The 115,343-nt window shown below is 42.9% G+C and carries 107 protein-coding genes and 5 tRNA genes (2 of these 112 only partly in view); 40 read left to right on the top strand and 72 right to left on the bottom strand.

Features of this window, described 5'->3' with window-relative positions; genetic code table 11:
* Positions 1-2,230 carry the 3' portion of a hybrid sensor histidine kinase/response regulator gene (locus tag KQP93_RS04810; protein WP_217876099.1) on the top strand. The gene continues 542 nt to the left of window position 1, outside the view, so only the last 2,230 of its 2,772 coding nucleotides appear in the window; its start codon lies beyond the left edge, outside the window; its stop codon occupies positions 2,228-2,230.
* 40 nt (positions 2,231-2,270) lie between these two features.
* Here KQP93_RS04810 and KQP93_RS04805 read toward each other — a convergent pair whose 3' ends face one another.
* Together KQP93_RS04805 and mutY are read right to left on the bottom strand one after the other, a co-directional pair.
* On the bottom strand, positions 2,271-2,543 hold the full coding sequence (locus tag KQP93_RS04805; RefSeq protein ID WP_036970432.1) for an oxidative damage protection protein: 273 nt from the start codon (positions 2,541-2,543) through the stop codon (positions 2,271-2,273).
* Positions 2,544-2,558: 15 nt separating this feature from the next.
* Entirely contained in the window at positions 2,559-3,635 is a 1,077-nt protein-coding gene (gene mutY, locus KQP93_RS04800; protein ID WP_440590106.1) for an A/G-specific adenine glycosylase, read from the bottom strand.
* Positions 3,636-3,853: 218 nt separating this feature from the next.
* Between mutY and trmB the strand changes: the two genes are divergently transcribed.
* From trmB to arcA, 5 genes are all read left to right on the top strand, one after another.
* Entirely contained in the window at positions 3,854-4,579 is a 726-nt protein-coding gene (trmB, locus tag KQP93_RS04795; protein ID WP_217876098.1) for a tRNA (guanosine(46)-N7)-methyltransferase TrmB, read from the top strand.
* A 17-nt stretch (positions 4,580-4,596) separates the two neighbouring features.
* The gene (locus KQP93_RS04790; RefSeq protein ID WP_217876097.1) at positions 4,597-5,625 is read left to right on the top strand and encodes a methyltransferase; all 1,029 of its coding nucleotides are present in this window, start codon (positions 4,597-4,599) and stop codon (positions 5,623-5,625) included.
* Positions 5,626-5,743: 118 nt separating this feature from the next.
* Positions 5,744-7,366 carry an ATP-binding protein gene (locus KQP93_RS04785; protein WP_217876096.1) on the top strand — a complete coding sequence of 541 codons (1,623 nt, stop codon included), beginning with the start codon at positions 5,744-5,746 and terminating at the stop codon, positions 7,364-7,366.
* The gene (locus KQP93_RS04780) at positions 7,366-7,887 is read left to right on the top strand and encodes a YfiR family protein (RefSeq protein WP_217876095.1); all 522 of its coding nucleotides are present in this window, start codon (positions 7,366-7,368) and stop codon (positions 7,885-7,887) included. Before KQP93_RS04785 ends, KQP93_RS04780 begins: the two co-directional genes overlap by 1 nt.
* Positions 7,888-7,991: 104 nt before the next feature.
* Entirely contained in the window at positions 7,992-8,708 is a 717-nt protein-coding gene (gene arcA / locus KQP93_RS04775) for a two-component system response regulator ArcA (RefSeq protein ID WP_054551295.1), read from the top strand.
* Positions 8,709-8,714: 6 nt separating this feature from the next.
* Here the strand turns inward: arcA and arcB are convergent, their stop codons facing one another.
* On the bottom strand, positions 8,715-11,042 hold the full coding sequence (gene arcB, locus KQP93_RS04770; RefSeq protein WP_217876093.1) for an aerobic respiration two-component sensor histidine kinase ArcB: 2,328 nt from the start codon (positions 11,040-11,042) through the stop codon (positions 8,715-8,717).
* Between the two features lie 173 nt (positions 11,043-11,215).
* Here arcB and folE2 point away from each other — a divergent pair, with 173 nt between their 5' ends.
* The 4 genes from folE2 (at position 11,216) to KQP93_RS04750 (ending at position 14,574) form a co-directional block, all read left to right on the top strand.
* Entirely contained in the window at positions 11,216-12,136 is a 921-nt protein-coding gene (gene folE2, locus KQP93_RS04765; RefSeq protein WP_217876091.1) for a GTP cyclohydrolase FolE2, read from the top strand.
* Positions 12,137-12,217: 81 nt separating this feature from the next.
* Entirely contained in the window at positions 12,218-12,811 is a 594-nt protein-coding gene (locus KQP93_RS04760; RefSeq protein WP_217876089.1) for a DUF2726 domain-containing protein, read from the top strand.
* 103 nt (positions 12,812-12,914) lie between these two features.
* A complete protein-coding gene (gene mtnN / locus KQP93_RS04755; RefSeq protein ID WP_217876088.1) occupies positions 12,915-13,622 on the top strand; it encodes a 5'-methylthioadenosine/S-adenosylhomocysteine nucleosidase in 708 nt (235 codons plus the stop codon).
* A 1-nt stretch (position 13,623) separates the two neighbouring features.
* Positions 13,624-14,574: a cobalamin biosynthesis protein CobD/CbiB gene (locus tag KQP93_RS04750; RefSeq protein WP_217876081.1), complete on the top strand. Its 951-nt coding sequence runs from the start codon at positions 13,624-13,626 to the stop codon at positions 14,572-14,574.
* 58 nt (positions 14,575-14,632) lie between these two features.
* Here KQP93_RS04750 and tyrS read toward each other — a convergent pair whose 3' ends face one another.
* Positions 14,633-15,832, bottom strand: coding sequence for a tyrosine--tRNA ligase (gene tyrS, locus KQP93_RS04745; protein WP_217876080.1), 1,200 nt, complete (start codon positions 15,830-15,832; stop codon positions 14,633-14,635).
* Between the two features lie 399 nt (positions 15,833-16,231).
* Between tyrS and KQP93_RS04740 the strand changes: the two genes are divergently transcribed.
* Positions 16,232-17,548, top strand: a complete 1,317-nt coding sequence (locus KQP93_RS04740; protein ID WP_175081113.1) for a peptidoglycan DD-metalloendopeptidase family protein — start codon at positions 16,232-16,234, stop codon at positions 17,546-17,548.
* A 123-nt stretch (positions 17,549-17,671) separates the two neighbouring features.
* Here KQP93_RS04740 and KQP93_RS04735 read toward each other — a convergent pair whose 3' ends face one another.
* The 4 genes from KQP93_RS04735 to KQP93_RS04720 all read right to left on the bottom strand — a co-directional run bounded on the left by KQP93_RS04735 (position 17,672) and on the right by KQP93_RS04720 (position 21,153).
* Positions 17,672-17,848 (bottom strand): hypothetical protein, encoded by a 177-nt coding sequence (locus KQP93_RS04735; protein ID WP_200907848.1) that lies wholly within the window; start codon positions 17,846-17,848, stop codon positions 17,672-17,674.
* A 127-nt stretch (positions 17,849-17,975) separates the two neighbouring features.
* Positions 17,976-19,106 (bottom strand): sodium ion-translocating decarboxylase subunit beta, encoded by a 1,131-nt coding sequence (locus KQP93_RS04730; RefSeq protein WP_217876078.1) that lies wholly within the window; start codon positions 19,104-19,106, stop codon positions 17,976-17,978.
* 10 nt (positions 19,107-19,116) lie between these two features.
* A complete protein-coding gene (gene oadA, locus KQP93_RS04725; RefSeq protein ID WP_217876076.1) occupies positions 19,117-20,889 on the bottom strand; it encodes a sodium-extruding oxaloacetate decarboxylase subunit alpha in 1,773 nt (590 codons plus the stop codon).
* 15 nt (positions 20,890-20,904) lie between these two features.
* Positions 20,905-21,153, bottom strand: coding sequence for an OadG family protein (locus KQP93_RS04720; RefSeq protein ID WP_217876074.1), 249 nt, complete (start codon positions 21,151-21,153; stop codon positions 20,905-20,907).
* A 534-nt stretch (positions 21,154-21,687) separates the two neighbouring features.
* Here KQP93_RS04720 and KQP93_RS04715 point away from each other — a divergent pair.
* Positions 21,688-21,861, top strand: a complete 174-nt coding sequence (locus KQP93_RS04715; RefSeq protein ID WP_064971747.1) for a DUF1328 domain-containing protein — start codon at positions 21,688-21,690, stop codon at positions 21,859-21,861.
* A 50-nt stretch (positions 21,862-21,911) separates the two neighbouring features.
* Positions 21,912-22,103 (top strand): hypothetical protein, encoded by a 192-nt coding sequence (locus tag KQP93_RS04710; RefSeq protein WP_054551284.1) that lies wholly within the window; start codon positions 21,912-21,914, stop codon positions 22,101-22,103.
* A 318-nt stretch (positions 22,104-22,421) separates the two neighbouring features.
* On the opposite strand, the gene KQP93_RS04705 is transcribed toward KQP93_RS04710, so the two are convergent.
* Positions 22,422-23,345 (bottom strand): hypothetical protein, encoded by a 924-nt coding sequence (locus tag KQP93_RS04705; RefSeq protein ID WP_217876072.1) that lies wholly within the window; start codon positions 23,343-23,345, stop codon positions 22,422-22,424.
* A 124-nt stretch (positions 23,346-23,469) separates the two neighbouring features.
* Between KQP93_RS04705 and KQP93_RS04700 the strand changes: the two genes are divergently transcribed.
* Positions 23,470-23,937, top strand: a complete 468-nt coding sequence (locus tag KQP93_RS04700; RefSeq protein WP_217876071.1) for a YcxB family protein — start codon at positions 23,470-23,472, stop codon at positions 23,935-23,937.
* Between the two features lie 27 nt (positions 23,938-23,964).
* On the opposite strand, the gene csrA is transcribed toward KQP93_RS04700, so the two are convergent.
* From csrA to KQP93_RS04665, 7 genes are all read right to left on the bottom strand, one after another.
* Positions 23,965-24,156 carry a carbon storage regulator CsrA gene (csrA, locus tag KQP93_RS04695; RefSeq protein ID WP_036970495.1) on the bottom strand — a complete coding sequence of 64 codons (192 nt, stop codon included), beginning with the start codon at positions 24,154-24,156 and terminating at the stop codon, positions 23,965-23,967.
* A gap of 93 nt (positions 24,157-24,249) precedes the next feature.
* Positions 24,250-25,467, bottom strand: a complete 1,218-nt coding sequence (locus tag KQP93_RS04690; protein WP_058585667.1) for an aspartate kinase — start codon at positions 25,465-25,467, stop codon at positions 24,250-24,252.
* Positions 25,468-25,473: 6 nt separating this feature from the next.
* A complete protein-coding gene (gene alaS / locus KQP93_RS04685; RefSeq protein ID WP_217876069.1) occupies positions 25,474-28,074 on the bottom strand; it encodes an alanine--tRNA ligase in 2,601 nt (866 codons plus the stop codon).
* 17 nt (positions 28,075-28,091) lie between these two features.
* Positions 28,092-28,544: a regulatory protein RecX gene (locus KQP93_RS04680; RefSeq protein ID WP_054551279.1), complete on the bottom strand. Its 453-nt coding sequence runs from the start codon at positions 28,542-28,544 to the stop codon at positions 28,092-28,094.
* Positions 28,544-29,338 (bottom strand): BPSS1780 family membrane protein, encoded by a 795-nt coding sequence (locus tag KQP93_RS04675; RefSeq protein ID WP_217876068.1) that lies wholly within the window; start codon positions 29,336-29,338, stop codon positions 28,544-28,546. Before KQP93_RS04675 ends, KQP93_RS04680 begins: the two co-directional genes overlap by 1 nt.
* A gap of 78 nt (positions 29,339-29,416) precedes the next feature.
* Entirely contained in the window at positions 29,417-30,043 is a 627-nt protein-coding gene (locus tag KQP93_RS04670; RefSeq protein ID WP_054551277.1) for a GTP cyclohydrolase II, read from the bottom strand.
* Between the two features lie 395 nt (positions 30,044-30,438).
* Complete coding sequence (locus tag KQP93_RS04665) at positions 30,439-31,368, bottom strand: LysR family transcriptional regulator (protein WP_217876067.1); 930 nt, start codon at positions 31,366-31,368, stop codon at positions 30,439-30,441.
* Positions 31,369-31,468: 100 nt separating this feature from the next.
* Here KQP93_RS04665 and KQP93_RS04660 point away from each other — a divergent pair, with 100 nt between their 5' ends.
* The 4 genes from KQP93_RS04660 (at position 31,469) to KQP93_RS04645 (ending at position 35,078) form a co-directional block, all read left to right on the top strand.
* Entirely contained in the window at positions 31,469-31,921 is a 453-nt protein-coding gene (locus KQP93_RS04660) for a nuclear transport factor 2 family protein (RefSeq protein WP_217876066.1), read from the top strand.
* Positions 31,842-32,885, top strand: a complete 1,044-nt coding sequence (locus tag KQP93_RS04655) for a TIGR03571 family LLM class oxidoreductase (RefSeq protein ID WP_217876065.1) — start codon at positions 31,842-31,844, stop codon at positions 32,883-32,885. The genes KQP93_RS04660 and KQP93_RS04655 overlap by 80 nt, the downstream gene beginning before the upstream one ends.
* Entirely contained in the window at positions 32,882-33,814 is a 933-nt protein-coding gene (locus tag KQP93_RS04650) for a nuclear transport factor 2 family protein (protein ID WP_217876064.1), read from the top strand. Before KQP93_RS04655 ends, KQP93_RS04650 begins: the two co-directional genes overlap by 4 nt.
* A gap of 190 nt (positions 33,815-34,004) precedes the next feature.
* Complete coding sequence (locus KQP93_RS04645) at positions 34,005-35,078, top strand: energy transducer TonB (RefSeq protein WP_217876063.1); 1,074 nt, start codon at positions 34,005-34,007, stop codon at positions 35,076-35,078.
* Positions 35,079-35,114: 36 nt separating this feature from the next.
* On the opposite strand, the gene KQP93_RS04640 is transcribed toward KQP93_RS04645, so the two are convergent.
* Both KQP93_RS04640 and KQP93_RS04635 read right to left on the bottom strand, forming a co-directional pair.
* A complete protein-coding gene (locus tag KQP93_RS04640; RefSeq protein ID WP_217876061.1) occupies positions 35,115-35,564 on the bottom strand; it encodes a low molecular weight protein-tyrosine-phosphatase in 450 nt (149 codons plus the stop codon).
* Positions 35,565-35,573: 9 nt separating this feature from the next.
* Complete coding sequence (locus KQP93_RS04635; RefSeq protein ID WP_054560791.1) at positions 35,574-36,080, bottom strand: DUF3087 domain-containing protein; 507 nt, start codon at positions 36,078-36,080, stop codon at positions 35,574-35,576.
* A gap of 107 nt (positions 36,081-36,187) precedes the next feature.
* Here KQP93_RS04635 and KQP93_RS04630 point away from each other — a divergent pair, with 107 nt between their 5' ends.
* The 3 genes from KQP93_RS04630 to KQP93_RS04620 are packed head-to-tail and all read left to right on the top strand — an operon-like array spanning position 36,188 to position 37,982.
* Positions 36,188-36,835, top strand: a complete 648-nt coding sequence (locus tag KQP93_RS04630) for an energy transducer TonB (protein WP_217876060.1) — start codon at positions 36,188-36,190, stop codon at positions 36,833-36,835.
* Positions 36,836-36,841: 6 nt separating this feature from the next.
* Positions 36,842-37,393 (top strand): RNA polymerase sigma factor, encoded by a 552-nt coding sequence (locus KQP93_RS04625; protein WP_217876058.1) that lies wholly within the window; start codon positions 36,842-36,844, stop codon positions 37,391-37,393.
* On the top strand, positions 37,383-37,982 hold the full coding sequence (locus KQP93_RS04620) for a hypothetical protein (protein WP_217876056.1): 600 nt from the start codon (positions 37,383-37,385) through the stop codon (positions 37,980-37,982). Before KQP93_RS04625 ends, KQP93_RS04620 begins: the two co-directional genes overlap by 11 nt.
* Before the next feature lie 300 nt (positions 37,983-38,282).
* Here the strand turns inward: KQP93_RS04620 and KQP93_RS04615 are convergent, their stop codons facing one another.
* A complete protein-coding gene (locus tag KQP93_RS04615; protein ID WP_217876054.1) occupies positions 38,283-39,029 on the bottom strand; it encodes a hypothetical protein in 747 nt (248 codons plus the stop codon).
* A 320-nt stretch (positions 39,030-39,349) separates the two neighbouring features.
* Here KQP93_RS04615 and KQP93_RS04610 point away from each other — a divergent pair, with 320 nt between their 5' ends.
* On the top strand, positions 39,350-40,486 hold the full coding sequence (locus tag KQP93_RS04610) for a PQQ-dependent sugar dehydrogenase (protein ID WP_217876052.1): 1,137 nt from the start codon (positions 39,350-39,352) through the stop codon (positions 40,484-40,486).
* 337 nt (positions 40,487-40,823) lie between these two features.
* On the opposite strand, the gene KQP93_RS04605 is transcribed toward KQP93_RS04610, so the two are convergent.
* Positions 40,824-42,200, bottom strand: coding sequence for a Na+/H+ antiporter NhaC family protein (locus tag KQP93_RS04605; protein WP_130050807.1), 1,377 nt, complete (start codon positions 42,198-42,200; stop codon positions 40,824-40,826).
* Between the two features lie 94 nt (positions 42,201-42,294).
* Complete coding sequence (pbp4b, locus tag KQP93_RS04600) at positions 42,295-44,742, bottom strand: penicillin binding protein PBP4B (RefSeq protein ID WP_217876050.1); 2,448 nt, start codon at positions 44,740-44,742, stop codon at positions 42,295-42,297.
* 337 nt (positions 44,743-45,079) lie between these two features.
* Here pbp4b and KQP93_RS04595 point away from each other — a divergent pair, with 337 nt between their 5' ends.
* Positions 45,080-45,925 (top strand): MurR/RpiR family transcriptional regulator, encoded by an 846-nt coding sequence (locus KQP93_RS04595; protein ID WP_217876049.1) that lies wholly within the window; start codon positions 45,080-45,082, stop codon positions 45,923-45,925.
* Positions 45,926-46,302: 377 nt separating this feature from the next.
* The gene (locus KQP93_RS04590; protein ID WP_217876048.1) at positions 46,303-49,323 is read left to right on the top strand and encodes a carboxypeptidase regulatory-like domain-containing protein; all 3,021 of its coding nucleotides are present in this window, start codon (positions 46,303-46,305) and stop codon (positions 49,321-49,323) included.
* A gap of 64 nt (positions 49,324-49,387) precedes the next feature.
* Here KQP93_RS04590 and KQP93_RS04585 read toward each other — a convergent pair whose 3' ends face one another.
* From KQP93_RS04585 to xerD, 20 genes are all read right to left on the bottom strand, one after another.
* The gene (locus KQP93_RS04585) at positions 49,388-49,825 is read right to left on the bottom strand and encodes an energy transducer TonB (protein ID WP_217876046.1); all 438 of its coding nucleotides are present in this window, start codon (positions 49,823-49,825) and stop codon (positions 49,388-49,390) included.
* 110 nt (positions 49,826-49,935) lie between these two features.
* On the bottom strand, positions 49,936-51,114 hold the full coding sequence (locus KQP93_RS04580; RefSeq protein ID WP_217876045.1) for an exo-beta-N-acetylmuramidase NamZ family protein: 1,179 nt from the start codon (positions 51,112-51,114) through the stop codon (positions 49,936-49,938).
* Positions 51,114-52,076 carry an N-acetylmuramic acid 6-phosphate etherase gene (gene murQ / locus KQP93_RS04575; RefSeq protein ID WP_405030614.1) on the bottom strand — a complete coding sequence of 321 codons (963 nt, stop codon included), beginning with the start codon at positions 52,074-52,076 and terminating at the stop codon, positions 51,114-51,116. Before murQ ends, KQP93_RS04580 begins: the two co-directional genes overlap by 1 nt.
* Complete coding sequence (locus KQP93_RS04570; RefSeq protein WP_217876043.1) at positions 52,039-52,950, bottom strand: BadF/BadG/BcrA/BcrD ATPase family protein; 912 nt, start codon at positions 52,948-52,950, stop codon at positions 52,039-52,041. The genes murQ and KQP93_RS04570 overlap by 38 nt, the downstream gene beginning before the upstream one ends.
* Positions 52,951-54,519, bottom strand: coding sequence for a sodium:solute symporter (locus KQP93_RS04565; RefSeq protein ID WP_217876041.1), 1,569 nt, complete (start codon positions 54,517-54,519; stop codon positions 52,951-52,953).
* An 80-nt stretch (positions 54,520-54,599) separates the two neighbouring features.
* Positions 54,600-55,349 carry a L,D-transpeptidase family protein gene (locus KQP93_RS04560; RefSeq protein ID WP_217876040.1) on the bottom strand — a complete coding sequence of 250 codons (750 nt, stop codon included), beginning with the start codon at positions 55,347-55,349 and terminating at the stop codon, positions 54,600-54,602.
* Entirely contained in the window at positions 55,346-56,458 is a 1,113-nt protein-coding gene (locus tag KQP93_RS04555) for a dipeptide epimerase (RefSeq protein WP_217876039.1), read from the bottom strand. The genes KQP93_RS04560 and KQP93_RS04555 overlap by 4 nt, the downstream gene beginning before the upstream one ends.
* An 8-nt stretch (positions 56,459-56,466) precedes the next feature.
* The gene (locus KQP93_RS04550; protein ID WP_217876038.1) at positions 56,467-57,843 is read right to left on the bottom strand and encodes an SH3 domain-containing protein; all 1,377 of its coding nucleotides are present in this window, start codon (positions 57,841-57,843) and stop codon (positions 56,467-56,469) included.
* A gap of 16 nt (positions 57,844-57,859) precedes the next feature.
* The gene (locus tag KQP93_RS21465; RefSeq protein WP_254907711.1) at positions 57,860-59,119 is read right to left on the bottom strand and encodes a hypothetical protein; all 1,260 of its coding nucleotides are present in this window, start codon (positions 59,117-59,119) and stop codon (positions 57,860-57,862) included.
* 893 nt (positions 59,120-60,012) lie between these two features.
* Positions 60,013-60,089, bottom strand: a tRNA-Arg gene (locus tag KQP93_RS04535).
* 111 nt (positions 60,090-60,200) lie between these two features.
* A tRNA-Arg gene (locus tag KQP93_RS04530) sits at positions 60,201-60,277 on the bottom strand.
* A 48-nt stretch (positions 60,278-60,325) separates the two neighbouring features.
* A tRNA-Arg gene (locus KQP93_RS04525) sits at positions 60,326-60,402 on the bottom strand.
* Positions 60,403-60,424: 22 nt separating this feature from the next.
* Positions 60,425-60,501 (bottom strand) — tRNA-Arg (locus tag KQP93_RS04520).
* Between the two features lie 32 nt (positions 60,502-60,533).
* Positions 60,534-60,626 (bottom strand) — tRNA-Ser (locus tag KQP93_RS04515).
* A 112-nt stretch (positions 60,627-60,738) separates the two neighbouring features.
* On the bottom strand, positions 60,739-60,936 hold the full coding sequence (locus tag KQP93_RS04510; protein WP_055020963.1) for a hypothetical protein: 198 nt from the start codon (positions 60,934-60,936) through the stop codon (positions 60,739-60,741).
* A gap of 253 nt (positions 60,937-61,189) precedes the next feature.
* Complete coding sequence (gene lysS / locus KQP93_RS04505) at positions 61,190-62,725, bottom strand: lysine--tRNA ligase (protein ID WP_217876037.1); 1,536 nt, start codon at positions 62,723-62,725, stop codon at positions 61,190-61,192.
* A gap of 26 nt (positions 62,726-62,751) precedes the next feature.
* Positions 62,752-63,850, bottom strand: a protein-coding gene (gene prfB / locus KQP93_RS04500; RefSeq protein ID WP_105181232.1) for a peptide chain release factor 2 whose coding sequence is annotated in 2 segments (ribosomal slippage) — positions 62,752-63,774 and positions 63,776-63,850 — 1,098 coding nt in all. Because the reading frame shifts where the segments join, the coding sequence is not laid out codon by codon here.
* A gap of 143 nt (positions 63,851-63,993) precedes the next feature.
* Entirely contained in the window at positions 63,994-65,715 is a 1,722-nt protein-coding gene (recJ, locus tag KQP93_RS04495) for a single-stranded-DNA-specific exonuclease RecJ (protein ID WP_217876035.1), read from the bottom strand.
* A gap of 77 nt (positions 65,716-65,792) precedes the next feature.
* Entirely contained in the window at positions 65,793-66,527 is a 735-nt protein-coding gene (gene dsbC, locus KQP93_RS04490; RefSeq protein WP_063528332.1) for a bifunctional protein-disulfide isomerase/oxidoreductase DsbC, read from the bottom strand.
* A gap of 59 nt (positions 66,528-66,586) precedes the next feature.
* Positions 66,587-67,474: a site-specific tyrosine recombinase XerD gene (gene xerD, locus KQP93_RS04485; protein ID WP_229677541.1), complete on the bottom strand. Its 888-nt coding sequence runs from the start codon at positions 67,472-67,474 to the stop codon at positions 66,587-66,589.
* Between the two features lie 128 nt (positions 67,475-67,602).
* On the opposite strand from xerD, the gene fldB reads away from it, so the two are divergent.
* Positions 67,603-68,124, top strand: coding sequence for a flavodoxin FldB (gene fldB, locus KQP93_RS04480; protein WP_054551247.1), 522 nt, complete (start codon positions 67,603-67,605; stop codon positions 68,122-68,124).
* Positions 68,125-68,167: 43 nt separating this feature from the next.
* Here the strand turns inward: fldB and KQP93_RS04475 are convergent, their stop codons facing one another.
* Positions 68,168-68,596 carry a DUF2147 domain-containing protein gene (locus KQP93_RS04475; RefSeq protein WP_217876034.1) on the bottom strand — a complete coding sequence of 143 codons (429 nt, stop codon included), beginning with the start codon at positions 68,594-68,596 and terminating at the stop codon, positions 68,168-68,170.
* A gap of 104 nt (positions 68,597-68,700) precedes the next feature.
* On the opposite strand from KQP93_RS04475, the gene KQP93_RS04470 reads away from it, so the two are divergent.
* Positions 68,701-69,138 (top strand): hypothetical protein, encoded by a 438-nt coding sequence (locus tag KQP93_RS04470; protein WP_217876032.1) that lies wholly within the window; start codon positions 68,701-68,703, stop codon positions 69,136-69,138.
* Here KQP93_RS04470 and KQP93_RS04465 read toward each other — a convergent pair whose 3' ends face one another.
* Positions 69,139-69,837: a tRNA1(Val) (adenine(37)-N6)-methyltransferase gene (locus KQP93_RS04465; RefSeq protein ID WP_217876029.1), complete on the bottom strand. Its 699-nt coding sequence runs from the start codon at positions 69,835-69,837 to the stop codon at positions 69,139-69,141. It abuts the gene before it with no gap.
* Positions 69,838-69,913: 76 nt separating this feature from the next.
* Between KQP93_RS04465 and srmB the strand changes: the two genes are divergently transcribed.
* Together srmB and KQP93_RS04455 are read left to right on the top strand one after the other, a co-directional pair.
* The gene (gene srmB, locus KQP93_RS04460; RefSeq protein ID WP_217876028.1) at positions 69,914-71,146 is read left to right on the top strand and encodes an ATP-dependent RNA helicase SrmB; all 1,233 of its coding nucleotides are present in this window, start codon (positions 69,914-69,916) and stop codon (positions 71,144-71,146) included.
* A gap of 219 nt (positions 71,147-71,365) precedes the next feature.
* The gene (locus KQP93_RS04455; RefSeq protein WP_217876026.1) at positions 71,366-71,704 is read left to right on the top strand and encodes a BON domain-containing protein; all 339 of its coding nucleotides are present in this window, start codon (positions 71,366-71,368) and stop codon (positions 71,702-71,704) included.
* Between the two features lie 27 nt (positions 71,705-71,731).
* On the opposite strand, the gene KQP93_RS04450 is transcribed toward KQP93_RS04455, so the two are convergent.
* Positions 71,732-72,664 (bottom strand): hypothetical protein, encoded by a 933-nt coding sequence (locus KQP93_RS04450; protein ID WP_217876024.1) that lies wholly within the window; start codon positions 72,662-72,664, stop codon positions 71,732-71,734.
* A gap of 50 nt (positions 72,665-72,714) precedes the next feature.
* A complete protein-coding gene (gene radA / locus KQP93_RS04445; protein ID WP_054560823.1) occupies positions 72,715-74,100 on the bottom strand; it encodes a DNA repair protein RadA in 1,386 nt (461 codons plus the stop codon).
* 353 nt (positions 74,101-74,453) lie between these two features.
* Here radA and KQP93_RS04440 point away from each other — a divergent pair, with 353 nt between their 5' ends.
* The gene (locus tag KQP93_RS04440; protein WP_217876023.1) at positions 74,454-76,934 is read left to right on the top strand and encodes a PilZ domain-containing protein; all 2,481 of its coding nucleotides are present in this window, start codon (positions 74,454-74,456) and stop codon (positions 76,932-76,934) included.
* Here KQP93_RS04440 and serB read toward each other — a convergent pair.
* Positions 76,917-77,936 (bottom strand): phosphoserine phosphatase SerB, encoded by a 1,020-nt coding sequence (gene serB, locus KQP93_RS04435; RefSeq protein WP_217876022.1) that lies wholly within the window; start codon positions 77,934-77,936, stop codon positions 76,917-76,919. The genes KQP93_RS04440 and serB overlap by 18 nt on opposite strands.
* 125 nt (positions 77,937-78,061) lie before the next feature.
* On the opposite strand from serB, the gene KQP93_RS04430 reads away from it, so the two are divergent.
* The gene (locus KQP93_RS04430) at positions 78,062-78,682 is read left to right on the top strand and encodes an AhpA/YtjB family protein (RefSeq protein ID WP_217876021.1); all 621 of its coding nucleotides are present in this window, start codon (positions 78,062-78,064) and stop codon (positions 78,680-78,682) included.
* Here the strand turns inward: KQP93_RS04430 and KQP93_RS04425 are convergent.
* The 5 genes from KQP93_RS04425 to KQP93_RS04405 form a co-directional block, all read right to left on the bottom strand.
* Positions 78,649-79,422, bottom strand: a complete 774-nt coding sequence (locus KQP93_RS04425; protein ID WP_217876020.1) for a TatD family hydrolase — start codon at positions 79,420-79,422, stop codon at positions 78,649-78,651. The genes KQP93_RS04430 and KQP93_RS04425 overlap by 34 nt on opposite strands.
* Positions 79,423-80,061: a pyridoxamine 5'-phosphate oxidase gene (pdxH, locus tag KQP93_RS04420; RefSeq protein WP_055020972.1), complete on the bottom strand. Its 639-nt coding sequence runs from the start codon at positions 80,059-80,061 to the stop codon at positions 79,423-79,425.
* Positions 80,062-80,449: 388 nt separating this feature from the next.
* Positions 80,450-82,192, bottom strand: a complete 1,743-nt coding sequence (gene argS, locus KQP93_RS04415) for an arginine--tRNA ligase (RefSeq protein WP_217876019.1) — start codon at positions 82,190-82,192, stop codon at positions 80,450-80,452.
* A 61-nt stretch (positions 82,193-82,253) separates the two neighbouring features.
* Positions 82,254-83,843, bottom strand: a complete 1,590-nt coding sequence (gene prfC / locus KQP93_RS04410; protein ID WP_063528978.1) for a peptide chain release factor 3 — start codon at positions 83,841-83,843, stop codon at positions 82,254-82,256.
* Positions 83,844-84,099: 256 nt separating this feature from the next.
* Positions 84,100-84,747, bottom strand: a complete 648-nt coding sequence (locus tag KQP93_RS04405) for a LexA family protein (protein ID WP_000854920.1) — start codon at positions 84,745-84,747, stop codon at positions 84,100-84,102.
* Between the two features lie 117 nt (positions 84,748-84,864).
* Here KQP93_RS04405 and KQP93_RS04400 point away from each other — a divergent pair, with 117 nt between their 5' ends.
* Genes KQP93_RS04400 through eexR form a run of 7 tightly spaced genes read left to right on the top strand, consistent with a single transcriptional unit; the run spans position 84,865 to position 88,540 of the window.
* Entirely contained in the window at positions 84,865-85,116 is a 252-nt protein-coding gene (locus KQP93_RS04400; RefSeq protein ID WP_000451746.1) for a helix-turn-helix domain-containing protein, read from the top strand.
* 55 nt (positions 85,117-85,171) lie between these two features.
* A complete protein-coding gene (locus KQP93_RS04395; RefSeq protein ID WP_119788445.1) occupies positions 85,172-86,041 on the top strand; it encodes a hypothetical protein in 870 nt (289 codons plus the stop codon).
* Positions 86,028-86,690 (top strand): DUF6475 domain-containing protein, encoded by a 663-nt coding sequence (locus KQP93_RS04390; RefSeq protein WP_123161608.1) that lies wholly within the window; start codon positions 86,028-86,030, stop codon positions 86,688-86,690. Before KQP93_RS04395 ends, KQP93_RS04390 begins: the two co-directional genes overlap by 14 nt.
* Positions 86,677-87,225 (top strand): lytic transglycosylase domain-containing protein, encoded by a 549-nt coding sequence (locus tag KQP93_RS04385; RefSeq protein WP_169631901.1) that lies wholly within the window; start codon positions 86,677-86,679, stop codon positions 87,223-87,225. The genes KQP93_RS04390 and KQP93_RS04385 overlap by 14 nt, the downstream gene beginning before the upstream one ends.
* Complete coding sequence (locus KQP93_RS04380) at positions 87,222-87,521, top strand: flagellar transcriptional regulator FlhD (RefSeq protein ID WP_000210563.1); 300 nt, start codon at positions 87,222-87,224, stop codon at positions 87,519-87,521. Before KQP93_RS04385 ends, KQP93_RS04380 begins: the two co-directional genes overlap by 4 nt.
* Positions 87,518-88,051, top strand: coding sequence for a FlhC family transcriptional regulator (locus KQP93_RS04375; protein WP_169631900.1), 534 nt, complete (start codon positions 87,518-87,520; stop codon positions 88,049-88,051). Before KQP93_RS04380 ends, KQP93_RS04375 begins: the two co-directional genes overlap by 4 nt.
* Positions 88,052-88,108: 57 nt before the next feature.
* Entirely contained in the window at positions 88,109-88,540 is a 432-nt protein-coding gene (gene eexR, locus KQP93_RS04370; protein WP_000183214.1) for an entry exclusion protein EexR, read from the top strand.
* Between the two features lie 32 nt (positions 88,541-88,572).
* Here the strand turns inward: eexR and KQP93_RS04365 are convergent, their stop codons facing one another.
* From KQP93_RS04365 to KQP93_RS04270, 20 genes are all read right to left on the bottom strand, one after another.
* Complete coding sequence (locus KQP93_RS04365) at positions 88,573-92,142, bottom strand: conjugal transfer protein TraG N-terminal domain-containing protein (protein WP_169631899.1); 3,570 nt, start codon at positions 92,140-92,142, stop codon at positions 88,573-88,575.
* 3 nt (positions 92,143-92,145) lie between these two features.
* Positions 92,146-93,534 carry a conjugal transfer protein TraH gene (locus KQP93_RS04360; protein ID WP_169631898.1) on the bottom strand — a complete coding sequence of 463 codons (1,389 nt, stop codon included), beginning with the start codon at positions 93,532-93,534 and terminating at the stop codon, positions 92,146-92,148.
* A 2-nt stretch (positions 93,535-93,536) separates the two neighbouring features.
* The gene (locus KQP93_RS04355; protein ID WP_114867786.1) at positions 93,537-94,481 is read right to left on the bottom strand and encodes a thioredoxin family protein; all 945 of its coding nucleotides are present in this window, start codon (positions 94,479-94,481) and stop codon (positions 93,537-93,539) included.
* Positions 94,482-94,607: 126 nt separating this feature from the next.
* Positions 94,608-96,521: a DUF7017 domain-containing protein gene (locus tag KQP93_RS04350; protein ID WP_114867787.1), complete on the bottom strand. Its 1,914-nt coding sequence runs from the start codon at positions 96,519-96,521 to the stop codon at positions 94,608-94,610.
* Positions 96,518-99,340: an ATP-dependent DNA helicase gene (locus KQP93_RS04345; RefSeq protein ID WP_114867788.1), complete on the bottom strand. Its 2,823-nt coding sequence runs from the start codon at positions 99,338-99,340 to the stop codon at positions 96,518-96,520. Before KQP93_RS04345 ends, KQP93_RS04350 begins: the two co-directional genes overlap by 4 nt.
* A 61-nt stretch (positions 99,341-99,401) precedes the next feature.
* Positions 99,402-99,809, bottom strand: coding sequence for a helix-turn-helix domain-containing protein (locus tag KQP93_RS04340; protein WP_162814200.1), 408 nt, complete (start codon positions 99,807-99,809; stop codon positions 99,402-99,404).
* A 100-nt stretch (positions 99,810-99,909) separates the two neighbouring features.
* Positions 99,910-100,638 (bottom strand): hypothetical protein, encoded by a 729-nt coding sequence (locus KQP93_RS04335; RefSeq protein ID WP_217876017.1) that lies wholly within the window; start codon positions 100,636-100,638, stop codon positions 99,910-99,912.
* Positions 100,639-100,727: 89 nt separating this feature from the next.
* The gene (locus tag KQP93_RS04330; protein WP_217876016.1) at positions 100,728-101,801 is read right to left on the bottom strand and encodes a DUF7146 domain-containing protein; all 1,074 of its coding nucleotides are present in this window, start codon (positions 101,799-101,801) and stop codon (positions 100,728-100,730) included.
* A gap of 91 nt (positions 101,802-101,892) precedes the next feature.
* Positions 101,893-102,234, bottom strand: coding sequence for a plasmid-related protein (locus KQP93_RS04325; RefSeq protein WP_217876014.1), 342 nt, complete (start codon positions 102,232-102,234; stop codon positions 101,893-101,895).
* Positions 102,234-102,731, bottom strand: coding sequence for a RadC family protein (gene radC / locus KQP93_RS04320; protein ID WP_000797298.1), 498 nt, complete (start codon positions 102,729-102,731; stop codon positions 102,234-102,236). The genes KQP93_RS04325 and radC overlap by 1 nt, the downstream gene beginning before the upstream one ends.
* An 82-nt stretch (positions 102,732-102,813) precedes the next feature.
* Positions 102,814-104,463: a VWA domain-containing protein gene (locus KQP93_RS04315; protein ID WP_045611057.1), complete on the bottom strand. Its 1,650-nt coding sequence runs from the start codon at positions 104,461-104,463 to the stop codon at positions 102,814-102,816.
* Positions 104,464-104,532: 69 nt separating this feature from the next.
* The gene (locus KQP93_RS04310) at positions 104,533-104,973 is read right to left on the bottom strand and encodes a hypothetical protein (protein ID WP_023584062.1); all 441 of its coding nucleotides are present in this window, start codon (positions 104,971-104,973) and stop codon (positions 104,533-104,535) included.
* A gap of 61 nt (positions 104,974-105,034) precedes the next feature.
* On the bottom strand, positions 105,035-105,988 hold the full coding sequence (locus tag KQP93_RS04305; RefSeq protein ID WP_000027441.1) for a DUF3150 domain-containing protein: 954 nt from the start codon (positions 105,986-105,988) through the stop codon (positions 105,035-105,037).
* A gap of 98 nt (positions 105,989-106,086) precedes the next feature.
* The gene (locus KQP93_RS04300; protein ID WP_440590133.1) at positions 106,087-106,851 is read right to left on the bottom strand and encodes a hypothetical protein; all 765 of its coding nucleotides are present in this window, start codon (positions 106,849-106,851) and stop codon (positions 106,087-106,089) included.
* A gap of 2 nt (positions 106,852-106,853) precedes the next feature.
* The gene (locus KQP93_RS04295) at positions 106,854-107,813 is read right to left on the bottom strand and encodes an AAA family ATPase (RefSeq protein ID WP_199867628.1); all 960 of its coding nucleotides are present in this window, start codon (positions 107,811-107,813) and stop codon (positions 106,854-106,856) included.
* A 209-nt stretch (positions 107,814-108,022) separates the two neighbouring features.
* Positions 108,023-109,039: a YqaJ viral recombinase family nuclease gene (locus tag KQP93_RS04290; RefSeq protein WP_217876011.1), complete on the bottom strand. Its 1,017-nt coding sequence runs from the start codon at positions 109,037-109,039 to the stop codon at positions 108,023-108,025.
* A gap of 60 nt (positions 109,040-109,099) precedes the next feature.
* Positions 109,100-109,243 (bottom strand): hypothetical protein, encoded by a 144-nt coding sequence (locus tag KQP93_RS04285; protein WP_015066581.1) that lies wholly within the window; start codon positions 109,241-109,243, stop codon positions 109,100-109,102.
* 81 nt (positions 109,244-109,324) lie between these two features.
* Positions 109,325-110,143 (bottom strand): phage recombination protein Bet, encoded by an 819-nt coding sequence (gene bet / locus KQP93_RS04280; protein ID WP_000414662.1) that lies wholly within the window; start codon positions 110,141-110,143, stop codon positions 109,325-109,327.
* Positions 110,144-110,222: 79 nt separating this feature from the next.
* Positions 110,223-110,642, bottom strand: coding sequence for a single-stranded DNA-binding protein (locus KQP93_RS04275; RefSeq protein ID WP_000795986.1), 420 nt, complete (start codon positions 110,640-110,642; stop codon positions 110,223-110,225).
* 15 nt (positions 110,643-110,657) lie between these two features.
* Complete coding sequence (locus KQP93_RS04270; protein WP_012368369.1) at positions 110,658-110,984, bottom strand: hypothetical protein; 327 nt, start codon at positions 110,982-110,984, stop codon at positions 110,658-110,660.
* Positions 110,985-111,351: 367 nt separating this feature from the next.
* On the opposite strand from KQP93_RS04270, the gene KQP93_RS04265 reads away from it, so the two are divergent.
* The 3 genes from KQP93_RS04265 to KQP93_RS04255 all read left to right on the top strand — a co-directional run bounded on the left by KQP93_RS04265 (position 111,352) and on the right by KQP93_RS04255 (position 113,791).
* A complete protein-coding gene (locus tag KQP93_RS04265) occupies positions 111,352-111,954 on the top strand; it encodes a hypothetical protein (RefSeq protein WP_199356486.1) in 603 nt (200 codons plus the stop codon).
* A 203-nt stretch (positions 111,955-112,157) separates the two neighbouring features.
* Positions 112,158-112,481 carry a helix-turn-helix transcriptional regulator gene (locus KQP93_RS04260; RefSeq protein ID WP_096086396.1) on the top strand — a complete coding sequence of 108 codons (324 nt, stop codon included), beginning with the start codon at positions 112,158-112,160 and terminating at the stop codon, positions 112,479-112,481.
* On the top strand, positions 112,481-113,791 hold the full coding sequence (locus KQP93_RS04255; RefSeq protein ID WP_369598763.1) for a type II toxin-antitoxin system HipA family toxin: 1,311 nt from the start codon (positions 112,481-112,483) through the stop codon (positions 113,789-113,791). The genes KQP93_RS04260 and KQP93_RS04255 overlap by 1 nt, the downstream gene beginning before the upstream one ends.
* Positions 113,792-113,899: 108 nt before the next feature.
* On the opposite strand, the gene traN is transcribed toward KQP93_RS04255, so the two are convergent.
* Positions 113,900-115,343 carry the final stretch of a conjugal transfer protein TraN gene (traN, locus tag KQP93_RS04250; protein WP_217876008.1) on the bottom strand. Its footprint extends 2,249 nt past the window's final position, so the window shows 1,444 of its 3,693 coding nt (coding positions 2,250-3,693); the start codon falls outside the window, past its right edge; the stop codon is at positions 113,900-113,902.

Below are 115,343 nucleotides of genomic sequence, written 5' to 3'. Positions count from 1 at the left end.
TAAACGATTTAGCAAAAGCAGTAACTCTTTGAGCAAAGAACTAAGGGCAATTACAGAAAATGCAGATTACCAATCCCATGTTACCGAAGAATTAGACTTTGGATTAAGCTCTGTAGCCAAACATATCAATTTGCTACTCAACAAAGTGCAATCAGCCATTACAGAAAACAAAGCTGCACAGGCTGATTTACAGAAGCTTCAAAGCGGTCTAGAAAATGAAGTACATAATCGAACAATCGCACTTGAGCAAGCAACTTTGAAAGCCGAGCAGGCAAACGAAACTAAAACGACTTTCTTAGCAACCATGAGCCATGAAATTCGTACCCCTATGAACGGGGTTATCGGCACTATTGACTTACTTCGCCAAACTGAGCTTGATGGTGCACAGCACAGATTAAGTACAATTATTCGTGATTCTGCATTTTCTTTATTAGGCATATTAGATGACATTCTCGACTTTTCGAAAATCGAAGCGGGTAAATTAAACATCGATAATATTCCTTTCTCAGTGTCAGACACCATTGAAGAAGTCGCTCGCGTTTTATCATCTGTTGCCAAAAAGCGTGACCTTGAATTAGAGCTCGCTATTGCGCCAGATATTCCGACCAATTTGATTGGTGATACAGTGCGTGTGCGTCAAGTACTTTACAACCTATGCAGTAATGCAATTAAGTTCACCAGTACAGACGAAAAACATAAAGGCTTTGTAAGGATCTCAGTAGAGGTAGCCCAAAACACCACTGATCACTACACCTTACGTTTTAGCGTATTAGATAACGGTAAAGGTATGACGCAAGCGCAGCTTCGTGAAATCTTTAATCCATTCATTCAGGCAGAAGGCTCTATCACCCGTGAATATGGCGGAACAGGTTTAGGTTTATCGATTTGTAAAAGCTTAACAGAGCTAATGCTAGGCACCATTTCTGTAACAAGTGACTTAGGTATTGGTAGTGAATTTGTTGTCGAATTGCCTTTTAGTACACAAGGTAAAGTGGAATATGCCCATAAACAGGTAATGAAAAGCCAACGGGTTGTTGTTGTAACTAACCACGATGGTCGTAAAAAGATACTAACTCGTTATCTATCATTTATGGGAGCAACGCCTATTATTGCTGACAGCAGCGATTTAATAGAAGCTGAGCAAGATAAAAAAGATATAATTTGGGTGTTAGATGGTATCGAAAGCATGGAAGATATTAACTATATCTTGCGCCGTCTACTGTACACTCTAGAAGACAATAAACAACAAGTTATAGTGCTTAGTAAGCTCGATGAAGCAGCTATTAATCATAAGAATATTTTCTACCTAAATGCATCACCGCTTTGTAAGTCTAACTTTATGATGTCGCTACTTGTGGCAGCCGGTTTACACAAGCCAAAACAGATTACCTCTACTAAGTCATTTAACGACTACCTGAGCGTCGATAAAGCCCGCGAAGAAAACAAATTAGTATTACTTGTTGAAGACAATGTACTAAATCAGCAAGTGTTAACCGATCAGCTCCACCTATTAGGTTACGGTGTTGAATTGGCTGAAAATGGTGAAAAAGGCCTAGAAGCTTGGCGAGAAGGTAAACACTCAATTATCCTTACCGACTTACATATGCCAAAAATGTCTGGCTACGATATGGTCGAAAAAATTCGTAATGAGGCCTCGCAGCTTGAAGATATTAATGCTCAACCTTATGTGATTGCTATCACCGCCAATGCCCTTAAAGGTGAAAAAGAGCGCTGTTTAAGCATAGGAATGAATGATTACATCACCAAGCCAGTTGAACTAAATGTACTAGAAGCAACATTGCATAAGTGTGCTTACAAAACCAATCCTGAAGCAACTAAGCTCGAAGTTAAAAGACCAGCAGCACCAATTGATATGAATCAACTGGCTGATTATGTCGGTAATGACGAAAATAAGAAATTACGCTTCTTTAAAATGTACTTAGAGCAAAGCAATCAGCTAAGTAAAGAAGTCAACAATGGTGTTATCGAGCAAGATGTAGAAGCGATTACATCAGCTTGCCATCAGCTCAAGTCAATCTCAAAAACGATTGGTGCAATGAAAGTTGCGGAACTAGCAGCTGAATTTGAGGAGCGTTGCAAAGATAAAGAACAACCACCTACGAGTGATGATTTAATTGAACTGCGTGATAGTTATGAAATTGAATACTCTAAAGTAGCACAGTTCTTAAAAGAACAAATTAAAAAAGCCGAACAAGAAAACGAAAATTAAAAAAGGGCCTATTGGCCCTTTTTACATTTAATATCTTTGCTTACTTTTCTGGTGGACGGTAGCCTTCGATTTCCACGTCTTTACCTTCAAATAAGAAACCGACCATTTGCTCCTCTAAAAAAGCACGGTGCTCTGGGTCCATCATGTTCAGGTGTTTTTCGTTGATCAGCATTGTTTGCTTGTGTTGCCATTGGCCCCACGCTTCTTTACTGATGTTGTTGAAAATCTTTTCACCAAGCTCACCTGGGTATAGTTGGAAGCCTAAGCCTTCAGCTTCTTTTTGTAACTTTTGACAAAATACTGTACGTGCCATAATTGCTCTCTACTCTTATTGCGTGATGCTATTGTAATCTATTGCGCTTAATTGTTTAACCAGCTTTTTCGTTGGGGCTGCAAGGCCAACCTCAACTGACTCATCAAGCGGATACCAAACTAGTTGTCGTTCATTAATGAGATCTGGAATGCTCGGCAAGGTTAAAACATGCGGGTTGATGGTTAGCTCAAAATGCGAAAACACATGGGTAAAGGCCTCAAGTGCCTGCGTACTGTTTGATAAACCATGCTGGGCTAAAAATGTTTCTAGCTCAGTTAATTCGCTAAACTCGAAAAAGCCAAACAAACCACCCCATATCCCTGAGCTTGGGCGCTTTTCCATAAGTACTTTATTGTCGCAGGCCAGTATAAGCTGATGACATGACTTTTTCGGCACAGCCTTTTTCGGCTTTGAATGCGGGAACTCTTTTACTTTACCTTCTTTAAAAGCAAGGCATTTACTATTTAAAGGGCAAGGCTCACAATCGAATTTACTTCGCGAACAAAGGCTTGCACCTAAATCCATCATGGCCTGATTAAACTCAGTGACCGACTCTTTAGGCGTTAATTGCGATGATAATGACCAAAGTTGATTTTCGACCTTTTTCACCCCATACCAGCCTTCAACCATAAAAAAGCGTGCTAATACGCGTTTAACATTACCGTCTAAAATTGGATGGTGTTGGCCAAGCGATAAAGACAAGATAGCCCCTGCAGTTGAACGACCAATACCCGGCAAGTCCATCACCTCTTCAAGCGTGGTTGGAAATTTACCTTGGTATTTATCACGCACTATTTTTGCCGTTTTATGTAAGTTGCGCGCACGGGCGTAATAGCCAAGCCCAGTCCAATGGTGTAGCACCTGATCTTCATCCGCATTAGCAAGCGCGATGATGTCAGGAAAGCTTTGCATAAACTTTTCAAAGTATGGAATAACAGTCACTACTTGGGTCTGCTGTAGCATAACCTCAGAGATCCATACCTTATAAGGTGTTTTATTTAACTGCCATGGCAGAGTTTTACGGCCATGAAGGTGATACCAGTCAACCACTTGATTTGCAAACCAGGTTGACTCCTTATTGCTTAAATTCAAAATAACATCTTTACTTGCTGAAGCTCATTGCGGCCAAGTCTATTGCAGTTAGTTAGGCCAAGCAAGCCGAAGAGGCTCTGCTCTGTCTAAATTGCTCTCATATAGACGTAATATTAATCTCGAAAGATAAACAGGTTCTGACTATTGTACTCAAGGCGCAGGTCAGGGATAATACGCAACCTTTTTCTATAGTCAGTATTTTAATCAGGCCAAAATATATGAGTGACTCAAGCAACCCAAACCTCGAGCAAGCAAAGCAAGAGGGTAAATATATCCGCACGATTCGTAGTTTCGTTAAGCGCGAAGGTCGCCTAACAAAAGGCCAAGCGGCAGCCATCGAGAAGTGTTGGCCAACTATGGGCCTTGAGCACAAAAATGGCATGCTAAACCTAGCTGAAGTGTTTGGTAACGATAACGATGTGGTACTAGAAATCGGTTTTGGTATGGGTAAATCGCTAGTTGAAATGGCTAAAAACGCACCAGAACTTAACTTCATCGGTATTGAAGTTCACCGCCCAGGTGTAGGTGCTTGTTTAATGGATGCCGATGAAGCGGGTGTAACGAACTTACGCGTATTCGAACATGATGCGGTTGAAGTGCTTTCTGATTGTATTGCCGATGAAAGCTTATCTAAGCTGCAATTATTTTTCCCTGATCCATGGCATAAAAAACGTCACCATAAGCGTCGTATCGTACAACCAGAGTTTGCACAAAAGTTACGCAGCAAGTTAAAAATTGGCGGTGTTTTCCATATGGCGACTGACTGGGAAAATTATGCAGAGCATATGCTTGAAGTAATGCAAGTGGCTGAAGGTTACAAAAACCAATCAGAAACTAACGATTACGTTCCTCGCCCAGATTCACGTCCACTGACAAAATTTGAGCAGCGCGGTCACCGTTTAGGTCACGGCGTATGGGATCTAATGTTCGAGCGTACTAAGTAATAAAAGGTAAAAGCAGCATGAGTAAGTTAGCCAACCCAAGTTTATTATTGCTTCGTAATGAAGACGAACTTGTTGGGCAATCGATTTTAGTGGTTAACTTTGAGCAAGATGGCTTTTTACGCGAACTTAAAGCGCTAAATCCCGACGCAAAAATTACTGCGTTCAGTTATAACCACGCAAATGCCATGTATGCCAGCAAAATAGCAGGTATACATGCAGTGGTTGATCACACTATTCCAAATGGTAACTACGATTTAGTTATCTACTATTACCCAAAAGCGAAGCCAGAAGCACAAATGTGCCTTGATAACATTCGTGCTGTTTGTCATCAAGATGTACAACTATTTGTGGTAGGTGAAAATAAAAGCGGTGTTAAATCAGCAGAGAAACAACTAAAAGACCACTGTGGTTTTAGTAACAAAATCGATAGTGCCAAGCATTGTATTCTGTACTTATTCTCTGAGCTTACCCTAAACGATAACTTTGCTATCAGCCGCTACCACAAACAATTCCAAGTGAAAGCGGGCGATCTTGAATTTACTGCGATCAGTGTACCAGGCGTATTTAACCACGGTGCGCTTGATGTGGGCACTGCGGTACTTCTAAATAATGCGCCAACTATTAGCAAAGGTAAAGTACTCGACTTTGCTTGTGGCGCAGGCATTATTGCTACTTACTTAGGTTTAAAGCAGCCTGAACTTGAATTTGTATGTAGCGATGTCAGTGCTCTTGCAACTTACGCCACTGAGCAAACACTTGCGCTCAATAACCTTAAAGGCCAAGCGGTTTTGAGTGATGGCTTAACTGATATTAATGGTAAATTTGATCTAATTATCAGTAACCCGCCGTTCCATACGGGTATTGCCACAGATTACACTATTGCCGAAGCATTTCTTAGCTCAGCAAAGCAACACTTGAGCAAGCAAGGTAAATTGACCATAGTTGCAAACAGCTTCTTAAAATACCCACCCATTTTAGAAGCACAATTTGGCCAATACAGCACAGATTTCAAAAATACTAAATTTGCCGTTTACTCAGCTAAATAAAAGTTGAGTAAATAGCTTATTCTTAGCAAAAATATTTTTTAAAATATTTAGTTACTTTCAAATGTCTTTGCTAGACTAAACTCTTACTAATAACAAAAATTCTGGCCTTCTATAGCGCATGCCGATATTTTCGACACAAACAAGTATTCGTAAAGCGTTGACCAATGCGGTAATGCTAGTCACTGCGTTATGCTTGTCTTTGTCTATTTCTATTTCGACCTACCTAGATGTAAAAGAGCAAAAAGCGCTGATTGTCGATAAAATCTCTATTTTATCGAAAATAATTGCCTACAACGCCCAAATCACCGTGCTGTTTGATGATAACGAAACCGAATCTGAGCGCTTAAAATCATTTGAATCTGTGCCGCTTATTAAAAACATCCATATTTATTCAATCGATGAGTTATCAAACGAGCCGGTGTTTTTTAGTAGTTTTAATGCCAACCGAACACCACCAGTCCCTATTAAAGTTGGCAGCATAGATAACCTATTAGAGCCACGCTTTAAAGATAAAGATATAGAGCTAATAACGCCTATCGTATACGAAGGTGATACCATAGGTTATGTCTACGTTCGTGGCGGCTTAGATAGGTTAAACCAATATATTAATCGTAAGATTATCATTGATATTTTACTAACCCTGTTCGTTTTAGTATTGGTTTATTTTGTTGCTCGACGTATTCAAAAGCGTATTGCAAACCCCATCGATGAGTTAAGTAATCTGCTACAAGACGTGTCGAAAAACCATAAATACGAAACACGCGCGCAAAAAAACAATATTGACGAAATAAACCAACTTGCAGGCAGCTTAAATATCATGCTCGCGCGCACTCAAAAACAAATTGAGCGCCACGAAAAAGACAAACAAGAAATCAAACAGCTTAACCAAAGCCTTGAAGAGAAAGTAAACCAACGCACAATCGCCTTACGTGAGGCTAACCAAGAGCTGCTCAATACCCTTGAGCGAATGCACCAATACCAAAACCAAATCGTCGAAAACGAGAAAATGGCATCACTAGGGCAAATGGTTGCAGGTGTTGCTCATGAGGTTAACACGCCTATTGGGTTGGGTATTACAGGCTCAACCTTGCTGCGCGACAAGCTGGCAGAAATTCACACGCAGTTTGAACAAAAAACTTTAACTTCAGCACACTTAAAACGCTTTATTAATGACGGCATTGAAAACCTCGATCTTATTTATCGCAATCTTAACCGTGCAGCAGAGCTCGTATCTAGCTTTAAGAAAGTGGCCGTTAATCAAGATGTCGAGGTCACCACCAAAATCAACTTAAATAATCTATTAAGCGATGTGGTGATGTCGATGCGCTCAGAAATTCAATACCGTAACCCTAAAATTACAATTAACTGTAGCAATGAGGTTAGTATTGAAACCAAATCGGGGCCGTTACAACAAGTGTTACAACAGCTATTAAGTAACTCAGTGATCCATGCATTTAGTGATGAGCAAAATAACGAAATCACCTTTAATGTTGAGCGCAACGAAAGTAGCTTGAGTATTCACTACTTCGATAACGGTATTGGTGTTGAGAAATCAATTCGCAAACGTATTTTCGACCCATTTGTAACCACAAAACGTGGCGAAGGTGGCAGTGGTTTGGGCATGCACCTAGTTTATAACTTAGTGACTCAAGCACTTGGCGGTAGCATCGTATACGATGAACTGGCTGACGAAGGGGCTCACTTTATTATTACTCTGCCATTGCAAGAAGGTGCAGCGTAATGAGATTAGTAAGTTGTATCTTATTAGCTTTGCTTGTTGTATTTCCCGCATTTGCCAAATCACCTGATCAAGTAAAATCGGCATTTTTGTATCAAATTGCTAAGTTCACTAAATTTAATGGCCAAGTGAACCCTCCCCCTATTTCATTTTGTTTTTATGACTTAGATAAAGGCCCTGGGGCGTTCCTTAAAGATAGAAATGAACTGCAAATTAACAAAAAACCAATTAACGTTATATTAGTGAAAAAAACCCAGCAAATTTCTGAACTTTCTCAAGTTTGTGATATCACATACATTGATGAAACATTAGAAAATGATATACTTCCACTTTGGACCGATACAATTTCATTGGATACTTTAACCATAGGTGAAAGTATCAGCTTTTTAGAAAATGGCGGTATAGCCTCTCTGGTTCAAGAAGGAAATAAAATCCGACTGTATATCAATAAGCAGCACGTATTGCAGCATAACTTTAAAGTGCAATCTCGATTGTTAGCTATGGCTAAGTTTTATCCAAATTGATTTACTTGTTAACAATTGGATCTAATCCTATAATCTCTAGTATTCGGTTTTGCTTGATAATACCGAATTTTTGTAAATAAAATTTCCGAAAAGGTTAATATACAATGCAAACGCCAGTCATTCTGATCGTAGAGGATGAAGACGTAACTCGACTAAACCTCGTTAGTTTATTTGAAGCTGAAGGTTACAAAGTTATTGAAGCCATTGATGGCGATGATATGCATGACAAGCTTACAAATAATGATGATGTGAACCTTGTAGTTATGGACATCAACCTGCCAGGTAAAAACGGGCTAATTTTAGCGCGTGAATTACGTCAAAAACGTAACGTTGGTTTAATTTTCTTAACAGGTCGTGACAACGACGTTGATCGCATTTTAGGTCTTGAAATTGGTGCTGATGACTACATCACAAAACCATTCAACCCTCGCGAATTAACTATTCGTGCTCGTAACCTTATTTCGCGCACAGCCCTTGGTGGCGAAGAAGCGAATATCGAAACAAATGGTGTTATCACATTTAACGGTTGGGAACTTGATGAAAATAGCCGTTGTTTAACATCTCCAAGCGGCGACGCTAAACGTTTACCTAAAGGTGAATACCGCGCGCTACGCTTAATGCTTGACTCACCGGGCCGTATCTTTAGCCGTGAGCAATTAATCAAGCACATGACCGGCCGTGAGCTTCGCGCTAACGACCGTACTGTAGACGTAACAATTCGTCGTATCAGAAAACACTTTGAAAGCGACAACAGCACATCTGAGCTGATCAGCACCATCCATGGTGAAGGCTATCGTTTCATTGGTAAAATCGACAGCTAATTAGAATTAATCTTCTAACTGTTGTAAGAATAATTGGAGGGCGTCACGCCCTTCATTTATTTTAACTGCTAGTTCATCAAGCCACTGTTGTAATTCTTCACTATTTTCTTCAAGCGCGCCGTGCTCCATCTTCTTAGCATGTAATTGCACATCATTTAAGCCTACAGAGCCAGCTGCACCTTTTAATTTATGCGCCACCGATTTGTATTCTTCTCTATCATCTGCCGCTAACGCATCGGCCAGCTCAGTTTGATACTGAGGGTTTAACTTATTAAATAACTCACAGCTGCGATTAAAGATAACCAGCCCCATAGAGCCTACAAAGTCTTCTATGGTTTCTATATCGAGCAGCTCAATGCGAATCCCCGATAAGTCTTTTTCTGTCACGGCTTTGATTGGCTCAGGCTGACAGTTTTGTTGCTGCTTAATATCAAATAGCTCGCCAAGCATTTTATCGAGTTTAGTGGTGTTGATAGGCTTAGCGAGTGCACCTTGAATATTAATACCAGCAAGCTCTTCTTCGGCGCTACGTACGTTAGCGGTCAAGGCAACAATTGGTAAGCTATCAAAGTGTTCATCGTCACGAATTTGACGAGCAACTTCATCACCATTGATATCTGGTAATTGCATATCAAGTAAAACTAGGTCTAAGTCATCTTCTGTGTAGACAAACGAAAGCGCATCTTCACCAGTTTCAGCCCAAATAACTTCGTGGCCACGCTGCTCAAGTAAGTTGGTAGCAATTTCAGCATTTAGCGGCACATCTTCCACTAAAAGAATGTTTAAGCTGCGTACCGCATAACTTTTCTCGGTAGGCGCAATACAAAGCTTAAGCGGTATTTCAACAACAAAAACACTGCCCTCACCTTCAGTACTGCTGACATTAATTTCACCTTTCATTGCGCTAACAAGTGCTTTTGTTACCGCAAGGCCGATACCAGAACCAATAGCATTGGTGCCGTTGATATCCGGTGCTTTGTAGTACATGTCAAAAATACGATGCAGCTGCTCTTGTGGAATACCTTGCCCCGTGTCGCTCACACGCATCACTAACCACGGACCATCGGCACGATTCTCACGGCGGCATTCAAGCTCTACATGGCCTTGCTGAGTGAACTTAACGGCATTGTTGATAAGGTTCCAAACAACTTGGCGTAAACGGGTCGGATCAAGAGACGCGTAAACATCCAGTGTGCCTTTGCGTTTAATATTGAACTCAAGGCTCTTTTGTTCAGCAATTAAGCCTGCAAAATTCACTACGTCATTAATAAAGTCGGCCACATTGACTGAATCAGCAACAATATCGAGCTGTTCACGGTCAATTTTATCCAAGTCGATAATATCGTTAAAAATATTGCCAAGGGTTTCAGCACTCGAAAATACCGTGTTACACCAGCTACGTTGCTGTTTATCAAGTTCAGTATCAAGTAGCATGCGGGTTAAACCCACAATACCGTTAAGCGGCGTTCTTAATTCATGGCTTAAAGTTGCAATGAACTTACCTTTATCTTTATAAGCTGCTTCAAGGGCTTGCGCGGCTTCTTTACGACTGGTGATATCACGGCCAAAGGCAAGCAAACCAATGTACTCACCTTTTTCATTAATAAAGGGTAACTTACGCATTTCAAACCAGCGCTTTTCACCATCAACGGGGTATTCAACGTCAAGTGTCAGAGCTTGATGGGTTTGAGATACTTTTTTGTCGGTGCGCAGTACTTCTGGTAAATAATCACTTGGGTAGATTTCTTCGACACTCTTACCGATTAGCTCATCGCTGCTTTTACCTATCACTTGTTCAAACATTTTATTACAGCCAGCAAATACACCATTGTTATCGCGGTAATAAAATAAATCGGGAGATGAATCGACAATAGAGCGCAATAACATGCCTTGTTGCGCAAGTTCTTGTTGAGTTTTCTTACGCTCGGCGATTTCGCGTCTGAGTTCTTCTATTGCTCTGTGTTTAGCATGAAACGCCATTTTACGCTCATCAATCTCTTCGTTTAAGCGACTGATATTGTCTTTTAGCGTTTGGTTGAGTAGTTTTTCTTGTTTGGTTGCGCTATCTAGGTAGCTATAAGAAGCTTCTAATTGGCGAATTGAGTTAAGCAGTACAGTTATTAAAATCGGCGATACCACCGCAGTGAAGAACATCACCGCTAAAACATCAACTAAAGTTACCGTACCAACTGCTACATAATAAAACATGCACGATAAGATCAGCGACATGACCAATAATAAGGCATAACAGGCGGCGGCAGTTTTAAACTCACCGTACTTAGAAATAAAGCTTGAGAGAGTGCGAGCCCACGGACTCAAAGAAGAATCAATCATATATAAAGCTTAGGCACATAATCGAAAAAAAACAGCATAGCTAATTTTATCACTATTCCTTTAGAAATATTCATATTGTGCGATAAACATAGAATTTTTTCATCAACGCCGCTTTTTTATATTTTTTCATGTAAAATACCGCGCTTTAATAATTGCAAAGAATGAGTATTACCATGCAAACCACAATGCCAGATATTGCTGATACGGCTCCCGCCTTACAAACAGGTAAATTAGACTGGGTTGGCATGGGCGAAATTGAACTTCCTTTCATTTTTGAAACTCGCAATATTGCCCCTGTAAATGTAATTGCCAATGCGCGAGCTTTTGTAAACTTGCATAAAGAAGACGCAAAAGGCATTCATATGTCGCGTTTATTTTTAGCCCTTGATACCTTATCAACCGAGCAGCAAGTTAATCCACAAACTCTTAAGCAAGCACTTGATGCTTTTATTAGCAGCCATGATGATTTAAGCGACCAAGCACAAATCGAATTTAAATTTGAGCTACCTCTGCGTCGTAAATCTTTATTAAGTGGCAAAGTAGGTTGGAAAAACTACCCTATTCATCTGATCGCTAAGATCAACCAAGGCATTGTCAGTTTTGAGTTAATGGTTGATGTTACTTACTCGTCAACATGCCCATGTTCAGCGGCTCTTGCTCGTCAGTTAATTCAAAATGCCTTTCGCGCAAAGTTTGCAGAGCAAAATATTGATAAGCAAACTGTTTTAGAATGGCTAGGCACAACAGACGGCATTGTTGCTACACCACACTCACAACGTTCAATTGCAAACGTGAAAGTAAAACTCGACAGCCAAATTGACAGTTTTGATGTGGTTGGCTTAATTGATGCTTTAGAAGCTGAGCTAAAAACGCCAGTACAAGCAGCAGTTAAACGTGAAGATGAGCAAGAGTTTGCCCGCTTAAATGGTCAAAACCTCATGTTCTGCGAAGATGCTGCACGTAAAATTAAAGGTTTACTTGAACAGCAAAACTACGAAGATTATTGGCTACAAATAAACCACTATGAATCACTTCATGCTCACGACGCAGTAGCTATCGCTGTTAAAGGAGTTGCTGGCGGATACACAGCTTAAAAATTTCGGTGAGCTCCACTCATTTAGGCACGCTAATTGCTTTTAATTTTCAGTGTCAATTTGTTGTTGTGGAGTTACCGTATGGAGTTCGCTTTATTATCAATTTTAGTATTAGTCGTAGTAGCCTCTGTTGTTGCGTCAAAGTTTACCGATGAAGGCGGAAACCCTTATCCTTTCACTCGTAAGCAAACTGTTTTTACGCAAGTTGAGAGTGCTTTTTTACATCTTCTAGAACGTGCTGTAGGCGACCAATATAAAATCGTCAGCCGCGTTAAACTGATTGATTTAATTGACTGCAAGCAAGGTCTATCAGTAAAAGCCAAACGTGCTGCAATTGCTAAGGCCAAAAACAAACAGCTAGATTACGTGCTTATCGACAAAGACAAACTTACTATTGTCGCTGCTGTTGATTTAGTAAATAACACCAACCGCGACGGCCATAAAGCACAACGTGACTGGTTTGTTAGTGGCGCGTTAGAAGCGGCAGGCATTCCGCATATTCGCATGAAGGTAAAATCAGGTTATCAACCAAGAGAAGTGCGTGACGCAATCATGTTTAAGCTTGGTAAACCTGCAGCAGCCCCTGCAAGACCTGCACGCAACCGCGTTACTAAACCTGCGGTATTGTCACCATCACAAGCAAAAGCACACTCAACAGCACTTGCAGAAATATAGGCCGTCATAATATTGGCAAAAGCAGACTTTAAGGTCTGCTTTTTTGTTTGTTTTAGACATTTTTAGGTATAATCATCCTATTCAATCTAAGGAATCAAATATTATGCACGTTGGTATTATTGGCGCGATGGAGCCAGAAGTAAAAATCTTACGCGAAGCGATGGCAAACCCAAGCATCATAACTAAAGCGGGTTTCACATTTTACACGGGTGAATTAGCGGGTAACACAGTTACTTTAGTTCAATCTGGTATTGGTAAAGTGGCTTCTGCAGTAGCAACAACACTACTAATCGATAACTTCAGCCCAGACTGTGTAATAAACACAGGTTCTGCAGGTGGTTTTGAGCCATCGCTAAATGTAGGCGATGTGGTTATTTCTTCAGAAGTTCGTCACCACGATGTAGACGTGACTGCATTCGGTTACGAAATCGGCCAAGTACCACAAATGCCAGCTGGCTTTGCTGCTCACCCTAAACTGATTGAAGCGGCAGAACAAAGCGTAAGCCAAATCAGCGATGTTAAAACCATGATTGGCCTAATTTGTACTGGTGATTCATTCATGTGTGACCCAGTACGAATTGAAAAAACACGTGCTGAGTTCCCAACTATGCTTGCAGTAGAAATGGAAGGCGCAGCAATTGCACAAGCTTGTCACGTGCTAGAAACACCATTTGTTGTTATTCGTTCAATGTCTGACATTGCTGGCAAAGAATCACCGCAATCATTTGAAGAGTATATCGAAACGGCATCTATCAACTCATCTAAAATGGTTGTTGCTCTTTTAGAGAAGCTAACATCGGTGAGTTTATAAGGTGATTGCAAATATTGTTCAAAACCATTTGGACATTATTGTATTTTTTGTAGCGCTCTTAGCTGAGCGCTTCTTTCCTTTGGTTAGTTGGTATCATCCTAATACCTTTTTAACCGTTATTTTCTCTGCGCTTAGCGATCGTTTATACAACCCAACGAACCCCAAAAGCTATCAGTATTTAGCCTCAACCTTGGCTTTTACACTCACCATTTTAGTGATAGTGACATTGGTTGTGCTGTTTTTAGAGTTTGCTTTTTACCCTGAGCTATTAAATGGCTTAATTTTATATTTATTACTCAGTAGCCGCGCTCAAGAGAAGAAATCATTACGTATTGCCAGATTACTCAAGCTCAACCAAAAAGCGACTGCTAGAGAGCTTCTTGCAAGCCTCGTTGCCCGTGATGTCTCACGTTTATCAGCCCCTGGCATTTGCAAAGCAACCATGGAATCACTGGTGCTACAAAGTGCGCGGCATTATTTTGCCGTTATATTCTTTTATCTACTTGGCGGCGCTATCCTTGCTTTAGTTTATCGCTTACTCACATTAATTCATCAAGCATGGCGAAAAAACCTAAAACCAAACAACCCGTTTTTGGCTCCCATTGCTAAATTACTATTTGTATTGGAGTGGTTACCCACTCGATTAGTCGCTTTAACGATTGCAGCAACCAATGCTAGCAAACAATGTATTCATTATATAAAACACTATGGCAGACACTTTTATCAAACCAACACGGGTTGGCTGTTAAGTGTTACATCGGCTGCTTTGCAAGTACAGTTAGGCGGCCCTGCCCTTTATCAAGGTGAGCGCTTTAATAAAATGCGTGTTGGGACCGATCGCCTACCAGATGCCGATGATATTGCCGCTTTAGTGAATCGCTTAAATCAAGCGAAAGCATTTTGGTTACTACTGATAGTCGGGATTGAAGTAATTAGCCTATTCACAAACTAATCAAAATATAAGCATAAAAAAACCAGCCGCAGCTGGTTTTTTATACCAATTAGCTTTATTAAGCTAAGGTGATTTTAGCAAACTTACGTTTACCTACTTGGTAAATCTGTGTTGTGCCTTTAGCAACTTCAAGCTTAGTATCCGTTACTTTTTCTTCACCATTAATCTTTACAGCGCCTTGTTTAATCATACGCATTGCTTCTGACGTACTAGCTACAAGGTTAGCTTCTTTTAATAAATTAGTAATAAACACGGTGTCTTCAGCAATTGTTACTGTCACTTCTGGGATCTCATCTGGTAATGCATTTTTTTGGAAACGCTTGATGAAATCTTGATGAGCACCTTGGGCTGCTTCTTCACTGTGGAAGCGTGCAATCATTTCTTTGGCAAGCTCAATCTTGATGTCGCGCGGGTTTGCACCATCAGCAACACGCTGCTTAAGCGCAGCAATTTCTTCGATTGATAAAGCACTTAATAAGTCATAGTAACGCCACATTAGCTCATCGCTAATAGACATTACTTTACCAAACATGTCGTTAGGCTCATCAGTAATACCAATGTAATTACCTAATGACTTAGACATTTTCTGAACGCCGTCAGTACCTTCAAGCAGTGGCATCATAAGTACTGTTTGTGGCTTTTGACCTTCGTCTTTTTGTAATTCACGACCCATTAATAGGTTAAAACGTTGGTCTGTACCGCCAAGCTCAACATCAGCTTCTAATGCAACTGAGTCCCAACCTTGTACCAGTGGATATAAAAATTCGTGGATAGCAATTGATTGACCGTTGGCATAACGCTTTTTAAAGTCATCACGTTCTAGCATACGTGCTACTGTTTGACGCGCAGCCAGTTTAATCATACCTGCTGCACCTAAGTTCTCCATCCAAGATGAGTTGAATGCAACAGTTGTTTTAGCAGGATCAAGAATTTTAAATACTTGCTCTTTATAAGTTTCAGCATTAGCTAAAACATCTTCACGCGTTAACGGTTTACGAGTTACGTTTTTACCCGTTGGATCACCAATCATACCGGTGAAGTCACCGATTAAGAAAATCACTTCATGACCTAGGTCTTGGAAGGTTTTCATTTTGTTGATAAGAACTGTATGACCTAAATGCAGATCAGGCGCAGTTGGATCGAAACCCGCTTTGATCTTAAGTTTCTTACCAGACTTTAGCTTTTCGACTAATTCGTCTTCAATTAATATCTCTTCTGCACCGCGTTTTATCTCAGCTAGAGCGGTTTGTAAATCCACTGTGTATTACTCCAAAAATTCAGCTACCGGGGCGTGGTGGCCTATCAGGGTTATAAAATATAGAGCTAAAAACTTTAAAATTTAGCTAGTTAGCACCAAAAAGCGACACTAGAAAAAAGCCTAACTTAAATAGTTTAAGAAACAGCCCTGAAGGCAGCGCGCATGATTGTTCTTTATACCGCGTTATTGCAATTTAATGAAGGTACTTTAGTTAACTAATATAGATTTAGTTTAACCATAGGCATCTGCTGCAATTTTAACCAAAAAAGTTTAACGCGCTGAGCAATTCTAGCGTAAAATAGCGCCAGTTTAAATCTACAAAACACTGGTATTTGCTCTATTTTAGGTATATCCTGCGATATTAGTATTTAAATTTCTTGACAGCAGAAAAGGCACGATATGGTTCACGTAGTGCACAAACTTCCCAAAAAACACAAACTGCTTATTCTCGGTTTGGTTTCTGCTATTGTTGGCTTGGCATTATTGCCTTCTGAAAAAGCCACCGCTTCAAAGGATAACAGTGCAAACGCACTTGAAATTGGCAAACGCTACGAATTACAAGTTAAAGTTGATGATAACGAAAAACTAACTGAGCTTAATTCACAGCAAGCAGCAGCAAAACTTCCAGAATACGAGCTTATCGACCATGAAGTACGTAATGGCGATAATTTAGCACTTATTTTTAAACGTGCGGGTTTTTCGGCGCAAACATTACACAAACTTGTTAATACCAACGCTGAAACTCGTAAGTTAACTAAAATTCACCCAGGCGAAATTTTAAGCTTTGCAACCGCTGAAGATGGCTCTTTAGCGCAGCTACGTTATGTGATCTCAAAAACAGATACCTTATACGTTACATTAAATGACGAAGGTAACTACGACACTTCTATCGATAGCAAAGAAATCGAAACGCTAAGTAAATCTGCTGGCGGTGAGATCTCTAACAGCTTTTGGACATCGGGTATTGCCGCTGGCTTAAGCGAGCGTCAAATTATGAATTTTGCTGACATCTTCGGTTGGGATGTCGACTTTGCTAATGACATTCGTAAAGGTGATCAGTTTGGTCTTATTTACGAGTCTCACTATGTAGATGGTGAGTATATTGGTGATGGTAAAATTATTGCCGCAGAATTTATTAACCAAGGTGAGCGTTATACCGCTATTCGCCATACTGATGGTAACTTCTACACGCCTGAAGGCCGTAGCATGAAAAAAGCCTTCTTACGCGCACCTGTTAACTTTAAGTATATTAGTTCGAGCTTTAACCCGCGTCGTTTACACCCAGTGACCAAAACTGTAAAACCACATAACGGTATTGATTACGCAGCGCGTACAGGTACGCCAGTTGTATCATCGGGTAATGGTAAAGTGATTAAAGCAGGCTACAGTAAATACAATGGTAACTATGTATTTATTAGCCATGGCACACAGTATGTGACTAAGTACTTACATTTAAACAAAAAGATGGTTAGAACTGGTCAGAAAGTGAAACAAGGCCAGAAGATTGGTACTGTTGGTGCGACAGGTCGTGTGACGGGCCCACACTTACACTATGAATTCTTAGTTAACGGTGTACACCGTAACCCTAAAACGGTCAAACTACCTAAATCAGAGCCTTTACCGCGCGATGAGCTAGCTAAGTTTAAACCGATTGCTGATAACTTCTTAGCGCAATTACAGCGTAACCGTGAGTTACAATTAGCGTTAAATAAGTAGTTAAGTAAACATGTAAAAGCCGCTTCAATTGAAGCGGCTTTTTTGTGCCTAAATAAATCTGGCTAAAACTATTATAGACTTTACTAAAACGAGTACTGAAGGCACTGCGGGTTAATACAATTATTACCTTAAAAGAACATAGATAAGTTGAATAATCAGCGAAATCATCACCAGTGGCCAAATATACTTTGCATACTTTGTCGCGCCATCAAGCCCCATTTTAGACTGATACTTTTCAAGTAGCGGTATTAAAATAACCAAGGCAACAAAAAGGCATAATAAGATAATAAAAACATTCATGGCGGCTTCCTTACACAACTATCATTTAACTACAATTTCTTTAGGATGACCCTAGTCTATAGGCAAAAAAAAGCGCAGTAAAATTACTGCGCCAGTCGGTTGGAAGTAAATCGACTTAATCGTATTGTTAGCCAACAATCGCTAACAGAATACCTGCTGCAACGGCACTTCCTAATACCCCTGCTACGTTTGGTCCCATGGCATGCATTAACAAGAAGTTATGCGGGTTGCTCTCAAGACCTACCTTATTAACCACACGTGCTGCCATTGGTACCGCAGATACACCTGCTGCGCCTACTAATGGGTTGATTGGCGATTTAGAGATCTTATTCAGACCTTTTGCCATAAACACGCCTGAAGCTGTACCAATTGCAAAGGCCAAAGCACCTAACACCAAAATACCGATTGTTTCTACGGTTAAGAACTTATCGGCAGCAAGCTTTGAGCCTACCGCTAAGCCTAAGAAAATGGTGGTAATGTTGATGATTTCGTTTTGCGCACTATTGCTTAAACGATCAACTACGCCCGATTCACGCATCAAGTTACCTAAACAGAACATACCTACAAGCGGTGTTGCTGCGGGTAAAAACAAGATAGTTAAACTAAGCACCATTAACGGAAAAACAATTTTCTCTTTTTTCGATACCGCTCGAAGTTGCGGCATTTGAATTTCGCGCTCTTCTTGCGTTGTTAGTGCACGCATAATTGGCGGCTGAATAATTGGCACAAGTGCCATGTATGAATAAGCCGCTACTGCGATTGCACCAAGTAAGTCTGGCGCCAGCTTAGATGCTAAGAAAATAGCCGTTGGTCCATCTGCACCACCAATAATGGCGATCGCCGATGCATCTTGTAACGAAAACTCAAAGCCGGGAATAAAGTTAAGTAGAATTGCACCAAATAAAGTAGCAAAAATACCAAACTGCGCAGCCGCGCCTAACAGCAACATACGTGGATTTGCTATCAGGGCACTAAAGTCTGTGAGTGCACCCACGCCCATAAAGATCAAAAGTGGGAATACCCCAGAGTCAATCCCGATATGGTACACGTAATACAAAAGACCACCCGGCTCAGATAACCCAGCAACTGGGATATTAGTTAAAATAGCCCCAAAGCCGATAGGTAATAACAACAGTGGCTCAAAGTTACGGGCGATTGCTAAATAGAGTAACAAGCAACCAACCGCAATCATGATCAATGCCGGAAAAGTAAAGTTAGCAATACCCGTGGCATGCCAGAGGTTTAAAACACCATCCATCCTCTGTCTCCTATGCCAGTGCGATTAGCGCATCGCCAGTGGCAACAGAGTCGCCTTCTGCTACTAATACTTCAGCTATTGTGCCTGAGTGTGCAGCGCGAATTTCGGTTTCCATTTTCATCGCTTCCATAATGATAACCACATCACCTTCGTTAACAGTTTGACCTGGTTTTACTTTTACTTTGAAAATATTACCAGCCAATGGTGCATTGAGTGTTTCGCCCGCTGACGCTGAAGCTGACTGAGGAATTAACTCACTGTCTTTGAGGGTTACCTCTTTAAGTTCACCACCTTGGGCTACGACCACATCGTAAACTTTACCATCAACTTTCACGCTATATTGCTCTGCTTTTGCAGGGCTTGTAGAGGCAGGTTTGCTTTCTGACTTAGCAACTTCACCCGTTGGAATGGCTTCAAACGCATCAGGGTTGTTACGGTTTTTAATAAACTTAAGGCCAATTTGAGGGAATAATGCATAAGTAAGCACATCATCAATCACCTCATCAGCAAGCTCTAAACCTTGCTCTTTAGCTTCACTTAATAACTCTGCTTCAAGCTTCTCAAGTTCAGGCTCAAGCTTATCAGCAGGACGGCACGTAATTGCTTCAGCGCCATCTAATACACGCTCTTGTAGTTCTTTATTCATTGGCGCTGGTGTTGCACCATACTCGCCTTTAAGCACACCCGCAGTTTCTTTAGTGATGGTTTTATAACGCTCGCCAGTCAGTACATTGAGTACCGCTTGAGTACCAACAATCTGCGACGTTGGTGTAACTAGAGGAATGTAACCTAAGTCTTCACGAACACGCGGGATCTCAAGTAATACCTGATCAAGCTTATCAGCTGCGCCTTGTTCTTTGAGCTGGTTTTCCATGTTCGTTAACATGCCGCCCGGTACTTGGGCTAATAAGATACGCCCATCAACACCTTTAAGGCTGCCTTCAAAAGCAGCGTATTTCTTGCGTACATCACGGAAGTAAGCTGCAATTTCTTCTAATTGGTTTAAATCAAGACCGGTGTCACGCTCAGTGCCTTCTACAATTGAAACAATGGTTTCTGTGGCGCTATGACCATAGGTCATACTCATTGAAGAAATAGCCGTATCAAGCATATCGATACCCGCATCGATTGCTTTTTGGTAAGTTGCAGTACTTAAACCTGTCGTCGCGTGGCATTGCATCGCAATAGGAATAGATACAGTTTCTTTTAAGCCTTTGATCAACTGTTCGCAATCATATGGCTTTAATAAACCCGCCATATCTTTAATACAAATTGAATGACAGCCAAGATCTTCTAGTTGCTTTGCAAGCTCAAGCCACATATCAAGCGTATGTACAGGGCTTACTGTATAAGAAATAGTACCTTGAGCATGAGCACCGACTTTAACTGCTGCTTTAATCGCAGTTTCAAGGTTACGCACATCGTTCATCGCATCAAAAATACGGAATACATCAACACCGTTTTTGTGGGCACGTTCAACAAACTTTTCGACTACATCATCAGCATAATGACGGTAACCTAGAAGATTTTGTCCGCGCAGTAGCATTTGTTGCTTAGTGTTTGGCATTGCCGCTTTTAACTCGCGAATACGTTGCCAAGGATCTTCACCTAAATAACGGATACACGAGTCAAACGTCGCACCACCCCATGATTCAATTGACCAATAACCCGCATTATCGAGTTTTTCTGCCATGGGTAGCATGTCGTCTAAGCGCATACGCGTTGCCAAAAGAGACTGGTGTGCGTCACGCAATACTAATTCGGTTAGTTTTAATTTAGCCATGTTTAAGCTGCCCCGTTATTTTTGTTTATTTCGAAATTGAGCAATTGCAGCGCTGATTGCTGCAATATGTGCCTGTGGCACACCCTGTTGAGGTTGAATTTTTGCTGTACGCGTAGGTTCTGCAGTTGCAGGATCATCAAACCGACCCACTATCTTTGACATTAAAGTGACTGCTGAAATCAAAATAGTCAGAAAAACAAACACGCCTACCATGCCTGTCACCATCAAACTGGCCGCAGTGGTGAGTAATCCACCTATATCCATACGACTCCCCTCGCTTACTTAAAATAAAAAGTTATTTTTGTTAAATAATTATGCACCAATAATAACAAACAAAATTCATTTGTATAGCACCATTGTAAATTGGTAAAACCAATTAAATTTAAAATAACATGCCGCACATATAATTAACACCCTACTATTAGCGCATTTAAAGCCCCGTTATAGATGATATAAATAGTCAATATAGCCAGACGTTATATGTTTAACTATTAACCAACCGTAGTAAAATCCTTAAAAACCACGCACAACAAGGTGTTAGAGCCACCCCCTCAAAACAAAGTTAAATTGGTCTTACCAATAAGCGAGGCATTTCTCTTTTTCCTCATTCAGCTCAATATGAAAAAATATCACTATGAATAAGTTACATGCTTACTCGTAAAAGTTACCAAATGATGAACCCTCTAAAGAACAGCAAAAAACCACAACCCATTGAAATATATAAAATAAAACTTCTGGCACAGAACTCGCTTTAGTTATATCGAACTTAAGAAAATTTAAATAGCCAAGGAGACCACTATGTTACGCTGGACAATTACTTTTTTAGTTATCGCGTTAATCGCAGCAGTGTTAGGTTTTGGCGGTATCGCAGGAGCCGCTGCAGGCATCGCTAAGATTATCTTTTTTATATTTTTAGTATTACTAGTTATTTCGCTGGTATCAGGAGCACTTAGAGGCAGTGTCCCTAAGTAGTTAAAAGCAGATAACCACTTACTTTATTTTTATTTACAAGGAATTTCATTATGAAAAATTCAACTTTAAAAGCCGCTACTATCGCCCTATTTTCAGGTTTATTCATCATGGGTTGTGAAGACAACTCTGCTGAAGACGCAGGTGAGCGTATTGATGAAGCAATTACTGATACACAAAATGCAGTTGAAGATGCATGTGAAGAAGTAAAAGAAGGTGTTAATGCAGAAGAAACTAACTGCTAATAACACACCTTACTTTAGAAAAGCGGCCAAGTGCCGCTTTTTTGTGTATGTGAGTTAGCAACTCTATGCTGCCTGCAACTCGTGCCAAGAAGCTTGCTAACTTTACTCTTTCCCCTAGAAACTCGCTAACTTGTTGGGTTTCGCTCCGCTCTAACCAACCTACCGGCTCTTTTTTTTAATCTGATAGCTGACGGCTGAAAGCTGATGGCTCATTTTCCTATAAACTCGCAACTTTACTCTTTCCCTTAGAAACTCGCTAACTTGTTGGGTTTCACTCCGTTCTACCTAACCTACGAGCTGATGGCTAAGAGTACGTTTTCATTTACAAACCGTAGTGAGAGGCTTGTTTGTCGTTACACTTGCTATATGCCACTGGCCGTCGATAAAACTTACTTTTGCTACATCGCTTACAGCAAAGTCGCCAGGGACATTTAAGCGCGTTAAGTTACTTGCTAACTGCTGCTGACAATATGGGCCGGTATCGCCATGCATCACGAGCACTGGCTTATTGGTGTGCTTTGCAAAGTCGCTGATGGCATCTCGGTAGATTTTAAATGCATCACAATTAGAACGCTGTGACTCACTGCAAGCGGGTTTACTGGTCGGGTGGTAAATATCAGCCTGAAAGCCAAACACATAGGCCTTAGCATCCTGGTGGACAAGCGCTTGTTTTAACCAAATTAAGTTGTACTTATCACGCTGGTCGGCGGCATCTAGTGCCGCGTTTTTATCACTTTTTAAAATTTGTGAGCGACCATTAAAAGTGCCCGGTATATGCAAAGTACGAAACTCAATGCCATCAAACTGCCAGCGGGCATTTTCTAGCATTTCAGCTTGAGTTGCATAACCCTGAAGTTGCTGTGCTTTTTTTGTATAAGCATCGTCGAACATTAATCCTTTAACAAAGCTTAGCCGTTCAAGCTCATCAAAACGCACCGATAGCTTTTCTCGGTCGCAATCGGTCCATTCATTATCACCGGGGGTGTAAATAAAAGGCTGCGAGGACAACGACGTCAATAACACTTTATTACTTTGCAAAAGCTTATTCGTGCAAGCAAGCGCTCCCGATTTCATATCACCAAGATGCATTAAAAAACCATGCGGTGTTGCTGCGATTGCCTTGGTGATTTTTCCTTCTTTGGCGAGATTAATTTCATCAATCGGGGTGTATGGCATATCGCCCATAACTAAAAAAGTATTTGTGGTCATTGCAAGTGCTAAAGACATTGAACTAACAAACATACAGCTTACACCTTTAAAATACACATACCTTAAGCTCTCACAATGACAACTAAATGAAAACCAACTGCGGCAGATTTTTTTTATCAATGTTAAACTGCCGCCAGCAAATTAAGTGAGCCCACGAATGACATTAAGTACAACTTACAAATTAGATAAACCGTATTATTACGAATGCTTTGATGAGTCTTTACCTTATTCATCACAAGCTAAGCCTAAATACCCGCTGTTGGTATTGTTAATAACCTTAGGCTTATTAGCTTTTTATCAATTAGATAATCATTATTTAGGCAGCTTTATGATTATGCTTGCCGTGGTTGAGTGCTTATCGTTTTATTACAAACGCCCATGGTGGGTCACAAGACAAATGATGAGTCGTGCATCGGGTAGCGAAGTGACTGTCGTATTTGATGATGAAGGCGTTAAGGCCGAAAACCCGCATAAAAGCTACCAATTAAGCTGGCAACAAATTAGTGAGATTATTGAAACTGAGCGAGGTTATATTTTAAAGGCACAGCGAGGTATGCAATATATTTCTAAACAAGCGCTAAATGATGAAATGACGGCAGAATTAAATAAAAGAGCCACTCAGTGAGTGGCTCTTAAAAATATCTGTCGCTGATTAAACGTTGCCCGGATTTGGGTTAGATTTCTCTGCCTGGATTCGCATGTAGATTTCTTCACGATGTACTGATACATCTTTAGGTGCATTTACACCAATGCGAACTTGATTTCCTTTAACACCAAGAACAGTAACTGTTACTTCGTCACCGATCATAAGGGTTTCACCTACTCTACGAGTTAGTATTAGCATTCTCTTGCTCCCATGTTCCAAAAAATTAAAAGATTCCGCGTCAAAAACATTCTAATGAAATATAGACTTAAAAGTAAGTAAAAACTCTAGATCTTATTCATTTTCAGTTAAAAAAACTTTGTGCAGCGCACGTACAGCCAGTTCTAAATACTTTTCGTCAATTAAAACTGATATCTTTATTTCTGATGTCGATACAAGCATCACTTTGATGTTTTCATCGGCAAGGGCATTAAAAAATAAACTTGCCACACCAGAGTGAGATTTCATCCCTACACCTACTGCAGACACCTTGGCAACATTGCTTATCCCTTTAATAGATTCTGCGCTGATACCATCTTGGTTACTGGTCAAAATTTCAAGCGCTTGCTCAAAATCATTCGTGTGCACAGTAAAAGCATAGTCTATTTTTTCAAAGTTATGATTAACTTGATTAATCATATCTATTTCGATGCCGAATTCTGCAAAAAGTTTCAAAATTTTTGCAAGGTTTTCCGTTCCTTGGTGCACGCCATTAACGTAAATCAGACTTTCGTCACGATTAAAGGCGATACCCGACACAATGTTTGCTTGCACATCCGGCTCCTCAAAACTGATCAAGGTCCCTTGATCCGGGTTAAAACTCGATAACACTCTGAGCGGTATATTGTATTTTCCTGCCGCTTCGACACTACGAATATGCAGTACCTTAGCCCCAAGACTGGCCATTTCGAGCATTTCTTCGAAAGTGACATGGCTCATACGTCGCGCATTTGGTTCAATGCGCGGGTCGGTGGTATATACCCCATCAACATCGGTGTAAATTTGACATTCGTCGGCATTGATAGCACCTGCAATCTCGACCGCAGAGGTATCAGTACCACCGCGACCAAGCGTGGTGATATTACCTTCAATATCACGGCCCTGAAAGCCTGCTATAATGGCAATACGGTTATGTTCAAGTTCATGCTTAAGACGAGTCGCAGCAATCTCTTCAATACGCGCTTTGCCAAACATATTATCGGTGCGAATGTTGACCTGATCAGCAAGCAAACTTACCGCTGAGTGACCACGTTTGATAATCGCCATCGCGAGTAGAGAAACTGATACTTGCTCACCTGTCGTTAGCAATACATCAAGCTCACGAGCACTGGGTCGAGAATCGATTTGTTTAGCGAGTTTAATTAGACGGTTAGTTTCTCCCGACATCGCCGAGAGCACCACCACAACTTGATGGCCTTGTTGCTTGGTTTTTACAACAAGGTCGGCGACGGCCTCAATTCGCTCTATTGAGCCAACTGAGGTGCCACCGAATTTTTGGACGATAAGTGCCACTAGTAGTTAAGAACGCTCAGATAACCAACCAGTTACACTTTCTAAGGCTGCAGCTAGGTTCTCTGGCTGAGTACCACCTGCTTGTGCCATATCAGGACGACCACCGCCCTTACCGCCTACTTGTGCGGCCATGTGATTTACCAGCTCACCGGCTTTCACTTTACCTGTTAGGTCTTTAGTTACACCGGCTATTAGGCTTACTTTATCGCCATTAGCTACGCCAAGGGCAATAACACCTGAACCAATCTTCGTTTTCAGGTCATCAACCATGCCACGTAGTGCTTTAGACTCAGTACCTGCAACATCAGCAACCAGTAGTTTAATACCGTTCACTTCAACTACAGAGTCAAGTAACGATGCACCTGCCGCACTTGCTAGCTTGTCGTTAAGCTGTGCAATTTGCTTCTCAAGGCCTTTTGATTTCTCAAGTAACGCAGTTACTTTTTCAAGTACTGTGCTGCTATCACCTTTTACTAGTGCTGCAACATCGTTTAACTGTTGTTCTTGCTCACTTACATAAGCAACAGCTTCAGCACCTGTTACTGCTTCAATACGGCGGATACCGGCAGCGATACCGCTTTCTGATACGATTTTAAATAAACCGATATCACCTGCACGCTTAACGTGAGTACCACCACATAGCTCGATTGAGTAATCACCAATGGTTACTACGCGAACTTCGTCGTCGTACTTTTCACCGAATAATGCCATAGCACCTTTTGCTTTTGCATCTTCGATAGCCATTAGCTCTGTTTCAAGAGCAAAGTTACGACGGACTTCATCGTTCACTGCGCGCTCGATTTGGCGTAATTCGTCTTTTGTTACAGCTTCAAAGTGAGAGAAGTCAAAACGTAAACGCTCTGGGTCAACAAGTGAACCTTTTTGATTTACGTGCTCACCTAAAATTTGACGTAACGTTTCATGTAAAATGTGTGTTGCAGTGTGGTTTTTCTTGATGCTATCGCGACGTACTGCATCAATTGTTGCCTCTGCTTTATCGTTTGTACCAATACGACCTTGTACACGGCCATGGTGTGCAAATGCATTACCAAGTTTCGTGGTGTTAGTCACTACAAACTCACCGCCAGCAACTTTTAACACACCCGTATCACCAACCTGACCACCTGATTCAGCGTAGAACGGTGTACGGTCTAAGATTGCAATACCTTCTTGACCATCTTCAAGTACAGAAACCGATTGACCTTCTGAGAAAAGTTCAACCACAGTACCTGTGTAATGTTCTGCATCGTAACCTTTAAAGTCTGTGTGTTTTTCAGACTTAAGTTGTTGGTTGTAATCAGCACCAAACTTACCAGCTTGCTGTGCTTGCTTACGCTGAACAGCCATACACTCTTGGAAGCCATGCTCATCAATCGTCATGAATCGCTCACGCGCAACGTCTGCTGTTAAGTCAGCTGGGAAACCGTAAGTGTCGTAAAGTTTGAATACTAAGTCACCTGGGATCACATCACCTTCGATGTCAGTTAGGCTTTCTTCTAAAATAGCCAGACCACGCTCAAGTGTTTTACCAAATTGCTCTTCTTCAATACGCAGTACTTTTTCGATAATTTCTTGTTGCTTAGCAAGCTCTGGGTACGCTTGACCCATTTGCTCAATTAGTGCAGCAACTAGCTTGTAGAAGAATGCACCTTTCGCGCCTAGCTTGTTACCATGACGAACGGCACGACGAATAATACGACGTAGTACATAACCACGGCCTTCGTTTGATGGCATAACACCGTCAGATACTAAAAACGCACACGAACGAATGTGGTCAGCCACAACGCGTAACGATTTATCATCTAAATCTTGTGCGTTTGTTACTTTAGCCGCTGCTGCAATTAGAGCTTGGAATAAATCGATTTCGTAGTTTGAGTGCACACCTTGTAAAATTGCAGAGATACGCTCAAGACCCATACCTGTATCAACAGACTGCTTAGGAAGCGGCTCCATTGTACCGTCGGCATGGCGGTTATACTGCATAAATACTAGGTTCCAGATCTCGATGAAACGGTCACCGTCTTCTTCAGGTGAGCCTGGAGGACCGCCCCAAATTTCTTCACCGTGATCGTAAAATATTTCAGAACATGGACCACAAGGACCTGTATCACCCATTGACCAGAAGTTATCGCTAGTTGCAATGCGAATAATACGATCTTCACTTAGACCCACTTCTTTATGCCAAATGTTGAAGGCTTCTTCATCATCGTGATAAATGGTAACAAGTAGCTTTTCTTGCGGTAGTTTCACAACATCAGTTAAAAACTCCCAAGCAAACTTGATTGCGTCTTGCTTGAAGTAATCGCCAAAGCTGAAGTTACCTAACATTTCGAAGAATGTATGGTGACGTGCAGTGTAACCTACGTTTTCAAGGTCGTTATGTTTACCACCGGCGCGAACACAACGTTGTGAGCTGGTTGCACGTGAATAAGGGCGGCTTTCCGCACCTAAAAATACATCTTTAAATTGCACCATACCGGCGTTATTGAATAATAACGTGGCATCGTTACCCGGGATCAGCGAGCTTGAAGGAACAATTTGGTGTTGTTTAGAGGCAAAAAAGTCTAAGAACTGTTGCCTGATCTGTGCGGTAGTCATATGCTGCATGTGAAAATCTCACCCGTTTATTGCTGTGCTTGCATTGCAAAATCAATTTGTTCGTAATTAAAGCCTCGATACATCAAGTAGCGTACACGTTTCGCTCTTTCTTTCTGATCGAGTTCTTTACCTGAATTTGAAAACTTCTTTAAATATGCGTCCTTTGCGAGTTCAAACCAATCGACTTCGAACTCCTCGAGCGTCTTATCTAGTAATGCTCGGTCTATCCCTTTTGCCATTGCTTCGCTCTGAATGCGTTTTACACCATGATACTTAGCTAAATGGCGGCGTACAAACCCTTCGCAATAGCGCTGTTCGTTAATAAAGTTGTGTGATTCACACCAATCTAACAAGCGCTCTGTGAACTCGGGCGTCGCCTCTTTTTGCTGTAACTTTCGCGTTAAATCCCGACGCGAATAATCTTGTCGAGACAATAACCAAAGTACGTAATTCTTTAACTTTTGTTCTTTATCATCCATTACGCGTCAAAGCGTCCTGATTGTGACTGTGCTTCAGGTGCTTTTGTTTGGTCATCACCTTTTGGCACAACTGGCATAAAAATGGCCTGAAAAGACACGAAGAAGCTAATGTAACAAATTGGCATTAAAACCAATAGTGGAATAAACGATAAAGGAATACAGATCACCATTAAAACAGCGCAAATTAGGCCATAAACACTCAATGGCGCCATATTATGGTAAAACACCATAAATGAGGTTTTTAAAACCTGAAACATATTGCTTTGCTTTTGAAAATAAACCAAAGGCACTGCATAAGCAAAAGCGGTTAAATACACACAGATCGCCAATAGAAATACCGCAACTTGCCCCATTGAAATGGTTGCCAATAAATCAGCAATGTGTGATTGGTTTTGTGGGTCGAAAGTCTGGCTCGAAATAACTGCGTAGGCATCTGCAAAAATGAAATTAGACAGTAAGGCCAGTAAAATACCTGCCGCCATCTGATACACGGCAACGCGCACTAAACCTATACGGTTTCCCTTATTACTAAACGGCTTAAAAATATCAGCTTGGCTGATAGTCCCGCCTTGCTGCTTAGTTAACACAGCTTGATAAAAACCAGCCATCAAAAATGGCGTCACAAATGCACCAACAACCTGCAGTAAAGGTAGCAGCAATGCCAAAAAGCTAATTATCACGATTAGCAGATGCATTAAAATAAAAGTCAAAGGTTGCAGCTTAAAGATTTCCCATCCAGCTTTAAACCATTTAACGCCTGCATCAGCTTTAAAAATACGTACTTCGATCGACATAGTTTCTCATTCAATAACGACAAAACGCACCGAGTATAACTGGGTGCGCTACTTGTTTATAGTCACCTGTAGTGAAATTTACTCAGGCTTTTTAATTTTTTTAATATCAAGCATGTGCGAGCCATGTTTGATTTTCGTTTCGAGGTAAGCTCGGTTACCTACCACACCCGCTTTAATGTGCGCATGAGTGCCAACCACTGAATCAACTTCAATACCTGCATCACGCAATGCTTTGAGCTTATTTGGGTTGTTAGTCATTAGCTTAACGTGCTTTTGATTGAGCGCTTCAAGCATTAATACCGCGTCTGAAAAGTCACGTAAATCATCAGCAAAACCCAAGTGGTTATTCGCTTCGTACGTATTCATACCTTGCGACTGTAGTACGTACGCATCAATTTTATTGTATAAACCAATGCCACGGCCCTCTTGGCGTAAATACAGTAAAATACCGCCTTGTTGGTGCATCATCTCGATACACTCATTTAATTGCTCACCACAATCACAACGTGATGAGTGAAATACATCGCCAGTTAAACACTCTGAATGCATACGAATTAAAGGGACATCTTGCTCTGTGTCTGCTTGATTAAACACTAAAGCAACATGTTCTTGGCCATCATTTAAGCCACTGAAAGATACGATTTCTGCAGGGATATCACTGTTTTTGCCAACATTCAGCTGGACTCTTGCTCTTACTTGCGCCACGACAAATCCAAATTAAAAAATAAATGCGATACTGCAAATGTGATTACAACAGCTTGAAGGTTGTAAGGATGCAACATACGACGAGTGATAACTAATATTGAGGCAGTTACCAGCAATTCAAGTATTATATACTCAAACCACCCCAAGATACGAGCTTTGCGCCTCGCTTTAGTGGCACTAACAAAACATCTTAAAAGCTCTGCTTTTTAGATCTAGACCTTTGAATTACAACACATTACCAAACAAACCACTGAAGATATTCGAAAAAACAGATTAGTTTAATCTCAATAAACCCCTAAGCCTTTATCAACCACCTATCAAAATAATAAAAATAACAGTGTAATGATGAGTCTCATCGCTGATTAATAACGCACTAAAAGCGCTAGATAAAACAATTATGAAGAATAACCAAAAAGTGATGATTGAAGCTTAAACTGCTCTGCTAACTCATCAATTATAACCCTTTGACTAAGCTTCAAATATCTTGAGCGTGGCCAAACAACATTGATTGGCATGACCGCACCTGAAAAGGTATCTAAAACACTAGTTAGTCTATTACTATCTAGCTGCTCTTGAATAAGCCATGTAGGTAATTGTGCAACACCTAAACCATTAAGTGCGGCATCAAGCATCGCATCTCCATCACTGAGCATATATCTGGCATTGATTAGCTGGTTAAATGACTGCTTTTTACTATCTTTGAATAACCATGTCGGCTGCGAAGAGCGCTTACTGCCAATAATACAATCATGAGTGAGTAAATCCGCTGGAGTGTCTGGCACACCATGTTGGTCAAAATAATCTTGACTCCCACAAACTGTGAGTTTTTGATAACCCAACAATTTTGCTACCAGATCGGCATCATCTTCTAATGTGCCGATACGTACCACCAAATCAACATTTTCATTTATTAAATTGATACGACTTTCACTAAAGTGAACTGCAAGCTCTAGTTTAGGATACTTGTTTGCTAATTTAGAAAGTATTGGCATTACATACTTACGGCCGAATGCCGCAGGTAAGTGAAGTTTTACTTGCCCTGAAACATTATGGCTACCAGCAGTGACTGCTTGCTCTAGGCTATCTATTTCAGCCAGTATTTTTACCCAGCCTTCAAAATAATGCTGCCCTTCTGGGGTTGCCATAATTTTACGAGTTGTTCGATGCAGTAACTTTGTACCTAACTTACTTTCAAGCCTAGTAACAGTTTTACCAACAGCGGAGCCTGTTAAACCTAACCGATTACCAGCTGCTGTGAATGTACCCATGCGTAGTGTTTCAACAAACTCTCGAATACCAAAGAAAGGACTATCTTCTGGTTTCATTATGGAATCTCAGGACAGAATAAATGGAATATTAGCTAGGTTATCATTTAAAAAGAAGATAATAAAATAGTGTTCACTTATTCAGCAACAGAGAAACATGATGAGCGAACGCAAACTTCTCGATTTACTCGAAAAAGAAGAGATCCGAACTCTTCGATTAAACTACAGCCAACTTTTAGACTCTGGCCAAATTCATAAAATGGAAGAAGTATTCACTAGCGACGCACGAGTCGAAGTAACAGTCGGTGAAATGAATGGAATTGAACAGATAAAGCAAGGATTAAAAAATGCTTATGATGAATTCGATACCCACAATAGAAAGCACTTCCCTTTTGTTCATGCCGTGATGAACCATCAAATAGTGCTAACAGATAAAACGACAGCACAGGGTGAGTGCTATCTAATTGACTTTGTTACAAGTAGGGAGCAAAGCGAATCTCCGCTTTTATTAGTGGGCCGATACTTAGATCACTATGAAAAAATCGACGGCCAATGGCGCATTAGCCACTCTAAACTTGATGTTGTCTGGCCAGCGAATTCGGGAGATCAGTAACATGAATAATCTACCAACTAGCTTTACAAATGTATTTGCCGACAACAAATTAACGCTGGGATTGCTCACTCCCCTTGAAGCTTACCCTAGCAGCCCTTTCCCTACCCTTAATGCTGATATAGCAACTGCTAAGCAGGCTGAACAAGCAGGTATTGCCAGTATTTGGTTTAGGGATGTGCCTTTTTACGACCCTAATTTTGGTGATGCTGCGCAGATGCTTGATCCATTTACTTACGCAGGTTTCATTGCTGCACATACAAATAAAATTACTTTAGGCACCGCAGGGGCTGTTTTACCATTACGCGATCCTATAATGGTAGCCAAACAAGCAGCCTCAGTAGACCATCTAAGTAATGGTCGTTTTGTGTTAGGGGTTTCGACCGGAGACAGGCCAGTTGAATACCCCGCTTTTGGTGTCGACTTTAACGCACGTGCTGAGCGCTACAGAGAGTCAGTTGAAATTATCAAAACATTACACCAACAAAGCTTTCCTAAACACATTAGCCAACATTACGGCGAGCTTGATGGTTCACTTGACCTTTATCCAAAGCCAGTTAACCAGCAGATACCCGTTATGGCCGTTGGTCGCTCAAGGCAATCATTTGAGTGGTTGGCTAATAATGTAAATGCTTGGATTTGGGCTGTTGATAATGAACAAGCCATCAGTGAAATCATTAACAACCTATCAGTTGCAAGCAATAGCAACACAAGCCCACATTACGGCTATGCGACATTTTTTGATTTAGATAAAAACCCAGATGCCCCGTATCAGCGTTTTTATAATGTTGTACGAATTGGTCGAAATGCCCTTATTGAGCGACTGTTAAAACACAGAGAGCTTGGCGTAAAACACATTGCACTAAATTTAAAACCTTCGCGAAGGGCTGCCCAAGATGTAATTGATGAATTGGGTAGCTTTGTTATTCCTGCACTTGAAAAAGAGCAAAGAGAGCCTGCTGTATGAGTACTCAAGAACAGCTCGAAAACTTAATAACTCAGTTTAAAGATAGCTGGTTACGCTCTGATAAGCACTCGCAAGCAAAGCTGTTTAGCTCTGATATCGTTTTCAAAAGCCATCACCATGGCTCTATAAATGGGCAAAAGCATGTATCAACAACCTTGAGTGAAGATTTCAAAAACTATGCAACGAGTGCTGAGTTTACGAATACGTTTACTGCACACCAAAAAGATTTTGCCGCAGCAAGCAGCTACGCTTATGTAGATGTAAATCATGGGCAAAAACGCTTTTTATGCGGTTGTACGTTTATTTTTCACTTCGTTTATGAAAACCAGCAATGGCTTATTAGCCACATGAAATTTCAGGTTAACTGGAATAAAGGACAGCAATCCTTGCTTCCTAACTGGAACATGCTTCCCGGTGTTCAAGGCTGGCAGCTAGTTGATGGTGCGCCAACAATCGTGAGTGAATTACACTCTCCTTGGGCATTAATTCGCAACTTTAAAGCCTCTGAGCCAAAGCAAGCTCTCATTGATCTCTATAACAAGTATGCATTTGCTGTTGATAACTGTGATATTAATTTACTTATTGATTGCTACAGCCAAGATATACAAGGCAGCTTTCCTCCTTTAGGTGATTTATCTGGTAGAGAAAGTGTTATAGGGAGTTTAAAAAACTTTAGACTGCTTGCGCCATTTTGGCAGCACTTTGCAAAGTTGGTCAAAATGGAGGTTAGCCAAGATAAAAAAGCAGCCCGCTTTATCATAGCCCGAATCATTCCCGAAAAACCCGTGAATGATAGCAATCAAAAAATCTATGCAGCTCACTATCAGTTAGCAGCAAGATTAGAGTCAGATAATTGTTGGCGGCTATACGAGTCGCATTACATATCAGGTTGGTTTGATGAGCAGAATTTACCCGAGTTTATAATCTAAAAATAAAGCGCTCAATGTGAGTGCTTTTTCATAAGTACCGGCCATTGGTCAGCTTTATCGATATTTTTACTTAATACAAAAACGCTGATACATTAAAAATTACTAGATACCTTGTGTCTAATGATGATAATGATTATCATCAACAAGTATTAATCGCCCTCTATCTCTGGGTAAAATAATAAGGAATATTATGAAAAAGAGCTCACTTGCCTTATGCATTGCACTACTATTTAGTCAGCAAGGCATTGCCAATGAAACAACCACCCAAGAATTTAACGACACCTACCGCGCTTATGTCGCTGCTGTAGAAAATAAGCAAGACAGTAGCGAACTTGCTAAAAAAGCGTTTGAGCTTGGCAAAGAGATTTATGGTGAAAGCGCCGACAACACCGCCAACCTAGCTGTTAACTATGCAAACAGCCTAGACAAAAGCGAACAAGAACAACGCTTTGAGTTATACCGTACAGCCTACGAAATACTCGAAAAAAACCACGGCAAGCTAAGTGTGCAAGTGTATGACTCATTAATCGGCATGGCAGAATCAACTCCCTCAGCAAAGCGTGCTGATACGTATCTTGATGATGTTATTGCTATTGCTGAAAAACAAAACTCAGACAAGCTTGTTGCTGATGCAAAAATGACCGCCGCTCGTATCCTTGCTTACAAAGGCACTGGCGAGCGCTATTACACAGCAAAGGAATATCTTGAAGAAGCTGATAAGTTCTACCAAGAAAACTTACCAAATAACGCTGTCGATCGGATCAGTGCTGACTTTTTAGTTGCCGCATTTGCAGAAAATCAACGTAAATACAGCACCGCCATTGAGCGTTTAAATCACGTAGTTAGCGTATTTGATCAAGAGCTAGACTTTGATCATCAAACCGAATTAAACGCCCATTCAAAGCTAGTTCACTTATACGAAAAAACAGGTAAAAGCGACGAAGCAACCAAACATTGCTTAGCGATTGCAAAAATGGTCCCGTGGAAAGAAAGCCAAGAACAAGAACCGTTATACCGCGTGCATCCTAAATATCCAAAATCAAAAGTTCAACGTATGGAAGATGGCAGTGTTGTAATGGAGTTTGAAGTAACCCCGTCAGGCTTTGTAGACAACATAACTGTGGTTGGCTCTGAAGGTGGCTCTGCATTTGAAAGAGAAGCCGTTAAAGCAGTGAAACAATGGCGTTATGCGCCTAAGTTTGAAAATGGTCAAGCTATTGCCGCAACTTCTCGGGTGCAATTAGACTTTAAAATCAACAACTAAATAACAGGGTCGCAATGCGACCCTTTTTAAAGCTTTTTATAACTTTTTAAGCAAGTTATCGGCTGCGTCCTCAATTAAATCGAGTACTTTTTCAAAGCCTTGATCGCCACCATAATAGGGATCTGGGATCTCGCTCTGCCCTGCGTCACCATGACTTAAAAACAGCGACAACTTATATTGTAAGTGCTCTGGACACTGGGCTTGCAAATCAGCAAGATTTTGCTTGTCTGCTGCGAGAATTAAGTCAAACTCATGAAAATCAGCTTGAGTCACTGGTCGCGAATAGATGCCTTTAAAACTATAACCGCGCTTTTCAGCTGCTGCTTTTGAGCGTGAATCAGGTGGATTACCTTGGTGGTAACCAATGGTGCCAGCAGAATCAACTTTGACATTGACCCCCAGCGCCTTGGCACGGCTACGAAGTACCGCTTCAGCAGTAGGTGAACGACAAATATTGCCTAAGCAAACAATCAAAACCTTTTTCATTATTCGTCCTTAAAATTGCTTTAAGATTGACTCATCATAACGTTCTGCATCAAGCGAGAGATTGTATTTATCTGCAACACTATCAAGCTCTGCCTGCTTAATTGCCAACTCATCCATGGTAATAGTGTTGTCATCAAGCTGCCATAACAAACGTGATCCCGCATAGCTGTAATGAATTGCTAATAAAGCATCTGCATTGCCCTCGCGCCCTGCTGCTTTTAACTTTGGCATTTTACGGGTGATTTTATTAAGCGCTTTTTTAAGCTCCCACACATAGACAATTTCAGTCATGTAATCATGGTTGCGGTATTTATTAAGCATAAAGCCCACCAGCAAACTACACATAACAACACCTAATAGGTTCCAATGAAAATGGCTACCGCTTGGGTCAGGAAATAACGCTATTAACGTTTGTGAAATGGCTAAACTGCCAACGGCTAAAGCAATTACACAAGCAATAATTACTTGGTTTAAATGTTTACGGTAACGGGCTTTATCTATTTGAATAAGTTTCATAACAACCTAAAAAACTTGTGAAAAATAAAAAGTGAAAAAAAATTTCACCCCTTTTTTATTTGCCAGCCGTTTTAGCTATGAAAGCAATTATCCAAAGAGGAACGGCTATGCATACTTTACCACTAAACTCAGCAAGCTTGAATAACAGCAATGCTGCTTTAAAGACAACCGCAGCAATTATTGGCGGCGGTGTCATGACCTTTGCAGCATTTGCATTTATGCAGTACTTAATTTCTGCTGAGCAAAGAGCCGATGTAAAAACAGGCCCCGATATCACAGTTGAAATTTATGAAGTACCAGAAGACTCAAAAGTGCAAGTAAAGCAAACACTGCCGCCACCACCAGTTGCTAAAATGCCACCAAAAACGCCGCCACGCCCAACGAGTGATAATCCAGATACGGTTGTGGTAGCAGATTTAACACCAACAATGACATTCGATAACATTGGCGACACGCTTAGCAAAAGCATTAACCAACCAACGGGAGATGCGACACCAATTGTGCGTATAAACCCTAAATACCCTCCGGTAGCAGCTCGCGATGGCATTGAGGGCTGGGTACAAATTAGCTTTAGTATTTCACCGACTGGCGAAGTGATTGACCCTGTTATTATTGATGCCGAGCCTAAACGGGTATTTAACCGTGAAGCAATTCGCGCAATTAAACGTTGGAAATATCGCCCTAAAGTTGTTGAAGGTGTGGCACAATTACAAACAAACCAAAGCGTTCAACTTGATTTTAAAATAGATGGATAACTGCCTATGCTAATGAGCATCAAGACATGGTTATTTGACAAGCCAAACACAGATTGTTTGGCGCAGTATGTCAAAACGGGCGACAACCGTTACCTTAACCAACTCGTTGCTCAATACGGGAACGATCTTTATCACTACCTAGTCACCCAAAGTGATAAAGATCTTGCCCTTGATATATGCCAGCAAACCTGGTTAAAAGTCATTGATAAACGCGACTTTTACAATGATCAAAATAACCCAAAAGCGTGGCTTTTTCGGTTAGCACGTAATTTATTAATAGATGAATTTCGTAAGCAACAAAAGTTCGTTGAATTAGAAGACAACCAACTATTTACTGAATCTCAGGATGCAAGTTATCACTACGACTACGAAGCTTTTGATAAAGCACTCATGGGGCTTAGCTTTGTACAACGTGAAGCGCTGACCTTACAACAAGAAGGCTTTAGTCTCGAAGATATTGTTGCTATCACACAAAGTAACCCAGAGACCATTAAAACTCGGCTGCGATATGCCCGTCAAAACCTGAAACAACAACTAGGAGGCCATCATGAAGCGTAACGACGAGCAATTCGATGCTGATTTAAAAGCACATTTTCAAAAGCGTAAGGCAGAGCACAGCTTAAGCAGCGACGAGCTTGCACACATGCAAAAGCCACAGTCGGCAACGCCAAGGCCACAGCGCTTTTTAGGCTTACAAATGACCGGTGTTTTTGCAGCTTTAGCGATTCTTGGTTTTGTCATGCTGCAATACAACAACCGTGAGTTAACCGATGTTTATGCCGTGGATTTATCAGATTATCAATGGCTTGAGGTACACGAACTCGACGCCAAAGGCAGCTATGTAAGTAATCTTAAACAACAAAAACAAAAACTAGATGCGAACTACCAACAAGCACTAGCCAATTACCAAGCCCGCACCAGCTTCACTGGCCGTCTAGTCAGTGTTGATAACGACTGGTATATCGCTGACTGCGAGCAAAATGTCATAGTACAAATTAAACAATCACTCCTTGAAGAGCTACAAAAACACGGCACCCTAGATACTCATATTCACCAAGGTGACCTACTCGCCTTAGACCAGAACAAACAAGGCCAAATCATCGCACTCAAACAGCTAACTCATGAGGCGAAAAATTGTACGAGTTAGCGAGCTCGTAGGTTGGATAGAGCGGAGCGAAACCCAACACACTCAGAGCTGTCAGCTTTAAAAAAGTTAGCGAGCTACAAGGGGAAAGAGTAAAGGAGTACCGTGGGCGTGAAATTTATTTCGCGCGATGGTTCAACGAGCCATCAGCTTTCAGCCGTCAGCTGTCAGCTGTCAGATTTAAAACAATTTAGAGGGCTACAAGAGTAAAGTCGCAAGTTTTAAGTAGCAGCTGGTTTACCCCGCGTAGTTAGTCTTCAGATGTCAGATCATTCTTCTGATATCTGATACCTAACATCAATTTCACTCCCCTACCTTCGGTAGCATGCTTTTACTAATCACTTCAAATGTATCTAGGTCTATCAGCATAGAGTAAACTTCATCGTTGTTGATAAATACAACGAATAAATTGCCCTCGGCGTTGAGATTAGACTCTACAATGCGGTTGTAGCCTGAAATAACTTCGCTGTAGTTTGAGCCATCAATCTTGCTTAGCGCGAAAGTGCGCTTATCTTTGCCATCGAGCAGTTTGTCGTTGTTGGTATCGTTTTTGATAACTTCATACGAAACTGCCTTAGGAGCATAGACTTTTTGCTCCTTGTAAGGACGAGTATCAAACTCTTTGTAATGGCTTAAAGCACCAAACTCTATGATCAATTGATCCGTTGTTTTAAATAGCCACTTGGCGTGATTGGTTTTGTCATTAAGAAACAAGATGTTCTTTGAGCGCGTAGGTCTGTATTTATAACCACCGCTAAAATTATTGTAAACTGTTACGTCAGCTTTCACCTCGATATCCAGTTTTTCTGATTCCAGTGGGATGAAGTAAAAATCACTTCCCTCGACCTTGCGAGGGTAACCTAGTTTCCACTTTTCTTGCTGCTTTTCATCTTCAGCTAAGTTTAGTGTTTGTTGCTGAACATGGTTATCGGACTTTAGTAAGTAAGCAACAAAGTTATACCCTATTGCTGCTGCTCCAATGATTAAGCCCATAAGTAAAATTAGGCCGTTAACATTCCACACCCATTTAAAAAACTTTTCTGACTTCATACGACTTGTTAAATCCTTTTAAGAATAAGAACTTGCTAAGCTAGCAGATTTAAAACAAGTTAGCGAGTTACAAGGGGAAAGAGTAAAGGAGTACCGTATGCGTGAAATTTATTTCGCGCGATGGTTCAACGAGCCATCAGCTTTCAGACTGACGGCTGACGGCTGACGGCTGACGGCTGACGGCTGACGGCTGACGGCTAATACTCCGCTCTTTACCTCGCTTTTCCTACCAATAATCGCACATTACTCTAATGTTAATAACAATTTAATGCTGAACCAGCTAGGCTAGTAACATCGTGTTTAAATATTATGGAGTTACCATGAAAAGGTCTTTGTTTAACAGTTTAATCATTGCTTCAATTAGCTTATCGAGCTTGCAAGCTTGTGCTCAGCCTGAGCAAAAGATTCCACTGGATGCCAGTGCTAATAACTACAAACTAGAATTAGTAAGCGAAGGAATTCAAATTCCGTGGGGTATGGCTTGGCTTAACGAGCGTGACTTACTCGTCACCGACAGACGTGGCGAGCTTAGGTTAATTCGTGATGGCAAACTCGTTGAGCAAGCAGTTAAAGGCACACCTAAAGTACATGATGAAGGTCAAGGGGGCTTATTAGATATAGAGCTTGATCCGAACTTTGCCGACAATGGCTGGATTTACTTTTCGTACTCGGGCTATGAAGGCGATGGTGAGGGTTACAATACCTCGATTATGCGTGCCCGCTTTAAAGATATGGCTCTTGTCGATCAGCAATTATTGTTTGATGGCGAGCCAAATATTAAAACAACAAAACACTATGGTTCGCGTATTGAGTTCGACAAACAAGGTTACTTGTACTTCTCTATTGGCGACCGTGGCAAAAGAGACGTTCACCCACAAAGCCTAGACTATGATGCGGGCAAAATTCACCGCATCAATAGCGATGGCTCTATCCCTCAATCAAACCCGTTTTATAACCATAAAACAACTCACAAAAGCATTTATTCGTATGGGCACCGTAACCCGCAAGGTATGGCGATGCACCCTGAAACGGGGGTTATATGGAGCCATGAACATGGCCCTCGTGGCGGCGATGAAATCAACATAGTTAAAGCAGGTGCAAACTATGGTTGGCCTGAGATCACTTATGGGATCAACTACATTGGTACAAAAATTACCGACGAAACCAGTCGCGAGGGAATGGAACAACCTGATTGGTATTGGGTGCCTTCAATCGCTCCTTCTGGAATGGAATTTATCACCAGCGATAAATACCCTCAGTGGCAAGGTCAAATTGCCGTAGGTTCGATGAAGTTTGGTCACCTTGTTTTGGTGAAACTTGATGGTGACAAAGTAACAGGCCACAGCAAAGTATTTGAAGGTGTAGGTCGCGTTCGCAGCCTTGCCACCCACCCTAATGGTGATTTATATCTTGGTGTTGATGGTGTCGGTGTTTATAAGGTTGTACCGAAATCGTAGGTTGGGTAGAGCGGAGCGAAACCCAACACACTCAGAGCTATCAGCTATCAGCTATCAGCTATCAGCTATCAGCTATCAGCTATCAGCTATCAGCTATCAGCTATCAGATTTAAAACAAGTTAACGAGTTAGCAAGGGAAAAGAGTAAAGGAGTACCGTAGGCGTGAAATTTATTTCGCGCGATGCTTCAACGAGCCATCAGCTTTCAAACTGACGGCTGACGGCTGACGGCTGACGGCTATCAGACTTGAATATGCAAGTTATCGAAATTCAAGCAATAAAAAACCACAGACTTCTCTGTGGTTTTTTACTTATAACTTACAGCTTAAAGCTATTACTTATAAAACGATAATACTCGTCACTAGGTAAGCGATGAAGGTTAGTGCGCCGCCGAATAAGGCGTATGGCATTTGGGTTTTTACGTGAGTTAATAGATCACACCCTGATGCAATAGCCGATACCGCGCTGGTATCTGAGATTGGCGAGCAGTGATCGCCAAACACACCACCACCTAAAATAGCGGCAATGACCAATGAAGGTGGTAAACCTAAAGCTTGAATGAGCGGTACACCAATTGGAATAAGTATTGCGAAAGTGCCCCATGAGGTACCTGTGGTAAATGAAATAACCGCACCTGTAAGAAATAGCACTGGCACAACCAAGTAAATAGGTAAGAAATCACCCACAAGGCCTGCAACAAACACACCCGTACCTAGGTCTTTTAAGCTTGCCCCTAAAGTAAGTGACAGCAATACGATTGCAACCAGTGGTAGCAATTCACCCATTCCTTTAAAGCCAATATCAACAAGTTTATGATGAGTAAAGTCGCGAGAGCTAATCATTAAAAAGTAAGCCACAACACAGGCTAAAATTGTTGCATACAGCACTGATTTAGAACCACTACCACTGGCAATATCGCCATCGCCAGTCCAGAACATAAAACCAACCATACTACCTATTAAGGTAATAAGAGGTACAAGCATGTAACGTGCTTTTGAGCCTTTCACTTCTTCTGTTAGTTCAGTTTCTTGCTGCTCTATGTTTTCTTCAGCTTGCTTTAATGGGCCATGTACCTTGTCAAAAGTAATGGTGTAAAACACGATAAGTAAGGTAATAATAGCGTAAAAGTTATAGCCAATACTGCCCCACAATACCGATACCGCCGACTCTTCCATTTCGTAGTTACCAAGAAGGCCGAGCACATAAGCGCCCCAGCCATTTAGCAAGATTAAGATACACACAGGAGCACTGGTACTATCGATAATGTAAGCAAGGCGTGCTCGGCTCATTTTGAACTTATCGAATAAACCACGCGATAGAATCCCCGAGGTTAATACACTTAAGTTCGATTCAATGAATACCGCAATACCTGAGAACATGGTTAGGTAGCCCACTTGGCGCTTACTTTTAGCAACCCCTTTGTTCATCAGTAAATTAACCGTAGCTGCCACGCCGCCAGATTCACGAATGTAGGCAAGTAAAGCACCAATTAAGATACTAAAAATAAGGATACGGCTATTACCAGGGGAGCTAGCAACTTCAATGACTCGCTCAATAGTATTAATAAAGGTGAAAAATAAGGTATTACCTTCACCATTCAGAGCAAGCAAAAACTCAGACGACGCAACCGCGACCAATAACGCCATGATCACTTCTTTGCGCCAAAACACAATTAAGATAGCAATCAAGGGTGGTAAAATTGAATACCAAGACATAAAAACCCTTTTAAATTAAGAACAACATTTTATTTTTATTATGCGAAAACTCGCTAAGCTTAATGGCTTTGCCACCAAACTCAACTTAATTCGACTAGTGATTTAATATACTCTCATAAATCAGTGAGATAATAGAGCCATACTTACCCGTTTCGAAACGCTTGCCGACAAACTGGTAATTTTCTTGTGAACCTTCAATGGGTGTGTGGCGCGCGTTGGTTAGTAGCACAATTGCAAGGTCGTACTCAGGATCAATAACGGTCACGGTGCCTGTCCAGCCAGTATGACCAAAAGCCCGCGGGCTAGCATAAGGGCCAAAATGCCATTTACGAGCTTGATGCCCCGCACGTCGCCACCCTAACCCATAGGTTTCATCACTTGCTTGGGAGTTTGTGAATTGCTCAAGTACTTGTGGCGTAAAAATTTGCTTGTTGTCGTAGCCGCCGCCATTGAGTAACACCTGCATAAGCACGGATAAATCACCGGCAGTGCTAAAAAGCCCAGCATGCCCCGCTACACCGCCTAAAGCATAAAATGCTTTTTCATCATGTACTTCACCTTGCAGTACATCGGTTCGAATATTTTCAAACTCGATGCGACCACCTCGGGTGTTGCCGTTAATCTCAGTGGCGGCAATTTGCGAGGTTAAAAAGCCTTTTTGCAATGGGTTATAAACCGTATGCGTTAAACCAAGCGGCTGATAAATTTGGCTCTCAACATAGGTATCGAGCGCCATGCCACTAATACGCTCTACCAGCACACCAAGCAACATATAATCGATATCAGAATATAGGTGTTTTACGTTGCGTCCAGCCACAAAAGGGACGCCAGTTAACAACAGGTTTTTAGTACGCAGGCTGTTTTGAGAAAAAAAGCGCTCACCAAATTTATTGTCTTTACGATGAAAGTCAACTACTGCTGGGTAACCCGCACTGTGGGTGAGTAAGTCTTTTACTAAGCGCTGTTCACGGCCGCTGCCCCTAAATTCTGGTAGGTAATAAAAGAGTGGCTTTTCTACGTCGAGTTTCCCTTCGCTGGCAAGCTTCATCAGTGCAAAGTTAGTGGCAAACATTTTTGAATTTGAGGCTATATCAAACAAGGTATCGTTTTGCATAGCTTGAGGGGCTTTCAGCTCACTGCCATCAGCATGGTACTTTTTAGCTGCGCCATAATGGCTTAGTTTAATCAACTTACCATCTTTAACAACGGCAAGAACAGCACCTGGAAAGCCCTCTTTAACCTCTTGATTAATTAATTCATCAACGGCACTAAAACGCTTTTGAGTGCTGTTTTTATCAAGTGTTGGATAAGGAAAACGTAAGGTTAAGCTTGCTCCTTCAGGCAATACATTTTCTACTTTATAAGTATTAATGCCATCATGGGTGCGTTTAGCCAAACTGTATTGGTATGTTTTTTCGGCTGTTAATGGCGAAGCGATATTAATTTTTTCACCATTTATAAAAATATCAGCACTGGTTGCATCTTGGTTTTCAATGATGATCTCACCACGACCTTTATAGGCTGTAAATGTGCCTCGGTCGTTAACAAGCGCGCGACTACTCGGATCAAGCGCCGGAATACGCACTATAACCTGTGCATTGGCCAGTGTTTTTGGCGCTAGCTCAACCGCTAGCTGTTGCTGCTGATATTCTTTAAATAATCGCTCTAGCTTTTTAGGGAAGTATTTATCTATTAATGCAAATAGCACAGCGGCACTTCTTGCATCACTATTACCGCTTACATGCCAAGGCAAAAAGTGCATTTGAAAAGCACTTAGGGCATCGAGCGTTTGCGAATCAAGCTGACCCGTTGCAATCACCTCATAGCCGTAACTGCGAAGCGCTTTTTGCATTAACTCAACAGAAGGTTTTGATGCACTAAATAGCTGCCAATATTTATCAACGGTGTCGCTTTCATACCATGCACCGATACCTGCTTTATACAGTTGATACCAAGGAAAACGCGGACCTGGGTCGTTCTTACGGCTTGGGGCAATATCAGAATGGCCAATAACTTGAGTTGGGCCGATATCAGGGTTACGGGCAAGAATATCTTTGCTTAGCTTTATTAGTAGCTCAATTTGCTTGGCATCATAGTCAGGAAAAATACATAACTTACTGGCGTCGTTTTCCATCGCAAGCTTAGTTTGCTCAGGAATATGACAGGTTGGTACATTCACTATTTCAATACCAATTGAATGGTCATTTAAATCTTCGCGGCCTTGCCAAAAACTGCGTCCGGCGTGCCATGCTCTATCTTTTTCATCAACCAGCTGAATAATTTCTAATTCATCTTTTGGATAACTAGGATCGCCTGATTCAGGTAATAAATAATGTGAACTTAAGCCCCCTTCATCCACGAGCGCACGCATTGATTTTTCGTAATCAATGGCGGTGTAATGCATTACTAAGAACTTAACACGATGGCTGTAATTAGCTGATTGTGTGTAGGTATATGGATTACTGGCACAGCTCACTAATAATGCCGCACTACTGAGATAACACAGCTGTTTAAGTAATGTTTTCAAAGGGGTAAAACTCATAACAGATTCATACCTGATGATTTAAGCGTTGACGATTCTCAGCAATACAGTAGCAACACCCACTTAACATGTAAAATATTTTATTTCACATTTAAAGAATAAAAAGCATACATTATCGCTAAGTTACTAAAAATAGAGCTATCTCAATAATTAGAGTTGTATCTATTATGGAATAAAACTATATTATTCCATCTAAATTAAGAAAAATATTCCAAACTTAGGTCTGCTAAAACAAAAATAAGTCGTCGTGTTAAGCAAACAATGCGCCCAAGCCCTGTGTTTATAATAGAACCATCGCTTTGCGCTTTGACTAAGTTAAGCAAACAAAGTGAGTCCTATGTCTACTTTTGTAAAAATTAAAGCCTTACGCCAATCTCTATCGAGCAGCGAAGCTAAGCTTGCTGACTTTACTTTAAATTCAGCGAATGCCATTCGTAATTTATCATCGGTTGAACTAGCAAAAGTGGTTGGTGTAAGCCAATCAAGTGTGGTGAAGTTTTCGCAAAAGTTAGGTTATAAAGGCTTCCCTGCTTTTAAGCTTGCCGTGATCGATGCCCTAAATGATGAAACTAGCGAACCTAAGCTACATGGCAAGATCACTCTGAATGACTCGCTAGAGCAAATTGCCGAAAAACTATTAAGCAGTAAATTGGCGGTATTAACCGAAACCAAAAACCTCAACGAAGCACCGGCAGTCGAAAAGGCGGTAGAGCTATTAAAATCTGCAAAGCGCATTTTAATTTGTGGTTTAGGTGGCTCAGCACTGGTTGCAAAAGATTTTTCTTATAAATTACAAAAGCTCGGTATGCCTGCTATTGCAGAGCCCGATGGGCATGCACAACTAGCGTATGTTGCGACCTTTTCAAAAGGTGATTTGGTTATCGCGATAAGTGAGTCAGGTATGACTCGCGAAATTGCCGAAGTTGTAAAGCACGCCAAAAGAAATGCGAGTTCGGTGATTTCAGTAACAAAATTTGGTAGCAGCCTTGTCGCCGACTCAGCAGATGTAAAACTTTATTCGGTTGCTGAAGGCGAATCTGTACGTTTATCGTCAATTTTAGCGCGTACGGCACAAGATTTTGTCATTGATATTTTGTTTATTGCTCTAACACAGTCAAGCCGCCAAGGTCGTAAGTTACTAGAACATTCTAATGAAGTTGTTGGCGAATTTAAGAATAACTAATTTCTTCAATAAGGTTATATAAATACTTTAAAGCAGCTCAGGCTGCTTTTTTTATGCCTAATTTAGGATGCAGTTTAACAATCCCCTTTCTCCTCTAAACTACTAAACAATTGCGATAAGCGACTGACTTTAAAATCATAATTTCTTACAAAATTGTACTAAGAATAAATTAGCACCCCGTTAAAGCAAGTCATTACTGAGTTTTACCTAAAATCGGTTATATATTTTATTCCTAAAAACCAACCTTTAAATGAAAAAATATTCTTGACCAACTTAAATAACACCTGTTTAATATATGGGCAACATAATTTTAAAGTTCATAAGTCTCAATTGGGTAAGTAGTCCAGCAAAGCATATAAATATAAGGACGGGAAACAATGAAACAACATGCATCCACACTCGCAATGAGCTATATAGCAAAAGCGACTAGCAATGCACTTCGCGCAAAGAAAACAGCCTTCACCGGTGTTGTTATGGCCGCGGCACTCGCCAGCGCACCAGCCTTTGCAAATCTAACTGGTAGTATCAAAGGTAAAGTATCATCACCAGAAGCGCAGCAGTCACTGGCGGGGATCACAGTTACTGCAAAAAGTAATGTGATGCCAAAGCCACGAACTGTCGTTACGCGAGAAGACGGCAGCTACGACTTACCGCAATTAAAACCGGGTACTTATGAACTGACTTTCACCGATAAAAACGGTGTAACTCAAACCATGACTGTGGATGTTTTACTTGAGCAAGCTTCGAGCCTAAACGTCACTATGGGTGGTGCTAACGAAAACGTTGAAGTCATCACGGTCACCGGCAGTAAATTGTTCCGCCAAGGTAAATCTGCACTCACTAACTCATTAGGTGAAGAAGCAATCAACAGCGTGCCAGTTGGTCAAGATTACCGTGACCTACTAAAACTTGTACCAGGTGTTGAGTTATCTGAAAACGCAACCCTTGGTCCGTCTGCGGGTGGCTCAGGGGTTGATAACTCGTACGGCTTTGACGGTGTTGATGTATCTCTACCTATGTTTGGTAACTTAGCATCAGAGCCATCAACCCATGATGTTGCCTACGTAACTATGGACCGCGGTGGTGCAAAAGCCGTTGGCTTTAACCGCTCAGGTGGTTTCTCAATTAACACCGTATCAAAATCAGGTACTGACGAATTCCACGGTAATGTTGAATACAAAGTTCAACCTAAGAGTTTAGTGGCAACACCAACAGGCCAAGAAAGCTATGAGCTCGATAAAAGCTGGTTAACAGCAAGTTTAGGCGGCCCACTTATTGAAGACACCTTATACTTTTATACTTCTTATTATCGTCCTGAAGAAACTCGTACTAATAAAGATACAGCCTATGGTGAAGTAAAAGACTATAAAAATGTACGCGATGAATACTTTGGTAAGTTAACGTGGGCACCTACTGACGATATTTTAATTAATATTTCACAGCGGACCTCAGAAAAAACTATCGAAGGTCGCTCTGTTGGCGCTTACGAAACTGACAGTGTCTCTGCAGGTGATGCAGCCGACCAAGATATCTTTACTTTAGATGGTTCGTGGCTGTTAGGTGATGCAACTACTCTTTCATTCCAATACAGTAAATTAGAGATAGAATCTGGTACCACACCAGATACAAAACTATCTGTAGTACCATCGTTAACGGGTCAACTTGACTTAAGTAATCTAACTGAAATGGGTTACTTCAGCGTCCCGAGCTTATTAGATGCTGATGATAACTACACAGCAGAGCAAATTGCTGCATATAATGCCGGCGCAGCGCCACTAATTGCACAATACGGTTATACCGAAGATGGGCAAATGCGAGGTGGCGGCGGTGTTGGTGCGTATTACCAATACGATAATATCGACTTTTACCGTGATAGCTTTGAGTTAAATCTAGAACATGAATTTAGCTGGGGCGATAGTTACCATACATTACATTTAGGTGGTGAATGGAAAGAAAGTAAAGAAGTACTGTCTCGCCTTTCAAATGGCTGGGGTAGAATCTCTTATGTTGGCGGCCTCGATGAAAGTTTAGAAGAAGGCAGCTCTGCGCCAGTTATTTACCGTGCTCGCGTGCAACAAATGAGCTTAGTAGCAGGTGGAGAGGCGGTTTCTGCTATTAACTCAGAAATGGAAACACTGAACTTTGAAATCAACGATACGATTGAAGTAGGTGATTGGACTTACAATGTGGGTGTGCTCGTTAGCCGCGATACTTGGTATGGTCAAGGTCTTAAATCGGCATCAGGCACGCTCTCTGGTTATGAGTTAGCACCAGGCGAAAAATACGAAATGTATCAAACAGATTGGTCAGATATGATCCAACCTCGTTTAGGTGTGAATTGGAACTACGCAGATCAAGACTCTGTATTTGCTAACTTCTCAATGTATAACCCAGAAGCAAGCTCATTAGCGCGTGCAGCCTCTTGGGACCGGAATACCCGTGCCGAAATCGAAGTTGAATTTGATGAAGCGGGTAACGTAATTTACGCAGAACCACGTCAAGGTTCATCAGGTAAAGTATTTGCTGATGATTTAACACCTCGTCAAATCAAAGAGTTTACACTTGGTACCACTAAATATGTGGGTTCTGATTTAGTATTACGCGCTCACGTTCGTCACCGTAAAGCATCGCATTTCTGGGAAGATATGCCAAACAATGCGCGTTTAACCGACTACTCTGGCGTTGATGCTGATGGCGTGCCACAGCATATTGCAGATAAAGGTTTATATGTAGATAACCTAGATGAAATCCGTGATGAAATTGGTGGTTCTTCTTATGTTATTGCCGAAGTAGATGGCGGCGAAACCAAATACTGGGAAGCTAGCATCGAAGCTGAATACCTAGGTGAAAACAGCTACATCAATGCTTCTTATGTTTGGAGCCATTACTACGGTAACTTCGACCAAGATAACACCACAGCAACAACAGATGCTAATACCTTCATTGGTTCTTCAAACTATGGTGATGGCCGTGGTCGTTATTCTTGGGATTACAAATACGGTACATTATCAGGTGATAAGCCGCATAAAGTAAAAGTCTATGGTTACTATACAGTGCCATGGGATGCAAACATTGGTGCATACTTTGTATTCCAGTCGGGTAAACCTTGGGAAGCATGGGATGGCTCAATCTACGGTTACTCAAGTGGTACCACACGCTACAGCGAACCTGCGGGTAGTCGTCGTAGCCCTAGTCACTGGCAACTTGACTTAAACTACACCCAAGACTTTAAATTCTCAGGTGACATGGAACTACAATTCCGTGCTGATATCTTTAACGTATTTGACCGTCAAACAGGTTATAACAATAACCCATATGTATCGTCAGAAACCTTTGGTGAGTATCGTAACTACTACAGCCCACGTCGCGTGCAGCTGTCGTTTAACTTCAAGTTCTAAGTTAATCAATCCTGTTGGGGGCCGCCATTGCGGCCCTTTTTTATGCCTTAAAAACAGTAAAAGCTTAAATTGTACAAAATGCTTTTGCGGCATCCATATTAACAGCCTCTTTCATAAAGTAGTCGAGCTGCACCGTTCGGGTTATCGCTCGCGACTCGCTATTACTTTTACTGGCTTGCCACTGCCAATTTTTAAGCGACTCTCGCGACACATCTATAAACAGCCCTTCAGGGAAGCTCTCTACAAAACGAATATCGGTGGTATTACCTTGTTTATCAATAGTAATAATAAAGCGCGCACAGCCCGTCTGCTTAGATATTAAAGCTGCTTTAGGGTAACTGGGCTTTGTTGCATGTTTAAGTGTCCACAGCTGCTCTGCTGCGTTTTTATCATCACGAAGGTCAAGTACATCGGTTGAGTTACTTGTTGCACTGTTTGGGAGTTGTGAGCAGCCAGCTAGTAAAGCGAATACAGTTATGCTTAAACTGAAAAAAGTCTTCATGGTATATCCTTATAAATCAAGTTCCTTAATATAACACAGCTTTTTATGGGTATAAAAAAACGAGGCAAGCGCCTCGTTGTTATTTATCTAGTTAGCTAATTATCTAGTTATTATTGATACAGCAAATATGGGGAGCGCTTTCGTTTAAAAGCACTTAAGTCGGCTTGCCAGCTTTGCTTTATTTGCTGCTCAGTTTGGCCTGCTTCAATAGCTAAACGTAATTTATCAGTACCTGCAAGTTTATCCATAAAATCAGCGCGTTCAAAAAACGTTTGATCATTCGCAGTTAGCTTTTGATAAGCCGAAATAAACAAGCTTAAATCTAGGCCGTGAATATCAGCATCTCGTAAGTCTTTACCAAATACTTTAACCCCTTTGAATTTAGGGTGCATTGAAGCGCCTTTAATCGCCCTTGGCGTAAAGCTAAATTCGCCGAGTTTAACTGGCGAGTAACCAACGACTTGAAACGGAAAATCAGTACCCCGGCCAATAGTCACAGGCGTTGCCTCAAAGAAACACAATGACGGATATAGCGCAATTGATTGGGCATTTGGTAAGTTAGGACTTGGTTTTATTGGTAGCTCATAAGCCATAGTGCGGTCATAATTCGTAACAGGCACGACACTTAGTTCAAGCTTATCAGCGTCATTTATCCAACCTTCGCCTTTGATCATCTGAGCAAGCTCAGCCACTGTCATACCGTGTAAAACAGGTATTTCGTGCATGCCAACAAATGAGCGAAATTGTAGGTCAAGGATAGGCCCATCAACATAAGCAATATTAGGGTTTGGTCTATCGAGTACCACTACCTGTTTACCATTTTCAGCGGCGGCTTCCATCACGTAGTGCATTGAGCTGATATAAGTGTAAAAACGCACACCAACATCTTGAATATCAAAAATAATAACGTCTAAATCAGCAAGCATCTCAGGGCTTGGCTTTTTATTACTGCCATAAATCGACACAACATCAATGCCGGTTTTAGCATCTACTGTGCTTTTAATGTGAGCACCAGCGTCATGGTCGCCGCGAAAGCCATGCTCTGGGGCAAATATTTTGCTAACGACAACGCCTTTATCAAGTAATGCATCAACTAAATGTTGACCATTAACCACAGATGTTTGATTAACTACCAAGCCAACACGTTTCCCTTTTAATGCAGGTACATAGGCTTGAAAATTGGCCGCGCCCACCTGCAAAGGTTGTGCATTTTTAGGCGCTTGTGCAGGTGTTTCTTGGCAACCTATAAGCGCAAAACAACTAACCAGTAAAACAGCTAATAAACGCATTATTCTTCAACCGCCTTACGTAAAAAGCCACCCGCTTTTGACAATAACTGTTTTGCTTCAGGGGCTGGCTTTCCAGTTAACACAATTAAAATAGCCAGTTTTGCGCTTTGCTCTGCTTGCTTTAATGCATCCACAGCTTGCTGCTGTGTACAATCTGTTGCTTGCATCACAATACGAATAGCACGAGCGTGCAGCTTTTCATTACTAGCATTTACATCAACCATCAAGTTTTTATACACCTTACCTGTGCGGATCATGCTAGCTGTGCTTAGCATATTCAACACCAGCTTCTGTGCAGTACCCGATTTCATACGTGTAGAACCAGTAACGGCCTCTGCACCCACCACAGGGCAAATGCCAATTTGTGGTAAACGCATCACTGCTGAATCAGGGTTACAAGTAACACCCACAGTGACACAACCTAACGATTTAGCGTATTCAATTGCTGAGCAAACATACGGTGTACGACCACTGGCAGCAATGCCAACCACGACATCTTTACTAGTTAAATTGGCATTTTTTAAGTCTTCAATAGCAAACGTAGTGCTATCTTCAGCGCCTTCTACGGCTTTTTTAACCGCGGTGTCACCACCAGCAATAATACCGAGCACTTGTTGATCGCTTACGCTATAGGTAGGCGCACATTCAACCGCATCCAAAATACCCAAGCGACCACTGGTGCCAGCACCAATGTAAATTAACCTGCCACCTTGTTGAAATGCTTCAACGACATGATCGACAGCTTCACTAATTTGTGGGATCACAAGTTTCACGGCACCCGCTACTTTGTGATCTTCATTATTGATTTTAGTGAGGATCTCAGTGGAGCTGAGCAGATCGATATCCAAAGTGTCAGGGTTTTGTCCTTCAGAGACAATACCGTTTAACTCTTCGAGTAACTCACGTTGTTGCTTAAAGACGTGCTCAGGGCTCATTGGGTTGTCCTTTTTCAATAATGTCATGGTAATGCTTTGCCGCTAAAATGGCGGCACCAGTTAATGAATCTCCCTTACAAGGAGATAATTCGTTTTGTAAGGCCAGTGGCAATAACGGTTGGCTGACTTTCGCCAAACCACCAATTAAAATCACCGGTAATGGCGAATTACCTCGGCTTTTATCTATTAACCGAACCACCGATTGGGTGTGCTCTGTTAATACCGCTTTTGCCGCCTCACAGTCGTTTTGTAAGCTAAACACCAACGGGCTAAATGCTGCATAATCCGCGGGTTTTGCTTGTTTAAGCCAACTACTAATTGTTTGACGAGTGCATCCTAGCTGCTCACTCAAACGAATCGTTAATCGGCTTTTTGGTAAATCATAAATATCTATATCGTTTAATAGTTGCTGCACAGCCATCAGGCCGATGCGGGCACCACCGCCAAAATCATCAATGGTAAAGCCCCAGCCACTCACCAACTTAGTTTGCTTTTGGGCGTTTAATCGTGCCCCGACAGCACCGGTGCCAAGAGCAATAACCACACATGGGTCACCAAGATTAGCACCATATAATGACGTAATTGCATCACTGGTAATTTGCAAACTGGCAAATTCTATTTCGTAAATCAGCTTGAGCATCACTGTTAATTGCTCTGCAAGGCTCTGCGATGAGCCCCCGGCTACACCCATAACGGTGACAATTTCATTAGGCTTTGCACCACTTTGCTGGCATACATCACGGGTCACTTTAACAATGTTTTCTAACGCTAAATCAAGATCATTCGAAATTGATGCCGAACCCGCCTGTGCACGAAAAGTCGCGCCACTTGCCTGCTCTTTTAGCTCTGCTAACACTTTGGTGCCGCCACCATCGATGGCTAAAACATAGCGTACAGCCATTTACGCACTCTTCTCGTCTGCCGCTTTACCAAGGCAACACACCAATGTTGCGAGCAATGTACCTATGCATAGCTGCCAAGTAAATCCTAAGTAAAAGCGCATTGATTCGGGTAGTAACCAGTCAATCATGTACGGCTGCATTAATAAGGTCACCACAAAGCCCGCTATTAGTGATGCTAACACTGAGCCTTCACTGCCTCGTTTGGTGAACAAGGTAGTAAAATACACACCTAACAAACCGCTGTACGAAAATACCATTACACTTAGCGCAAATTTTAATAATGGCATATCACTGTATTGCTGCCAGAAATAACAAAGAATAGCCATCAGCGCTAAGGCAAGGCTCACTAGTGCCATACCCACACGACCCGCTTTTACAAAGTGATGATCGCTTACTTGCTTGTTATGTTTTTCTAAATACGGGCGATAGATATCTTGTACGATGACTGAAGACATCGAACTAAGCCCAGAGTTCAAAGTAGAAATAGCAGCTGCAATAATACCCACGCTGACTAAACCTTTAACCCCGGCTGGTACTTCGTTTAATACGTAGTACATAAAGATAGTGATTTTTTCGCCGTTAAATTCTTGTACGACCGTTTGCCCAGCTTCGTTATTCATTAATGCAGGTTGCTGATAAACAATATAAAGCAGCAAACCAATAAAGATAAAAATAGCCATAACCGGGATCACCATTACCACTGAAAGTAGTAAAGCTTTACTGCCCTCTTTAGGGCTTTTACAGGTTAACAAGCGTTGTGTCATATCTTGGTCAAGGCCAAACGCGGCAATATTTAATAGCACAAATCCAGTCAAAACAGAGGCCATGTTGAACACCCCTGACGGGCCAAAGTCTAAATCAAACTTAAACAGTGCCAGCTTTGAGTCTGCCCCTGGGCTTGGTTCATTTAAAGTTGCAATAATGGTCGAAAAATCGGCTGGAATAACACTCAGCAAGCTCCAAATAACCGCAATAGCGGCACTCACATAAACGATACTTTGCAGTACATCAGAATAAATAACACTGCGAATGCCACCCAAAATGGTATACAACAAACCTGCTAGCGCCAGCACTAGAGTGGCTACAACCACACTGTCTGCATCGATATTGCCGTATAAAATCATTGCAACAGCAATCGCTGCCATATATAAACGAGCACCACTTGCAAACACTCGGCCAAATAAGTACATCAAGCCGCTGCGTCGCTTTGCTTTAGGACCAATGCGTTTTTCTAATAACTCATAGACCGTATAAACTTTTTGCTGGTAAAACTTTGGAATTAAAAACGCCGATACAATAAATGCCGCAATAAACGCGCCGATATTGGTCGCAATATATGAAAAATCACCTTGGTAGCCTTGATCTGGCCCACCAATAAAAGTGGCAGCTGACTGCGAAGTCGCTAAAACAGAAATAGCCACCATCCAAGTTGGCATGCTATTTCCGCCTAGAAAAAAATCTTGGCTTGAGTTAGCGCGTTTGCGATTAAACCACCAGCCACTTAGCAATAAAATTGCACCGTAACTTGCGAATACTAGCCAATCGAGTAAAGCGTAATTTGCACTCATTTATTATCCTAACCCAAACCTTATTGGAATATATTATTCCATCATTATGACAAAATTAAAATACTTTTATTTTATTATTTTTATTCAGCTAAGTTAGGTAATTGCCACTGACTTTGCTTTTGTTGGTATTGCGTTTTGGTCAAGCTGACTAATAGCGGCTTTTTACGCTCATCTAACCACGCAAGTAATCTGTCCATATCGCTTTCAGTCATCGCAGTACAACCCGCTGTTGGTTTACTAGGTGCACGCCATAAGTGCATGAAGATACAACTACCCGCGCCATTAATATTGCTTGGGTTATGCTTAACAACAATGCCTTTTTTATAAAGGTTATCTTGACTGTAAATATCACGACGCATCCACTCCGAAGAATCCTTAACCGCCTCTTCACCTACTTGTGCTTTATCAACCAACTGGTTGTAAAACGGCGAGCCCTTTACATCAATACAGTAATCATTTGCTGTCATTGCTTGATAACTGAGGTTTGTTTGCAATGAATCTAGATAACCAAAGGCAGTACCAAGCTCAAAAATACCTGCCGGCGCTTTACCATCACCTTCTTGTTTTTGCTGACCTGGTTGTGCAGGATGTAGCCCTACACCCCAAGCAAGCCCTGTGCGGCCAAGCACCACCGCGTGTTGTTCGCCTTGTTGTTGCCAGCTTCCAACGGTTTTTTCAAAGCGATACAACGTGGCATCAATAGCATCACTGTCATTAGCGACCACCACCACGAGCTGCTGATGACTGTTATCAATAACAGGTTTAGGTAACTCTTTGCTGGCACAAGCCGATAAACTCATAACTGCAATAAGACTGACTAGTTTTTTCATGCTGGCCATACTCCGTTTGTGATTAGTTCAAGCCCCGTTATTGATTCAATGCCAAGGCCGGGGGCATCCGATAAGCTGATTTTCGGGCCGATAAATTCAACGCCCCCTTGCACAGGGTCATACTGACCAAGAGCCGGGCCATCTAAATCGATTTTACTGATTTGCTGTGCTTTGGCAGAGGCTAAATGTGCAGCACCAGCTACGGCAATACTGCCCTCTAGCATACAACCTATCATACACTCTGCTTGGTATTGGGCTGTAATATTAGCAATCTCAATTGCTCGGCTTAAACCGCCCGTTTTCATTAATTTAATATTGATAATATCAACTGCGCCAAGCTCTAAAAGTTGGATCACTTGCTTCGGTGAAAAGGCGCTTTCATCGGCCATAATCGGGGTGTTCACTCGCTCAGTAATATATTTGAGACCTTGAATATCGCTGCTTTTTACCGGCTGCTCAACCAACTCTAATACCACGCCTGCTTGCTCAAGTTGCTGCAGTGCAAACACAGTTTGTTTGGCATTCCAGCCTTGGTTTACATCTAAACGCAGCTGCGCCTTTGCGGCAAAGCCTGCATGGATTGCTTTCACACGTTCAATATCTTGATTAAGGTTATTGCCGATTTTTATTTTTAAAACATCAAAACCTTGCTCAACCGCTCGCTGACAGTCACTAAGCATTTTATCTATGTTATCTACGCTGATGGTAATATCAGTCTTTAACTCTGACTTACCACCACCAAGTAACTTATATAAAGGCGCTTTGTAGAGCTTGCCCCATAAGTCGTAAACCGCTAATTCTAAAGCCGCTTTTGCACTACTGTTACCAACCACCGTTGATTGAATAATGTGGGCAAGCTGGTTGATATTTTCTATTTCATGCCCTATCAGTTTAGGAGCAATAAACTGCTGAATGACCGCGATCATTCCTTGATGGGTATCGCCTGTAATAACCGGTGTTGCAGCAGCAGAGCCATAACCGACTTGACCACATTCGGTGTCTATTAAGACCACTAGGTCTTCAATAAAACTCACTTCTCTAAGCGCTGTTTTAAATGGCGTGACCAAAGGCACTTTGAGTTTCGCAAAACGAACTGCTTTAATTTTCATAAAGGCCTCTATCGAATACGCTTAATGTTATAAACACGGTCTAGGTAACTTGTTTCTTTAGATAATCGCAGGGGTAACAAGGGGGTAACCGATACTCCATTAAGCGCACTACTATAAAAGCTGCCATCGCCTTTGTTATAGCCTAAGCCTTTCACATCATGAATAACATACGGCTCGCCTTGGTGCTCTCCTAAATACATCATCACATGGCCCGGAATATAAATTAGATCGCCAATCGCCATGTTTTTAACCGTTGGCAACTTATCATCCGCCGCTGTATTTTTATCAAAGCGACTGTTTTGCCCGTATCCACTACTGCCTTGCTGCCCTGAATTACGTGGCATTAGTAGGCCAAAGCTCTTATAAATTTCACCAACAAAGCCGGTGCAGTCACGGCCATTGTAATCATGCCCCCAACCATAACGCTCACCTAAAAATTTAAAGCCTTGTTTAATCAGATTCTGTTCGTTGTAGTCTAGGTAGCCTAAATTTACATCGGCAGTTTTGCTGATCATCGCTGGTTTAATAACAAGGTTTCCTTGCTCATCGCGAGTAGGTAACTGTACAACATGGCTCGCATAGCTATTTTGACCGTTAAGCAAATACGGTACTTGCTCACTATCAACCAATGGTAAACGCACCCCCATATCGAGCTGGACTTCTGAGCTTGCTGTGTCGTTAGGCACATAAGCGGTATTAACTTTTGCGCCGGTTACTACCAAAAAGTTATCTTGTCCGCGGTAAGCTTTTATTTTATCTGCATCAGCAAAGGCAAGATCTTCGGCTGGCGTCCACGCAAGGTAGTTGTAAGCACGTACTAACAGCCATTTTTTATCTGCACTTTGATGTAATACAGCAACTGCTTCTCCTGGGAACATACCGCTTTCTTGAAAGCGATCTAAGTCTTGATCAAGGCCGCTATTTAAAACCCGATCCCAGGTTGGAAAAGTGCGTAATGCCGTGCGATTAACGACCACCGCAAAGCGTACCTCATTGTTATCTGCGACCTTGTTAAGGTTTAAGTTAGCCTGATATTTAGCAAAATCTTTCGCGGTAAGTTGGCGGCCGTCTGTAAAAAAGCGTGGGCTTTTTGGAATTGAGCTTGCCGAATGAATGGCGCTTGTTAGCTCGTCTTTAGTGAGCGATTTTTGAAATGACAGAGGATCAACAATGTATTTATTATCTTTAATTAATTTCTCGTTGAAGGCTGCAATTTGCGCCTCTGTCATGATCACTTTTGCCGATGCACCTTGTGCTAACCAATAGCTTGGCGAAAGCTGTGACTGCGTGACCCCGATAACATCTGATTGCCAACCCTCAGCATGCATAGGTGCACTAAAAGCAACACCTAAAGTAATTGATAAAGCGATAATTGAACGACGCATAGCTGTACCTTAATTCTTATTGAACGCGTGAATCTAATAATTTTGTAAAAGCATGCTGCAATTTTTGCTGCATTTGCTTACCGACTGTTGGCAAATTGGCTTCGTCAGCCCCCAAAGTTGATTGCTGCACACTAAAAGTAAACTCACGGCCACCTTGATAATTGCCTAAACACACATGTGCCAACATTACGGTTTCTGTGGTGGAGCGCGTTTCACTTGGCCCCCAACCAATTTTTTGCCAAACACGCCACTGCCCATTCGTTGCGCTATCGAGCACTTCTTTTGCAGAGCGGCTATCATTTGGCGCAATAACATTTGCCAATGCATTTGTAACGATATGACTGATACCCACCATCATGCCGCCTACAGGAGCATGTTCATCTGTATGACCAGTGCCGTTAAGTAGCACATCTACATCACTTGCTTGTAAATAAGGCATTTGCGTACTTGGTTCACGCTGATGACTGACCAAACGTTTTAACCATTCGGCTTGAGCAAGTGTAGTCATTGCTTTGTTGCCCGTTAAACCACAACTCTCACAACGATACCCTAAATAGCCTGGGTCATCACTGCTTGCTTTGTATCGAGCTATCTTTGCATCTAGTTCATTATTTGTAGGATTATGCCAGTATTCGTCTGATGGCATAAACTGCTCAGAGCCGTAAGCACCGTTAAATAATAAACGCTGATCCTGCAGGTGTAGCCAGCCATCATTAAAAAGCCCACGTAAGTATTCGCGCCCTGCCACATTGACAAAATAACTGGCTATCGCATTTGAATTACCATCGGCTTTGCCAAATGCTTCGTAACTATTAATACTGCTGATCAAATCAGCCAATGCAGTATCACCGGCAAAAGAAGCTGCACCAAGCTCTGGGTGGGATTGCCTTACTTTTGAAAGCGCACCGCTAAACGCTTGAATTTTTGATGAGCTCCAAGGTTCATACAACTCATTATGGCTGCCGTCACTTAAATACCGATAAGCTAATTGCCCAGATTGAACTTGATAATCGATTAGGAGTAGCTTGCCCGGTTGCTCTGGGGCTAAAAAATACTGCCAATCGGCCGCAACTCTGTTTTGCCAACCCGCTTGCTGGTAATTAACCTCAGCCGCTGATTTATAACCTTGCAACTTGCTTTCATTTTCGAGCGATAAACAGCCGCTATTCGTTAAGTCGTTTGGCAAAATAGCGGGTGCTAACATTACTTGCTCAAAGTATTGTTGGTCGGTTAATGGGGCTTTTTCTGTGTTCGCTTCACAACCAGTCAAAAGCATCAAACCGCAACTTATAGCCAGCCGTATTTGATATGTACCTTTCGCATACATAAAATAAAATTCCCACTTGTTATTATTTTTGGAATATTTTATTAAATCTAACACAAATTGACCGTGAAGCAAATTAACTCGGTTTTAATGCCCATAAGAAGATGGCTTAAAAATTAATTTACTAGATAAAATCTATTGCTTAGGTGAGATGTTGATAACCCTATGCATCTTGATACGCACGAAACAAGTTTCACGCCTACGGGTGCGTTTTTTGTCTTTAGAGTCGGGGTTTAATTTGGGGTGTGGAAGCGTGATGTTCGCTCCTACTCTGTAAGTCGTCATTTATGGCGACAGCATCGTGATACGCGCGAAACAAGTTTCACGCCTACGGGGTGTATTTTTTGTATTTAGAGTTTTGGGGGGTGATTTGTGGAGTGGAAGTGTGATGTTCGCGAATTGCAGGCACAAAAAAACCGACTTCCGTCGGTTTATGTCACTTTCAAGAAGAAAGTGGCGGACGCGGGACGTATTTTGAAACAGTGAACCTCCGGCTGCGTGGTTCAAAGTCGCCTAAAGAATAATGAGGTGCAATAAAACGGTATGTTTATTCACGACTGAAGTCGCTCCTACAACCACACCTACGCGAATTTCAGGTATAAAAAAACCGACTTTCGTCGGTTTATCTCACTTTAACTCTACTTAAGAGAAAAGTGGCGGACGCGGGACGTATTTTGAAACAGTGAACCTCCGGCTGCGTGGTTCAAAGTCGCCTAAAGAATAATGAGGTGCAATAAAACGGTATGTTTATTCGCGACTGAAGTCGCTCTTACAACCACACCTACGCGGATTACAGGCACAAAAAAACCGACTTCCGTCGGTTTATGTCACTTTCAAGAAGAAAGTGGCGGACGCGGGAGGATTCGAACCTCCGACCGCCTGGTTCGTAGCCAGGTACTCTATCCAGCTGAGCTACGCGTCCGCAATCGTTCTGCTCGTTTTCGTCTTGCAATGACGGTGTTGTTAAAACACAAAAAAACCGACAAATCGTCGGTTTGTACTTTCTAACATTGTAGTATAAATGTATAGAAAGTGGTGGGCGCAGGAGGATTCGAACCTCCGACCGCCTGGTTCGTAGCCAGGTACTCTATCCAGCTGAGCTATGCGCCCACATTCTATATTATAGTTAGTTTTAGTCTCACTAAGACTTTTCAAAAGTGGTGGGCGCAGGAGGATTCGAACCTCCGACCGCCTGGTTCGTAGCCAGGTACTCTATCCAGCTGAGCTATGCGCCCACATTTTGATTTTAGTAAAGGATGGTGGGCGCAGGAGGATTCGAACCTCCGACCGCCTGGTTCGTAGCCAGGTACTCTATCCAGCTGAGCTATGCGCCCATTCTTTACTTTACAAGAAAACCATTAAAAAATGGTGGAGAAGGAGGGATTCGAACCCTCGATAGAGCTACAAACCCTATACTCCCTTAGCAGGGGAGCGCCTTCGGCCACTCGGCCACCTCTCCGTCTTGTGGGGCGTATAATAAAGATTTCAGGAAATATGTCAAACACTTTTCAAGGAAAATCGTATAGATGGTTATAGATTGTCCATAACGAGCCAAAACAGCTTGTTTTTGTTTATCCTTTCGCCGTTTTTTCTTTATCACTCAACGGCTCAAGACCCGTCAATGGGATCAGTTCATCAGTTAACTCTGCGAGGTATTGATCTTGATAACCCAATTGTTGAAATTCGGCGATGCAAGCACGATAAAAATCTTCACGTTGATGCTCGCTTTTGTTCGTATCTGTAGGCAACGGCGAAGGCTTTTTAGTCATTATTATTAAGTCCATTTATACATTGAACGAGAATTGCGCAATGATGTCATATCTTGGCTAAAAATAATACTATTGGCCTTGGGAATTGTAGAAAAACTTTACAATTTAGTAACTTTGTTGGAAGACTAATTCAGCATTTCTTTTTAGATCAGCTAATTACAATTTAGTATTAAAATTGAGAGCTATAAAAATCAGAAATTTCTGATAACAAAAACGCCGCTAAAAAGCGGCGTTTTTAAATACTTTTAGCTGATTAATCAGCTTGAGGACGCATGTGCGGGAATAGGATCACGTCTTTAATTGTTGGTGAGTCAGTAAATAACATCACTAGACGATCGATACCAATACCCTCACCCGCTGTTGGTGGTAAGCCGTATTCTAATGCACGGATATAGTCATCATCGTAGTGCATTGCTTCATCATCACCTGCGTCTTTCTCTTCAACTTGACGAGTAAAGCGCTCAGCTTGGTCTTGTGCATCGTTAAGCTCAGAGAAGCCATTTGCTAGTTCACGGCCGCCAACGAAGAATTCGAAGCGGTCAGTTACAAACGGGTTTTCATCGTTACGACGTGCAAGTGGTGACACTTCCCACGGGTATGCTGTGATGAAAGTCGGTTGAATTAGCTTATGCTCAGCTGTCTCTTCGAAGATTTCACATAAGAATTTACCTGGGCCCCATACGCAGTTTTCTGGGATCTTAACGTGTACTTGCTTCGCGTACGCTTTAAGTTCTTCAAAATGGTTTTCAGGGTCATTAAATACCGCAGCATCAAAGTCTGGATTGTACTTAAGGATTGCTTCGCTCATTGTTAAACGAGCAAAAGGTTGACCAAAATCGTACTCTACTGAATCAACCACTTCACCATTTTCATCTTTCGTTGTGTTTACAACAATTGGTGAACCAAGTACGTCTGTCGCAACAGTACGTAACATGTCTTCAGTAATGTTCATCAGGTCAATGTAATCAGCGTATGCTTGGTAGAATTCGATCATTGTGAATTCTGGGTTATGGCGCGTGGATAAACCTTCGTTACGGAAGTTACGGTTGATTTCGAATACACGCTCAAAGCCACCCACAACTAAACGTTTTAAGTAAAGCTCAGGTGCAATACGTAAGTACATGTCGATATCAAGTGCATTGTGGTGTGTTACGAATGGACGTGCAGACGCACCACCCGGGATCACTTGTAACATCGGCGTTTCAACTTCCATGAAGTCACGATCAGCTAAGAAACGACGGATACCTTCAACAACCTTTGAGCGAATACGAAAGGTTTCACGCGTCGCATCATTGGTAATTAAATCAACATAACGTTGACGGTATTTAGTTTCTTGGTCAGATAAACCATGGAATTTTTCTGGTAACGGACGTAATGACTTTGTCAGTAACTCGTACTCTGTCATTTCTACGTATAGGTCGCCTCTACCTGACTTATTAAGTGCGCCTTTCACACCGATGATGTCACCGATATCAAGTTGACCGTATTTTGCTTTTAATTCTTTTTGTACGTCTTTTGATGCGTACGCTTGAATTTGGCCTTTCATGTCTTGTAACGCAAGGAAAGGACCACGTTTTGCAAGAATACGACCTGCAACTGATACAACGTGTTGCTCAGCAACTAATTCTTCTTTCGATTTATCACCAAACTCAGCTTGCAAATCAGCCGTGTAATGTTCACGACGGAATTGGTTTGGATGACCGTTGGCTGGGCAATTTTCGCGGATTGCGTCTAATTTGCCACGACGCTCAGCGATTAACTTATTTTCGTCTTGGATTTGATCAGTCATTTTTTAGCTCTTTTTTAGCTTGGTGGTTATAGGCCAGATTTAAGGCTGGCTTCAATAAATTTATCTAAGTCGCCGTCAAGAACCGCTTGTGTATTACGGTTTTCAACGCCAGTACGTAAGTCTTTAATGCGCGAGTCATCAAGTACGTATGAACGAATTTGACTACCCCAGCCAATATCAGATTTAGCATCTTCTTGGCTTTGTTTCTCAGCATTTTGCTTTTGAATTTCAAGCTCAAACAATTTCGCTTTTAACTGCTTCATTGCTTGGTCTTTATTCTTGTGCTGTGAACGCTCATTTTGGCACTGTACAACAGTGTTAGTTGGTATGTGAGTAATACGAACCGCAGATTCTGTTGTATTTACGTGCTGACCACCGGCGCCTGATGCGCGGTAAACGTCAATACGTAAGTCTGCCGGATTAATATCAATTTCGATATTATCGTCGATTTCTGGGTAAACGAATGCCGATGCAAACGAGGTATGACGACGACCACTTGAGTCGAACGGGCTCTTACGCACTAAACGGTGAACACCTGTTTCTGTACGTAACCAACCGTAAGCATATTCGCCAACAAAGCGCACTGTTGCGCCTTTGATACCAGCCACATCACCATCAGTTGCTTCAACCAGTTCAACTTTAAAGCCTTTTGCTTCACCCCAACGTAAATACATACGCAGTAGCATGTTGCACCAGTCTTGGGCTTCGGTACCGCCAGAACCTGATTGTAAATCAAGGTAAGCATCGTTTTGGTCATGATCGCCTGAGAACATACGACGGAACTCTAGCTTTTCAAGCTGTGCGTTTAAATCGCCTAATTCAGCTTCGGCTTCAGCGAAGGTTTCTTCATCTTCAGCTTCAACAGCAAGCTCGACTAAACCTTCAACATCTTCGGTACCTGACACTAGATTATCAATGGTCTCAACGATAGCTTCGAGTGCCGACTTTTCACGGCCAAGTGCTTGAGCTCGTTCTGGCTCATTCCACACGGCTGAATCTTCAAGTTCTGCGTTAACTTCTTCTAACCGCTCTTTCTTAAGAGGGTAGTCAAAGGTACCCCCGAAGCAGTTCAGTACGTTCGCGAATTTCCTTGATTTGATTAATCACAGGATTCACTTCAAACATGTACATTACTCCAAAATGGCTGATTTACCGCGCACCGATATCGACAATAAATACGGTAAATTATCTACAAATATTAAAAACGCCCGATTTTAACAAAAAACCGAGCGTTTTATTAGCCTTTTATGTCGATTATAACGATATTTTTATGTCGCTTTTTGTAGCTCTCGAATAATCAACTGTAGCGAAAATTTACCACGGAATTCATTTATATCGAGTTGATAAGCAGCTTTTACATAACGCACTTCGGTATCTGGCCATGCACGCACATCAACACCAAATGCAATGCCGTCGACTAAACGCCCAGATTGATGTTTTAAAACCAGTTTTAAGTGTTTTTCACCGACAATGCGCTGCTGTATTAGTTCGAATACATGTTCGAACACTGGTTCTGGAAATTGCTGTCCCCAAGGGCCGGCATTTTTTAGTAAGTTGGCAAACTCCATCGAAAAGCACTCATTAGGTAATTCACCATCGGTAAGTAAAATACTTTGCTTATGCTCTTCAGTGAGTGTGTCTTTCACCATTTGTTCAAACACGGTTTTAAATTCATTAAAACATTGCTCATTGATACTCAGCCCGGCCGCCATAGCATGGCCACCAAATTTACTGATCAAATGCGGATAGAGTGTATTTACTCGCTCTAGTAAGTCACGCATATGCAGCCCTTCAATGGAGCGGCAAGAGCCTTTTATTTCGCCGTTATCGCCAGCTGCAAAAATAATCGTCGGACGGTGGTACTTTTCTTTTAGGCGGCCAGCCAAAATACCAATCACACCTTGGTGCCAATCTGCTTGGTATAAACAAATGGCATCAGGCACTGTGTCGGTTTTAAATGCTAAACGGTCAAGCACAGCTTGTGCCTCAGTTTGCATGCCCTGCTCTATTTCACGGCGCTCATGATTGAGGCTGTCGAGCTCACTGGCAATACGGCGTGCTTGGTTTATATCGCTTGATAACAAACAAGCTATACCTAAACTCATATCATCTAAACGCCCTGCTGCATTTAAGCGTGGCGCCAATGAAAAGCCAAAGTCACTGGCACTTAAACGGGCTGCATTGCGATTTGCCACTTCGATAAGGGCACTAATACCTGGGCGTGTTTTACCACTACGAATACGTGCTAAACCTTGATGAACTAAGGTACGGTTATTGGCATCAAGCGCGACCACATCGGCAACGGTACCAAGGGCTACAATATCAAGTAACTCAGCCAAATTTGGCATTGGGTTATGCTGAAAATACCCTTGTTCACGTAAGTGGCTACGTAAAGCAATAAGCAGATAAAAAGCTACCCCAACACCAGCTATTGATTTCGATGGAAACTGACAGTCATGGCGATTTGGGTTCACGATGGCATCAGCATCTGGCAGGGCTTCACCTTGTAAATGGTGATCAGTTACCAGCACTTTAATACCCGCTTGTTTTACAATGGCAATGCCATCGATACATGAAATACCGTTATCAACAGTGATCACAAGCTCGGGTTGCATAGTCACTATTTGCTCAGCAAGCGCAGGACTTAAGCCATAACCTAGGCTGAATCTGTCTGGTACCAAGTAATCAAGGTTCTTTAAGCCAAACATAGCAAGACCTTGCATTAAGGTTGCTGTGCTGGTTGCGCCATCGGCATCAAAGTCACCTACGATTAACACGCGACTTTGAGCCGCGAGGGCTTGTTGCAATAGCACGACAGCTTTGTCGATATCTTTAAACAACTTAAAGTCATGCAATGTCGCAGCGCTATTATCGAGTTCAGTGGCACTTTGCACCTGTCGAGTCGCATATATTTGCTTAATTACAGGGTGTAAATGGTGTGGTAGATGCGAATCATCAACATGAGGACGAGCTTGAATTATTTTTTCCATGTCGGAAATGGTACTTCTTTGCTTAAGACAAATAAAAAAGGCCTACGACAAATAGGCCTTTTCGTTTAAAAAATCAGTTATGAAGATGTTTTTGGTAAGGCATCAAGCGCTTGGCTGATTTGCGCAGCTGATTGATAACCTGGGATCATAGTGCCATCTTCTAAAATAATTGCTGGAGTACCCGACATGCCAAAGCTTTGACCTAGTTGATAATGCTCAGCAATTGGCGCGCTACAACCTGGCACGTCTGCGACTTCTGCACCCGCTTTTGCTTCTGTTAACGCTTCAGCAGGGTCTTTAGCACACCATACATTCATTAGATCTTGGTAACCTTTACCACGTAAACCACCACGTGGGAAAGCAAGGTATTTAACCGTGATACCCGCATCTAAGAAATCATCAAGTTCACGGTGTAACTTACGGCAGTAACCACAGGTAATATCGGTAAATACTGTGATTGAATGCTTTTCGTTTTTCGCTTTGTAAACGATCATTGAGTCTTCGTACTCAGCAATGCCTTCTTTACGTACATCGCTCAGTGCATGCTCTGTTAGATTAACTCGGTTATTAAGGTCAATCAGTGTTCCTTGCATTAGAAATTGACCGTCAGGGCTTGCGTACAGCACGCCTTTATCAGTAATTAGTTCTTTAAGGCCTGCCACTGGGCTTGGGTTGATTTGCTTAACGGTTACGCCTAATTCAGCAAACTTAGCAATAATAGGGGCATCAGCAGCGTCTGTTGTTGATACGCCATTGGCAAACACATTTAAGCTTGTGCCTAGTAGTGCTGTGGCTAAAACTAACTTTTTCATAAATATCCTATATCCTGATCATTTTTTATATAGACCGGTACATCTTTAAAAATCTTGCACTAAGCACGTGGATGATGTTGCTCGTGTACCGACTTCAATCTTTCATTCGCTACATGGGTATAAATTTGTGTTGTTGATAAGTCACTGTGACCTAACATCATTTGCACGACTCTAAGGTCCGCCCCATGATTAAGCAAATGCGTTGCAAACGCGTGTCTGAGCGTATGCGGTGATAACGGCGATTCAACTGATGCCAAAATAGCATAGTGTTTGATGCGATGCCAAAAAGTTTGTCGTGTCATGCCAATCCCACGCTTAGATGGAAACACAAAGTCAGTGGCATGTTTAATCATTTGCGAACGACCCACTTTTAAAAACTGCTCAAGCCAGTACATCGCTTCTTCGCCTAGGGGAACTAAACGCTCTTTATTACCCTTACCTTTTACAAAGACCACCGCTTGGCGCAAATTAATTTGCTCCATTCTGAGTCCCACCAGCTCAGTAACACGAAGCCCTGTGGCATATAACAGCTCAAGCATGGCTTTATCACGAAGCCCCATTGCATCTTCTATGTCTGGGGCTGCAAGCAAAGCTTCGACTTCGGCTTCTGACAGCGTTTTTGGTAATGACTGCCCAGCTTTTGGCTGAGCAATATTGACCATCGGCGAATCGGCAATGGCTTTTTCGCGCACAAAATACTGATAAAAACGCTTAAGCGCACTGATGCTTCGCGCTGTGCTGCGCGACTTCAGCCCTAAATCAACACGGTATGCTAAATACGCTTCAATATCATCAGAGCGAACGGCTAGTAGGTCTTTATCTTTTAAAAATTGGCAAAACTTTTCAAGGTCACTGCGATAAGCTGCGAGTGTATTTTCGCTGACTCCCTGCTCAAGATACAGCGTATCTAAAAATAACTCTAAATGTTCGGCGTTATTTGCTGTTATTACACCTTTTTGGGCTTGTGAATTATTATCAGCCACGCGTACTCTCATCCTTATCAAGGTATCAATTAATTATACCTTACGGTAAACTTACGCCTATCATATCAGGCAAATACACAGTGATAAATACGATGCAGATTGGTTTATTTTATGGTTCTACAACCTGCTACACAGAAATAGCGGCAGAGAAAATTCGCGATATTATTGGTCACGACATAGTGAGCCTTCACAATATCAAAGATGAGCCATTAAAAAATGCAGAGCAATTTGATTTCGTTATCTTCGGCATTTCAACTTGGGATTTTGGTGAGTTGCAAGAAGACTGGGAATCAATCTGGGACGACATTAAAGATGTTAACCTAAACGGCAAAACCGTGGCTCTGTTTGGTATGGGCGATCAACAAGGTTATGGTCAGTGGTTCCAAGACGCGCTTGGCATGTTACACGATGAAATTTGTGATCAAAGCATTACCTTGTTAGGCAAATGGCCTAACGATGCAAGTTATGAATTTGAGGCTTCAAAAGCACTCACTGAAGATGGCAAACAATTTGTTGGCTTAGCCCTTGATGAAGACAGTCAATACGAGCTTAGTGATGAACGTATCGCAAGCTGGGTTGAACAAGTCATGACTGAGTACAGCGAGAGCTTGTAAGTCATGAATAAAAAAGCCAAGCATTGCTTGGCTTTTTTAATGGTTATTCAACGCGTTGCCAATATTGATTACGATAGAAAAACGCAATATAGCCGCGTACTTCAAGTACCTTACCTTGTTCTTGTGGGGTCAGTTTAAGGGTATAGGTTTTACCATTGTTTGGGTCTAGAATTTCACCTTCTTGCCAGCTACCATCACCGGCATCTTTAGCACCTTCTATAATTTGTAACCCTTGAATAGGCTGATTTTTCTTATCACCTTTACACTTTTCGCAGATTGCGTCTTGCTTGGCTGGGTTAAGGATTTTTTCAACACTGCCAACCAACACACCATCTTGTTCACTAATACGTACTAAAGATTTCGCTTCATTCGTTTCTTCGTCAATAGTTTTCCAAAGACCCACAGGCGTCAATGCAGCAAAACTCAACTGAGAAAATAATAAGGCAGATAAAACAATTGATAAACGGAACATAAAAAACTCGTATAAAACTTAAGACTTTGGCACTATATCAGGGCTTAACCAAACACACCATTTTGCTAAGCACCGAAATCGACACAACATTGCGAGGGAACACAATGAGTCAATTCACATTAATTACCGGTGATATTGTCAGTTACGACAGTAATCAGGTAGCTACAATTAACGCCACGGGCGAAATAAAAATAAATCGCTTTGCTGAGCCTTTATTTATTCCTGATAGCGCTAAAGCTGCCATTGAACTGGGTCGGCTTGATGATAACTTGTTTAATTTAAAAAAGTTATTACGCTCAGGCTATGCCGACCCTTGCCCAACAACCCGCGTGTTAATTGAAACCACAGAACCTTTACCTGACATCGAAGGTCTGCTGATCAAACGCCGCTTTAGCATTATTGACTTTTGCAGTGCCGAAATAGAAAAGTCGCACAGTAAAGCGGTATTAGATGCCCTATTAAAGCTTGAATATGTTCAGCAAATTCAGCTTGATGAAGTTATGCAATTACAGCCACCTTCCATACAAAAACCACAGGTATAATTACATCTTTAGGTAAAAAGCTTTACAGAGCTCTTTATAATCTTGGCTATAGCTGCCATCAACTGCATGTATGGTTAACGATGATGTATCACATTCGCCGATGTTTTGGCTGAGTAACAACAGGCTACGACTTGGCTGTTTTTTCTCGGTAGTACGCACCAAACAATGACGATTTAAGTACCAGCCTGCTTGCTCGGCAACAGCTATGAATTGCTCAGCCTCTACGCAAGGCAAAATCACATTCAACACAGATTTACTGTGGCTAAGCCTAGTACATGCCGCTATTAATTCGCTGAAACTAAGGCCGTCAGTATGGCGGGCTGTATTTCGAGCATAGTTTTCACCTTTTAGGCTCGCATTAAAATACGGTGGATTGGTGATGATCGCATCAAAAGGCTCTGCTGCGCTGAACGACTGCACAGCACCTTCGAAAAGGTTTATATCAGGCCATGGGCTAGCCGCAAAGTTCTCTCGAGCATCATTGCAGGCACCAGAATCAATTTCGATGGCACTGACTTTCGCTTCAGGCGCTCTTTGTTTTGCCATTAGCGCCAACAGCCCTGTGCCTGCGCCAATGTCTAAAATGCGCTTAGCACCACTCACATCAGCCCAAGCACCTAACAAAATACCGTCGGTCGACACTTTCATCGCTGTGCGTGTTTGCGTTACCGTAAATTGTTTAAACACAAAGCCTGACATTTTTTCACCTTTTCATTCACCATAGCCGCGTTAACGCGTATAATTAGGCTCAATTGTCCTCTATTTATGTCACTCTATGCAATTTTCTGAATTTGATATCGATAACAAGCTGTTAAATGCCATTAATAAAATGGGTTTTGATACGCCAACCAGTATTCAACAACAAGCGATCCCTGAAGCACTTCAAGGTCGTGATATTTTGGCATCTGCCCCTACTGGTACGGGTAAAACAGCCGCGTTTTTGATCCCTGCAATTCAATACTTGCTTGATTTCCCACGTCGCGATCCTGGCTTTGCGCGCGTATTGATCATGACACCAACCCGTGAGCTTGCTTATCAAATTCATGAGCAATGTGAATTACTTGCAGCACAAACTCATCTTAAAATTGGGGTTGTGACAGGTGGTATAAACTACGGGACACACAGAGAAATTTTCGAAAGCAATAACGACATTCTGATTGCCACACCAGGGCGTTTAATGGAGTATCTCGAAACAGAGAACTTCCACGCTGAAAACGTTGAAATGCTTATTCTTGATGAAGCTGACCGCATGCTAGACATGGGCTTTCGTAAAGAAATGCTACGTATTTGTGATGAAGCACGTAACCGCCGTCAATGTTTCTTATTCTCAGCTACCCTTGAAGGTGACAGCGTTGAGTTATTTGCAGAACGTATCTTAAACGACCCTGCACTGCTTGAAGCCGAATCTTCACGCAAAGAGAAAGGCAAAATCCACCAATGGGTTCACCTTGCTGATGACTACGACCACAAGCTAAAAATGTTAATTGAAACATTAAATGGTGACGACATTCATAAAGCAATTGTGTTTGTTAAAACCCGTGAGCGCCTAGAAACATTAGTTGGTGAGTTAAACAACGAAGGCCTTCGTGTTGCTTGGTTACGCGGTGAAATGCCACAAGACAAGCGCATGAAAGCGATGGAGAACTTTCACTCTGGTCGTAACAATATCTTAGTTGCAACGGATGTTGCTGCTCGTGGTATTGATGTTGCTGATATCAGCCATGTTATCAACTTTGATATGCCACGCACCGCAGACGTGTACGTACACCGTATTGGACGTACTGGTCGTGCAGGTAAAAAAGGCATTGCGATTTCATTTATTGAAGCGCATGACGTGGCAATTGTTGGTAAGGTTGAGCGCTACATTGAGCAAAAACTTAAACGCCGAGTAATTAAAGGACTTGAGCCACAACATAAAGAAGCGAAAATCCCATCTAAAAAGAAAAAAGATCCAGTAAAAATAAAGGCAAAGAAAAAAGCTAAAGCTAAAACGAAGAAGAAAAAGTAGTTTTAACTTTAACTTCACTGTGAAAATGCCGAGCTTGTCTCGGCATTTTTGTGCCTTACCCTTTTTACTCATTGAGTGTGTAATTAGTTCACACTTTATTACTCACCCATCCCACCAATAAAAATAAAAACATTTAAAATCAGACGTTTGAATGTTGGAATAATAATTGTAACTGGTTCAGCAATAGTTCACAGCAGACTACATTAACGAGGGAATTGTATGAGCCGCTTCAAATTAACCGTAGTACTTACATCATTAAGCTGTATTTTTTTACTTGCATGCGCAACGAACGTAAGCGCTAACACCAGTGTGCTAACAACAAGCACATCTGCGCAACCGCGCTTACAGCAAATGGCTTTGCAGAAGTTAACTCGTAACCCTAACTTTCACATTGAAAGCTTACAAGTGATTGTTGAAGGTGAAACTGTTGAACTAAAAGGTATTGCAGAAACTGGCTTTCAACGCGCTTTAGCACAGAAATTTTTAGAGCACAGCCAAGGTGTGATGCAAATAAAAAACAACCTTAAAGTGAGTAAGTTAAATCACTCGTCACTTTAAGGTTAGGTTTACAAAAGAGGCTTGAGATTATTCGCCGCTTGCTTGTAGGTTGATAAATTTCGCAAGCTCTTCAGGTTGACCCATCAGCATTTGAATTTGCTGATTAATCTCCATCATAGTTTTACCTTCAGGTAATTTAGCTGATACAGAGAAAGACGATAAACCATTCACAAAGTTGCTAATCGCTGTAGCAAGCTCTTCGCTCACTGGTACTTGCTGTAATTGCATCGCAACGACTTGCTTAAATTGATCATGAGTCATACCTTGCGCAGTTAAAAAGCTATCAACAACCGCTTTAAGCTCACCTTCATCAGCAATCGACATATTAATGCTACGTGGCTCTAACTGAGTGAGGGCTGCCATCATCTTCGATTGCTGTTGTAACTGCTGCTCTAAAGTAAGCTGGCCATCAGCAGCTTCATTTTGCATCTGACTCACAGACAATGATGCTTCCATTAAAGCTGTGGTTTTAGCTAAACCAAGATTAAAGTTAACGTCAGCCACCTCATTCGCAGTCACTTTAAGAGCAAAGTCGCTGTCGCCTGAATCTTTATTATAATCAAGCGATGAGTCAACGTTATAGCTTGTTGATGCTAGCTTGTTATTAGAATTTTCTGGCAGCTGCGCTAAAAATTCATCGCTAAAACGAAAGTTCTTCATAACAAAACCAGTGTGAGGCGGCACCGCATCTACTTCGTAACCCGACACATCAATACTATCGATTGTTGCAACTGGCTCATTGCTTAAACTATTTGAAACCGTGATCTCAGATAACTGCATGCTGCTATCAAAAATACTGGCTGAGATATCGCTGTATTTAATTTCTACACCGCTTTGGATGGATAACGCACTAATTTGCTTATCAACCACCTTTTTCACTTCCTGTGTAGCTGCGTAATTTGCGTAAGCTACGCCACCGACAGCCGCAGCAACAACCGCTGCAATAATTAACTTCTTCATTTTATTTCCTTTAATTGGTGTAAATTTTTTATCAGTGTATCAAATTGTATTTAGTTTATTAACGACAATAGCTCATGCACGGTTTTTACTGGGGTGATCTTAGCCCCAAGGCCTTCCATTGATTTATGGTAATTACGATATGGAATAAAGATCTCAGTAAAACCGTGTTGCGCCGCTTCTTTTACTCGAGGTACGCCGCTGTCGATTGGTCTTACATCGCCATTTAAACTTAGCTCGCCCATAATACAAGTGGTACGCGGCACCACAAATTCGTTCAAGCTGCTTAATAACGCAGCAACCAATGCTAAATCAATACAAGTCTCTGACTCATCGATTTTTAAACCACCAACAATGTTAAAAAAGGTATCGTGAAAGATTTTTGTTTTTGTGTGCTTACGTAAAATACCCGTGAGCATTTTGATACGGTTCATATTTAGACCAACACATACCCGCTGCGGGAATTCAGCTTCGGTTTCTGTGGTTAAACATTGTATTTCGAGTAGTAAGTTACGGTTACCCTTACGAATACAGGTAATAGCTGATCCTGGAGATTCAGTACTAGAACCAGATAAAAAGATTTCGCTTGGGTTATCAACGCTCAACATTCCGCGTTCACACATTCTGAAAATACCCACGGTGTCGATATCGCCAAAACGGTTTTTATTAGCACGCAATGTTCTGACTTGGCCATCGTTAGTATCGATATGTAACAAGGCATCGACTATGTGCACGAGTGTTTGCGGTCCAGCAATTTCGTTATTTTTGTTTACATGGGCAATGATGAACATAGTTACATCATTTTGCTTACAGTATTGCGTTAGTGCCTGAGCTGCACTTTTTACCTGTGAGGGTGAACCAGGGCTACCATTTGCCGTTTCTGTTACCACGGCCTGAATTGAGTCAATCACCGCGAACTTAATTTTGTTTTTATCAAGCTCTTCAATGATGGCTTCAACACTGGTTTCAGACAGCAAGTAAAGCTCGTCTTCGTTGTAATCTAAACGTAAGCGATTAACACGGTTTTTAAACTGCGATAGAGACTCTTCGGCAGTACAGTATAAAGAAGGCATAAGTTTTGACATACGTGCGACTAAATCTGACAGCAAGGTGGTTTTACCGGCACCTGGGTCGCCAGAAATAATGTTCACAGAGCCTGTCGTTACGCCACCACTTAGCACCCTGTCTAGCTCACCAATTTCAGTGAGGCGTTTTTCGGCCTCAGTGGTCGCCACTTCGTTGATTTTCTTTGAGCCACCGCTAGCGATACCAGCATAACCTGCCACCGCCGCACGGCTTGCCGCTTGCTTTGATTGCCCTGCTGAAGGCTTAAATTCTGCCAGCGTATTCCACGCTCCACACTTACACTGACCTTGCCAGCGCTGATAGTTCATGCCGCACTCAGTGCAGACAAATTCGATTTTTGCTGATTTTGCCATTCGGCCTTACCTATTTTGGTCGCTGTTTTGTGACTATTTCTGTATTTTCAAGCATATAATAGCTAAAGTAAAACATATGACTCAGGTAATTAAGCTAGAGTCACTTTTGTAGTCACAAAAGATAATATGCTGTAACTTGCCCCATGAGAAACGCTTAATCATGCTAAGTGCTTAATTAAGAAATGGTTAAGGGCACAGTTTTTGCTTACAAATAAAACTTTACAGTGCTTGCCATTTAATTGGCGAATACATATAACAATAACTAATAAAATAAAAAACTAGTTACACTGCTTTGGCTTTCAATAGCCCGCTAGTATACCTACTTTTTTAGATAGACGGTGATGGTTTTATAAATGGCTGAAGACATACTGCTTAAATATGAAAGCCTAGTTGAAGAACTAAAGGCGCATTTAGGCACACCCCAGTTCGACAAACTGTTTAAATCAAAGACAGCTAGCTTAACAAAGCCAGAGCAGTTTCTGATCAAAATGGAAATGTCGCGCTTATCTCAGCCTGTAGCACGCTTTATTGATTTACGTGGTCAAGTAACCGGCCAAGTCAAACCCTACGAATATGATGGTAAGCAACACTTTATGGACGATACCGCCATTGAAGTGTTTGAAGATGCTATAAAACGCCACGGTGGTTACACCCTTGCCGTTTACGAAGCGGTAATGAATACCGAAAATAATCACCGAGTGATGCAAAAAAAAGCCGCAGAACAAGCTTTAACTGACGATAGTGCCACGACAGAGCAGTCAGCTAAGGTCATTAAGTTTGCATCCTATGAAAGTCGCCGCGAAGAGCGGATGAACTACTCAATTAAAATCACCGTCGAGCTTGATAAAAACAACAAGGTTGCCGCAACTACCTCGGACATCTCTTTAAGTGGCGCAAAAATCAAGTTAGCACCACGGTATAAAGTTAAAAAAGGCCAATTAATTGGTCTGCGCTTAGTTGGCCTAGAGCAAGATTTTGAACTGGGCTTAAAAAACGGTATTCAATATGAAGTGGTTGCGGTAGAAAAAGTATCCCGTGAATACAACCATGTACGCTTGAAGCGCACGTTTATTGAAAATAATGATAAGTTTGATGAGTTTTTAGAGAGCTTTATTCACGGTAATAAACGTCGCTATAAAGTGAACTTAGACAATACCTTAGATGCGGTTGTATCGAAAGGCTACGAGCAATACTACATTCCACGTGTTACCTCGTTTTATACATTTTTAAGCTTACAAGGCGACAAGCTTTATCCTAGCCTTGCGTTAACCACAGAAAATAACATTTTTATTCAGCGCTATTTTTGTGATGAGCGTAAGTTGTCATGCTTATATAGCATTATCAATCAACAACGTTTAGGTCACTTGCTCAGCTCACCTGATGCGGTAAAAGAAGAATATCTGTATACCTTCACTCATACCGTTGCTGGCAAAATTTATTACTACTCAGCTACGCGAACTGAGCTTGATAGCCAACCACAACTGAGAGATTTATTCCTCGGCTTTGGTAGCCAAAAAGACAGCTGGCAATGCTTTAAGCTTCAGTTGATGCCAAGCCACCCGGAAGATTCGTATATTCCACTGTCGCTACCAAGCAGTGCTGGTAAAAACATCGAAAAACTAAATAAGCCACCGACACCACGGGTGCAGGGGTTGATTAAAGATGTTAAATATCTACTGATTTTGACCTCGGTGGGTACTAAGTTTGAACAACAAACATACCAACAGCTTGATTATAATAAAGATGCGGTAAACCAACTTAAACAGTTTGGTCACAGTAAGCATAAAACGCCTCCTCATTTAGAGCCTGTGGCGCTTGAGTATGTGAACCTTCGTGCTCATAAACGCTATTTATACAAAACAGCTATCAGCATTGAACATCATGAGCAATCAATTACAGGCCATACTCGTGATTTATCTGTGATGGGCTTGCAAATTGAATGCGACCAACCGGTTGAGTTCAAAAAAGGCGATATCATCAAACTAAACTTGCCTGATTTGCAAAAAATTACCAAAAAGCACGATTTAACAAATCTGGCTTATGAAGTAATGGCTATAAGTAAATCACTGACAACGGTAAATTTAAAAGTGCATAAAGTTGGTGACTTACCGCATATGGCGATTAAGTTTTTCACCGTATTAATCGATAACAACAAAGACAAATTACGTGTTTGTGAAGAAACCCCTAAAATTCCGGGGCTATCAACTGCACTCAGAAATATGGTGACCAAAAGCGTATGCCAATTCCCGTTTTATTTACATAAAGAAGCTGCCCACTTTAAAGCTGGCGCTATTGGCCAAGGCTTATATCCAAGCCCTCTTCATGTACTACTGCAAAATTTTGCGTTATTGAACGAAACAACCAGCATCGACGGATTTTTATCAACGGATCAAATTACAGAAGTGATCACCCCGTTGATCAAAGACCGTAGTCGCCAAGATCCACCTCTGCCATTTACCCTATTTGTTCGCTTTGATCCGCGCCAAGCAGAAATAAGTGATGCAATTACCAGCCGCTGTATTAGTGAAGATGACTACAAACCACAAACTTTGTTTGTGAAAAAAGCCCTGAAAAACGATTTAGTCTTTGTATTTCGTTTATATGTGTCACGAACTGGCCGCCCAGATATTGATTACTTAGCGAATGAACTCAAATACATTAGCCAGTACGCATTACATAAAGCGAAAGACTTAGAGGAAGCGCTATGGGCAGTAGCTGGTGTGGGTGATTTAATTGATATAACCGAAGAAGCGCTTACCCATTTTGATATTGACCGAAGGCTGATCAATGAAATGAGTAAACGCAAAGCGACTTGGTTAAAGCGAGTAATCTAACGGTAGAGAGAGTAAGTAAGCAACTTGCAGTAATGAGCCTTCATTAATTGCCGTTTGTGCTTGCTCAACTACTTTAGGTTTTCCATGCACAGCAACACCAAGCCCTGCCGCTGCCATCATTTTTAAATCGTTAGCACCATCACCCATAGCAACAGTTTGGCGGTTATTTAAGGTAAGCTTTTCTTCAATTCGTTTAAGTACACGGGCTTTTTCTTCAGCATCAACAATCGTGCCTATGACCTTACCAGTTAAACGATTATCTTTGAATTCAAGGGTATTGGCATGCACTTCATCTAAATCAAGCAGTGACTGTACTTGCTCAGCAAAAGGCACAAAGCCACCCGATGCAATTGCTAAATGCCAGTTATGTGCTTTTAAGTATTGGCATAATTCACTCACGCCAGGCATTAGCGGTAAACGCGCTTTTAAGCCATCAATTAAGTCAACATCAATACCTTCAAGTTTAGCGACACGTTGCTTTAAGCTTTGTGCAAAGTCCAGCTGACCGGCCATTGCTTGCGCGGTCACAGCGGCAACTTCATCATACACATCGGCAAGGCGCGCTATTTCGTCGATGCACTCAATAGTAATGGCTGTTGAGTCCATATCCATCAGCAATAAGCCAGGCTCATTCACTGTGGGTGGATTAGTTAATTGCACCAATTGAATACCCAATTGCTTAGCAAATTCAGCTAATACCAGAGGGCTTAGTGCAGTTGTTGTATCTCCATGAAAGCTCCACGCCACTGGCATGTCTGCGATTGGTTGATAACAACAAAGCGATAAATTGCCAAACCCTTGGGCCGCTAAAAAATCGCTAATCGCAAGTAATTGCTCAGCATTAAGCTCATTACCAAAAGCAACACTGAACACGCCTTGATTTGCTTTTGGCGTAAAGTCTGTTGTAATAAGGTGTTTGTTTTCAATTTTATACCAGCAATTTAGGCTGATTTGTTCTGCTAAATTTGCTGAAGTTGTAGCAGCTAAGCTAAGCTGTGACATAGTGGCTCCACATTAGACTTATGTCTGTCCTTGGTCGTGCATTTGGCACTCGCACTCAAGGGGCTGTTAAAGTTATCATGTTGTACCATCAAATTTAAAAGCTGTCAGTAACGTATACGGTGACTATGAAAAATAACCAACTTAAAATTCCCTTTTCAGCCACTTATCGCCAACGTGTTGTGCGCTTGAGCTTGGCTACAGCCTGTTTTGTGCTGCTAAGTTGGGTTGCCATGAATAGTAGCTTTCAAAGCCACCAGTTACTTTATGATAGTGCTGACAGCACAGCGATAAGCTTAACCAAGTTTATGGCATTAAATGCAAAAACCCCACTGCAAGAAAAAAACAAACCCGAGTTAAATGCGTTGTGTAATCATATTGCTGAAGATGAGTATGTGTTAGCGGCAACGATTTACGATCAACAAGGTATTCAAATTGCAGCCAGCGATAATTGGCAAAGTCACCACACTTTTGGTTTATTACCCGATTCAACGCCGGGTATTAGCAAACTTAAAACCCCATTTGTAGAGCCGGTGATAAGTGATAATGAAAGGCCAATTGGTTTTGTGTCGATTACCTATTTAACGCAGGCTTCTATTGCGACCAGTCACAGTAGTTTTCATGATTTAGGTCGCCAAGTGTTATTAATGTTAGTTATCACCTGTATATTCACTTGGCAATTGGGTCGGGGCTTGAAGCTTTGGCAAATAAATCGTTATATCAAAAAAAGTGCAGAGCAAGAATCATAAAGTTCAGCAGCCAATTTCTGCTTTGTATCGCCTGTAACGCCTTTAAGCTCACATAGATGAGCAAACACATCGCGCACCTTAAGTGGTGTATTAACCTGCCCTTGAAAGCCAGCTAACGGCATTGATGGCGAGTCGGTTTCAAGAACTAAATGCTGCGATTCAATTGCGCTTATAACTTTGCGAGTTTTAGCAGCCCGCGGGTAACTTATCACACCTCCTACACCAAGCTTAAACCCTTGTTTAATATAACTCAGAGCTTGTTGTTCGGAGCCTGAGAAGGCATGAATAACACCACCAAACTTTGGCTTGCAGCGTTTAAATGAGCGAGCAATTAAGTCATGGCTTTGTCTGTGATGCACAATCAGTGGTAAAGCAAGTTGGTTGGCAAGCTCTATTTGTCCTTCAAAAAGCTGCGTTTGTTTATCGAGGTTGTCGATACTGCGATCGAGTCCGCACTCGCCGATGGCAATAAACTGCCCGGAGTGGGTTTTCGCTAATTGCTCTAGTTCAGCGAGGTGATGAGTTTGGTGATCAGATAAAAAATAAGGATGTAGGCCTAAAGCAACTGAAATACTTGGCTCTGATTTAACAAAAGAGAATAGTTTTGTAGATTGTGCCAAGCTCACACCCGGCACAATAAAATGCTCGATCCCTACTTGCTTGCATGCTTTGATGAGCTCTGTGCGAGTCTCATCAAATTCGCTAAAATCAAGGTGACAGTGGGAATCGATAAAACGCATTTACGGATTTAAACGACCAAACTGCCAACTACCGTCGGCTTGGCGTTGATACATAAAGCGGTCGTGTAAGCGGTGTGCACCACCTTGCCAAAATTCGATTTTAGTAGGCTCAACACAATAGCCTCCCCAAAAATCAGGCAATGGAATTTCACCCTCTGAAAACTTTTGCTTCATTTTCGCAAATGTTTCCATTAGCACCTTACGCGATGACACCGGACGACTTTGCTGAGATGCCCATGCAGCTAACTGACTTTCTTTAGGACGCGATAAGAAGTACTTAGCCACAGCAGTTGTAGGTAAAGGTTTAGCTTCACCATAGACAATGACTTGTCGCTCCATATGGTGCCATGGAAAGTGCAGAGAGATTTTGTTATTACCTTTGAGCTCCTGCGCCTTGCGCGAGCCAGTATTGGTAAAAAACACAAAACCATTTTCATCAAGATGCTTTAACAGCACAATACGCTGCGACGGCTGACCATGTTCATCAACCGTTGCAACGACCATCGCCGTAGGATCAGGCAAATTAGTGGCAACAGCTTGTTCAAGCCATTTTTCAAACTGCTTGATTGGAGACGCATCAAGCATATCTTCAGATAAACCATCCTGTAAATATTCACGGCGAATATCTTCAAGTTTCATAAAATTCCCTCTATCGCTACTATCAGCTATCAGCTATCAGCTATCAGCTATCAGCTATCAGCTATCAGCTATCAGCTATCAGCTATCAGCTATCAGCTATCAGCTATCAGCTATCAGCTATCAGCTATCAGCTATCAGCTAAAGATTAATCAAGGTTATTGAGCTGTCAATTTTGTTGGGTTTCGCTACGCTCTACCCAACCTACGAAGCACATCATCTGCAAGTGTAGGAGTGCTTTCAAAGCGAACTACACGAAGCAGAATTCACCTAAGTAGTTTAGCCTAAGACAAGGCGGAAAACCGACTTATCCCTATGAGCATACGTGTTTTGTATGTGATTAGGGTCAGTCGGTTTGACAACGCAGTATTAGGTTAAAATACGACGGTGATTACATTTGCTCCATTACTTCGATACCTAAAAGATCCAATCCTGACTTCAGCGTCTTCGCAACCAAATTACACAGAACTAAACGGCTGTCACGAACACTTGGCTCTACGCCTTCTTTTAGAACTGGGCATGCTTCGTAGAACGTCATGTATAGGCTTGCTAGTTCGTATAGGTATCCACATAATACGTGCGGTGTTGCTTCGCTGATCATTAGATCAAGTACTTCTTCTAACTGAAGAAGTTTAAGCGCTAGCGCTTTTTCTTGTGGCTCGTTGATTGCAACGTCTGCTGTTAATGACCCAGCATCGATACCTGACTTACGAAAGATACTGCGAACACGCGTGTATGCATATTGTAAGTAAGGCGCTGTAGCACCTTCAAAGCTCAGCATAGTATCCCAGTTGAAGATATAGTCGCTAGTACGGTGCTTAGAAAGATCCGCATATTTTACTGCGCCAATACCTACTTTACGGGCAATTTCGCTACGCTCTTCGTCGCTTAAATCTGACTCACGCTCAGCAAGTTTGGCTGACGCACGAGTGATTGACTCTTCAAGTAAGTCAGCAAGTTTAACGGTACCGCCAGTACGTGTTTTGAATGGCTTACCGTCTTCACCCATCATGGTGCCGAATGGGCAGAATTCATAACTTGTTTCATCACGTAATAAACCGGCTTTACGTGCTGTTAGCTCAACTTGATTGAAGTGTAAGCTTTGACGTGCATCTACAAAGATTAAGATACGATCAGCACCCAGTTTATTAGAACGGTAATCACAAGCAGCTAAGTCGGTTGTCGCATATAAGAAACCACCACCTGATTTCTGTACGATAAACACTGAAGGCTCGCCGTCTTTGTTAGCAAGCTCATCTAAGAACACCACTTGTGCGCCATTAGATTCAACAGCAATATCTTTGTCTTTTAATAGTGCGATGATGTTTGCAAGTTCACTGTTGTAAGCACTTTCTGCCATGATGTCATCTTGCGTAAGTGTTACGTTTAGACGCTTATAAACTTCTTCAGAATGCTTTACAGAAGTGGCAATGAATAACTTCCAAAGTTTTTCACAGTGTGCGTCGCCGCCTTGTAATTTAACTACGTAATTACGGGCTTTGTCGGCAAACCCTTCTTCATCATCAAAGCGTTTTTTCGCATCGCGATAGAAGGTTTCAAGATCGGCCAGCGCTACAGACTCTAAGTCTACACCTTGGTTGATTTGATCTTCTAAGTGCGCGATTAACATACCAAACTGAGTACCCCAGTCACCCATGTGGTTTTGACGAACAACTTCATCACCACGGAACTCAAGAGCACGAACAACTGCATCACCAATGATGGTTGAACGTAAATGGCCTACGTGCATTTCTTTAGCAAGGTTAGGTGATGAGTAATCAACAACCACTTTTTGCGCTGTTGTATGTGGCGAAACTGCTAGCTTTTCGTCTTCGTTTGCCGCTTTTAAGCTAGCTGATAAAAACGCTGGCTTTAAGTGAATATTGATAAAACCAGGGCCCGCGATTTCAGTTTTTTCTGCAATATCAGCAAGGTCTAGGTTATCGATAATTTTTTGTGCAAGCTCACGCGGGTTTGATTTTAATTTTTTTGCAGCCCCCATTGCGCCATTGATTTGGTAATCACCAAACTGTGGACGTGTGCTTTGTGTTACCGCTGGATTAGTGTCTTCAGGTAACCCTGCTGCAACCATAGCAGCAATTGCTTTGTCGATTAAAAGAGTACGAATATTCATTGTAATTTTTACCTTTATGGCCCGCTGTACGGGCACTTAAATTTGAAGCAGACTTAGCGTATTAGTTTTCGCGCGTATGGTTAAACTTGATGTCTGGATAGCGTTCCATCGACAAGTTTAGGTTTACACGGCTTGGCGCGATATAAGTAAGGTTATCGCCACCATCAAGCGCTAAGTTGCTTTCGCACTTACGCTTAAACTCTTCAAGCTTTTTGGTATCGTCTGAGCTTACCCAACGTGCAGTGTTAACACTCACACCTTCGTAAATCGCATCAACGTTGTATTCTGCTTTTAAGCGCGCAACAACCACGTCAAACTGTAGTACACCGACCGCACCAACGATAAGGTCGTTATTAATAAGCGGTCTAAATACTTGCACAGCACCTTCTTCAGATAGCTGAACTAAGCCTTTTAGTAATTGCTTTTGTTTTAATGGATCTTTTAAGCGAATACGACGGAATAATTCTGGCGCGAAGTTAGGAATACCACCAAACTTCATTTTTTCACCTTGCGTGAAGGTATCACCGATTTGAATTGTACCGTGGTTGTGTAAACCAATGATGTCACCTGCGTAAGCATCTTGCGCTCGCTCACGGTCACCGGCCATGAAGGTTACCGCATCAGAAATACTCACTTGCTTACCAATACGCACATGGTTCATTTTCATACCTTGGCTATATTTGCCTGATACAATACGCATAAAGGCGATACGGTCACGGTGTTTAGGGTCCATGTTCGCTTGGATTTTAAATACGAAACCAGAGAAGTTATCTTCCGTTGCCGCAACTTGGCGGTCTTCTGTTTCACGAGGTAATGGCGCAGGAGCCCACTCAGTTAAGCCATCAAGAACATGGTCAACACCAAAGTTACCTAGTGCTGTACCAAAGTAGACTGGTGATAGCTCACCCGCTAAGAACAGATCTAAATCAAACTCATGTGATGCACCAATTACCAGCTCTAGCTCTTCACGAAGCTGCTCAGCAAGTTCGCTACCAATCGCAGTATCAAGCTCAGGGTTATCTAAACCTTTAATAACGCGAACTTCTTGAATTGTGTGGCCTTGACCTGTGCTATACAAAATCGTTTCTTCACGGTGAATGTGGTAAACACCTTTAAACTCTTTACCACAACCAATTGGCCAAGTTACCGGCGCACAGGCAATGTTTAGCTCAGTTTCAACTTCGTCTAATAACTCCATTGGGTCACGAATATCACGGTCACACTTATTCATGAAAGTTACGATAGGTGTGGTACGTAAGCGTGTTACTTCCATTAATTTACGAGTACGATCCTCAACACCTTTCGCTGCGTCGATTACCATTAGGCATGAGTCAACCGCAGTCAGTGTACGATAAGTATCTTCAGAGAAGTCTTCGTGTCCCGGAGTATCAAGTAAGTTAACTAGACGCTCATTGTAAGGAAATTGCATAACAGACGTAGTTACCGAGATACCACGTTCTTTTTCCATTTCCATCCAGTCTGATTTTGCGTGCTGGTTTGAGCCACGACCCTTTACGGTACCCGCTTTTTGAATCGCTTGTCCGAATAACAGAACTTTTTCTGTAATGGTGGTTTTACCCGCATCCGGGTGAGAGATGATAGCAAAGGTCCTTCGCTTATTGATTTCATTAAGAAAATCTTGGTTTGCCATGTATAAATTCTTTTAGTTTGTACACGGATTTGTACACACTTTTGGAAGTACTCTATTTTCAGTTCTTCGCTTGTCAAATCCGTCGTGTTAATCGTAATTGGCCGCTATTTTCGCTGATCTTGACTTTATAAACAATCAATGGTTATCTAATCGGTTACCATTTACTCTCAGCGTGCGCCAATGCTCAGTTGTAGCTGTTTGCAATCGTTGCTTCTTCAGCTCATGAACAACTGTGGCTAAACCACAAATTCCTTCGCTACCAGAAATCGATGATAGCTTGTCGTACTACACCGATGATGGTGCAGTTGCCGTTGATCGGTATTGCAGGGTATTGGGGGTTCAAAGGTTTTAGGTACTTCTGTTCACCATCAATAACTAACTGCTTAAAGGTTGCTTCTTTCGAATCATCCAAACGCGCAACAACCAATGAACCTGAAGAGTAAGGTAATTCAGGATCAACAACGATCACTGCTCCCTCAGGTATGGATTTTTTTCCGCTTGGATTTTCCATACTGTCGCCTTTTACGCGAAGTGCGAAACAACCCTCATGTGCTTTCCCTGTGACTTCACGCCACTCCTCAGCATCTTCATGGGCAAATCCCTCCGCTATTTCAGTCCAATCACCGGCCTGAACCCAGTTAATGAGAGGAATTCTTCCCTTAATGTCAGGCCCAACTTCTACATTACCGACCCCCAAGCCAATCTCGCCATCACCTGTGGCGAGCCAATGAGCATTCACGCGAAGCGCCTCCGCGATCTGCATGGTGTAACGAGATCTAGCCGATTTACCAGAGCAAATCTGGCTGATCGACTGCTGTTTGATACCAATGCGACGAGCCAACTCAGACTGAGTCACCCCAGTAAGCTGCAAGGCATGGTTTAGTCGTTCGGATAAAGTTTTCATAAGCCCGTATTCTACAAATAAAACTGTAGCCTTTCAACAATTTTAACTGTTGACTTATCTACAGTTTAAACTGTAACATTCAATCTTGTAACAGTTATTATTGTAACAGGAGACGGTATGGAAGTGTTCAACACGACACAAAAACATCTCCGCCGTGCCATTGACTTGGTCGGCGGGCAATCAGCATTAGCACGAGCCATCAACTCAAAACAGCAAAACGTCTGGTTTTGGTTGAATAAATCAGGGCGTGTTCCCGCTGAATTCGTTTTACCCATCGAACAAGCTACGCAAGGACAAGTAACCCGATCTCAGTTAAGACCGGACATCTACCCCGAATGCCCAAGCGAGCTGAAAGCCAGTAACCAGTAGGATTAAGGGCAAGTAATGGTCAGCATTTTACGTAAACACAAAAGCGAGTAACTCCATGCGTGATTATGGCAAGGTCTATACCCGCTTTTGGCTAAAGCAAAATGTTTTGTCCTGGAGTGACTCAGCGAAGTTGCTAGGACTGTATTTGCTTACATGCCCGCATTGTAATTTGCTTGGCTGCTTTCGATTGCCGATTGGTTACGTTGCTTCTGACTTGAACTGGGATGAGCAACAGGTTGCCAAGGCTCTAAATGAGTTAGAACAAGATCAGTTCCTCATTCGTTGCGAGGAATCCGGTTGGACTTTGATTCGGAGCTTTCTGAAGCACAACCCAATCGAAAACCCAAACCAAGGTAAGGCAGCCTTTCGGTTGCTTAAAGATGTACCTGCCGACTTCATTGGTATGGCATCGCTTTTGAAATCTCTTGCCGCTTTTCAAGCTCGGCTACCAGAAGAATTTTCATCATTGTTTATGCCTGATGGCAACCCGGCAAGGGACTCTCAACGGTCGGATGACTCTGAGAGAAGCAATAAACCAACAGTTAAAACTGTTGACCACATACAGTTTGAAGACTTCTGGGATGTACAAATACGCAAAGAAAAAAAAGCGAAAGCCAAAGAAGAATGGCTACGCATGGGCCTCAATGAAGACCATGAACTCGCCTTGGAAGTGCTAACACGCTGGAAAGAGCAACGAGACAACCGATTGCAGTATCAAGATCGGACTAAGACCCCTATGCCACATAACTGGCTTTTAAACCGGCAATGGGAAGACGAGTACGTTCGCATTGATGAAGTACAGCAATCATCGACGAGCCTAAAGGGCAGCAATCACCAATTGAATATTGAAGAAAGCAATCGCCGCATTGCTGAAAGCTGGGCCGGACCAGGTATTCGGGAGGTTCGTTCAAGTGCAGGAGGTTGATAAACGCGAGTTTGCTGAAGTTTGGGGAGCAGCTTGGGCCATGTATGGCAAAAGCGTATCACCACAATTGCTATCCATCGCATTTGAAGCCCTTCGTGCTTACAGCATTGAAGAAGTGCGAATCGGTCTGACTCGGCATATTCAATCCCCGGATACTGGGCAATTTTTTCCAAAGCCCGCTGACGTCATCAAGCATATCGATGGCAACTCTGGCTCAAGAGCCATGGTTGCTTGGAACAAAGTTGACAAGGCTGTTCGTCAGGTTGGCGCTTGGACATCCGTGATGTTTGACGATGCGTTTATTCACCGCGTTATTTCAGACATGGGGGGATGGGTTGAACTCTGCAAGGTTGACGACAGGGAATACCCCTTTAAGCAAAAAGAGTTTTTAGCACGCTACCAGGCTTACTTGCTCCGGGACGAAGTGGGTGAATACCCAAGGCTATTACAGGGTATTGCAGACCATCAGAACCAGCAAAAAGGATTTGATATGCAAGCGCCGGTTGCCGTGGGCGACTGGTCAAAAGCGGCACAAGTTTATACGAGAGGCATCGCCGACTTTAGCGCAGTGCCATTAAAAAGAATAAGCCCGAAAGCCATTCAGGCGCTTCTCGGAAATCAATTAGAGGACAAAAATGAAAACGATTAAAGCAAAAACCATTGCCCTAGTGATAGCCATGTCCGCAAGCACTTCAGTCTATGCGTTTCCGGGCTATCAGTGGGAAAAAGCAGCAAAAAGTGTTGGTATTGATCCAGTCATGCTCTACGCCGTTGCCTTGGCTGAGTCCGCCTCACATCGTGGTCTCAACATGACCAGTCCATGGCCATACGCAATTCGCAATGGTTCAAACGCAACCTACGCCAAATCTAAGACAGAAGCTGAGCAACTGTTAAACCAGGCACTGCAAGAGAGTGAAAAATACCAGCTCGATATTGGCCTAATGCAAATCAATTTGCATTGGCACGGACATCGGGTGAGCTCAGCGGCAGAACTGCTAGACCCCATCACCAACCTTACCGTCGGCTCCAGTATTTTGGCCGAAGCAATCAAATCTTCACCAAACGATTTAGAGCTTGGCATAGGCCGCTATCACAGTTGGAACGAAGAGCGTGCACGCTGGTATGGGCAAAGAGTGCTTTCTATCTATCGTAATATTTTACATGAACTGGAGGTCCGTCAATGACAACCAATCAACAAGACTTCTATCAATTAAATTTGGCGTACCTGCACGCAGCACGAGAATTAGCGCGAATTGATCCGCAAGAGGCCGTCTTGCGCTTTGGACTTACACGCGACGTGGTTGATGCTTTGATTAATGCTGGTGTTGATGACCTGCAACGAGTGGCGACCTCATCATTCATGCTGTTTCAACCAAGGGGTAACCAAAGCCAACTGATTGAGATGGTGAAGAGCAAAGGCACAGGTATCCCAAGAATCGCTTATTTATTATCAACCCTAAACAACAAGGGGGATGCATGATTGATAACCTGTCCAAAAGTGAGCTGTTTACCCGAGCCTCACTGCTTATTAAATACGGATTTCGAACAACGATCATCGCGCTCGATACTGGTTTGCCAATCCACATTATCAGAAGGCTGCACAAAGAAGTGACTGGCAAGTCACCTTGTCCTGGTCAATTACCAGAATCTGATGCCATTGTTAAAAGCAGAAGAGCCCTAGTTGAAGGCTCCCTGCTGATGGCGCTTTATGTCAATATTGGTGGTGATAATGTCTACAAGCAATTAAATATTGATGCTTTGATGAAGGCTTACGATGCGTACTTGGTTGCAAGGGAAGAAGCAGATCTTCCATCTGAGATCCCCTGGAAAAAACTAACCATTAATGAAGGTTGGGTTCTAGCTCGTGATTTAAGATCACAGCTAGCATCCTTACACCGGTGTCGATGCGGCAGTCTGTATTTGACGGTATCTCAACAGCGCATTCAGCTTAAATGTCCTGTGTGCGAGATTATGGCCGAGCAAACCACTAGAGCACTTTTTGAGGACTAACATGCTGATGCATGATTTGATTGGGCACCGCCCGTGCACTTTGAGAGTACTAAGAAGATGACAAACTTACTTAAATCTTTACCAGCACGCTGCTGGTTTATATCACTGGGGCTTTTTCTGGCGACTTTGGCAGCGGCTCATTTTTTTCCATCAGAAATATTTACGGCATCTGCCAAGTTAGCGGCTTTGCCATTTCTGATTTGCACCATCGTTTTTTTCAGCTACTTGGGATTCAAAGCAACTGCTAGTCCTATCGGACTTATAACCATCACCACTATGTGTTTAGCAATCGCATATTGGCAAGCGAGTTGGGCAATTTTATGTGTCGGTTTAGCTTTCTTAGGCTTAAGCGGACTAATCCATTTATTTCAAAGACAACTGAAAGATACCGGTCGAGAACTAAGCCTGAGCGAAAAAAAATATTGGTACTGGGTAAACGAATTTGCAGACGGTCGCTCATCTATCCTCCCCAAAAGGCCAAAAAAATAGCCAGCCCATCACAAGCTGGCTACCTTCTGTTTTTAGTTCCTTCCTGAAGCCTGGTTATAGGCCCTAATATCGATCAAGTTGTTCTGAGCATAATCTCCAGCAAGGGATGCATTTGAGATCACTGCAATCTGCTTATCCACAAATGCTTTATCTTCTTCGGACACACTGTCGGGGATGTAAGCACCGCTCTCATCTTTTTGACGATACTCATTTAGCATTTGCTCCCTTAGACCAAGCATTTCAGGCGACCAACTCGATGAGTCTTCAGAGTTGAAAACGCGCCCCGCCAAACCTTCATTGAAAGCTTGAGCGAACACTTGACTTTGAATCGGGGTCAATCCCATTCTCTGCCCTTCGCTGTATGCTTCCTGTTTAAAATCATCGGCATACTGTTCTAAGAACTCACCATATCGATTGTTAACTGCCGCACCGAATGCCCCAGCCAACATGGCTTCAGACTTAGTACCCCAGTTTACTTCGGAGGCATACTGCGCACTCGATCCACTGTATGCATCATTAAACGCCGTCAATGGGTTTTCCAAAGAGGTTCCGGCGTCAACGGCTGCTTTTAAGCCATCCCAGGTTGATTTACTGGCCACCGTTGCATTGTGCAAGAAACCTCGTGAGCTAGGGTCTTCAAGTGCTTGCTCCTTGTAACTCTCATAGTCTTCGCCAAAGTGATTCAAGGTATGCAGTGCTGCATCAGTATGCTTGCCACTGAAGTCACCAATAGCACTGGCGCTGTTGAAGAACATTTCAGCACCAGAAACTCCGCTATCATCAGCCATAATGCGAGATCGCCACTGAGAGCCAGCTTCACTGTTTAGTCCAGATTGATAGGTACTTGTGTCAGAAACTACGGCCTGTTGGGCTTGTTGTTGATGCGCATTTAGTTGTCCATCAACACCAGACAAATTAGTTTGGTAAGCTGATTGAGCTGCGTTGAACTGAGTTTGAACAGTTGCAGCATCCTCGTAGCCTCTCAATACACCCGATTCCACTTGGCTTTGAGTGCCACCAAAAGTAGGTGCAGTTGATGACAAGCCTTCATTAGAGCGTGGCTGAATAGATCGTAAATCGGCTCCGGTAGCCATGGCCATAACAGTCATTGCTGCTTGATAGTCATTGTCTCGTTCAGCGGGCGTTGAGGAGTTGCTATAGGTTAAAGACTCCATAGCTGCGGCCACATACGCCTGATTATCATCAGGTAGCAAGCGCTGATACATTGGAAGGTTTTCACGTAATCGGTTACCTGCTTCAACATGCTGGTTCATATAGCGACCTAAATAATCCATGACTTCAGGATTATCCGCTGCTAATCGAGTTAACGTCGCACCATCCGTGTTCCTTTGTCCTGATAGACTGTAGCTGGCCTGATCAAGCTCACTAAAGCGGTTTGATGCCGTGATAACGTCTTGTGCTGAACTCTGAAGTGACTGATAGTCTTGATTAGACAACGACATCTCAACGCCAGAGCGTCTTGAATCTGAAAGGTCTTTAACCATTGCATCGCGATACTCAGCACGTCGTGAATCACTTGATGCCAAGCTTTGCATCTCCCCAGTGAGCGTATTTGCGGTCGTTGACCGAGAACTGCCCTCTGATGACTCAACTTGGCCACTAAAGTTACCACCTAAATCCAAGCCTGCTCGTAACCGTGATATTTTTGGCACTCTTGATGATTCAGGCTTATCCACTCCTGGTAGGTTGCCTTGTGGGGAGTCATTCCCCCCTGTACCAAGTAATCTTCCCAAGAACCCTTTATCTGCTACTTCTTTATCACCGGTATTTGTAATGGTTCCATCTCCACCGACCCTAAGGCCTCCCGATAACACGCCCGATACCAAGCCACGTACAGCGTCTTTTTTATCGTCTCCGAAACCATACCGTGTTTGCAGGTCATCAGTAACCTGATTAACAACGGCGCTAGATGCGGAATTAGAAGAACCGATCTGACGTCCAACCGAAGAAAGGTTGTCGTAACTTAGCTTTTCACCAAAGGTTCGACTCATGGTATTGCCAACCTGACGGCTAAAGGCTTGAGTTGCCTGAGTCATGGATTCTTTTGCAGAGCCGACCATTGAACCCACTGCGTTTCCGACAGAGAAACTGCTTAGTAGGTTTGACGCGCCGGTCATAGCAGAACCAGTGAGGGCTGAATTTTGGAACATTGACTGTGATTGCATTACCGGGGCATTTTTCGCGACATCTGGACTTGCCAGCTTTTCATCAATGGCATCACCGTTTTGTAGACGCCCAGCCAAGTGGGTAGCGGTTATTGCTGAGCCATAAACGAGCATGAGCGAAATCGCCGGAACACTCGACGCCAACATGCCGCCAGTAGCTATCCAGGTTTGCAGCACTGAATCCATCTGCATCATCCCAGCAAAAGATGGCACTTCTGTACCTGCAAAGGCATCAAGAGCAGACATTTTCCCTGCAACGGTTAAATGAATATATAGGTTAATGATGGCCATGACAGGCATCCAAAGTTGAATCCAAAGCAGGATTAACAAGTACTTCCCAGCCATTCGCATCCCGATTTGGCCAAGGGCTATCACAAAGGCCATCAATGGGGTGATGGCGTAAATGAACCCCTCAAAAAACGTCATCATCGGACGAACGATACTCTGGAACAGGGTCTGCTCCGCCGCCCATTGCGTATTACGCTGCTCAATCGCTTGGTTAACCATAACGGCTGCGGTGAAAGCTTGATCATCCATATACTTGCCCGTCACGCTTTGCTCATAAATAGGCAAAAGCACTGACGCGGTCATATACTCTTGGGTGTTAACCGAAGCCAAACCAAGGTTATTCAGTGCATTTCGGATCACGTCATCAGTGTCCGTTGCTGACGAAGTCCCCAATGAGGCTGACAGAACCTGTTTAAGCCTTGGAATGAAGGTTGATTCTGTCATGAGTTTCAGTTGGCTATAGGCATCGGTGCAGTCCAGATCGCTACTGCTACCACTGAGCATGATTCGAGTGCCATAAATGCGCGAATCAAACCTAATCGCTGTCATCGGGTTAGGATCACTCAGCACCTGATCGAGGTTCTTTTGGCCGATGTCGATACCAATCAAGGTGCACTCTTTGATGTAGTTAAACCACGATTGCTCGATGTCCGAGCCGCCGACACGATTTGCATCACCCAACCCAGAGCGATCCATCACCTGTTTTCTCACTTTAATCAGTGACTGTAAACTGGATGCAAAGCCGTATTCCGTCATCGCGGGAGTTGAGAAGGCGGTTTCAAACAATCGCGTGATTTGAAAGCCAACAGTCGAAATCGTACTACCTGCGGCAGCAACACCGATGGGCACATTATCAACCACTCGAACTTGTCCGGTGTACGCATCCTCAATGCTCACTCGGGTACTGGGTCCAAACATGGTTGCAAAGACTAGCCATGAGACTAAAACGTGTTGAAAGTTAATCCCACGACCGCCTTGCATTAAGGCCTGGACAGAGACCATCAATACCCCAATGAGCAAGCCAATGCGAACCATTGAAGTAAAATCGCCTGTACCAGTGATCATCGCGACAGCGTTCAGGACCTGCTCTAAAAAAGCCGAATCCCCGATGGAATAGATTTCCCACATGACCTATTCCCCCAGCGCCGTAGATTTAACGGTGTAATAACGCTGTTTGCGAATGGTCTGAATCACCTGGTTAAAATGTGCCAGCAACTCTTGCTCTGAGCCGTATCTTCGCTGCAACGCGGCGTACTCCTCATTGATTTGGCGACGTGCACGTTCAAGGTCTTCAGTTAATAACTTCGCATAGGCATGATCTTCCACACCGGAGGTACTTCTAGCTGCATTGAGCATGTCTTCAACCAATGCTCGGGCCATCTCAACAGCAATAAATGGTGCCGCTCGTGAAGCAAACGACCTAGCGGCCCCTTCATTTAATGCAGAAAGAGTTCGAATCATGCCCCCAATGCTGGCAGGAGCCGAGGTCATAAAAGCCTTTTCGGTGGCGCTAGCAGCCCCTGTATTTCGAGCAAACTTAAAAATAATGCCGTTACTAGAACCTGTACCAAGAAGTAAATTTTCTACCTGAGTTGATAACCCGGTAAGAGTCACGTTAGTGATTATTGGGTTCAGACAACCGTCTTGCGTCACTGTGTCACATCGGTACATAGCGACGTTACCGCCATGAATTAGATGCTCAATAGTCACTTTATTGCCATTCAGCCTGGTCAGTTTTGGGGCTTTACCTTGGCCATCAGCGGCATTAGCTAGATCACCAACAATGATCGAACCAGTCACCGACATAACTGCTTCAAGAAAACGGTCATCCCCCGATGCAAACCAGCTTGATGCCGAATGACGTTTCAGTGCTCGCCAGACCAAGTTACCTTTAATCGTTCTGTTTACATCAGATGCCGCGACACTCGAAGCGTTCTCATATGGGTTCTTACCATTGGACTCACTCCAACTGGTAAAAACGTCTCCAGCCCCTTTTAGTGAGCTCAACATGCTGGCTTCTGTTTGCCCCTTTTTACCAAAAGCAGCCAGGGTATCGTTCACGACTCCCTGAGCCATTTGACAGGAATTGCCAAAATACTCGTTCAACTGCTGGATTTTCTTTTGCAGTGTCTCCATGTGCTGGGAGCATTTCTCACACATAGCACTGAGCGCCAATTGGAATGCGTACCCCTTGGCGTTTGCAGCAACAGAGCGAAGTAATTGAACAAACTGATCCGCGTTAACAAATGACAAACTTCCCGCGAACATATCAATGCCACCACAACCGGCTTGGAATGACGGAGGCACCATAGAGACGAGGTTCTCGTTCATGATCCTGTTACGGACAACAACGCTTCCACCAGATATAACGCCACGCCGCTGACTCTCGAATACACCTGGCGCAGTGGCGTTGGTCATTGAACCAAACAACTGGTTCATCTCCTGTTGCAAGCTTGCTTGGCTCATAGATGAAAAACCAATCGCACAGGCGATTAGCGATACTCGGAATACTTTTTTCATCGTTATAACCCTCCTTGTGCACGCAGATAGCGAACAAGGAACTCAGGGTCCTGTAATATCTTTTCGTTAAGCTCTTGGGCTGACATCGCGAGTGACACGCCGGGTTGAACAGGTCTGGTGGCATAGTAAGTTTGATCGTCAATCCAACCGGCTTGATGGGCTGCGAGAATGATTCGATTATTGAGCTCATCAAGGCTCATTGCGCCTTGGCCAATCGGAGTGATGACATTAGGCGGATCAACTAAGAACACGGCAGGGACAGTCGTAACGGACAAGGATTGTGCTTGTCCTGAATCAACTTTGTAATTGGGAAACTCTCCACCGGGTAAAGGCAAGCCATCAACAGCAATAGCAAACACCTCAAAACCGTAGTTCAAAGCCATGGATTCGATGATAGGCGCTTGAGCATGGCAGTAAGGGCAATCCGAACGATAGAAGAAGAACAAGCCAGCTCGTTTTGCTACCTCACCTAAAGCAACATCCCGTTGAGTGCCAGCTTCTCTATCCATCCGATTGGCGGCATAAGTCGCCAAGGGTCTTCGACTGATTTCATCCAAAACAGGATCGCCCATGACCACCTGCTGACTAACATCAGCAAATAGTGAGCCCTTATCCATCATGACGCGCTGAAGATACAGATAGGCTCTGACATTCTCACTCGTTGGCTCATCAATTGCCTTGTCCATAAACGATTGCATATGCTCTCGGAACCATGCGGCACTGAAGGGCTTTAGTTCGCTCTGACTGGACTCCACGACACCAGCTTCCGGCTCTATCAGCTCATCAGGCTGCTCAGGTTCAGGAATGACCTGATACCAAAACCAGCCTTCCTGACCACGCTGATAGAATGGCCCATCACTGGCATGGGCGGGCAGGATAAAAAGAAAGAAAATAATGATTGGGATAGTCACCCATAGGATGAACCAAGGTAACAAGGGGGTTCTCATTGTCAGCTCCAGAAAATTTCATAGAGCTAACATGCTAAAGATCCCCGTTAGAGCGATTGGCCAGATAGATGAAGGAATTGTGAGTGTTTCTGACTAACTCAATTATTTATTAGGTACTGACTTCACCTAATCATCAGCGTTACTTTTCGCTTCGAGTATGCTAATTGCCTTCCAACCCCATTCTGACCTTTTCTTATTGTAATTTAGAACTGCATAGCCGGTGACAAAGTCGCCATCATTAATGCTATTTTCTCTTATCAGAGGCGGTGGAATGAAAATTCCGTCATCGGTAAACCCCATACCATTTTCTTCTCGAACATCATCGCTAAAAGGCTTCAAGATACTGCTTGGAATAGGTTTTGTTGTTCTAGAAGATGTGAGCACCCTGTAACGGGTTCCTTGCCTGCTTGTGAACTTGGCCAAACGCAATGCAATGGCATCACCTTCTTTGAACTCTTCTGGCAGATCTGAAAAATTAATAACGCCATCAATTGTTCGGCTAATCATAAAATGAATTAGTCGCTTGTTTGTATTTACATGGTCTACAATCCCTATTTGCTCTTCGAAAATATCCCAGTCTTCATTTGAGGTTCGATTCTCAATGGAATAGACTTGGAATCGGTTTTCTTTATCAAGCTCGCCCTTAATCTTTAAAGCGTCCCCTGGTTTGCCAACATTAAAAGTTAGTTTTGATTCAGGTATTGTGACTTCCACCGGTATTGAACTTGATTGAACGTAAAGTTTGCGTTTAACTTGGTCTTTTTTTCCTTCGATAATAAAAGTGTCGCCTAACACTGCATTTATCCATGGCAAATCACTGTACAAAAGCTCCTCTGCATGGGTGGCTTTATCTAAGTAAAGCTGATGATTCGATTTACTGCTGATAGCGCCTTGATACCAAGTGCTGCGCATGAGTATCTCTGCCGATTCAGGGATTTTTTGATTGTTCTCTGATCGATAATTGACAAGTTGATCAACTTCCAATTTAGCTTCTGAAGCTAGGCCGTTTTTTGAAAGGAGTTCCGCAAGCTTGATTTTAACTTTGCCAACAAAATTAATATCTTTTGAGCAAAGTAATGCCTTGCAGTAACAAGACATTGCCAGATCGAGAGAGTTTGATTGATGAATATCGCCGAGAAGCTCCCATGCCCAGTAGTCGTTGATCTTATTTTTGACAACTTCTAGACCATAGGAAAAAGCTTCATTACTTTGCTTTGTTGCCATCAATGCTCTGGCCTTGCTCAGTTTTAGCCAGATATTATCTGGATATCTATTAATACAAACATTGATATAGGGGAGCAGATAGATTAGTTCTTCGTAAGCATCGTTCGTGAAGGAATCTTTACTGGCGTGTTGAATAACACGTTCTGCTAGAGACGGATATGAATTTCCATCATCGGAAATATATGGGTCATAGTCCTCAGGACGAAGATTTTCTAAACCCCATATGCGAGCAAAAGCTCCCATATTTAACTTGCCTTCTTTAGCTATTTTGTCTGCTAGTTGAAGAATGCAAGTGTGCAACAAAGATGGTTTTTCCGTGTTTAGTTTGAAGTAGTCATTAATGAACCTTTTCGCGCCATTGAAATTAACCGGCGTTTGTTCTGTCATGCCTTTTGCGACACGGTATAGCTCCCATGCTAAGCCGGTTTGAACATCAATAGACTGATCTCCGTTATTGTATATACGTTTATAAAGATTTAACGCTCCATGATGATCTCCTTTCTTACTTAAAGATTTTGCTTCGAGAATTTCTTGGCCATTGGGGTTGCTGAGCCTGAGTGCATACTCTCTTTGATCCGTTAGTATTTTGTCTGATGCATCAATATTCAAGTTTCGAAGTTGATCAGAGTAGTGGTGAATATTTTCACTTTTTCCAGATTGTGCGTCTCTTTTAATCAAATCGATTACGCACCAAGCAAAAGCCTTTATGTCCCATTCATCATTATCCGGCTTATTAATCAGCTCAATCGCCATTTTGTAGGCTTCATCAAGCTTGCCTTCCTTGCGAGTAGAAAAAACGTCCCTGCTAGTAATCACGAGCTAAGTCCTTCTGTTATAACAGTCTGAATTTCAGAAACTAACGTATCTGATGTGCAGGAATTATTAACGGGGGCGTACTTGGTGAATTGATTTTTCCCATTATAAAAAATGTCAATCACAGCACACTCTCCAGATTGAATAAATGTGTAGCGCTGTTTCCAATCCATTGACTCAACATTGTTGATCTTGATTCCTCGCTCACTCACAAGAGGTGTAATCCTTGAGTGAAATTCGTTCAGAAACTCTTCGTTGAACGTGAAGTCAGAGTTCGAATCTGAGGTCTCTGGAACAATGAGTATTCCATTAATGGGAGAAAGTATGTCTAGTAATCTAAGGCCAAGATCTGATTGTGTGGGGGCGGTAATTCTCGTAATTTTTCCCTTACCGTTATAGCCGATATCTATCCGCGTTATCTCATTATTTACTTCAAAAAAATAAACTTCTAGGTACTGACCTTGGCTAACATCTTGGATCTTAACGTCGGATCCCTTTAACAGCCTTCGAACTCGTCCTAATACCTCAAGTGAAAAGTTTGCATGAGATGGAATGCCGAAGTTATCGTCTTCTTCTGTGCCAATGGGGTTGTCGCTAGCGTTTATATGTTGATGGTTTGACTTTGGAGTATCCTGGCTGCTTAGCTTAGGGCTTAATATATTTGGAGAGTTAACAGCTTTGATGCCAGCACCAATCTTAATATTTGGCGGGTCTAAAAGGTATAGGTTTTTTGATGTTCTGGTGATTGCCGTATAGAGCCAGCGAAAGTAATCAGCGGATAGCTGACTCTGATGTGTTTTACATTTTACAAACACGTGATTCCATTCACTGCCCTGTGCTTTATGGCAAGTAATGGCATAGCCAAACTTAAGTCTCAAAGCATTAAAATATGAATCTGATCGAAGGGTTTCTTTGAATTCTAAACTTCCGCGCTTTAAATGTGGATGACGGATACAAAAATCCAAATACAAGGCCTTGCTCTCGTCTGAAGTAAGGCCTGGATGTTCGCTGTAAAGTAAGTCTTCTAGAATTTTTGCGTTGAAGAAATGTGGAGTTCCTTCTAAGTCTTTAAAGCCAATAATTACGTTTTTAAAAGCTAGCGAAACTGAAATCTCTTCAACTTCGTTCGTTTCTGAGTTCTTTCTGCGCAAGGTTATTTGTCTGCGTTCGGTCGGACTTAAAATCTCCCTGACCAGGCCGAAGTCACCATTTGATATAAAGAACCCATAAGCATTACTGTTGTTTACAGCCATCACTTTATCGCCCGCAGAAACCTCTGGGGTTTCTGGGAAAAAATGCTGTCTTATTTTTCGATTGTAAGCAGCGACATCAGAATTAGAGTGTGCAAGGACTATAGACTCTGCATTAATTTTTCTATTGCAGGATTCAAGATATATATCTAGCAAGTCTACATGGCTTACGTTTATGATGTCTGGGTAACTTGAGTCTATTGATAGCTGGTTAAATACCCCGTTCTTTAAAGATTTACGAAGGTTTATAGAGTTTAGCATGACTCCGCTACCTGACTTTTGACGAACAACTTCAGTCAATTCAAACAGAGTGCTTTTGATATTGTGCTCTATAGATAGATACTTCTGGTCAAGAGCAGGAGAGAAATTCATCCCGACAGGTGGGAGCTGGGCATCATCGCCAATAAAGATTACTTTTTTTCTGTGGTCATTATGGTCTAGATTTACAAACTTGAAAAAGTCTCTGAGCAAGTAGCCAGTACCGAATCTAAAGAATTCTTCCTCATGATATACATCTGCAATCATTGAGGATTCATCAACAATGTAGACAGTATCAGCAGACATTTCATTAACAGCCAGTTGAGCATAGAACTTAAATGTCTCAGACCCATCAAGGTTGTCTTCTTTATACTCAGAAATATCTTTGAATGAATAGATTGTCTTGTGAATCGTGTAAGCGGGGGATTGTGTTTTTTTAGCAATTACTTTTGATGCCTTTCCAGTAGGCGCGGCTAGGACATAGTTTCTTCCGATAGCCCTAAAATACTCTGTTAGGCCTTTAGTTATAAATGTCTTACCTGTTCCGGCGTAACCTTTTAATAAGAATACGCTTTCTTCTTTATTGTTGAGAAACGAATCAAGCTTATCAACCAATAAACTTTGTCCATCAGTTAAATTGTATTCAGAAAAAGCGTCGTGAAGTTTAATTAGCTCTCGAGTGTTTTCGGGTGCCAGGTCGAATGTTGATGCAGCCCTTGATGATGCTTCCTTGAAATCGGCTAGTTTAACTTGATCTAGTTCTTTTTTAAGTTCGAGTGCCTGGTTTTGAGCAATTTGTTCTGATTCTTCGAGTTTCAAGAGCTCTTCTTTTACTTTTTCTAATTGCTCTTCAAGTTCTTTGTTACTCTGGCTTAGCACGTTTAGCCCTATATCAGGGTGGCAGGGCTCTATATATGCTGGGTAACTTTCATATGTTGAGCCGCTATATGTTTTGAACATCCACTGACCGATCAAATATGCATCTCTCAGTAGTGCTAACGCATCATCTGAATGAACGCTTCGGCCATGTGCCGCTTTATTTCCTAACATCCGGATTGCGTGCAGCTTTTCCAAAATATTTTCATCAATTACTTCGATGAAAATATTGGATTTTAGTTTTTCGAAGAACCCATCACTTCGCTCGCAAGGTAAATTTAGTTCTCTATAGAGAATCCCTACTAACTGTTCAGCAAAGCAACGTAATTTGATAATTGCAGTGTGAGGATCAGTATGTGCATATTTCTCAGCGAAATTGGCATGTTCATATAGTTGAGGCCAGCGGTTTTTTAACAATTCAAAGTTCTTATTGGGCATGATTAATTCCTTTTATTTCAACCGCTTTTTATCTTCGTAATTCTTCATATCAATTGGTTTTTTATTTTTTATTATCGCCGTTAAGCGTAAATTCAATAATGTCTTTATGTTTGATGCGACGATGGGTCCCAACTCGATGAAAGGGAATTTGACCGCTTTCAAGGAGCTTAATTAGAAATGGGCGAGAGACGTTAAGAGCATCTGCAGCTTCTTGGGTTGTCAGTTCAGGTTGCTGTGGCATGACCTTGACTGAACTTCCATTGCTAATTTCATGTAACGCCTCTGCAAGAAGGCTAAAAGCAATTGCGGGTAATTGAATAACATTTGATTCGCCATCGCTACTTAACACTTCAACAGAGTAGCAAGGTGCATTGTTTTTCAGCAATTCGCGCAATACCCGTTTACCCTCATGCGCTAACTCAATGTCGTTAGCAGAAGGAAATGGACTGAGGCGTTTTCGTACTGACATCCTTGCTCGCTCCAATTTAAACATAAAACTTGAGTAATCACCTTAATCGAAATAAACGAAATAAGCAAAATATTCGAATTGTACATTGATACTTTATAAACTAACTTGGTTCATACGTTACGCACTGATTAACAACAGAAACTAAAATCTTAAATGATCCACTTGTGGGTATCAGAACAAAGTGCATTTTGCTACCAACATGTTGCCAGAACTCAGCCTCTTGAGCATATTTTTTTGCTTTTTGGATAGCAACGTTTTCTGGCAACTGAGTTTTAGTTAGCCCCGAACATAGCAGCTTTGAGCACAAAGCCTTCCAAGGATGCTTAGGAGCACCGTCTGAAAGCCGTTCCACAAACCGTTGCAGTGCATGACGAGTCACCACGACAGGTCCAATGTTCGGAACGTTGATGACCTCATCGATTTCTCTCACTGTAGCATTATCGACGCTGTATTCTTCGAAGGAATTTGAGAGCCAATCGTCCCGCTTCTCTACCGATATCTGTGCTTCTTGGTAACGGGTGAGCAAGAACCTGGTCAGGCTGTAAAGTGAATGCTGAGTTGAGCGTTGTTTCTGTAACTTTTTGATAGCTCCTTTACTGACCCGGATTTGAAGGCCATTGCCGCTTCGGTTACTCCCCATCACCTCTTTCACTGACAATAGGTGGTGAATCGCATAAAGCTCAGCTGCAATTGGCTTTTGCTGCTCAGGAAGCTTGTCGTACTGCTCACCTAAATCGACCTTTAGCTCACCACCTCTTCGAAGGCCGGTCTTCCAGTAAACCGTAAACTCATCATCAATCTGCTTTGTTAACAGGGTTAATACCATCATATTTGTTTCTCCTATTGGTTATCTATTTTTCATTCTCCATGTTTTTTCAAATATGCAAGGCGCAAAAAAAGGGGCCGAAGCCCCTTGGATCAGACATGAACTTTCGGAAAGCCCATGGCACCGTAAACATTCAGCACATCATTCCAATCCCAACTTTTCACGCCGAGTGACGTTGGTATCGGAGGGATCAGGACTTGTGTCAGAATGCCTTTTTGCCAGGCTTTTTTCTTGAGTTCATTCGCTGCATTCAGGCCAGTCTCAGAGAGATCGTGGTCTGCCCAGATGTACAGCATTTTCACATTACTTGGTGGTTCAAACCTAGCCAGTAGCGTTGCATTCACAACCGACCAACATGTTTGCCCCGTTGCTCTGGTAACAGCTAAAGCCGTCTCTATACCTTCAGAAACACCTAGTACTTCACCAGGCTCACCTATCGGAATGGCACCACCGGTGATTGTTCGGTCACTGGGTATGGGCATCATCTTTTTTGGCTTTTCAACCGGTGCTTTAAATCCATCTTCACTTAGGTAGATCCGATGAAACGTGGCCGAACGCCCTTGCTGAGTAACGATTTTACCTAGCAGCGCTGGGTAGCTATCGATAAACAGACCATCTTCATCATGGTAAGGCAAGTTTGGATGAAACCTCAGCACCGAATCCCATTCAGGACGAAGCCGGGTAACAATGCCACGACGATGCAAGTAGTTCCAAACTGGTTGCGCACGAGTATCTGCAAGGGATAACGTTTCTCCCCAGGTTTGATTCAAGCGATAGATAATCGCTTTGTCCTCTTCCTGCTTTTTAGCCTTCCAATCAACAGCGTTACTCGGTATTGGCCGAGTAGGCGCTTGTATTTGTCCGGGTTGAATACCAAGAACCTGGCCGATTGCCTCAATAGACTGAGCAAAGTTCCATCCATTGATCCAAGACAACAGTTCAAAACCATCATGAAAGATACCGCAGGTGTTACAAACGCCACCTCCGGTATATTCAGCATCTTTGAACAGCCTAAAGCCATCACGACCGCCATGAACAGGGCAAGCCACATGACGGCCTTTTCGAGCAATAGCGGCATCAAGTTCTGGCACCAATGCCGCTAATACTTGAAGCCATTGGCCATTAAGATATGGCCTTACTGTTTCAATTTGTAAAGGTAACGCCATATAACCTCCTTAAGTAAAAAGCCGACTCCTACCACTGGTGGTAAAAGTCAGCTTGGTTCCTGCATTAAGCCGTTTGGTTAATGCAGGAACGTTAGTCAAGCTGGATACCATGTCGTCTTAATAGCCACATGATGGAATCACGAAGCACATCAGGATCGACAACCGCAGCCATCGCGCAAACACGAAAGCAAAATGGCGCTAATTCGTCATTTTTAATCCACGACAACACATCCTTGCGCAACCGAGTACTAACACGACCGTCCAGCAATACACGGATCGCATCCAATAGAATGCCTTCGCGTAACTGCCAGATTTCCGTGTCAGACCAAGTGACTGGGGCATCATCAAACTCAAATAGAAATTCGAGCTGTGATGACGTGTGTTGATGGGACTGCTTTTGTGATGAAGGAGAATGGGCAATGCGCCCATTCATTAAAGATAACCGCGTTCGGCAAGCGAAACGCAGCCCTCGGATGCGACCACGACATGGTCAAGCGTTCGAATATCAACAAGTGACAAGGCGTCACGGAGTCGATGAGTGATGCGTTTATCAGCTTCACTGGGTTCAGGATCACCCGATGGATGGTTATGAACCAGTATCACTGCTGCTGCATTAAGTTCTAGCGCTCGTTTTGTTACTTCCCTTGGATACACGCTCGCCGCATCTAAAGTACCTTTGAATAGCTCTTCAAATCGAATGACGCGATGCTTTGTATCAAGAAACAGTACGCCAAAGACTTCGTGCTCATACTCGTGCATCAGAGTTTGCAGGTATGAGAACGCCGATGATGGCTGTTCAATTTTGCGACCTTTACTCAATCGACCACGGGCAAGTTTAAGCGCCATATCTAAGATATCCGCTTCAGTCACTTGCTCAGGAACGATGTAAGTACCGGCTTCTTCGCCAGCTAAGAACTTTCTGTTTTTCATAGGAGTCTCCAAAAAAAGCGGAGACGAACCCATGCCCTGACGGAGACGGAATCGTCCCCGCAGGGTGGTAAAATTGATGTGGTTACTGAATTAACAGTTGTTGTGTTACTTCGAATAACTCACGCTTCAGATCTTTGACGTCATTAATCACAATGCTTTGAGGAAAGAATTTCTCAACACTGCGTGTTTGAATCCCGATCCCCAGCAGCTCAAAGCCACTGCGTCTGCACCGGTCAACAATGTCATGCGTGGCAGCCCAATCATCTGGGTCACCATCCGTTAGCACTATCATTAGCTTTCGCTTCTGTTTTTGCGCTAACAAACTGTTTGCCGCAAACCACATCGCTTGTGCCATAGGCGTACAACCTCGTGGTTTTTGGTCAAAACAGGCGGCCCGATGTCGAACCGATTGCTTGGGCAATAACGCGATAGAAACTTCCTGATGAATACCAGGAAAATAACTGACCGCAGGTACAACACCCGGTATGCCTTCCAGTGCCATGGCCAAAGCCAAAGCGGCTTCATTGGCAACATGAAAGTACTTTCGATTACCTTCGCCAATGGGTTTACCCATTGAACCCGATATATCGACCAGCAAGTGCACAGCAGCATTAGGCGCAATGCGAGGTTGCCTTTGAATAAACAATCTCGACTCACCTGCTTGTGAAGCGGCAAGACGATGGGTTGCCACTCGAAGACCGTGCCGTTTTGCATGATTCCGATTGTCCTGACTGGACTGAACCATGCCCCTAAGTCGGGCTCGAATTTGAGCGGACTCGGAAGCCGATAAAGTCAAAATTTCCTCATCACCCAACATAGCTTGCTCTGCTTGGGGCAAACTGAGTGGAGTGACGCCCTGATGTCCTTCAGCTTGTTCCGACAACACTTCTGCCACTTGTGCAAAGGTATCGGGTTCAAACTGAGCGGCACTGGCCTCTAAGGCTTGTCGCAAATTGTCAGCTTGAGCAGAGTTATCAGAATCACCCGTTTCAGCAGCATCCCCTGTTGCAGACGAGTCTGTTTTTGGGGTTTGACTGTCACTACTGCTGTCATTACTCGCAGCTTGTCCAATGTCATTACCGCTATCAGCATCCGACTCATCCTGTGGTGGACGAGATTCGTCTTCCAACATGGCAACGATGGCATCGACAAGTTTCAGCACTTCACCTGTAGAGCCTAAGCTAGGCACTGCTGTCAGCATGGCGCTTAACCGGCTCATCGCTGCGGCAGGAAAGAGTTGTCTCACTCTTTCATCAACAACTTGATACAAAGGCGTCAGTGCTTTCTGACCGAGAAAATGGCATCTCAAGCGGAACAACAACCATGCTTGCAAGTTAGATGCAGGCTCAAGCTGTTCAGGTACACACATTTGCTGAGTGTCCACCATGTACTCAATCACTTGCGAAATACTGCGCCGGGTTCCGGGGTAATCCTTTGCCAATTCGTTTTCAATGCGAACGTCCTCAATGATATTGAGAAGTGCCTTACGGATCGGTTTGGACGACGCCTTCTGCACCATGTCAAAATTAGTATGCCGAATATGCGCCGCTTCATGAGCCAGATAACCCCAAGCTATCTGTTGATAGTGTGGGTCGTCTGGGTTTGCTGTTGGGATCACAATCCGCTCACCATCGGTAAACGCATCTTGTCCTTGAATAAGCACCTTCACACCAAACTTTTCGCCATAAGCGGCGGCAACGATTGGCAGTGCGTTTTTTAATGGATGATTCATGGGAGTCTCCTAATCATTAAGGGGAATACTCCCTCAGCGGGAGCGTTTCCCCGCTGGGAATGTGGATGTTTAAACCTGTGCTTTTAGCTTATCCAGGTCGTATTTTTGACCTAACCAAGCCACCAATTGAGCTGGACTCTCGTGCTGTTCAAATGACGTTTTAAGCTGGTCTAAACTCAGGATGTCATCCAATGTCAGACCGTACTGGTCTTGTAACTGAGTAGACACCTCGTGTTGATATTGCAGCCAGGCCCGCTCAAAAGCGGTTTGCTGCAATGCCATGTTTGGAACAAATACCATGGCCGTTACCCAAACACCTTGCCCGTCCGCATCTGCGATCAGCACAGGGTTCTTGGGGATCAAAACACTATGTGTTGAGTACGACCGTTGTACTAACGCTCGACAACACGCCACTTCTGGTATCGATTCGCTTTCAACCGCATCAGTCACACCACGAAAATGTGGTTCAAACTGGTTCAGTTGGCTGGGGTTATGGATGGTTGATTGCATAATTTCCTCTTACATAGTTCAGAGGACATGCGCCCTTCAGGGCAACATGCCCTCAAGGACGTTAGAAATAAAATGAGTTTGGTACAGTCGAACCAAGGTTTGGTCTGACGGTTGGTTGTGGTATTGCACGTAAGTTATCTGCCTGAGCAGATACTGGCTGTGCGGGTTTAGGTTCAGGTTTGGGCATCAGTTGTCTGATATCCAATTGACCTTCACCGTGCATTCTCATCTTGTCTGGATCAGACAAAATTAAAATGGTCGCCATCAGTTCGTGATAGAGATTGTCTGTCACAGGGCCGGTCTTCGGCAGACGAACAAATAAATTGTCCATCGCTTCAACCATCGGCTGAACTCGATGATCCAGGAATGACAAACCATCCAACTTGTCTCTTAATCGCTTGAGAGGATTAAGGGCTCGCTGGCTGATTTGATTCTTACCTGCAACGGAACGCTCAAACAGTTCATTGGCATCACGAGCCACCTCCCTAAAGAGGGTGTGTCCCATGCCATTGACCTTGTCATCTAAGCCACCAGCTTGTTCAGCCGGTTGCATTCGATAGATGGCATAATCGAACTGAAGCCGTTGTTCCACGTCTTCGATGGGTGACAGCGCACGCCGGATTGCATCTGCAAATTCCGGGTGTTTTGCAACCCAGTCAAACGTCACCTGATCATAGTTGTCCAAGAACAACTGCTTGCACTGCGCAAACTCCTGACCGATCCGGTCAAGCTCTGGAACAATCTGATCAATTCGGTCTTCAGGGACGGCATAGCCACCTAAAAACCGCACACCGACTTGCTCACACAAGCGTTGCGCTTCTTTCTTAAGCCTTTCAAAGTTCGCCAATGCCTCAGGGTCGCAAATTTTTTTACTCCCTAAGCTGGCAACATCCTTCGGTGGAAGTTGGCTGCCATTGGCTAGTCTGAAATCTTCAGGCCTTAGTTTTTTTCTACCGCTCCAGATGGAACAGTCGATGTGACAAATCAAGAGTTTGTCGAGGGTTTGAATACTCATAGTGCATCCTCATGCGAGATGGGGACGCACCACTCCCAACAGGAGCAATGGCCCCCGTTTGGGTGGTAGTAGTTGACGCGCTAATGGCAACATCACTATCAAAAATAGTAATTTTGCGAATCAGGCGACGATTGGTTGAGATCGATTTTCGCAGGCATTAAGTCCAGTGCTTCAGCAATCGGGCGAACCCGCTCTAAATCACTGCCTAGCAACCGCAATACATCTTTTTCCAACTTCAGTTGGTCGGATACTTTTATCCCTTCAGGACTCGCTACTGTGAGCGAACACAGTGGTGGTAATTGACGCTTAAAGGCCAGTAACAGCAACAATGGCCACGGGCCATCATCAGTGTTAACAATGCCAGCGCCTTCACCTGACACCATGCTGATTTGATTGGTACTAGGTAATTCGCTTTTGCAAAACCCTAATGACCATTCTCCAATCCTGACCTGGTTATCATCAATAACAGCCAAGCCATAGGCTTCAAGCAGCTTTGCCATATCGAACAACGCTTTTTGAGCCAGCGAGACTTGGCCATTGACGTCCTTGCGAGTACGAAACTCCCAACTGACGTTATTGGCGCACGCGACGCTATCTAGCGCATTTGAGAGTTCAAATGGCCGCCCTTGATGATCAATGCCGACTTGTCCAACCAATCGATAACCCTTGTTGATTTTCTCATTGATTCGTCGGTCTGCTTCAGCGTTAGGATCAGTCGAATCAATCAATCGCTGCTGCGACAATTGACCAGCTTTTCCAAACCGAACTTCAATCTCCTGGGTGTCTGATCCAACATAAATGGCCCATTCTTTGGCTGTCCCATCAGAATGACTGTAACGGTAAAGAGCAAAGCACTTTTCCATCATCAATCCTCCCAGTGATCACCGAAGACATCAGCGGCAATACGGTGAATGGCTTCACGTTGCTCCAACTCAGCACGAGCCGTCAAAGACCGAACCAGTGCATACTCCACTGCGTTAGGAGCACCTTTAAAAGCAAGTGTTAACTTTGCCCAGCGCACCAAGGTCCGAGTGGACATGGTGATACTAAGCTCAGCACCGCCATCCGCGCCCCCAATAAAAAGACGACGAATGTCACCAGCCACCTTCACCATTTTTTGGCGAAAGACTTCTGGCAAGCCCGGCGCAATGTTCTCCAGAATGGCTTCCTCTACAGAAGGCTCTGCATAGGTCGCTTCGATGATTCTAAAGCGATCAAGAAAAGCCAAATTCTGTTGAAGCACACCTTGATACAAGCCCGTTTGGTCACCGCTGCCCGCACTGTTGCCGGTTGCGATAAAACGAAACTTGTTATGTGGCATGATGATCTCACCGCCATTTTGTGCGATGACCAACGGGGCACCTTCCAAAATGTCATTGAGCCCAGCCAGTTCAGCAGGCTCAGCAAGATCCATTTCATTAATGATCAGCAAATGGCCATGCTTTACAGCCAGTGCCAGCGGTCCATACACAAAGGTCATGTTGCCATTAACCAGCGTGTGGTGACCGATAAGATCGGACAACTCCAATCGACCGTGCGCAGTAATTTGCTGAACAGGCCAATTCAATCGAGAAGCAACTTGGCAAATTAGCGAGGTCTTACCGCATCCAGTGGGGCCTGTAATATACAAACCGTCACCGTCTGGGTTAGACAAAAACGCCAATACGTCACGTAAGTCTTCTTTTCTAAAAACATACTCGTCCTTGCGAACGGGAATGTTTGGATGGGTAGTGTCGGCACCAAATCCTTCCAGAACGAAAGCATCAGGAGCCGGGACATTAAACGCTTGATTCACTTGAACCAAAAATGGGGATTGTTCAGTCATGGTAAACCTCATCTGTTTTGACGAGGCCCCATGCCCCAACAGGGAATGAAGTCCCCGTCGGGTGGTGTGTTGATTGTGGTATGGCTGTGTATATAAGAGTTCAGCTCGCTCTATCATTCGTACCCAGCATTGGCTACGAGTGAAACTGCTTTCTGATGCACTCGATGTAAGTACATGAGAAAGGAGCCGAAATCGGCTCCAAGTGAACGTTAAAAATAAAATGAGCTCGGCGAGTCACCTGGCAGAACCAAGTTCTCTTGCTCAAGGCTGATTTTGATTGGTGTTTCAACGGGCTGCTCTGGCTTATTGGTGCTGATACGCAACCGCTCTTGTGGCGCTTTTCGGTAAGCAGCTAAAACCTGATCGTCCAGCTCGCCTAATTTATCGGTGGCCAATTGCTTATAGTCCACCGTACCCGCCATCATGTAGCGGCTGAGTTTGACCCCAGCATAATCGGCATGAGCGTAGTTACCCATCATAGCGACCAATTTCGACTGGGCGTCTCGCATTTCTTCTTTCAAAGATTTGATGTGATTTTCCAGTCGGACCACTTCGGCATGTGCTGAGCAATACTGTCGAGACAGCGATGTCCAACGGTATTGGGCTTCACCCTTAGGAACAAAACAATCTTGCTCAGGGCATTTTGACGGTTCTTTTTTGGTCTGTACTAACTCCCAAAACTGAAGCGCCGTTTCTTGCAATTCAGTTAAGAACAATGCGTCTCGTTGTATTTCAAACTCAATCAGTTGATCCTCAAAATAGAAAACCAACCAACCTCGCGTGCTATTGGCGACCAGTATTTGATGCTGTACTTGTACCCAATACAACTGGTACGCCTCGCTTTGTTCTCGGTGAGCTTGCACATCCTCAAAAACTGACTGGCAAGGACATTTCAGTTCAACGGGTTCGCCCGCATCGTTGATGCCATCAAAGCTGGCTCGAAAGATTGCGTTATGATCGGCTTCTGCACATAGCGGCAGAAGAAAGTCATTATGCGCATTCTCAAATGCTCGCCTTGCTTGAGGCTCCAACCGAATACCGCGAAGCACATTAGGATTATTCGACAGGTCTTCCGGTAATACGAATCCAGTTTTTTCTGCCCATAATCGCCAAGGTGTTTTGTAGGGTGAACGCCCCATAATAATTGGGGCTTCAGATGCCGTAACCCCTGCAATGCGCCACTGGTGCCATGCAGGAGTACGTTGTGATAGGTCGATAACCTTCATATTGTCTCCTTTGAGGGGAGACTCCCCTGAAGGAGAGAACTCCCCTTCAGGGTTAAGTGGTTACTTTGCTGCTTGTGCTAACGCTGTTTGGTGCTGAACAACACTTGCTTGAACCGAATCAATTGCCGCTTTACCGGCTTGAATCGAACCTAAGACAAGGGCAACAACCAATACCAAGCGAAAAAGTGAGGCTGATTTAGTCATGGAAGATCTCCAAAAAAAGACGAGACCTTCCCCCTGACGGGAGAATAATCCCGCCAGGGTTAGTAAAATGAATGCGTGGCGCTAAGAAGCTAAAGGCTGTGTGAGCGCTTTGGCTGCTTGTTGCTGTGCATTAAATATTTCTTGTTTCGCAAACGTCAGTTCAACACCCTGAAAATGTTCATTGGCGTATTCCAATGCACTATTCCAAGCGTTTGAAGCTTCCGCCCGCTCGATAAGCTTGTAAACAAGCCCTCGGGTACGATCATCAACTTGCTCGGGTGGAATCACCGATGGCTCAACAACGTGTGTTGCTTGGCCTTCGATAATTCGCTCCGCTTCGTCTTGATCGAAAATTCCCACAAAGCCAAACGCAATGCGGGAACACTGGATCATGGATTTATGCCTTAGCATTCGCTTAGTGTGCGTCTGCCATGGACCATCTACACGGTAAGGGCCATTTTTGCCGTTACCTTCAAAAGGCGGTCGATAGACTTCATCCAGATACTCAGTGATTTTGACTGGGTGCGAACGGTCGCGCCGATAGATGATGCATTCCATCCATTCAGGGCATTCTTTCGCGCCATCCAGTGAGACTTTGTTTTCTGAAGTCTTAAACTCCATGCCATCAAACTGGTCGTGTTGATTGATGATGCGAGACCATCCATCGACACCTACCACTGGAATAATTCCAGCTTGCTTATCAGGGAACGCAAAAATCTCTTTGGTGAAAGGGTTCAAGCCGTACTGATCTGCAACCACCAAAAGCGCCATCATCTGCTCATTGGTCGGTGCACTACCGTCACGTTGCTTGAATGCTGTTGCTTTTAGTGTATCGAACAACTTGTTTGGATCGACACTAAAGCGCTCAGCAAAGCGTTGGATTAGCTTTGGTTTTTCCATTGTGGACTCCGACAATCAAAGTGGGAGTCTGACCCTGACGGGAAAGTACTCCCGGCTGGGTTAAAGCGTTTTTGCTCGGTTAAAAATCTGGTTCAGGATAAGTTTGTGCCCAATTAGTTTGGGAGCCTGCATCATCCGCCGGTGATGGCTCAGATGCTTTATTCACACTATCAAGAAGCAGAAACTCGTCCGCGTCCACTTCGGTCAATCGATGCTTAATGCCATCTTTCTCCCATGAGCGCGTGCGCTGGGGCCCTTGAACAAAAAGCTTCGCTCCTTTTTGGATCAAATCTTTTGCCCTTAGCCCTAACTTAAATCCACCACGATCTCGAAAAACGACCCGATGCCATTCCGTATGCTCTTTGAGCTCATTGGATTGACGGTCGCGCCATTTCTCAGAAGTGGCCAGCGAAATGCTGGTCACCAAATCACCTGATGGATAGGCTCGCGTCTCTGGCTCAGAGCCAACGTAGCCTATGAGTGTTACTTGGTTTTTCATGATGTTCTCCTCGTCTTAGTTGAACTCTGTGCACACAGTCGCTTCTACCCGGCTGGGCAAAGAAGACTGACGACGCAGATAGGTTGGTATTTCGAGTAAAGCCATGTCGTACTGATGTGGCTCTTTGTAAAACGCAGATGTCAAACGGGGCATACCAGGAGCTTTAGGCACTGCCATTGGACGACGTTTTGGTTTTGGTGTGAGCAATCGCTTGATTTGAGTAAGTACAAATCGAAACGGGCGCACGCTTTGACGAGCAAGCAATCGCAAAAGCGACCAGCTCAGTTTTGCAAGCAACATAATGCCTGCGATTTGGATAATAAATCCGAAGATATATTCCATTGGTGACTCCTTAATTTGGTTGTGAAGGAGTCACCCCCAACTGGGGAAAACTCCCCCAGTTGGGTGGTGAAAAAGCGAACCGTAAGGAACGCATGGTTGCGCATGTAAAAACATGCAGGCTATTTGTTTAAGGAGGCTAGCTACCTCTTAGTACCACTGAGAAAACTCAGCGGCGGGCTTCCTTTGAGCTCATGCTCTCAGGCGCAGATATCACTGAAACAGATCAGCAATATTTGATAGTCAGTGTAACCGTCTTATCCAGACAGGATAGTTAGAAAGATGCTCAATTCTTCCACCTAGCTGAGAGGCCATTACCTCACAGAGGATTAGGCTAGGGACTGATTATTGTCATATCAGGAGCAAACTTATGGCCCAAGCAAAACCCAATTACTCAAAACCCATCTTTGAACAATCATTCACAATTAACAGCTTACAGGCACAACGTGTCGTTGACCGTGTTTTTAGACGGACGGTCAGTGCGCTTTACGGAATCGATGTCATCCTGCGCATCATTGGCGATGAGAACGAAATTGATGAAGTGGAACAGATCATTAGCCAGCTGATCGAGGATTGCGCTAAGGCGGTAGACAACGAACAAGCTCGTTTGGACAAACTGATGGAGTCCAACGGTATCGATGAAGTACCTGACTACACCGATCCGATTACCTTCAACGCCAAAATCAGCTCGCCTCAGGTTGGCCAGTTTGTTGGCTTAGTGCGCAAACTCGATGCGTTGATGATCTCAATGGACACACTCTGGTTATCTAGCGTGCTTAGCAACAAGCAACGTGTTGATGGCAACTACGCATGGCAACAGCGCATTATCAAACTGGCTCGACGCATTATTGATATCGAAATTCGAGCACGAAAATCAGCCCAAGCTAAGGGTAAAGAAGCAGAGGTTGAACAAGCGGTGCCTTTAACCGATGACGATATCACTGAAGAGGAAACAGATACCCCCGCCAACTAGGCTCCCATCAACCAGCCCCTCTCGAAGGGGCTTCATATAAAGCACATAGAGTCCACATATGGTTACTCTAACGAATGAAAACCCACTTAATGTAACCAATTAGGCTCGCTAAAACCATTAGTTGACAATCTCACATTAAAGTCCTAAATTAAGGACATTAAGTGAGAGAATCTCGCATAGTGTAACCAAAGTAGGACTTTACAGTGAAAGGCGTGACAGCTACAGCATTAGCAGAAGAGATCGGCGACAGATTGAAGCAAGCTCGACTAAATAGAGACCTAACACAATCTGAAGTTGCACAACTTGCTGGCATTGCCCGCAAAACGGTTTTGAATGCAGAAAAGGGAAAAGTTCAGCTCGACATCATGATTGCTATATTAATGGCATTAGACCTCACACAGCAGATTGATCTTTTTCTCCCTAAACAAGAAATTTCTCCCTTACAGCTGGCCAAACTGCAAGGCAAGAAAAGGCAGAGAGCCTCTGGCCAGCGCAGTAACAAAGATGAGGAAGCACCAGAATGGTAATGGAAGTCATTACAATAACATACCAAGACGATGTTGTTGGAGCAGTGAGTTTTGACACTGAAAAGGGACTTGGATCATTTGAATATGATCCAGGATTCATAAAAAAAGGTGTCGAGCTGTCCCCAATCAAAATGCCATTATCGAATCGCATTTATAGCTTTCCCGAACTGGATTTCAATACCTTTAAAGGACTACCAGGTTTAATAGCTGACTCCTTACCTGATGATTTTGGTAACGCAGTTCTCAACGCATGGGTTGCAGGTCAAGGTCGTTCACCGGGTGACATTACACCACTGCAACGCCTCCAATATACGGGAAAGCGAGGCATGGGAGCTCTTGAGTATGCGCCAGCTACAAAGTTACGAAGCTTAAATGCTTCACAACAAGTAGAAATCCAATCGCTCGTTTCTATTGCACAAGAAATCTTAGATTCACGAGGTAATTTTGAAGTAGAACTCAAACAAAATGGCCAAGACGATAGAGAGGCAATGATGTCTTTATTATCAGTTGGCATGAGTGCGGGAGGAGCACGACCGAAAGCCGTATTAGCATTTAATGAAGATTTCACTCAAGTTCGCTCCGGCCAAGCCAAAGTGCCAAGTGGTTTTACTCATTATTTGATGAAATTTGACGGTGTTAGTGAACATAACAAAAATCAAGAAACCTTCGGTGACCCATTAGGCTATGGAGCAATGGAGTTTGTTTATCATCTAATGGCAAACAAATGCGGTGTCGATATGATGCCATGCCGCTTACTCCAAGAAGGCAACCGACGCCACTTTATTACACAACGGTTTGATCGAATTAAAAACAACAAGGTACACGTACAAACGCTAAACGGGCTTGCCCACGTTGATTATAAAAAGCCGGGGGCATTTTCTTACGCAGAGTTATTTGGCATTGCCAGACAATTGAAGCTTTCTGCTGTTGAAGCTGAGCAGCTATTCAAGCGCATGACGTTCAATATCATTGCTCGAAATCATGACGACCACTCAAAGAACTTTGCCTTTATTCTGAAAAAAGACAAATGGTCTCTCGCACCAGCTTATGATTTAGCTTATAGCTATAAACCTGGCAGTAAATGGGTGAACAGCCATTGGATGAGCTTGAATGGTAAAAGAGATAACTTTGCACGAAGTGATTTCTATAGTTTAGAGAAACTTAGCCCTGTTTTTAACAAGAAAAAGATCGACGATATTATTGATGCAACGATTGAGCACGTATCAACTTGGCGTCAGCTTGCTGAGGAATGGGATGTGCCAAAAACACTGATAGATGAAATACAAGAAAACTTGCGGCTCGATATTTAGTTAGCAGTAAAGTAACTATTCCTGTGAGCAAAAAGGATGGCCTCTTATTTCAGGCCATCCCGAGCCAAACAACAATTTAGCACACACGGTTATGGTGAATTATCTGAATCAATTATTCCCCGAAATTTCTTCCGTCGCCTCCTGGCGTAATTTCTGAGCATCCATTCCGTTTAGCCTTTCAATGGCTCTATCTGCGGCACTTTGACGGTTTCCATCAACGTTTAGCGTACTTCCTGAGCCTGTGAGTCGTTCCAGATCCAGTGACGGTACTTCGGGTAGGTTGCCTGTTATCGATAAGATACCTATCCATTCATCCAGATTGACTTGGCTCCAATCCACCTGGTTTAACTGACTCGCGGTCAATCCTTCACAGTTGGGAGATTTCGCACTGCCCCAGCCAAGGCCCAATTGCGGACGAACTTGTTCTTGAATGATCCGTGAAAGCGGCGAAGTAAAGCAGCAATATGATTGCCGTTTCTCAACACAGGCACCTAAGAACTTAGACTTGCAGTAAGAGCCTACATAGTGGCAACTCTTCAATACCCGCTTGGCGTTCATCTCAAACTCACTCTGCTCACATTTCCAGATAAGCTGAATGAGGATCATGGTGACTGAATAAATCATGTAGGCCGTCATAACCGTACTCAGAACCGCGCCAGCAGCGCCACCCAGCGCGAAGTTACCACCCGAAACAACACCATCGGCTCCAACCGCGCCACCAACGTTACTAAACAGTGCCGATTGCGCCCCCGAACCAAAGGTAGTGCCTACCCATTCAGCCGTTTTGTTGGTCAACACCTGCATGAAGCCTGTCGCAGCTTGCTCCGCTCCCGCGCCAGCAGCCGTTGATGGCCCAGCCCCCATGAGAGAGTCCCATGCAGACACAAAAGGCTCTTTAACCGCACTCCAGGTACTCGTTATCGGTTCCCTAAGCGTATTCCACGAACCATAGATTGCCGACGACGGATTCATGGCCATGACTGCTGTATCAAGCTTGTTAACTGCCACTATCATCGTGATGTAATCCGATAACGACACGCCACTTGGCTTTTCACAGCAATCCACTATACCGCCAACGGCTTTTTTGCACTGACCTGCATTACCTTTAAAAACCGTACACTCGACGTTATCTTGGCCATCAGCTCCCGTGCATGACATATCATTGGTCATAAACTGCGCCGCATTAAGCATCGCAGCGGCTTCTGCAAAGTTAGCCTGCTTAATTGACTCTGGCTCTAAACAATCTGTGCCCATACAGCGAACTGGCCCCTCACAGTTGTATTGAGTTTCCATTCGAGCGTTTTGCACTTCAACGCTTTGTCCGCAGTCATACACCAAACTTTGGATATAACAGAAGCCTTCATGACCAGCCCCGCCTTCAGTGCATTCGGTTCTGACATACTGGCAGGCCGGTTTTTGCTCCAGCTCGGAACACGTATTGGTGGTCGTGTTTTGTCCGTTATTGACGATGGTTTGTGTATTACCATTGGCATCTACCCAGCTATCCGAGCTGCCCATGTTGAACTCTGGATGAGCAGTCGAAGCATTGTAG

Source organism: Pseudoalteromonas shioyasakiensis (genome assembly GCF_019134595.1).
GTDB classification, from domain to species: Bacteria; Pseudomonadota; Gammaproteobacteria; order Enterobacterales; family Alteromonadaceae; genus Pseudoalteromonas; species Pseudoalteromonas shioyasakiensis_A.
This window is presented reverse-complemented; position numbering and strand designations above follow the sequence as displayed.

What these genes read in the sequence shown, in the direction of transcription:
- arcB (WP_217876093.1), bottom strand. Translation starts at nt 11,042, where the DNA reads ATGATTGATTCTTCTTTGAGTCCGTGGGCTCGCACTCTCTCAAGCTTT.
- KQP93_RS04620 (WP_217876056.1), top strand. Translation starts at nt 37,383, where the DNA reads ATGAAGCGTAACGACGAGCAATTCGATGCTGATTTAAAAGCACATTTT.
- KQP93_RS04785 (WP_217876096.1), top strand. Translation starts at nt 5,744, where the DNA reads ATGCCGATATTTTCGACACAAACAAGTATTCGTAAAGCGTTGACCAAT.
- prfC (WP_063528978.1), bottom strand. Translation starts at nt 83,843, where the DNA reads ATGGCAAACCAAGATTTTCTTAATGAAATCAATAAGCGAAGGACCTTT.
- KQP93_RS04375 (WP_169631900.1), top strand. Translation starts at nt 87,518, where the DNA reads ATGATTGATAACCTGTCCAAAAGTGAGCTGTTTACCCGAGCCTCACTG.
- dsbC (WP_063528332.1), bottom strand. Translation starts at nt 66,527, where the DNA reads ATGAAAAAGTTAGTTTTAGCCACAGCACTACTAGGCACAAGCTTAAAT.
- KQP93_RS04275 (WP_000795986.1), bottom strand. Translation starts at nt 110,642, where the DNA reads ATGAAAAACCAAGTAACACTCATAGGCTACGTTGGCTCTGAGCCAGAG.
- KQP93_RS04680 (WP_054551279.1), bottom strand. Translation starts at nt 28,544, where the DNA reads ATGGATGATAAAGAACAAAAGTTAAAGAATTACGTACTTTGGTTATTG.
- KQP93_RS04740 (WP_175081113.1), top strand. Translation starts at nt 16,232, where the DNA reads ATGGTTCACGTAGTGCACAAACTTCCCAAAAAACACAAACTGCTTATT.
- KQP93_RS04395 (WP_119788445.1), top strand. Translation starts at nt 85,172, where the DNA reads ATGCGTGATTATGGCAAGGTCTATACCCGCTTTTGGCTAAAGCAAAAT.
- KQP93_RS04735 (WP_200907848.1), bottom strand. Translation starts at nt 17,848, where the DNA reads ATGAATGTTTTTATTATCTTATTATGCCTTTTTGTTGCCTTGGTTATT.
- KQP93_RS04440 (WP_217876023.1), top strand. Translation starts at nt 74,454, where the DNA reads ATGGCTGAAGACATACTGCTTAAATATGAAAGCCTAGTTGAAGAACTA.
- csrA (WP_036970495.1), bottom strand. Translation starts at nt 24,156, where the DNA reads ATGCTAATACTAACTCGTAGAGTAGGTGAAACCCTTATGATCGGTGAC.
- eexR (WP_000183214.1), top strand. Translation starts at nt 88,109, where the DNA reads ATGACAAACTTACTTAAATCTTTACCAGCACGCTGCTGGTTTATATCA.
- KQP93_RS04330 (WP_217876016.1), bottom strand. Translation starts at nt 101,801, where the DNA reads ATGGCGTTACCTTTACAAATTGAAACAGTAAGGCCATATCTTAATGGC.
- KQP93_RS04635 (WP_054560791.1), bottom strand. Translation starts at nt 36,080, where the DNA reads ATGAAACTTATTCAAATAGATAAAGCCCGTTACCGTAAACATTTAAAC.
- KQP93_RS04290 (WP_217876011.1), bottom strand. Translation starts at nt 109,039, where the DNA reads ATGAAGGTTATCGACCTATCACAACGTACTCCTGCATGGCACCAGTGG.
- KQP93_RS04335 (WP_217876017.1), bottom strand. Translation starts at nt 100,638, where the DNA reads ATGATGGTATTAACCCTGTTAACAAAGCAGATTGATGATGAGTTTACG.
- KQP93_RS04360 (WP_169631898.1), bottom strand. Translation starts at nt 93,534, where the DNA reads ATGAAAAAAGTATTCCGAGTATCGCTAATCGCCTGTGCGATTGGTTTT.
- murQ (WP_405030614.1), bottom strand. Translation starts at nt 52,076, where the DNA reads ATGACATTATTGAAAAAGGACAACCCAATGAGCCCTGAGCACGTCTTT.
- KQP93_RS04470 (WP_217876032.1), top strand. Translation starts at nt 68,701, where the DNA reads ATGAGTCAATTCACATTAATTACCGGTGATATTGTCAGTTACGACAGT.
- pdxH (WP_055020972.1), bottom strand. Translation starts at nt 80,061, where the DNA reads ATGAAACTTGAAGATATTCGCCGTGAATATTTACAGGATGGTTTATCT.
- KQP93_RS04715 (WP_064971747.1), top strand. Translation starts at nt 21,688, where the DNA reads ATGTTACGCTGGACAATTACTTTTTTAGTTATCGCGTTAATCGCAGCA.
- recJ (WP_217876035.1), bottom strand. Translation starts at nt 65,715, where the DNA reads ATGGAAAAAATAATTCAAGCTCGTCCTCATGTTGATGATTCGCATCTA.
- KQP93_RS04295 (WP_199867628.1), bottom strand. Translation starts at nt 107,813, where the DNA reads ATGACTGAACAATCCCCATTTTTGGTTCAAGTGAATCAAGCGTTTAAT.
- lysS (WP_217876037.1), bottom strand. Translation starts at nt 62,725, where the DNA reads ATGACTGATCAAATCCAAGACGAAAATAAGTTAATCGCTGAGCGTCGT.
- KQP93_RS04560 (WP_217876040.1), bottom strand. Translation starts at nt 55,349, where the DNA reads ATGAAAAAACTAGTCAGTCTTATTGCAGTTATGAGTTTATCGGCTTGT.
- radA (WP_054560823.1), bottom strand. Translation starts at nt 74,100, where the DNA reads ATGGCAAAATCAGCAAAAATCGAATTTGTCTGCACTGAGTGCGGCATG.
- KQP93_RS04710 (WP_054551284.1), top strand. Translation starts at nt 21,912, where the DNA reads ATGAAAAATTCAACTTTAAAAGCCGCTACTATCGCCCTATTTTCAGGT.
- KQP93_RS04315 (WP_045611057.1), bottom strand. Translation starts at nt 104,463, where the DNA reads ATGAATCATCCATTAAAAAACGCACTGCCAATCGTTGCCGCCGCTTAT.
- KQP93_RS04660 (WP_217876066.1), top strand. Translation starts at nt 31,469, where the DNA reads ATGAGCGAACGCAAACTTCTCGATTTACTCGAAAAAGAAGAGATCCGA.
- KQP93_RS04365 (WP_169631899.1), bottom strand. Translation starts at nt 92,142, where the DNA reads ATGTGGGAAATCTATTCCATCGGGGATTCGGCTTTTTTAGAGCAGGTC.
- KQP93_RS04475 (WP_217876034.1), bottom strand. Translation starts at nt 68,596, where the DNA reads ATGTTCCGTTTATCAATTGTTTTATCTGCCTTATTATTTTCTCAGTTG.
- KQP93_RS04780 (WP_217876095.1), top strand. Translation starts at nt 7,366, where the DNA reads ATGAGATTAGTAAGTTGTATCTTATTAGCTTTGCTTGTTGTATTTCCC.
- mtnN (WP_217876088.1), top strand. Translation starts at nt 12,915, where the DNA reads ATGCACGTTGGTATTATTGGCGCGATGGAGCCAGAAGTAAAAATCTTA.
- KQP93_RS04430 (WP_217876021.1), top strand. Translation starts at nt 78,062, where the DNA reads ATGAAAAATAACCAACTTAAAATTCCCTTTTCAGCCACTTATCGCCAA.
- KQP93_RS04640 (WP_217876061.1), bottom strand. Translation starts at nt 35,564, where the DNA reads ATGAAAAAGGTTTTGATTGTTTGCTTAGGCAATATTTGTCGTTCACCT.
- KQP93_RS04720 (WP_217876074.1), bottom strand. Translation starts at nt 21,153, where the DNA reads ATGGATATAGGTGGATTACTCACCACTGCGGCCAGTTTGATGGTGACA.
- KQP93_RS04590 (WP_217876048.1), top strand. Translation starts at nt 46,303, where the DNA reads ATGAAACAACATGCATCCACACTCGCAATGAGCTATATAGCAAAAGCG.
- KQP93_RS04310 (WP_023584062.1), bottom strand. Translation starts at nt 104,973, where the DNA reads ATGCAATCAACCATCCATAACCCCAGCCAACTGAACCAGTTTGAACCA.
- KQP93_RS04450 (WP_217876024.1), bottom strand. Translation starts at nt 72,664, where the DNA reads ATGAAGAAGTTAATTATTGCAGCGGTTGTTGCTGCGGCTGTCGGTGGC.
- KQP93_RS04405 (WP_000854920.1), bottom strand. Translation starts at nt 84,747, where the DNA reads ATGAAAACTTTATCCGAACGACTAAACCATGCCTTGCAGCTTACTGGG.
- serB (WP_217876022.1), bottom strand. Translation starts at nt 77,936, where the DNA reads ATGTCACAGCTTAGCTTAGCTGCTACAACTTCAGCAAATTTAGCAGAA.
- bet (WP_000414662.1), bottom strand. Translation starts at nt 110,143, where the DNA reads ATGGAAAAACCAAAGCTAATCCAACGCTTTGCTGAGCGCTTTAGTGTC.
- KQP93_RS04510 (WP_055020963.1), bottom strand. Translation starts at nt 60,936, where the DNA reads ATGACTAAAAAGCCTTCGCCGTTGCCTACAGATACGAACAAAAGCGAG.
- KQP93_RS04285 (WP_015066581.1), bottom strand. Translation starts at nt 109,243, where the DNA reads ATGACTAAATCAGCCTCACTTTTTCGCTTGGTATTGGTTGTTGCCCTT.
- pbp4b (WP_217876050.1), bottom strand. Translation starts at nt 44,742, where the DNA reads ATGAGTTTTACCCCTTTGAAAACATTACTTAAACAGCTGTGTTATCTC.
- KQP93_RS04455 (WP_217876026.1), top strand. Translation starts at nt 71,366, where the DNA reads ATGAGCCGCTTCAAATTAACCGTAGTACTTACATCATTAAGCTGTATT.
- KQP93_RS04585 (WP_217876046.1), bottom strand. Translation starts at nt 49,825, where the DNA reads ATGAAGACTTTTTTCAGTTTAAGCATAACTGTATTCGCTTTACTAGCT.
- KQP93_RS04650 (WP_217876064.1), top strand. Translation starts at nt 32,882, where the DNA reads ATGAGTACTCAAGAACAGCTCGAAAACTTAATAACTCAGTTTAAAGAT.
- KQP93_RS04425 (WP_217876020.1), bottom strand. Translation starts at nt 79,422, where the DNA reads ATGCGTTTTATCGATTCCCACTGTCACCTTGATTTTAGCGAATTTGAT.
- KQP93_RS04760 (WP_217876089.1), top strand. Translation starts at nt 12,218, where the DNA reads ATGGAGTTCGCTTTATTATCAATTTTAGTATTAGTCGTAGTAGCCTCT.
- KQP93_RS04580 (WP_217876045.1), bottom strand. Translation starts at nt 51,114, where the DNA reads ATGCGTTTATTAGCTGTTTTACTGGTTAGTTGTTTTGCGCTTATAGGT.
- fldB (WP_054551247.1), top strand. Translation starts at nt 67,603, where the DNA reads ATGCAGATTGGTTTATTTTATGGTTCTACAACCTGCTACACAGAAATA.
- alaS (WP_217876069.1), bottom strand. Translation starts at nt 28,074, where the DNA reads ATGCAGCATATGACTACCGCACAGATCAGGCAACAGTTCTTAGACTTT.
- KQP93_RS04805 (WP_036970432.1), bottom strand. Translation starts at nt 2,543, where the DNA reads ATGGCACGTACAGTATTTTGTCAAAAGTTACAAAAAGAAGCTGAAGGC.
- KQP93_RS04300 (WP_440590133.1), bottom strand. Translation starts at nt 106,851, where the DNA reads ATGGAAAAGTGCTTTGCTCTTTACCGTTACAGTCATTCTGATGGGACA.
- KQP93_RS04665 (WP_217876067.1), bottom strand. Translation starts at nt 31,368, where the DNA reads ATGAAACCAGAAGATAGTCCTTTCTTTGGTATTCGAGAGTTTGTTGAA.
- KQP93_RS04555 (WP_217876039.1), bottom strand. Translation starts at nt 56,458, where the DNA reads ATGAAAATTAAAGCAGTTCGTTTTGCGAAACTCAAAGTGCCTTTGGTC.
- KQP93_RS04625 (WP_217876058.1), top strand. Translation starts at nt 36,842, where the DNA reads ATGCTAATGAGCATCAAGACATGGTTATTTGACAAGCCAAACACAGAT.
- arcA (WP_054551295.1), top strand. Translation starts at nt 7,992, where the DNA reads ATGCAAACGCCAGTCATTCTGATCGTAGAGGATGAAGACGTAACTCGA.
- KQP93_RS04605 (WP_130050807.1), bottom strand. Translation starts at nt 42,200, where the DNA reads ATGTCTTGGTATTCAATTTTACCACCCTTGATTGCTATCTTAATTGTG.
- KQP93_RS04655 (WP_217876065.1), top strand. Translation starts at nt 31,842, where the DNA reads ATGAAAAAATCGACGGCCAATGGCGCATTAGCCACTCTAAACTTGATG.
- KQP93_RS04645 (WP_217876063.1), top strand. Translation starts at nt 34,005, where the DNA reads ATGAAAAAGAGCTCACTTGCCTTATGCATTGCACTACTATTTAGTCAG.
- KQP93_RS04730 (WP_217876078.1), bottom strand. Translation starts at nt 19,106, where the DNA reads ATGGATGGTGTTTTAAACCTCTGGCATGCCACGGGTATTGCTAACTTT.
- KQP93_RS04550 (WP_217876038.1), bottom strand. Translation starts at nt 57,843, where the DNA reads ATGCGTCGTTCAATTATCGCTTTATCAATTACTTTAGGTGTTGCTTTT.
- KQP93_RS04265 (WP_199356486.1), top strand. Translation starts at nt 111,352, where the DNA reads ATGGCCCAAGCAAAACCCAATTACTCAAAACCCATCTTTGAACAATCA.
- KQP93_RS04465 (WP_217876029.1), bottom strand. Translation starts at nt 69,837, where the DNA reads ATGTCAGGCTTTGTGTTTAAACAATTTACGGTAACGCAAACACGCACA.
- folE2 (WP_217876091.1), top strand. Translation starts at nt 11,216, where the DNA reads ATGCAAACCACAATGCCAGATATTGCTGATACGGCTCCCGCCTTACAA.
- KQP93_RS04630 (WP_217876060.1), top strand. Translation starts at nt 36,188, where the DNA reads ATGCATACTTTACCACTAAACTCAGCAAGCTTGAATAACAGCAATGCT.
- trmB (WP_217876098.1), top strand. Translation starts at nt 3,854, where the DNA reads ATGAGTGACTCAAGCAACCCAAACCTCGAGCAAGCAAAGCAAGAGGGT.
- KQP93_RS04385 (WP_169631901.1), top strand. Translation starts at nt 86,677, where the DNA reads ATGAAAACGATTAAAGCAAAAACCATTGCCCTAGTGATAGCCATGTCC.
- KQP93_RS04255 (WP_369598763.1), top strand. Translation starts at nt 112,481, where the DNA reads ATGGAAGTCATTACAATAACATACCAAGACGATGTTGTTGGAGCAGTG.
- KQP93_RS04570 (WP_217876043.1), bottom strand. Translation starts at nt 52,950, where the DNA reads ATGGCTGTACGCTATGTTTTAGCCATCGATGGTGGCGGCACCAAAGTG.
- KQP93_RS04615 (WP_217876054.1), bottom strand. Translation starts at nt 39,029, where the DNA reads ATGAAGTCAGAAAAGTTTTTTAAATGGGTGTGGAATGTTAACGGCCTA.
- KQP93_RS04705 (WP_217876072.1), bottom strand. Translation starts at nt 23,345, where the DNA reads ATGTTTGTTAGTTCAATGTCTTTAGCACTTGCAATGACCACAAATACT.
- KQP93_RS04270 (WP_012368369.1), bottom strand. Translation starts at nt 110,984, where the DNA reads ATGGAATATATCTTCGGATTTATTATCCAAATCGCAGGCATTATGTTG.
- KQP93_RS04610 (WP_217876052.1), top strand. Translation starts at nt 39,350, where the DNA reads ATGAAAAGGTCTTTGTTTAACAGTTTAATCATTGCTTCAATTAGCTTA.
- KQP93_RS04380 (WP_000210563.1), top strand. Translation starts at nt 87,222, where the DNA reads ATGACAACCAATCAACAAGACTTCTATCAATTAAATTTGGCGTACCTG.
- KQP93_RS04700 (WP_217876071.1), top strand. Translation starts at nt 23,470, where the DNA reads ATGACATTAAGTACAACTTACAAATTAGATAAACCGTATTATTACGAA.
- srmB (WP_217876028.1), top strand. Translation starts at nt 69,914, where the DNA reads ATGCAATTTTCTGAATTTGATATCGATAACAAGCTGTTAAATGCCATT.
- KQP93_RS04305 (WP_000027441.1), bottom strand. Translation starts at nt 105,988, where the DNA reads ATGAGTATTCAAACCCTCGACAAACTCTTGATTTGTCACATCGACTGT.
- KQP93_RS04400 (WP_000451746.1), top strand. Translation starts at nt 84,865, where the DNA reads ATGGAAGTGTTCAACACGACACAAAAACATCTCCGCCGTGCCATTGAC.
- KQP93_RS04325 (WP_217876014.1), bottom strand. Translation starts at nt 102,234, where the DNA reads ATGAATGGGCGCATTGCCCATTCTCCTTCATCACAAAAGCAGTCCCAT.
- KQP93_RS04675 (WP_217876068.1), bottom strand. Translation starts at nt 29,338, where the DNA reads ATGTCGATCGAAGTACGTATTTTTAAAGCTGATGCAGGCGTTAAATGG.
- KQP93_RS04355 (WP_114867786.1), bottom strand. Translation starts at nt 94,481, where the DNA reads ATGAGAACCCCCTTGTTACCTTGGTTCATCCTATGGGTGACTATCCCA.
- KQP93_RS04340 (WP_162814200.1), bottom strand. Translation starts at nt 99,809, where the DNA reads ATGTCAGTACGAAAACGCCTCAGTCCATTTCCTTCTGCTAACGACATT.
- KQP93_RS04595 (WP_217876049.1), top strand. Translation starts at nt 45,080, where the DNA reads ATGTCTACTTTTGTAAAAATTAAAGCCTTACGCCAATCTCTATCGAGC.
- KQP93_RS04790 (WP_217876097.1), top strand. Translation starts at nt 4,597, where the DNA reads ATGAGTAAGTTAGCCAACCCAAGTTTATTATTGCTTCGTAATGAAGAC.
- oadA (WP_217876076.1), bottom strand. Translation starts at nt 20,889, where the DNA reads ATGGCTAAATTAAAACTAACCGAATTAGTATTGCGTGACGCACACCAG.
- KQP93_RS04565 (WP_217876041.1), bottom strand. Translation starts at nt 54,519, where the DNA reads ATGAGTGCAAATTACGCTTTACTCGATTGGCTAGTATTCGCAAGTTAC.
- argS (WP_217876019.1), bottom strand. Translation starts at nt 82,192, where the DNA reads ATGAATATTCGTACTCTTTTAATCGACAAAGCAATTGCTGCTATGGTT.
- radC (WP_000797298.1), bottom strand. Translation starts at nt 102,731, where the DNA reads ATGAAAAACAGAAAGTTCTTAGCTGGCGAAGAAGCCGGTACTTACATC.
- KQP93_RS21465 (WP_254907711.1), bottom strand. Translation starts at nt 59,119, where the DNA reads ATGCTTTTGACTGGTTGTGAAGCGAACACAGAAAAAGCCCCATTAACC.
- KQP93_RS04345 (WP_114867788.1), bottom strand. Translation starts at nt 99,340, where the DNA reads ATGCCCAATAAGAACTTTGAATTGTTAAAAAACCGCTGGCCTCAACTA.